Annotated in this window: 103 protein-coding genes, 1 tRNA gene and 3 pseudogenes (2 of these 107 running past the window's edge); 71 read left to right on the top strand and 36 right to left on the bottom strand. The window is 49.8% G+C overall.

What is annotated here, in order from left to right:
- From efeO to JK198_RS02575, 9 genes are all read left to right on the top strand, one after another.
- Positions 1 to 270 carry the 3' end of an iron uptake system protein EfeO gene (gene efeO, locus JK198_RS02615; protein WP_212709166.1) on the top strand. Its footprint begins 852 nt before the window's first position, so the window shows 270 of its 1122 coding nt (coding positions 853–1122); its start codon lies off the left edge, out of view; it ends in the stop codon at positions 268 to 270.
- A 2-nt stretch (positions 271 to 272) separates the two neighbouring features.
- Positions 273 to 1550 carry an iron uptake transporter deferrochelatase/peroxidase subunit gene (efeB, locus tag JK198_RS02610; protein ID WP_212710243.1) on the top strand — a complete coding sequence of 426 codons (1278 nt, stop codon included), beginning with the start codon at positions 273 to 275 and terminating at the stop codon, positions 1548 to 1550.
- Positions 1551 to 2083: 533 nt separating this feature from the next.
- The gene (phoH, locus tag JK198_RS02605) at positions 2084 to 2872 is read left to right on the top strand and encodes a phosphate starvation-inducible protein PhoH (RefSeq protein ID WP_212709164.1); all 789 of its coding nucleotides are present in this window, start codon (positions 2084 to 2086) and stop codon (positions 2870 to 2872) included.
- 476 nt (positions 2873 to 3348) lie between these two features.
- Positions 3349 to 3972 (top strand): glycoside hydrolase family 19 protein, encoded by a 624-nt coding sequence (locus JK198_RS02600; RefSeq protein WP_212710258.1) that lies wholly within the window; start codon positions 3349 to 3351, stop codon positions 3970 to 3972.
- A complete protein-coding gene (locus JK198_RS02595) occupies positions 3969 to 4511 on the top strand; it encodes a hypothetical protein (protein ID WP_212710242.1) in 543 nt (180 codons plus the stop codon). The genes JK198_RS02600 and JK198_RS02595 overlap by 4 nt, the downstream gene beginning before the upstream one ends.
- 399 nt (positions 4512 to 4910) lie before the next feature.
- Positions 4911 to 5825 carry an alpha/beta hydrolase gene (locus JK198_RS02590; RefSeq protein WP_212710241.1) on the top strand — a complete coding sequence of 305 codons (915 nt, stop codon included), beginning with the start codon at positions 4911 to 4913 and terminating at the stop codon, positions 5823 to 5825.
- Positions 5826 to 6214: 389 nt separating this feature from the next.
- Positions 6215 to 7012 carry a (S)-acetoin forming diacetyl reductase gene (locus JK198_RS02585; protein ID WP_212709161.1) on the top strand — a complete coding sequence of 266 codons (798 nt, stop codon included), beginning with the start codon at positions 6215 to 6217 and terminating at the stop codon, positions 7010 to 7012.
- A 224-nt stretch (positions 7013 to 7236) separates the two neighbouring features.
- Entirely contained in the window at positions 7237 to 7635 is a 399-nt protein-coding gene (locus tag JK198_RS02580) for a cupin domain-containing protein (protein ID WP_212709188.1), read from the top strand.
- A 302-nt stretch (positions 7636 to 7937) separates the two neighbouring features.
- Positions 7938 to 8843, top strand: a complete 906-nt coding sequence (locus JK198_RS02575; protein WP_212710240.1) for an Rpn family recombination-promoting nuclease/putative transposase — start codon at positions 7938 to 7940, stop codon at positions 8841 to 8843.
- Between the two features lie 147 nt (positions 8844 to 8990).
- Here the strand turns inward: JK198_RS02575 and JK198_RS02570 are convergent.
- Positions 8991 to 9078 (bottom strand) — tRNA-Ser (locus JK198_RS02570).
- A 170-nt stretch (positions 9079 to 9248) separates the two neighbouring features.
- On the bottom strand, positions 9249 to 9782 hold the full coding sequence (gene msrA, locus JK198_RS02565; protein ID WP_212709224.1) for a peptide-methionine (S)-S-oxide reductase MsrA: 534 nt from the start codon (positions 9780 to 9782) through the stop codon (positions 9249 to 9251).
- 1147 nt (positions 9783 to 10929) lie between these two features.
- Between msrA and flhD the strand changes: the two genes are divergently transcribed.
- The 14 genes and pseudogenes from flhD (at position 10930) to JK198_RS02495 (ending at position 25036) form a co-directional block, all read left to right on the top strand.
- Complete coding sequence (gene flhD / locus JK198_RS02560; protein WP_212710239.1) at positions 10930 to 11247, top strand: flagellar transcriptional regulator FlhD; 318 nt, start codon at positions 10930 to 10932, stop codon at positions 11245 to 11247.
- A gap of 31 nt (positions 11248 to 11278) precedes the next feature.
- A complete protein-coding gene (gene flhC, locus JK198_RS02555) occupies positions 11279 to 11851 on the top strand; it encodes a flagellar transcriptional regulator FlhC (protein ID WP_212709226.1) in 573 nt (190 codons plus the stop codon).
- A gap of 114 nt (positions 11852 to 11965) precedes the next feature.
- Positions 11966 to 12853, top strand: coding sequence for a flagellar motor stator protein MotA (motA, locus tag JK198_RS02550; protein WP_212709227.1), 888 nt, complete (start codon positions 11966 to 11968; stop codon positions 12851 to 12853).
- Complete coding sequence (motB, locus tag JK198_RS02545; protein ID WP_212710238.1) at positions 12850 to 13878, top strand: flagellar motor protein MotB; 1029 nt, start codon at positions 12850 to 12852, stop codon at positions 13876 to 13878. The genes motA and motB overlap by 4 nt, the downstream gene beginning before the upstream one ends.
- Before the next feature lie 17 nt (positions 13879 to 13895).
- Positions 13896 to 15884, top strand: coding sequence for a chemotaxis protein CheA (gene cheA, locus JK198_RS02540; protein WP_212709256.1), 1989 nt, complete (start codon positions 13896 to 13898; stop codon positions 15882 to 15884).
- Entirely contained in the window at positions 15885 to 16373 is a 489-nt protein-coding gene (cheW, locus tag JK198_RS02535) for a chemotaxis protein CheW (protein WP_212709257.1), read from the top strand. It begins immediately after the preceding gene.
- 134 nt (positions 16374 to 16507) lie between these two features.
- A pseudogene (locus tag JK198_RS02530) lies at positions 16508 to 18174 on the top strand (methyl-accepting chemotaxis protein).
- Between the two features lie 125 nt (positions 18175 to 18299).
- Positions 18300 to 19172, top strand: coding sequence for a protein-glutamate O-methyltransferase CheR (cheR, locus tag JK198_RS02525; protein ID WP_212709230.1), 873 nt, complete (start codon positions 18300 to 18302; stop codon positions 19170 to 19172).
- Positions 19169 to 20208, top strand: a pseudogene (locus tag JK198_RS02520) (chemotaxis response regulator protein-glutamate methylesterase). The gene cheR and the pseudogene JK198_RS02520 overlap by 4 nt, the downstream one beginning before the upstream one ends.
- Positions 20209 to 20240: 32 nt before the next feature.
- A complete protein-coding gene (cheY, locus tag JK198_RS02515) occupies positions 20241 to 20630 on the top strand; it encodes a chemotaxis response regulator CheY (protein ID WP_212709232.1) in 390 nt (129 codons plus the stop codon).
- 9 nt (positions 20631 to 20639) lie between these two features.
- Positions 20640 to 21281, top strand: coding sequence for a protein phosphatase CheZ (cheZ, locus tag JK198_RS02510; RefSeq protein ID WP_212710237.1), 642 nt, complete (start codon positions 20640 to 20642; stop codon positions 21279 to 21281).
- Between the two features lie 103 nt (positions 21282 to 21384).
- Positions 21385 to 22533: a flagellar biosynthesis protein FlhB gene (flhB, locus tag JK198_RS02505; RefSeq protein WP_212710236.1), complete on the top strand. Its 1149-nt coding sequence runs from the start codon at positions 21385 to 21387 to the stop codon at positions 22531 to 22533.
- Complete coding sequence (gene flhA / locus JK198_RS02500; protein ID WP_212709235.1) at positions 22526 to 24607, top strand: flagellar biosynthesis protein FlhA; 2082 nt, start codon at positions 22526 to 22528, stop codon at positions 24605 to 24607. The genes flhB and flhA overlap by 8 nt, the downstream gene beginning before the upstream one ends.
- A 3-nt stretch (positions 24608 to 24610) precedes the next feature.
- Positions 24611 to 25036 carry a flagellar protein FlhE gene (locus JK198_RS02495; RefSeq protein ID WP_212709236.1) on the top strand — a complete coding sequence of 142 codons (426 nt, stop codon included), beginning with the start codon at positions 24611 to 24613 and terminating at the stop codon, positions 25034 to 25036.
- A gap of 119 nt (positions 25037 to 25155) precedes the next feature.
- Here JK198_RS02495 and argS read toward each other — a convergent pair whose 3' ends face one another.
- Positions 25156 to 26886 (bottom strand): arginine--tRNA ligase, encoded by a 1731-nt coding sequence (argS, locus tag JK198_RS02490; RefSeq protein ID WP_212709237.1) that lies wholly within the window; start codon positions 26884 to 26886, stop codon positions 25156 to 25158.
- Positions 26887 to 27129: 243 nt separating this feature from the next.
- Here argS and JK198_RS02485 point away from each other — a divergent pair, with 243 nt between their 5' ends.
- Positions 27130 to 27693 (top strand): VOC family protein, encoded by a 564-nt coding sequence (locus tag JK198_RS02485; RefSeq protein ID WP_212709238.1) that lies wholly within the window; start codon positions 27130 to 27132, stop codon positions 27691 to 27693.
- A 256-nt stretch (positions 27694 to 27949) separates the two neighbouring features.
- Positions 27950 to 28681, top strand: a complete 732-nt coding sequence (cutC, locus tag JK198_RS02480; RefSeq protein ID WP_212709239.1) for a copper homeostasis protein CutC — start codon at positions 27950 to 27952, stop codon at positions 28679 to 28681.
- A 39-nt stretch (positions 28682 to 28720) separates the two neighbouring features.
- On the opposite strand, the gene cmoB is transcribed toward cutC, so the two are convergent.
- From cmoB to JK198_RS02465, 3 genes are all read right to left on the bottom strand, one after another.
- Complete coding sequence (gene cmoB / locus JK198_RS02475) at positions 28721 to 29689, bottom strand: tRNA 5-methoxyuridine(34)/uridine 5-oxyacetic acid(34) synthase CmoB (RefSeq protein WP_212710235.1); 969 nt, start codon at positions 29687 to 29689, stop codon at positions 28721 to 28723.
- Positions 29686 to 30414 (bottom strand): carboxy-S-adenosyl-L-methionine synthase CmoA, encoded by a 729-nt coding sequence (gene cmoA, locus JK198_RS02470; RefSeq protein WP_212709241.1) that lies wholly within the window; start codon positions 30412 to 30414, stop codon positions 29686 to 29688. The genes cmoB and cmoA overlap by 4 nt, the downstream gene beginning before the upstream one ends.
- Positions 30415 to 30564: 150 nt before the next feature.
- Positions 30565 to 31386, bottom strand: a complete 822-nt coding sequence (locus tag JK198_RS02465; protein ID WP_212709242.1) for a DUF72 domain-containing protein — start codon at positions 31384 to 31386, stop codon at positions 30565 to 30567.
- 238 nt (positions 31387 to 31624) lie between these two features.
- Here JK198_RS02465 and aspS point away from each other — a divergent pair, with 238 nt between their 5' ends.
- The 6 genes from aspS to ruvB all read left to right on the top strand — a co-directional run bounded on the left by aspS (position 31625) and on the right by ruvB (position 36977).
- Complete coding sequence (gene aspS, locus JK198_RS02460) at positions 31625 to 33409, top strand: aspartate--tRNA ligase (protein ID WP_212709243.1); 1785 nt, start codon at positions 31625 to 31627, stop codon at positions 33407 to 33409.
- On the top strand, positions 33409 to 33846 hold the full coding sequence (gene nudB, locus JK198_RS02455) for a dihydroneopterin triphosphate diphosphatase (protein ID WP_212709244.1): 438 nt from the start codon (positions 33409 to 33411) through the stop codon (positions 33844 to 33846). Before aspS ends, nudB begins: the two co-directional genes overlap by 1 nt.
- Before the next feature lie 92 nt (positions 33847 to 33938).
- Entirely contained in the window at positions 33939 to 34682 is a 744-nt protein-coding gene (locus tag JK198_RS02450) for a YebC/PmpR family DNA-binding transcriptional regulator (protein ID WP_212709245.1), read from the top strand.
- Between the two features lie 36 nt (positions 34683 to 34718).
- Complete coding sequence (ruvC, locus tag JK198_RS02445; RefSeq protein ID WP_212709246.1) at positions 34719 to 35240, top strand: crossover junction endodeoxyribonuclease RuvC; 522 nt, start codon at positions 34719 to 34721, stop codon at positions 35238 to 35240.
- Positions 35241 to 35343: 103 nt separating this feature from the next.
- Positions 35344 to 35961: a Holliday junction branch migration protein RuvA gene (gene ruvA, locus JK198_RS02440; protein ID WP_212709247.1), complete on the top strand. Its 618-nt coding sequence runs from the start codon at positions 35344 to 35346 to the stop codon at positions 35959 to 35961.
- Between the two features lie 8 nt (positions 35962 to 35969).
- Positions 35970 to 36977: a Holliday junction branch migration DNA helicase RuvB gene (ruvB, locus tag JK198_RS02435; protein WP_212709248.1), complete on the top strand. Its 1008-nt coding sequence runs from the start codon at positions 35970 to 35972 to the stop codon at positions 36975 to 36977.
- Positions 36978 to 37041: 64 nt separating this feature from the next.
- Here ruvB and znuB read toward each other — a convergent pair whose 3' ends face one another.
- Together znuB and znuC are read right to left on the bottom strand one after the other, a co-directional pair.
- Positions 37042 to 37827, bottom strand: a complete 786-nt coding sequence (znuB, locus tag JK198_RS02430) for a zinc ABC transporter permease subunit ZnuB (protein WP_212709249.1) — start codon at positions 37825 to 37827, stop codon at positions 37042 to 37044.
- On the bottom strand, positions 37827 to 38579 hold the full coding sequence (gene znuC, locus JK198_RS02425) for a zinc ABC transporter ATP-binding protein ZnuC (RefSeq protein WP_212710234.1): 753 nt from the start codon (positions 38577 to 38579) through the stop codon (positions 37827 to 37829). Before znuC ends, znuB begins: the two co-directional genes overlap by 1 nt.
- A 77-nt stretch (positions 38580 to 38656) precedes the next feature.
- On the opposite strand from znuC, the gene znuA reads away from it, so the two are divergent.
- The 3 genes from znuA (at position 38657) to lpxM (ending at position 42055) form a co-directional block, all read left to right on the top strand.
- A complete protein-coding gene (gene znuA, locus JK198_RS02420; RefSeq protein WP_212710233.1) occupies positions 38657 to 39625 on the top strand; it encodes a zinc ABC transporter substrate-binding protein ZnuA in 969 nt (322 codons plus the stop codon).
- Between the two features lie 14 nt (positions 39626 to 39639).
- Positions 39640 to 40965, top strand: a complete 1326-nt coding sequence (mepM, locus tag JK198_RS02415) for a murein DD-endopeptidase MepM (protein WP_212709252.1) — start codon at positions 39640 to 39642, stop codon at positions 40963 to 40965.
- A gap of 127 nt (positions 40966 to 41092) precedes the next feature.
- Entirely contained in the window at positions 41093 to 42055 is a 963-nt protein-coding gene (gene lpxM / locus JK198_RS02410) for a lauroyl-Kdo(2)-lipid IV(A) myristoyltransferase (RefSeq protein WP_212709253.1), read from the top strand.
- 64 nt (positions 42056 to 42119) lie between these two features.
- On the opposite strand, the gene pyk is transcribed toward lpxM, so the two are convergent.
- Positions 42120 to 43562, bottom strand: coding sequence for a pyruvate kinase (pyk, locus tag JK198_RS02405; protein WP_212710232.1), 1443 nt, complete (start codon positions 43560 to 43562; stop codon positions 42120 to 42122).
- 560 nt (positions 43563 to 44122) lie between these two features.
- Between pyk and zwf the strand changes: the two genes are divergently transcribed.
- Positions 44123 to 45598 (top strand): glucose-6-phosphate dehydrogenase, encoded by a 1476-nt coding sequence (gene zwf, locus JK198_RS02400; protein WP_212708242.1) that lies wholly within the window; start codon positions 44123 to 44125, stop codon positions 45596 to 45598.
- A gap of 269 nt (positions 45599 to 45867) precedes the next feature.
- Complete coding sequence (locus JK198_RS02395) at positions 45868 to 48162, top strand: catecholate siderophore receptor Fiu (RefSeq protein WP_212708243.1); 2295 nt, start codon at positions 45868 to 45870, stop codon at positions 48160 to 48162.
- Positions 48163 to 48381: 219 nt separating this feature from the next.
- Here JK198_RS02395 and purT read toward each other — a convergent pair whose 3' ends face one another.
- The gene (gene purT / locus JK198_RS02390; protein WP_212708299.1) at positions 48382 to 49560 is read right to left on the bottom strand and encodes a formate-dependent phosphoribosylglycinamide formyltransferase; all 1179 of its coding nucleotides are present in this window, start codon (positions 49558 to 49560) and stop codon (positions 48382 to 48384) included.
- 204 nt (positions 49561 to 49764) lie between these two features.
- On the opposite strand from purT, the gene JK198_RS02385 reads away from it, so the two are divergent.
- Positions 49765 to 51837 carry a prolyl oligopeptidase family serine peptidase gene (locus JK198_RS02385; protein ID WP_212710231.1) on the top strand — a complete coding sequence of 691 codons (2073 nt, stop codon included), beginning with the start codon at positions 49765 to 49767 and terminating at the stop codon, positions 51835 to 51837.
- Here the strand turns inward: JK198_RS02385 and exoX are convergent.
- Positions 51828 to 52502 carry an exodeoxyribonuclease X gene (gene exoX / locus JK198_RS02380; RefSeq protein ID WP_212708245.1) on the bottom strand — a complete coding sequence of 225 codons (675 nt, stop codon included), beginning with the start codon at positions 52500 to 52502 and terminating at the stop codon, positions 51828 to 51830. The genes JK198_RS02385 and exoX overlap by 10 nt on opposite strands.
- A complete protein-coding gene (locus tag JK198_RS02375) occupies positions 52502 to 52735 on the bottom strand; it encodes a DNA polymerase III subunit theta (RefSeq protein WP_212710230.1) in 234 nt (77 codons plus the stop codon). The genes exoX and JK198_RS02375 overlap by 1 nt, the downstream gene beginning before the upstream one ends.
- A gap of 234 nt (positions 52736 to 52969) precedes the next feature.
- Between JK198_RS02375 and copD the strand changes: the two genes are divergently transcribed.
- Positions 52970 to 53845 carry a copper homeostasis membrane protein CopD gene (gene copD / locus JK198_RS02370; RefSeq protein WP_212708247.1) on the top strand — a complete coding sequence of 292 codons (876 nt, stop codon included), beginning with the start codon at positions 52970 to 52972 and terminating at the stop codon, positions 53843 to 53845.
- 45 nt (positions 53846 to 53890) lie between these two features.
- Positions 53891 to 54232: a DUF2511 domain-containing protein gene (locus JK198_RS02365; protein ID WP_212708248.1), complete on the top strand. Its 342-nt coding sequence runs from the start codon at positions 53891 to 53893 to the stop codon at positions 54230 to 54232.
- 162 nt (positions 54233 to 54394) lie between these two features.
- Here the strand turns inward: JK198_RS02365 and rsmF are convergent, their stop codons facing one another.
- The 3 genes from rsmF to yebS form a co-directional block, all read right to left on the bottom strand.
- Complete coding sequence (gene rsmF, locus JK198_RS02360) at positions 54395 to 55822, bottom strand: 16S rRNA (cytosine(1407)-C(5))-methyltransferase RsmF (RefSeq protein WP_212708249.1); 1428 nt, start codon at positions 55820 to 55822, stop codon at positions 54395 to 54397.
- Between the two features lie 80 nt (positions 55823 to 55902).
- Complete coding sequence (locus JK198_RS02355) at positions 55903 to 58530, bottom strand: MlaD family protein (protein WP_212708250.1); 2628 nt, start codon at positions 58528 to 58530, stop codon at positions 55903 to 55905.
- The gene (gene yebS, locus JK198_RS02350; RefSeq protein ID WP_212708251.1) at positions 58499 to 59743 is read right to left on the bottom strand and encodes a paraquat-inducible protein A; all 1245 of its coding nucleotides are present in this window, start codon (positions 59741 to 59743) and stop codon (positions 58499 to 58501) included. Before yebS ends, JK198_RS02355 begins: the two co-directional genes overlap by 32 nt.
- A gap of 220 nt (positions 59744 to 59963) precedes the next feature.
- Between yebS and JK198_RS02345 the strand changes: the two genes are divergently transcribed.
- From JK198_RS02345 to htpX, 4 genes are all read left to right on the top strand, one after another.
- The gene (locus JK198_RS02345) at positions 59964 to 60464 is read left to right on the top strand and encodes a GAF domain-containing protein (RefSeq protein ID WP_212708252.1); all 501 of its coding nucleotides are present in this window, start codon (positions 59964 to 59966) and stop codon (positions 60462 to 60464) included.
- A gap of 95 nt (positions 60465 to 60559) precedes the next feature.
- The gene (gene proQ, locus JK198_RS02340) at positions 60560 to 61240 is read left to right on the top strand and encodes an RNA chaperone ProQ (protein WP_212708253.1); all 681 of its coding nucleotides are present in this window, start codon (positions 60560 to 60562) and stop codon (positions 61238 to 61240) included.
- 19 nt (positions 61241 to 61259) lie between these two features.
- Positions 61260 to 63293, top strand: a complete 2034-nt coding sequence (prc, locus tag JK198_RS02335) for a carboxy terminal-processing peptidase (protein WP_212708254.1) — start codon at positions 61260 to 61262, stop codon at positions 63291 to 63293.
- Between the two features lie 238 nt (positions 63294 to 63531).
- The gene (gene htpX / locus JK198_RS02330; RefSeq protein ID WP_212708255.1) at positions 63532 to 64413 is read left to right on the top strand and encodes a protease HtpX; all 882 of its coding nucleotides are present in this window, start codon (positions 63532 to 63534) and stop codon (positions 64411 to 64413) included.
- A gap of 31 nt (positions 64414 to 64444) precedes the next feature.
- Here the strand turns inward: htpX and JK198_RS02325 are convergent, their stop codons facing one another.
- A complete protein-coding gene (locus JK198_RS02325) occupies positions 64445 to 64699 on the bottom strand; it encodes a YobH family protein (RefSeq protein WP_212708256.1) in 255 nt (84 codons plus the stop codon).
- Between the two features lie 206 nt (positions 64700 to 64905).
- Between JK198_RS02325 and JK198_RS02320 the strand changes: the two genes are divergently transcribed.
- The 5 genes from JK198_RS02320 to JK198_RS02300 all read left to right on the top strand — a co-directional run bounded on the left by JK198_RS02320 (position 64906) and on the right by JK198_RS02300 (position 68947).
- Entirely contained in the window at positions 64906 to 65202 is a 297-nt protein-coding gene (locus JK198_RS02320) for a YebO family protein (protein WP_212710229.1), read from the top strand.
- Between the two features lie 585 nt (positions 65203 to 65787).
- Positions 65788 to 65901 carry a DUF2627 domain-containing protein gene (locus JK198_RS16750; RefSeq protein WP_343876709.1) on the top strand — a complete coding sequence of 38 codons (114 nt, stop codon included), beginning with the start codon at positions 65788 to 65790 and terminating at the stop codon, positions 65899 to 65901.
- Positions 65902 to 65943: 42 nt separating this feature from the next.
- Entirely contained in the window at positions 65944 to 66153 is a 210-nt protein-coding gene (gene cspE / locus JK198_RS02310; RefSeq protein WP_001062678.1) for a transcription antiterminator/RNA stability regulator CspE, read from the top strand.
- Positions 66154 to 66291: 138 nt separating this feature from the next.
- Positions 66292 to 67110, top strand: a complete 819-nt coding sequence (gene rlmA / locus JK198_RS02305) for a 23S rRNA (guanine(745)-N(1))-methyltransferase (protein ID WP_212708258.1) — start codon at positions 66292 to 66294, stop codon at positions 67108 to 67110.
- Between the two features lie 274 nt (positions 67111 to 67384).
- Positions 67385 to 68947 carry a TerC family protein gene (locus JK198_RS02300; RefSeq protein ID WP_212708259.1) on the top strand — a complete coding sequence of 521 codons (1563 nt, stop codon included), beginning with the start codon at positions 67385 to 67387 and terminating at the stop codon, positions 68945 to 68947.
- Positions 68948 to 68993: 46 nt separating this feature from the next.
- Here the strand turns inward: JK198_RS02300 and JK198_RS02295 are convergent, their stop codons facing one another.
- The 3 genes from JK198_RS02295 to pabB form a co-directional block, all read right to left on the bottom strand.
- A complete protein-coding gene (locus tag JK198_RS02295) occupies positions 68994 to 70358 on the bottom strand; it encodes an L-serine ammonia-lyase (protein ID WP_212708260.1) in 1365 nt (454 codons plus the stop codon).
- 136 nt (positions 70359 to 70494) lie between these two features.
- Positions 70495 to 71058: a CoA pyrophosphatase gene (locus JK198_RS02290; RefSeq protein WP_212710228.1), complete on the bottom strand. Its 564-nt coding sequence runs from the start codon at positions 71056 to 71058 to the stop codon at positions 70495 to 70497.
- The gene (pabB, locus tag JK198_RS02285; protein WP_212710257.1) at positions 71048 to 72427 is read right to left on the bottom strand and encodes an aminodeoxychorismate synthase component 1; all 1380 of its coding nucleotides are present in this window, start codon (positions 72425 to 72427) and stop codon (positions 71048 to 71050) included. The genes JK198_RS02290 and pabB overlap by 11 nt, the downstream gene beginning before the upstream one ends.
- A gap of 112 nt (positions 72428 to 72539) precedes the next feature.
- Here pabB and JK198_RS02280 point away from each other — a divergent pair, with 112 nt between their 5' ends.
- Positions 72540 to 72731 (top strand): YoaH family protein, encoded by a 192-nt coding sequence (locus JK198_RS02280; protein WP_212710256.1) that lies wholly within the window; start codon positions 72540 to 72542, stop codon positions 72729 to 72731.
- 11 nt (positions 72732 to 72742) lie between these two features.
- Here JK198_RS02280 and JK198_RS02275 read toward each other — a convergent pair whose 3' ends face one another.
- Entirely contained in the window at positions 72743 to 73087 is a 345-nt protein-coding gene (locus JK198_RS02275; protein WP_212708263.1) for a RidA family protein, read from the bottom strand.
- A 122-nt stretch (positions 73088 to 73209) separates the two neighbouring features.
- On the opposite strand from JK198_RS02275, the gene JK198_RS02270 reads away from it, so the two are divergent.
- The 5 genes from JK198_RS02270 (at position 73210) to rnd (ending at position 79687) form a co-directional block, all read left to right on the top strand.
- On the top strand, positions 73210 to 75126 hold the full coding sequence (locus JK198_RS02270) for an ATP-dependent DNA helicase (protein ID WP_212708264.1): 1917 nt from the start codon (positions 73210 to 73212) through the stop codon (positions 75124 to 75126).
- 144 nt (positions 75127 to 75270) lie between these two features.
- Positions 75271 to 75981, top strand: a complete 711-nt coding sequence (gene tsaB, locus JK198_RS02265; protein ID WP_212708265.1) for a tRNA (adenosine(37)-N6)-threonylcarbamoyltransferase complex dimerization subunit type 1 TsaB — start codon at positions 75271 to 75273, stop codon at positions 75979 to 75981.
- Positions 75982 to 76042: 61 nt separating this feature from the next.
- Positions 76043 to 76642 carry a Slp family lipoprotein gene (locus tag JK198_RS02260; RefSeq protein ID WP_212710227.1) on the top strand — a complete coding sequence of 200 codons (600 nt, stop codon included), beginning with the start codon at positions 76043 to 76045 and terminating at the stop codon, positions 76640 to 76642.
- A gap of 129 nt (positions 76643 to 76771) precedes the next feature.
- Positions 76772 to 78466, top strand: a complete 1695-nt coding sequence (locus JK198_RS02255) for an AMP-binding protein (protein WP_212710255.1) — start codon at positions 76772 to 76774, stop codon at positions 78464 to 78466.
- Between the two features lie 99 nt (positions 78467 to 78565).
- The gene (gene rnd, locus JK198_RS02250) at positions 78566 to 79687 is read left to right on the top strand and encodes a ribonuclease D (protein ID WP_212708267.1); all 1122 of its coding nucleotides are present in this window, start codon (positions 78566 to 78568) and stop codon (positions 79685 to 79687) included.
- Positions 79688 to 79739: 52 nt separating this feature from the next.
- On the opposite strand, the gene minE is transcribed toward rnd, so the two are convergent.
- The 3 genes from minE to minC are packed head-to-tail and all read right to left on the bottom strand — an operon-like array spanning position 79740 to position 81572.
- Positions 79740 to 80009 carry a cell division topological specificity factor MinE gene (gene minE, locus JK198_RS02245; RefSeq protein WP_212708268.1) on the bottom strand — a complete coding sequence of 90 codons (270 nt, stop codon included), beginning with the start codon at positions 80007 to 80009 and terminating at the stop codon, positions 79740 to 79742.
- A 3-nt stretch (positions 80010 to 80012) separates the two neighbouring features.
- Positions 80013 to 80825, bottom strand: coding sequence for a septum site-determining protein MinD (minD, locus tag JK198_RS02240; protein ID WP_212708269.1), 813 nt, complete (start codon positions 80823 to 80825; stop codon positions 80013 to 80015).
- Positions 80826 to 80858: 33 nt separating this feature from the next.
- The gene (gene minC, locus JK198_RS02235) at positions 80859 to 81572 is read right to left on the bottom strand and encodes a septum site-determining protein MinC (protein WP_212708270.1); all 714 of its coding nucleotides are present in this window, start codon (positions 81570 to 81572) and stop codon (positions 80859 to 80861) included.
- 159 nt (positions 81573 to 81731) lie between these two features.
- Between minC and JK198_RS02230 the strand changes: the two genes are divergently transcribed.
- From JK198_RS02230 to JK198_RS02220, 3 genes are all read left to right on the top strand, one after another.
- The gene (locus JK198_RS02230; RefSeq protein WP_212708271.1) at positions 81732 to 82004 is read left to right on the top strand and encodes a YcgL domain-containing protein; all 273 of its coding nucleotides are present in this window, start codon (positions 81732 to 81734) and stop codon (positions 82002 to 82004) included.
- Between the two features lie 240 nt (positions 82005 to 82244).
- The gene (locus JK198_RS02225; RefSeq protein ID WP_212708272.1) at positions 82245 to 82904 is read left to right on the top strand and encodes a fumarylacetoacetate hydrolase family protein; all 660 of its coding nucleotides are present in this window, start codon (positions 82245 to 82247) and stop codon (positions 82902 to 82904) included.
- A gap of 67 nt (positions 82905 to 82971) precedes the next feature.
- Positions 82972 to 83421, top strand: a complete 450-nt coding sequence (locus JK198_RS02220; protein ID WP_212708302.1) for a YcgN family cysteine cluster protein — start codon at positions 82972 to 82974, stop codon at positions 83419 to 83421.
- Positions 83422 to 83448: 27 nt separating this feature from the next.
- Here JK198_RS02220 and dsbB read toward each other — a convergent pair whose 3' ends face one another.
- Entirely contained in the window at positions 83449 to 83967 is a 519-nt protein-coding gene (gene dsbB, locus JK198_RS02215) for a disulfide bond formation protein DsbB (RefSeq protein WP_212708273.1), read from the bottom strand.
- 258 nt (positions 83968 to 84225) lie between these two features.
- Here dsbB and fadR point away from each other — a divergent pair, with 258 nt between their 5' ends.
- Positions 84226 to 84939, top strand: a complete 714-nt coding sequence (gene fadR / locus JK198_RS02210) for a fatty acid metabolism transcriptional regulator FadR (RefSeq protein ID WP_212708303.1) — start codon at positions 84226 to 84228, stop codon at positions 84937 to 84939.
- Here fadR and JK198_RS02205 read toward each other — a convergent pair.
- A complete protein-coding gene (locus JK198_RS02205) occupies positions 84936 to 86468 on the bottom strand; it encodes a SpoVR family protein (protein WP_212708274.1) in 1533 nt (510 codons plus the stop codon). The two genes, fadR and JK198_RS02205, sit on opposite strands and share 4 nt — an antisense overlap.
- Before the next feature lie 457 nt (positions 86469 to 86925).
- On the opposite strand from JK198_RS02205, the gene JK198_RS02200 reads away from it, so the two are divergent.
- Both JK198_RS02200 and dadX read left to right on the top strand, forming a co-directional pair.
- Positions 86926 to 88224: a D-amino acid dehydrogenase gene (locus tag JK198_RS02200; RefSeq protein ID WP_212708275.1), complete on the top strand. Its 1299-nt coding sequence runs from the start codon at positions 86926 to 86928 to the stop codon at positions 88222 to 88224.
- A gap of 18 nt (positions 88225 to 88242) precedes the next feature.
- Positions 88243 to 89319 (top strand): catabolic alanine racemase DadX, encoded by a 1077-nt coding sequence (gene dadX / locus JK198_RS02195; RefSeq protein ID WP_212710226.1) that lies wholly within the window; start codon positions 88243 to 88245, stop codon positions 89317 to 89319.
- A gap of 41 nt (positions 89320 to 89360) precedes the next feature.
- On the opposite strand, the gene JK198_RS02190 is transcribed toward dadX, so the two are convergent.
- The 5 genes from JK198_RS02190 to JK198_RS02170 all read right to left on the bottom strand — a co-directional run bounded on the left by JK198_RS02190 (position 89361) and on the right by JK198_RS02170 (position 96191).
- A complete protein-coding gene (locus JK198_RS02190; protein ID WP_212710225.1) occupies positions 89361 to 90551 on the bottom strand; it encodes a multidrug effflux MFS transporter in 1191 nt (396 codons plus the stop codon).
- Between the two features lie 126 nt (positions 90552 to 90677).
- Complete coding sequence (locus tag JK198_RS02185; protein WP_212708278.1) at positions 90678 to 92405, bottom strand: potassium/proton antiporter; 1728 nt, start codon at positions 92403 to 92405, stop codon at positions 90678 to 90680.
- A gap of 192 nt (positions 92406 to 92597) precedes the next feature.
- The gene (locus tag JK198_RS02180) at positions 92598 to 92696 is read right to left on the bottom strand and encodes a YoaK family small membrane protein (RefSeq protein ID WP_212708279.1); all 99 of its coding nucleotides are present in this window, start codon (positions 92694 to 92696) and stop codon (positions 92598 to 92600) included.
- Positions 92697 to 92893: 197 nt separating this feature from the next.
- The gene (locus JK198_RS02175) at positions 92894 to 94168 is read right to left on the bottom strand and encodes a YeaH/YhbH family protein (RefSeq protein WP_212708280.1); all 1275 of its coding nucleotides are present in this window, start codon (positions 94166 to 94168) and stop codon (positions 92894 to 92896) included.
- Positions 94169 to 94256: 88 nt separating this feature from the next.
- On the bottom strand, positions 94257 to 96191 hold the full coding sequence (locus JK198_RS02170; RefSeq protein ID WP_212708281.1) for a PrkA family serine protein kinase: 1935 nt from the start codon (positions 96189 to 96191) through the stop codon (positions 94257 to 94259).
- 400 nt (positions 96192 to 96591) lie between these two features.
- Between JK198_RS02170 and JK198_RS02165 the strand changes: the two genes are divergently transcribed.
- The gene (locus JK198_RS02165; RefSeq protein ID WP_249213229.1) at positions 96592 to 97341 is read left to right on the top strand and encodes a MipA/OmpV family protein; all 750 of its coding nucleotides are present in this window, start codon (positions 96592 to 96594) and stop codon (positions 97339 to 97341) included.
- Between the two features lie 62 nt (positions 97342 to 97403).
- Here the strand turns inward: JK198_RS02165 and JK198_RS02160 are convergent, their stop codons facing one another.
- Both JK198_RS02160 and gapA read right to left on the bottom strand, forming a co-directional pair.
- Positions 97404 to 98273, bottom strand: a complete 870-nt coding sequence (locus JK198_RS02160; RefSeq protein ID WP_212710224.1) for a D-hexose-6-phosphate mutarotase — start codon at positions 98271 to 98273, stop codon at positions 97404 to 97406.
- A gap of 88 nt (positions 98274 to 98361) precedes the next feature.
- Positions 98362 to 99360 (bottom strand): glyceraldehyde-3-phosphate dehydrogenase, encoded by a 999-nt coding sequence (gapA, locus tag JK198_RS02155; RefSeq protein WP_212708283.1) that lies wholly within the window; start codon positions 99358 to 99360, stop codon positions 98362 to 98364.
- A 320-nt stretch (positions 99361 to 99680) separates the two neighbouring features.
- On the opposite strand from gapA, the gene msrB reads away from it, so the two are divergent.
- Both msrB and JK198_RS02145 read left to right on the top strand, forming a co-directional pair.
- Positions 99681 to 100091, top strand: a complete 411-nt coding sequence (msrB, locus tag JK198_RS02150; protein WP_212710223.1) for a peptide-methionine (R)-S-oxide reductase MsrB — start codon at positions 99681 to 99683, stop codon at positions 100089 to 100091.
- A gap of 3 nt (positions 100092 to 100094) precedes the next feature.
- On the top strand, positions 100095 to 100376 hold the full coding sequence (locus tag JK198_RS02145; protein ID WP_212708285.1) for a DUF1315 family protein: 282 nt from the start codon (positions 100095 to 100097) through the stop codon (positions 100374 to 100376).
- 39 nt (positions 100377 to 100415) lie between these two features.
- Here the strand turns inward: JK198_RS02145 and ansA are convergent, their stop codons facing one another.
- Positions 100416 to 101429 carry an asparaginase gene (ansA, locus tag JK198_RS02140; RefSeq protein WP_212708286.1) on the bottom strand — a complete coding sequence of 338 codons (1014 nt, stop codon included), beginning with the start codon at positions 101427 to 101429 and terminating at the stop codon, positions 100416 to 100418.
- 103 nt (positions 101430 to 101532) lie between these two features.
- Complete coding sequence (gene sppA / locus JK198_RS02135; RefSeq protein ID WP_212708287.1) at positions 101533 to 103398, bottom strand: signal peptide peptidase SppA; 1866 nt, start codon at positions 103396 to 103398, stop codon at positions 101533 to 101535.
- 172 nt (positions 103399 to 103570) lie between these two features.
- Here sppA and JK198_RS02130 point away from each other — a divergent pair, with 172 nt between their 5' ends.
- From JK198_RS02130 to JK198_RS02100, 7 genes and pseudogenes are all read left to right on the top strand, one after another.
- Positions 103571 to 104119, top strand: coding sequence for an NAD(P)H nitroreductase (locus JK198_RS02130; RefSeq protein ID WP_212710222.1), 549 nt, complete (start codon positions 103571 to 103573; stop codon positions 104117 to 104119).
- 181 nt (positions 104120 to 104300) lie between these two features.
- Positions 104301 to 104618, top strand: a pseudogene (locus JK198_RS02125) (toprim domain-containing protein); the annotation flags it as partial.
- An 82-nt stretch (positions 104619 to 104700) separates the two neighbouring features.
- A complete protein-coding gene (locus tag JK198_RS02120) occupies positions 104701 to 106032 on the top strand; it encodes a site-specific integrase (protein ID WP_212708289.1) in 1332 nt (443 codons plus the stop codon).
- Positions 106033 to 106034: 2 nt separating this feature from the next.
- Positions 106035 to 107819 (top strand): hypothetical protein, encoded by a 1785-nt coding sequence (locus JK198_RS02115; RefSeq protein WP_212708290.1) that lies wholly within the window; start codon positions 106035 to 106037, stop codon positions 107817 to 107819.
- Positions 107819 to 109696: a site-specific integrase gene (locus tag JK198_RS02110; RefSeq protein WP_212708291.1), complete on the top strand. Its 1878-nt coding sequence runs from the start codon at positions 107819 to 107821 to the stop codon at positions 109694 to 109696. Before JK198_RS02115 ends, JK198_RS02110 begins: the two co-directional genes overlap by 1 nt.
- Positions 109689 to 110165, top strand: a complete 477-nt coding sequence (locus tag JK198_RS02105) for a hypothetical protein (RefSeq protein ID WP_212708292.1) — start codon at positions 109689 to 109691, stop codon at positions 110163 to 110165. The genes JK198_RS02110 and JK198_RS02105 overlap by 8 nt, the downstream gene beginning before the upstream one ends.
- A complete protein-coding gene (locus JK198_RS02100) occupies positions 110162 to 112078 on the top strand; it encodes a DNA topoisomerase III (RefSeq protein WP_212708293.1) in 1917 nt (638 codons plus the stop codon). The genes JK198_RS02105 and JK198_RS02100 overlap by 4 nt, the downstream gene beginning before the upstream one ends.
- Before the next feature lie 82 nt (positions 112079 to 112160).
- On the opposite strand, the gene JK198_RS02095 is transcribed toward JK198_RS02100, so the two are convergent.
- On the bottom strand, positions 112161 to 112634 hold the full coding sequence (locus JK198_RS02095) for a hypothetical protein (RefSeq protein ID WP_212708294.1): 474 nt from the start codon (positions 112632 to 112634) through the stop codon (positions 112161 to 112163).
- A 104-nt stretch (positions 112635 to 112738) separates the two neighbouring features.
- Between JK198_RS02095 and JK198_RS02090 the strand changes: the two genes are divergently transcribed.
- Positions 112739 to 113044 carry a helix-turn-helix transcriptional regulator gene (locus JK198_RS02090; RefSeq protein ID WP_249213228.1) on the top strand — a complete coding sequence of 102 codons (306 nt, stop codon included), beginning with the start codon at positions 112739 to 112741 and terminating at the stop codon, positions 113042 to 113044.
- A 231-nt stretch (positions 113045 to 113275) separates the two neighbouring features.
- Here the strand turns inward: JK198_RS02090 and JK198_RS02085 are convergent, their stop codons facing one another.
- Positions 113276 to 115343, bottom strand: partial view of a Tn3 family transposase gene (locus JK198_RS02085; RefSeq protein WP_021242989.1) — the 3' portion only. 917 nt of this gene lie beyond the right edge of the window; 2068 of the gene's 2985 nt are visible here — the last part of the coding sequence; its start codon lies off the right edge, out of view — the gene reads right to left on this strand; its stop codon occupies positions 113276 to 113278.

Raw genomic sequence — 115343 nt, 5'->3', positions numbered from 1 at the left:
GATCTTTCAGATTTCCGTGCTAATCTTGACGGTGCACAAAAAATCGTTTCCCTGTTGCACCCCTTGCTTGAAAAACAGAACCCTGCATTACTGGCTAAGATCACCGCGAACTTTACTAAAGTTGATTCTATTCTCGACAAATATACCGAGGGTGACGGTTACCAGTCTTATGACAAGCTGACTATAGCAGACCGTAATGCGCTGAAAGGGCCGGTCACTACACTGGCTGAAGACTTATCACAACTGCGCGGCACGCTGGGCCTCGATTAAACATGACCTGTAAACCTCAGACCACCGAACCATCGCGGCGGCGGTGGTTAAAAAAACTGGGCCTGCTTGGCGGTGCTGCCGCAGTCAGCGGGGGCTGTCCGTTTCAGTCGCAGGCCAGTACCGCGGAACAAGATCCTTGTGTTCCACAGGATCAACGTTACGGGCTTGAGCCGTTCTACGGGCCACATCAGGCCGGTATTATCACGCCACAACAGGCGTCGATGATGTTACTGGCATTTGATGTGCTGGCAGAGAATACCGCAGATTTACAACGGATGTTCAGATTGCTCACTGAGCGTATCGCATTTCTGACCACTGGCGGACCGGATCCGGCACAAGAAAATCCGTTATTGCCACCAATGGACTCAGGGATCCTTGGGGCGGATATCCTGCCGGATAACCTCACTATTACTGTCTCGGTGGGAGCATCATTATTTGACAGTCGTTATGGGTTACAGGCCCGTAAACCACGTAAACTGCAAATCATGACCCGTTTTCCGAATGATTCGCTGGATGCTGCCTATTGTCACGGTGATTTACTGTTGCAGATCTGTGCTAATGGCCGGGATACGGTGATCCATGCGGCCCGTGACATCATCAAATATATGCCGGATTTACTGGCCGTTCGCTGGAGGTATGAAGGTTTTATTTCTGCCCATGCTGCCGCCAGTCGTGGTAAAGAAACGCCGGTAAACTTGCTGGGTTTTAAAGATGGCACAGCCAATCCACAGACTTCAGACCCTGAACTGATTGAACGGGTGTTGTGGGTTGCTCCCGCTTCGGGAGAACCTGAGTGGGCAACCGGCGGCAGTTATCAGGCCGTCAGGCTGATTCGTTTCCATGTTGAAATGTGGGATCGGACACCGTTGCATGAGCAGGAAACGATTTTCGGGCGTAATAAAACCAATGGTGCACCGCTGGGTATGCAGCATGAACATGATGTACCCGACTACAGTCAGGATCCACAAGGGCAGATTATCCCATTGGATGCACATATGCGGCTGGCGAATCCACGTGATGCCGGCAGTGAGCAACGGTTGCTATTACGCCGTGGTTATAGTTATTCCGGCGAAGTACTGGCATCGGGACAACTGGATATGGGGCTGCTGTTTGTCTGTTATCAACGGGATTTGGAAAAATCTTTTATCAGTGTACAGCAACGGCTGAATGGTGAACCTCTTGAAGAATATATCCGGCCATTTGGCGGCGGATATTTTTTTGCCTTACCCGGCGTTGCCGATAATCAGCATTATCTGGCCCAGTCACTGCTCGAAAATTAACCTTTTTTATGACGGTAATATAAATCAGTTGCTGGCCTCAGGACTGATTTATATATCATATCACCGGCGTCAGGGGACTATTCTGATCATTATTCCCGCCGGAAAGAAATAAAATAACACTTTGTTTTTTATTTGTTATTTTATTAATTTACTCGGATTTCTGATTATTTTTTATCGAATTAGTAAAAATAGTGTTGCATTTCACTGCCTGTCAGGTACAAATTATTCCCTGTAAGTGATGGTGTCGATAGTTTCTCCGGAGAGTATGGATGAATTGTGACTGCTGGTATGACTTCAGAAACATTTCACTTGTGTCGCCCGGCACAGGTACTGGCTGTAATCAACACTTATTAGCAGCTTCTCCCTTATTCTCATTACTGCATGTCTCTTTTACTGGTGCACGTTCATTCGAGCGATGCGCTGATTTCTATGGCCGTTTATGGCTTAAAAGGAAGCCTGTTAACCTCTAAAGCGTTCACGTATACGCGTCTGTTTTCAGACACGGAAAATGAAACCAACTGTAAGGTGCCAACATGGGAAGACAGAAAGCAGTGATTAAAGCGCGTCGTGAAGCGCGCCGGGTGATCCGTAATGACTCACGTAGCCACCGGCAGCGCGAGGAAGAATCGGTGACTTCGCTGGTACAAATGGGGGGTATGGACTCTATTGGTATGGCGCGTGACTCCCGCGATCGCTCAGTCATCGCAGCCCGTAATGATGCGCAGGCGCGCTATCTGGCTGCCATCGAAAATAAACAACTTATTTTTGCCACCGGCGAAGCCGGTTGTGGTAAAACCTGGATCAGCGCTGCAAAAGCTGCGGAAGCATTATCCGGTAAAGATGTTGAACGTATTATCGTGACCCGCCCGGTATTGCAGGCTGATGAAGATCTTGGTTTTCTGCCCGGCGATATTGCTGAGAAGTTTGCGCCTTATTTTCGTCCGGTATATGACGTGCTGGTAAAACGTCTCGGTGCCTCATTTATGCAATACTGCCTGCGCCCCGAAATTGGGAAAGTCGAAATAGCCCCCTTTGCTTATATGCGCGGGCGGACCTTCGAAAATGCATTTGTCATTCTTGATGAAGCACAAAACGTTACTGCCGCGCAGATGAAAATGTTCCTTACGCGATTAGGCGAAAATGTGACTGTGATTGTTAACGGGGATATTACCCAGTGTGATTTGCCGTCGGGGGTGACTTCCGGGCTGGCAGATGCCTTACAGCGTTTTACGGATGACCAGCTGGTCGGTCTGGTACATTTTGATAAACAGGATTGTGTCCGTTCAGAACTGTGCCAGCGTACTTTGCAGGCCTATGACTGAGTGATAAACCGGCCCTGATACACCTTTCCTTCAGCCTTTTAACGGTTATTTACCTGAGGCCACAGCCTGACAGCTGTGGCCTGTTCTTTTTACAGGTCGTTTAACGTGAATAAGAGCGGGGGGCAGGCTGCTTACCTGTGACTGATAGCGGATCGTTCGGCCTGTATCAATAATTTTCCTGTTTGCGGGCAGGGCAGATATTTCTTCTGTCCGGCTGGCAGTATCCGGAAATTTATCCGTCCCCGGGCAATTTGATTTTCTGAAGTAATAACGGTGTCTCCGGAGCGGCTATATCCCTGAAAACACCTGTCGCAGGGTACCCGCGTATAATAATCGGTGCTGCTGCTGAGTTTTTGCTGGCTGGCTATTGGCACAACCGGCGTTGCTGGTCGCTGACCGGGTAAATACCTAGGCTGATGATCCACATTAACTGCCCGCAATGGCGGGTTTCTGAAATTCAGGGATCATCATCTATGATGCAACAGCAACAACTTATGCAAGCCGCAGGGATCAGTGAAACACTGGCCATGGTCTGGCTGGGCCCGCTGACCAGAGCGATGTCAGAGTTTTCGATTGAACAGCCGGAAGATCAGGCAATGTTTATTGCTCAGACCGGCCACGAATCTGCCGGTTTTAGCGTACTCACCGAAAATTTTAACTATACCTGCCATGCCTTAGCCGAATTATTTCCACAATACATCACCGGTCAGCAGGCGGTATTACTGGGACGCAGTGCTGAACAGCCAGCCCAACAGCAACAGATTGCGGAATTAATCTACGGTAACAGGCTGGGTAACCAGTCGGCAACCGAAGGCTGGGTTTATCGCGGACGAGGACTGATCCAGATCACTGGCCGCGGTAACTATAGTGATTGTGCCGGCGGCCTGAACCTGCCGTTGCTGAGTTATCCTGAAATGCTGGTGCAACCGGAACCGGCCGCCCGTTCAGCGGCCTGGTTCTACAAAACCCATGGTTGCCTGGCATATCCGGGGAATATCCGCAAAGTAACGCAGATCATTAATGGTGGCAGTACCGGGCTTGCTGATCGTCAGGCCAGATTCACAATGGCATTACAGGTATTTAGCGGGAGTCACGGATGAACATAAAATCCCTGCTTATTACTCTCGCTATGCTGATTTGGCTGAGCAGCCTGATCCTGACCGGGGTTGTCAGCTGGCGCTACAAAACTGCGCTGGTGGCACAGCAGCAGGCGGAACAACAGCAACAACAGCAGGCTGCGATCATTACTCACCAGCAGCAACAATGGCTACAGACCAACAGACTCTCGCAACAGGTACTGGCGGCAAATACCCGCAGCAGGGAACAGACAGAGGAAAAACTTAATGAATATCGGAAAATTCTGCGTAACCGGCAAAGTTGTAACCAGCCTGTGCCTGATGATATTGCTCAGCGGTTGTACCGTTACGCACAAAGCTTACGAACCCGCGCAATGTACACTGCTGCCGGCAGCACTGCTACAGCCGGTAGTCGCGCCATTACCCCCGGACAGTTAACTTACTGTCAGGCGGTGTTATGGATAGATCCGTTACTCCATGCTCTGGAAACAGCCAATAATCAGTTAATTGCCATCTCGGGTATTGAACAATCACGGGCAGGTAAAACGGGCCGGAGTCAATGATGATATTTGCCGGTGGATAACTATCATAAACCCCGGCCCGTGGTGCCCGGCAGCAAGCCGGGCCCGCGGGAGAAGTTACCCTGCCGCTCAGGGATGTTTTTCTCTGTCGAAAACGCTGTGTTCCTGGCTCTTTCAGATAACAGAAAAATGACATTCCGGCGATAACTCCTGAACCGATCGCAATAACAAACAGCAGGCCGTTCGCCCTGTTTCAGGTCATGTTTTGCTGTCTCCGGGATCACCGGGCGATACAGCGGAACCGGTGCCTGCATCTGTTCCGGATCTGTCTGTTATGCTGTCCGAATAACCATCATGCTGAAATATCTGCGGATACTTTATTCACATTTCCTGCGCATTGTTATGCTGTGATAACCGCAGCGTTGATCAAACGGAGTGGTTATGGACCGTCGTCGTTTTTTGGAATGTGTGGCAGGCGGACTACTGCTCAGCCGGGCCCGCGGTAGTTTGTCGGCCGGGAATCGCCCTGCACAGATTATTCCATTGTGGCCGGGAACACCACCGGGAGGCGGGGGCCCTGACGGGGGACTCCGGGTATCGCGCAGTGGTGCACAAAGCAATATCGTCCGCCCCTTGCTGACTGTTTATACACCGCCACGGACTGAGGGTTATGGGGTATTGGTTGCCGCCGGTGGCGGATATAAACGAATTGAAACAGCAAAGGAAGCGTTACCCGCGGCCCGGTGGCTAAATCAACGGGGATTTACGGCTTACATATTGAGCTATCGTCTGCCGGCTGAAGGCTGGAATGATGGTAACCTGGTGGCATTACAGGATGCACAGCGTGCCTTAAGGATAATCAGGGCACGGGAGGAACATGTCAGTGTACTGGGTTTCTCGGCCGGAGGCCATCTGATGGGAATGGCTGCAACACGCAGTCATTTTGACGGCTATCCGCCACAAGACAGTATTGACAGCCTGCCAGCAAGGGCTGACCGGGCCGCATTGATTTACCCGGTGATCACCTTGCAGTCACCTTACAATCATACATCAACCTATAACGTGCTGGCCGGTCGCGAGGCAACACCCCGCCAGCAAGCGCAATTATCAGTGCCGACTTTTGTCACCCCGCAATCACCGCCTTTTTTGCTGGTTCAGGCCTCGGATGATCCTGTCTCCGACCCGCAAAATACCTTAATTATGCAGGCTGCCTGTCAGCGTAATCACGTCCCTGTTGAACTGTTCCGTTATTCCCGCGGCGGCCATGGTTTTGCAATGGGCAGGCCAGGTACACCCACTGTCCGCTGGCCGCTGCATTATCAACACTGGTTACAGGCGTGGCGAAACAAACAGTAAAACACCCTCTTTTGTTTAATATTTATTATTAATAATCCCGGGTGTTTTGCCCGGTACTATTAGGGCTGATGGAATACCGCAAGAGGTAACTCTACAGGGGGGAGGTTTGCCGGCGGACACTGGCAATAATGATACAGAGAAAGACATTATCAGCCAGGTGGCAGGAGCTGGATAACTCTTTGTAGTAACAGATTTTTGTAAGGCGGGTAATTAAGTAATTAATGCTATTAATCATTAACCAGCCTGACAAATAATTTAAAAGTTTGATCTGGATCACTCTAATCTGCTCTCAGGGGGGTACCTTAGGATTATCACAACAAGTTCATACGCCGGTAATTATCACCGTTTATACAACAGATAAATTTATGTGATTTCAAAAGGAAATAACCATGAGTGCAGAAAAAAAAGTTGCAGTGGTCACAGGTGCAGGTCAGGGTATTGGCAGGGCGGTGGCACTGCGACTGGCCAGAGATGGTTTCAGTATCGGCAGTCTGGACTTTAACGGAGAATCTGCCCGTGAAACTGTTGATCTGATTACCCGTGCAGGCGGAGAAGCACTTGCTGTGGTAGTGGATGTAGCTAATCGCGAACAGGTTTTTGCTGCGGTTGATAAGGTCGCTGAGAAATTCGGCCGTCTTGATGTGATCGTAAATAATGCCGGACTGGGTCCGACCACACCGATTGAAGACATCACACCTGAAATATATCATAAAGTCTTTGACGTGAATGTCGGTGGTGTCTACTGGGGTACCCAGGCAGCGCTGAAACATTTCAGGAAAAGAACGCCCGCAAAAACCGGGGATGTGATTGGTAAAATCATTAATGCATCTTCACAGGCGGGTCAGGTCGGTAATCCTGATCTTGCTGTGTATGGTGCTACTAAGTTCGCGGTGCGCGGTATCACCCAGACGGCGGCAAAAGATTTGGCTAAATTTGGTGTAACAGTAAATGCTTATTGCCCCGGTATTGTTCGTACGCCGATGATGGAAGGTATCGCCAAAAAAGTGGCTGAAGAGAATGGTCAGTCACTGGAATGGGGGCTGGAACAGTGGGCGAAAAATGTTACTTTGGGCCGTATTTCTGAACCAGAAGATGTTGCAGCTTGTGTGTCCTATCTTGCCGGCTCTGACTCGGACTATATGACCGGGCAGGCATTAATTATCGATGGTGGTATGACATTTAACTGATTTCCCTGCTAATTAATAGTTATTTCCCCGACAGGTTATTAACCTGGCGGGGTGATGGTATTTGTTCCGGTTAACCTTCCTTCAGTCAGCCACCGTTCAGTTGCGGGTAAACTGCCTATTATTGAATTCTGCTCACATGCCTATTCTGAATTGACTCTCTTATCAGTATTCCGCCGGAGCGATAGACTGGTCTACGCAGACTTTCTGATCAGGAGAATATTATGATTACCGTATTACAAAGCGGCGATAAGCCGTCAGCGAAAGGCCCTGATGAATATTTTACCGGAACCGTTCGTATTGATGCCCCATTCTGTGGCTCCGGGCCAGCGACGGTGAGCGGAGCGACTGTTACCTTTGAACCGTCAGCCCGTACTGCATGGCATACTCATCCTTTGGGACAGACACTGATTATCACTGCTGGTACTGGTTTTGTCTGTGAGTGGGAGCGGCCGCTGCAAAAACTCCGTCCCGGAGATATTGTATGGATTCCGGCGGGTGTTAAACACTGGCATGGGGCCAGCCCGCAAAACAGTATGACGCATATTGCGATTGCCGAGGCTGAAAACGGTAGCGTTGTTGAATGGATGGAGAAAGTCACTGATGAGCAGTACGCTATAGCGTGATAAAACCGAGGACGGCAGAGCTGCTCTTATCCTGTTGTCCTTTCCGTAAATGTCTTATCGAATTTTACGGATGATACCTTTAATTTACGCAGAAAAATCAACCAGAAGAAAGCCCGGATCCAATCGCTGATGGAAAAGCTAAAATACTTTATTTATCGCTGTCTCGCCATTCTTCAATAACTCACTGATTTTATTAAGGTAATACGCACCATGGTGTAAATAATCGTCATCCCTCCGGCTGCTAATATCTGCGTTTTCACCACTGTGATAGCATGTACAGGTCATTTTTCAGAGCAAGTGCCATGATAAAGAAGGCTCATACCCCGACACCTCACGATGCGACATTCCGTCAGTTTATGACACAGCCTGATATTGCCCGCGATTTTATAGAACTCCACCTGCCGGCTGATTTGCTTGCTCTCTGCGATCTTCGTACACTGAAACTGGAGTCCGGTTCTTTTATTGAAGATGACTTGCGACAATATTTCAGCGATGTGCTCTATAGCCTGAAAACGTCTTCCTCTGACGGATACATTTATATACTGGTCGAACATCAGTCAGCTCCTGATAAACATATGGCATTTCGTCTGCTCCGCTATGGGGTTGCTGCCATGCAGCGCCATCTGGACGCTGGTTATAAGAAATTACCGCTAGTGATACCGGTACTGTTCTATACAGGTAATCGCAGTCCATATCCATATTCTACCCACTGGTTTGATGAGTTTGACGATCCTGAACTGGCTGGCAAAATTTATAATCGTGCTTTTCCGCTGGTCGATGTCAGTATTATCCCCGATGAGGAAATCGCGGGGCACCGCAGTCTGGCTGCTCTGACTCTGTTGCAAAAACATATTCAGCAGCGCGATCTGGCTGAACTGGTAGACCGGCTGGCCCCCATCTTACTGGCCGGAGACCTGTCTTCATCACGGGTGATATGGCTGATACACTATATTTTACAGGCAGGTGAAACATCAGATGCCGAAGTCTTAGTACGTGAACTGGCACAACGGGTGCCTCAATACGGAGATCCACTGATGACTATCGCACAACAGCTTGAACAGAAAGGTATTGAGAAAGGTATTGAGAAAGGTGAACGCGAAGCGACCCTGAAAATTGCCCGTAATATGCTGCGTAATGGTGTTACCCGAGACATTATCATTACCACAACCGGCCTGAGTGAAGCCGAGCTGGTCCGGCTTTGCTTTTGAACCTGATCCTTCTACTGCCAGCATGCCCTGCGGCCATACAACAGGCTGTGTTGTCGAACCCTGCGAGGGCTCTCACCCTCCCGGGCCGGTGCTCGCTGAAAGCGATAAAAAAGCCTGAACTTTCGTTCAGGCTCTCTTAATAAATAATGGCGGTGAGGGAGGGATTCGAACCCTCGATACGTTGCCGTATACACACTTTCCAGGCGTGCTCCTTCAGCCACTCGGACACCTCACCACATTTTTTCTGTCGACCGCTGTAGCGGCTAACGGGGCGGTACTATAGGGAGTCGGCCGCAAACGGTCAAGATTTTTTTTATTCTTTTGTTTTATTCGCTTAACTACTGAGCTTGTTGATGCAATTGACCGCAAGATGATGGTATTTTATTCAGCGGACGGTCAGTAACCTCAGTCTTTAACCTGCTCAGCAAAGCGTTTACGTAATTTCTGTAACTTTGGCGGGATTACCGCCAGACAAAAACCGTTGCGCTGGCCGGCACCATCCCAGTAATTCTGATGGTAGTCTTCGGCAGGATACCATGTCCGGAGCGGTTCGATGGTGGTGACCACCGGTGCAGAGTGTTCTGCTGCGGCACGCTGAATGGCTTCTCTGGCTGCGGCTTCCTGCTGCGGGTTGTCAGGAAAAATAGCTGATCGGTACTGTGTCCCGATGTCATTTCCCTGACGATTTAACTGAGTAGGGTCGTGGGTAGCAAAACTGATATCCAGTAAATCTCCGTAACTGACGACCGCAGGATCAAAACCAATCCGGATAGCTTCTGCATGTCCGGTAGTACCTTCACATACCTGCTGATAGACTGGGTTTTCCGTGATCCCCCCCGTATAGCCGCTTTCGACGGATTCAACCCCGTTAATGCTTTTGAATACCGCTTCAGTACACCAAAAACAGCCACCGGCAATTACTGCATACTCTATTGTCATCGTACATTCCTCTGTTTACTGCCGAATAATGATTGTCACTATATCAGATATGTGCAGTATGCTGTTTTTCAAGTCTCATTATCTCCTGTTGCAGACGACAGTCTTCCGGAAAACAGGATAATGACAGAATCCGGCTATTACTGGCCGTTATATCGGTGAACCAGAAAGTCAGTATCACTGCAGATAAAGCATTAACCATCCTCTGTAATGAATCATCTGCAGAGGACAATCAGAAAATTACAGCGCAGTATTTTGATAACCCCCCTCGAAAGATTGCATTATTTATAACCAGAATCGGGCAATGTAAATTAACTGGCTGTATCTCTTTACAGGATAAACTCATAGCTCATCACCGCACTGAATAGTGATGTAAAAATCTTATATGCTGTCCTGCCGGTAGTAACTGCCACAAACAGTACCTGTACGCAAGGTAATGCCATTATTTTTTATATCAATGCCGGTTGATGCTGGCAGGTTAAAATAATTAATTTCAGAATTGATCGATTTTGTTTAATAAAGGCATTGATTTTAGCAGGTGAATAATCGTCGTACTTTCTCTATTGAAATAGTCATGCAACGGAAGGCGTTATTTTAAGAATAATGTTTTATCTTTAGCGCCGGGTGGTATAACCTTCTGCTTGCTAACACAAATTGTCGTTTGAATATTTATTCATGTAAAAGAATAAGTATCTCTTGCTTTCGTAAGAAGTGAATGAGAAATTTAATTTAACATTACACACCCCATTGCCGCGGCAGTGGATTTGTTATTAATTGTTTCAACAGGCTGATCGCAGTTTTTGATAAAAAAAATAAATGGGTTTCATTACTCTCAAAAGAGAGTGCTGTAAATTTCGAAATGATCTGGGTCAATTATTAAGATGAAACAACCGTGAAAGTTATTGTGCGCGTTACTGACAGAGGTTAAATTCTAATAAGATAAATCCCATAAAAAAGGAAAAAATAACTTCGTATTCTCTCACTAAACTCAGAAGTTGCGGTTTATTATACTGTTTCCGAAAGCTTTTTAATTATTTAATCTTGTAATTAAGTTCATGAAAGATAAGTTTCACGGATGAATATACCCCGGAAAACCAGTGCACGGCTTGCCGGGCCTTTAGGTTCACAATTTATACAGCAGGAAAGAAAAATGAATACAACTAACCTGGTGAAACATATTTATGATGTTAACCTTTCATATTTACTTCTGGCCCAGCAATTAATTAGTCAGGATAAATCCTCAGCTATGTTCCGTTTAGGGGTTGATGAGTCAATGGCGAATAAACTGGCTGAACTTACTTTACCCGAACTGGTTAAGCTGGCTGAGACAAATCAGTTGATATGTAAGTTACGGTTTATAGATTATACGATTATTCAGCAGCTGACGCGTGAATCCCGGGTGGATGATATGCAGCAAATCCATACCGGAATTATGCTGGCCAGTAAACTTTTACAATCCGTTTCTTAGAGATTATTCGGGCCAGATTCAGGAGGTAAATATGAAAGTACATAGCGTTATACGTGAAGGTCATGATATCCAGCTGGCGATTGACCTGATCCGCCTGGGAGCACGGTTGCAATTGCTTGAAAGTGAGACCGTACTCAGCCGCGGACGTCTTATCCGGTTATATAAGGAAATCAAGGGTTGCCCGCCGCCGAAGGGGATGCTGCCGTTTTCCACCGACTGGTTTATGACATGGGAACATAATATTCATGCGACCGTATTCTTTCACGCATGGTTATTTATGCAGAAAACACATCTGCTTAATGGTGTCGATGGGTTGATTGCTGCCTATCGTCTGTACCTGGAACAATGTCCTCCCGCAGATACAGGACCACTGCTGGCACTGACCCGCGCATGGACATTGATCCGTTTTGTGGATAGCGGAATGCTTGAACTGGCAGCCTGCCGCTGTTGCCACGGACAGTTTATTAATCATGCTCATCAGCCTAAGGGGAGCTTTATTTGCAGTTTATGCCAGCCCCCTTCCAGGGCGGTGAAAAAACGTAAACTTCCGCAGACACCTGCCGATAACATCGTATATATGCGGGGTGAAGAAATAAAAATATGATCATTATCTGATCTGTTTATTCTCCGTAATGTGATAACTATATTTTTTATTAGTTTTTAATAATATCAATATAATCAAAATCCGCAAAATATACCGATGACGTAAGGGGTCTCCGTGTTAATTATTCTGGGATATATAGTGGTTATCGCCTCAGTGCTGGGAGGCTATGTTCTGGTTGGCGGGGAACTGGGGGTATTATATCAGCCTTCTGAGCTATTAATTATTGGCGGGGCAGGGGCAGGTGCTTTTCTGGTTGGGAATAATGGTAAGTCAGTATTAAAAACACTCAGAGCTCTGCCATTATTACTGCGAGGCTCGAAATATACGAAAACGCATTACCTGGATTTAATGACGTTGTTATTTATTCTGTTATCTAAGGCCCGTCAGCAGGGAGTGCTTGCTCTGGAGAAGGATATCGAAAATCCGGCGGAGAGTGAGATATTTACTCAGTACCCACGTTTGCTGAATGATCAAATGGTGACTGACTTTATGACCGATTATTTGCGCTTGATTATCAGCGGTAATATGAGCGCATTTGAGATTGAATCTCTGATGGATGAAGAAATAGAAACCTATGAACATGAAAGTGATGCACCGGCACAAAGTATAGCGATGGCAGGTGACGGTCTGCCTGCATTTGGTATTGTGGCGGCTGTAATGGGGGTGATTCATGCCCTGGCGTCAGCAGATCGCCCGGCAGCCGAGCTGGGCGCGTTAATTGCTCATGCCATGGTCGGGACATTTCTTGGTATTCTGCTTTCCTACGGATTTATTACCCCGCTGGCCGCGGTGCTGCGGCAGAAATATGCCGAAAATATAAAAATGATGCAGTGTATTAAAATCACGCTGCTATCCAATATGCATGGTTATCCGCCACAGATTGCCGTCGAGTTCGGCAGAAAAGTGCTGTATTCAACGGAACGACCATCCTTTACTGAACTTGAAGATCATGTACGTGAAAACAAATCTGTAAATAAAACATCAGCGGAAGCAGATGTATGAAACCTGACGAACGCCAGATAGTGGTGGTGAAAAAAAGAAAGTCGTCGGGCCACCATGAAAGTCATGGCTCCTGGAAAATTGCTTATGCCGATTTTATGACGGCAATGATGGCCTTCTTTATGGTGATGTGGCTGATTGCTGTATCCACCCCGAAGGAGCTGCAACAGATTGCTGAATATTTCAAAATGCCACTGCGGGTGGCATTATCCGGCGGACAACGCAGCAGTGACAGTGTCAGTCCGGTACCTGGCGGAGGCAATGATATTACGCAAAAACAGGGTGAAACCTTAAAGACGCCTCGTAAAACAGACAGTAAACATCAGCGTGATGTACAGCAGCTCAAAAAACTGAAAAAAGAGCTGGAAAGTTTGTTACTCAATGATCCGCGTCTGAAAGCACTACGGCCCCATTTATTGATTACTGTCGTCAGTGGCGGGTTACGTATTCAGATTATCGATAGTAAACAACGGCCAATGTTTTTGCTGGGCAGCGCTGAGGTTGAACCCTATATGCGCACTCTGCTGCAGGCTATTGCACCTGTGCTGAACGATGTGCCCAACAAAATAAGTATTGCAGGACATACAGATGATTTTCCTTATCAGGACGGAGAAAAAGGTTTCAGTAACTGGGAATTGTCGGCAAACCGTGCCAACGCTTCGCGCCGTGAACTGGTGCGTGGCGGCCTTAATCAGGGAAAAGTACTCCGGGTAGTTGGTATGGCTGACACTATGAAGCTGAAAGATCTTCAGGGTGATGATGCAGAAAACCGTCGTATCAGTTTGCTGGTACTGAATCAGGATGCGGAAGAAGCTATCGAGAAAGAAAACCGGGAAGAGCAGGCAATTACTATTTCAGACCCGTCTGAGCTGAGTCAGCATACCAGTGCCGTAGTTCCGGTACCTGCACCTGACACAGTGCCTGCCATCGCCAGGAAAGGGACAAACAGTTTCCGGATTCAGCAACCGGCGGGTGTTTCTGGCCGTAGCAGCACAGTATCGTCAGCGATTATACCTTCGGATAAATAAAGGCAGCTTACGTGACAATGGATATCAGTGATTTTTATCAGACCTTTTTCGATGAAGCCGATGAATTACTGGCGGATATGGAACAGCATCTGCTGGCACTTGACCCGGCGACTCCGGAAGCCGAGCAACTGAATGCTATTTTCAGAGCGGCCCATTCGATCAAAGGCGGAGCAGCCACTTTCGGTTTCACTGTGCTACAGGAGACGACCCATATTCTGGAAAATATCCTCGACAGTGCCCGCCGTGGTGAACTGGCGCTGAATAGCAGTATTATCAATACGTTTCTGGAAACCAAAGACATTATGCAAGAACAGCTGAATGCCTATAAAACTGCGCAGCAACCCGATGAAGAAAGCTTTAGCTATATTTGCCAAATGCTGCGGCAGATAGCCCTGGGTGTTACCGGCGATCCCCCTCCGATAACGGACCAGGTCTGCGGGCAAACAGTAGCCGCAGAGACCCATACTGAACCTGCGACAGGGACAACATCGGGCAGCGAGCCCCTGCCGCTACGTATCCGGCTGGAGTCTTTGAAAACCAATGAAGCTGAGACCCTGTTAAACGAAATACGACATCTGGGAAATGTGTCGGATGTGGTACAGCAACCCGGCAGTATTGAAGCGACAGTGCAGGGAGTCAGTGCCGATGATTTACTGGCGGTGCTCTGTTTTGTGGTTGATGAGCAGCAAATACATTTTGTTTCGCCCGGCGAATCCCATCCGCCGGTCAAAGAGAGCAGAGAGAATACGGATGATGTTGTGCCTGCGAAAGCCGCACGCCATCAGGCACCGGTCGTAAAAGCCAGCGAGTCTACCAGTATCCGGGTGGCTGTTGAGAAAGTTGACCAGCTGATTAATCTGGTAGGAGAACTGGTGATTACCCAGTCGATGCTGCAGCAGCATGCCAATACGCTTGAGCCGGGCGTACACGGAGACCTGCTGAACAGTATGAGCCAGCTGGAACGTAACGCCCGGGATTTACAGGAGTCGGTAATGTCTATCCGGATGATGCCCATGGAGTATGTATTCAGCCGTTTTCCGCGGCTGGTGCGTGATCTGGCCGCGAAACTGGATAAGAAAATTGAGCTGACATTACAAGGCAGTTCAACGGAACTCGATAAAAGTCTGATAGAGCGAATCATCGATCCACTGACACATCTGGTGCGTAATAGTCTGGATCATGGTATTGAATCTCCTCAGCAGCGGCTGCAACAGGGTAAAACCGAAACCGGTAACCTGATCCTGTCTGCGGAACACCGCGGTGGTAATATCTGTATTGAGGTTACGGATGACGGCGCGGGCCTGAACCATGAAAAGATACTCGCCAAAGCCAGGCAGTCAGGCATTCCTGTTCATGACAATATCAGCGACGATGAGATCGGACTGTTAATTTTTGCGCCCGGATTTTCGACGGCAGAACAGGTGACTGATGTCTCCGGACGGGGAGTCGGGATGGACGTGGTAAAACGGAATATCCAGCAGATGGGCGGACATGTCGAAATAACGTCTATACCCGGTGCCGGTACCACCATCCGTATCCTGCTGCCCCTGACCCTGGCAATCCTCGACGGTATGTCGGTGCGGGTGGGAAATGAAGTCTTTATCCTGCCCCTTAATGCGGTGATGGAATCACTGCAGCCTGACAGTAAAGGGCTGAAAGCGTTAGCCGGAGGGGAGCGGGTACTCGAAGTCCGTGGCGAGTATTTACCGCTGGTGGTGTTATCATCCGTATTTGATGTGGATAATGCCCATACGGATCCGACCCGGGGTATCGCGATTATTTTACAAACTGCCGGTAAACGTTATGCCTTACTGGTTGATCAGCTTATTGGCCAGCATCAGGTCGTGGTAAAAAATCTTGAAAGTAATTACCGCAAAGTTGAAGGCATCTCTGCAGCAACCATTATGGGAGACGGCAGTGTCGCGTTTATCGTTGATATTGCGGTATTGCAGTCATTTCATCGGGATAAATGTTTATCCGCGAAATCGGGTAAGCTCGTCGAATAGATTTGCGGGGTTAATGTGGAACAAATAACAGAGGAAATCGTTTCCCAGGAATTTCTGGTATTTACGCTGGGTGATGAAGAATACGGTATTGATATTCTTAAGGTACAGGAAATTCGCGGGTACGATCACGTCACACGGATTGCCAATACCCCGCCATTTATTAAAGGCGTCACTAACCTGCGCGGAGTGATTGTGCCGATTCTGGATATGCGCATTAAATTTTTGCAGGATAATATTTCCTATAATGAAAATACGGTAGTGATAGTGCTTAATCTTAAACACAGGGTGGTGGGGATTGTGGTGGACGGGGTATCTGACGTCCTCGCTCTGAGTAAAGATGATATTCGTGCTGCGCCGGAATTCACTGTCACTCTGTCAACCGAATATCTGACAGGGCTGGGTGCCAGAGGTGATCGTATGTTAATTCTGGTGGATATCGAAAAATTACTAAACAGTGAAGAAATGGCACTGGTCGATACCCTCGGCTAACCAGCTGTGTAAAAAATAAAAACTTTCTGGCGGCATTTAGTCGCCTTTATTTTGACTGCTGATAGTAAGCAGATAATAAAGATTAATCATGCCGGGCCGATATAAGCAGAGTCATGCTTATTACAGAGGTCATTATGTTCAGTCGGATGAAAATTGTAACCAGTCTATTATGTGTGCTTTGCCTGATGGCAGTATTACAGATTGCCAGTGGCGGGCTTTTTTTTCAGATGCTTAAAACCGGCAAGGATAATTTTTATTTCAGCCAGGTGCTACGCGATCAACAACAATATATTACCGGGGTTAGCAGTGCCCTGCTGGAGGCGAGAAATAATATCAGTATGGCGGCAATCAGTGCACAGCAAAATATTAACGCATTGCAGAGTAATAAACAGGTTCAGGTGCTGCTTAAAAATGCGGCGGACCAGATTAAGCTGGCTGATGAAGAATATCAGAACTATACCAGTGCACTGACCGACAGTGGTCTTAAAGATCCTCGCCAGCAGGATTTACAAAAAAGTTATAAAAAATATCGTGCCGGATTAGACGAATTACTGATGCTGGTCAGTGAGGGTAAGATTGCCGAATTTATCGATATGCCGGTGCTGGAACAACAAAAAAGGTTTGAGGATAATTATAACGGCTGGCTGAAGCGTAATGATGAGCTGACCGATCAGGGAATTACTCAGAGTGCGGTGGATTTTCTGCATGCTGAATGGATGATTATCGGAGTACTGATCGTCACTTTGCTGGTGGTAGGGCTGGTCTGGCTGGGGATGCACCGGATCCTGCTGAGGCCATTACGTCAGGGGATTGAACATATTCGCCAGGTTGCTAATGGCGATCTGACCCATGCTATTGACGTAACCACCAGTAATGAGATGGGGGAACTACTCAGTACTGTCCGTTATATGCAGCAGGAGCTGAGAAATACGGTCGGACTGGTACGCGATAGCTCCGAATCTATTTATACCGGGCCAGCGAAATAGCGAATGGCAGTACCGATTTGTCTGCCCGTACCGAACAACAGGCCGCATCACTGGAAGAAACCGCATCCAGTATGGAACAACTGACCGCAACGGTGAAACAGAATGCCGAAAATGCGCGTCAGGCGTCACAACTGGCGTTAAATGCATCAGATACGGCGCGGCACGGTGGATCTGTGGTCGATAATGTTGTCACCACCATGAAAGATATTGCCGGCAGTTCACAGAAAATTGCCGATATTACCAGTGTGATTGATGGTATTGCCTTCCAGACTAATATTCTGGCCCTGAATGCGGCGGTCGAAGCGGCCCGTGCCGGAGAGCAGGGGCGGGGGTTCGCAGTGGTTGCCGGAGAGGTACGCAACCTCGCACAGCGCAGTGCCCAGGCGGCCAAAGAAATTAAAATCCTGATTGAAGACTCGGTCAGCCGCATCGATTCCGGTTCACAACTGGTGGAAAATGCCGGTGTCACTATGGGAGAAATTGTCAATGCGGTTACCCGGGTGACCGACATTATGGGCGAGATTGCCTCGGCATCGGAAGAGCAAAGTCGTGGTATTGACCTGGTCAGTACCGCAGTGACAGAGATGGATCAGGTGACTCAGCAAAATGCCACTCTGGTCGAAGAGTCGGCAACTTCTGCAGCGACACTGGAAGAACAGGCAGGTTTACTGAAACAGGCAGTCGCTGTGTTCCGTATCGGGCCTGTCACTCATGAAAATGACGTAAAATTGCTGACCGGTGCGGCCAGTGCCAAAGTCGCTCGCGGTCACAGTCAGTCTGCGGATAACTCGCCTGATAACTGGGAAACATTTTGAGCCCTGTACAGTTACCGGCCGGAATAATGCACCGGGAAACACTGGCGGGGAATTCCCCCTGCCGGTCCCGGCAGAGATTTCCCGGAGACGCCCTGTCAGCTGATGTAAAGGATTACGGTTAATCTATGGATAAACTACCCAATACGGCGGCGCGGCAAAAGCTACCTGCGGCCAGCCAGCCACATAAGTTGTTATTGTCAGAGGCTAATTTCCAGCGATTGTGTCAGCTTATCTATCAGCGGGCCGGTATTGTGCTGGCCGCACATAAACGGGAAATGGTCTACAACCGTCTGATGCGCCGGTTACGGTTATTACAGATGAACGATTTTGGTCAATATCTGGCGATGCTGGAAAGTCAGCCCGCCAGCAGTGAATGGCAGGAGTTTATTAATGCGCTGACCACTAATCTGACTTCGTTTTTTCGTGAAGCACACCATTTTCCGCTACTGGCTGAGCACGCTCGCAGCCGGCATGGCAGTTACAGTGTCTGGAGCTGTGCGGCCTCTACCGGTGAAGAACCTTATTCTATTGCTATGACTCTGGCCGATACTTTAGGGATGGCGCCCGGCAAATTTCAGGTATTTGCCAGTGATATTGATACCGGAGTGCTGGAAAAAGCCAGGCAGGGGATCTATCGGCGTGAGTCACTGGATATGCTGACGGCAGAGCAGTTACAGCGTTATTTTCTGAAAGGAAAAGGGGCACAACAGGGGCTGGTTCGTGTGCGGCCCGAGCTGAGCCATTATGTACAGTTCTCACAGCTCAATTTACTGAGCCCTGACTGGAAACTCCCGGAAAAATGCGATGCTATATTTTGTCGTAACATCATGATTTATTTTGATAAATCTACGCAAGAGGCCATTCTGCGGCAGATGGTCCGGTATCTGAAACCCGGCGGGCTCTTGTTTGCGGGGCATTCTGAAAATTTCAGTCAGATAAGTCAGGATTTTTGGCTACGGGGCAAGACGGTTTACAGTCTGGCTAAGGAAAGGCAATGAGTAAAATTACTGTGCTGAGTGTTGATGATTCAGCTCTGATGCGCCAGCTAATGACGGAAATTGTAAACAGCCAGCAGGATATGGAAATGGTCGCGACGGCACCGGATCCGCTGGTGGCACGGGAGCTGATTAAACAGTTTAACCCGACAGTGCTGACACTGGATGTGGAAATGCCCCGTATGGACGGGCTGGAGTTCCTGGAAAAGCTGATGCGTTTACGGCCAATGCCGGTAATTATGGTGTCATCACTGACGGGTAAAGGTTCGGAGGTTACTCTCAGGGCGCTTGAACTGGGGGCTGTAGACTTTGTGACTAAACCGCAACTGGGTTTGCGCGAGGGTATGCTGGCCTATTGTCAGGTGATTGCCGAGAAGATTCGTATTGCTGCCCGTGCCCGGCTCTACCGGCCATCAGCGTCAGGCGCTCCGGGCATTCTCAATGCGCCGCCGATCCTCAGCAGTGAAAAACTGATTGCGATTGGGGCATCGACAGGGGGGACTGAAGCCCTGCGCCGGGTACTGGAACCTTTACCTGCCGCCTCACCGGCGGTACTTATTACCCAGCATATGCCGCCGGGATTCACCCATTCTTTTGCTGAACGCCTGAACCGGCTTTGTCAAATCACCGTGAAAGAAGCGGAAGAGGGGGAGCGGGTTCTGCCTACATTGCCCCCGGTTCTATGCATATGGAACTGGGACGCAGCGGGGCAAATTATCAGATTAAATTGCATAACAGTGAACCGGTAAATCGCCACCGGCCATCGGTAGATGTTCTGTTTAATTCGGTGGCCAGATTTGCCGGACGTAACGCAGTCGGGGTGATCCTCACCGGGATGGGAAATGACGGTGCCAGCGGATTACTGAAAATGCGTAACGCCAAAGCCTGGACCATTGCGCAAAGTGAAGCAACCTGTGTGGTCTTTGGCATGCCGCGCGAAGCAATTCTGCTGGAAGCGGCCTGTGAAGTGGTCGACCTGGAGAATATCAGTCAGCAGATGCTGGCGCATATCAGCCGCGGACAATCGCTCCGTATTTAATCTAAGCAGTAGCGAACACAAAGGAAAGTGCAATGGCGGACAGTAACTTACATTTTTTAGTTGTTGATGATTTTAATACCATGCGGCGTATTGTCCGTAATTTATTAAAAGAGCTGGGGTTTACCAATGTAGAAGAAGCCGAAGACGGGGTGGATGCCCTGAATAAATTACAAGCCGGAAATTTCGGGTTTGTGATCACTGACTGGAATATGCCCAATATGGACGGGCTTGAGCTGTTACACAGTATTCGCGCGGACGGTAAATTATCGGCGATGCCGGTACTGATGGTCACCGCGGAAGCCAAAAAAGAAAATATTATTGCCGCCGCACAGGCCGGGGCCAGCGGTTATGTGGTTAAGCCGTTTACCGCCGCTATTCTGGAAGAAAAACTGAATAAAATTTTTGAAAAACTCGGTATTTAGGGGACACAGATGAACCAGATTCCGCTACCTGATAACGACAAAACTGTACGTGACATTGTCACAAAAGTCGGGTCTCTGGCCCGGATGTTACGGGATAATTTACGGGCGATGGGGCTTGAACAGGCAATAGCCGATGCTGCAGAAGCCATCCCCGATGCCCGTGACCGGCTGGATTATGTGGTACAGATGACTGCTCAGGCTGCAGACCGGGCGTTAAGTTGTGTCGAAGCGGCACAGCCACATCAGGACCAGCTGCAACAGCAGTCTGTGGCACTGGCCGGACGCTGGGATCTGTGGTTCGCCGATCCGATAGAACTTAATGATGCACGGCAACTGGTAACAGATACCCGGCAGTTTCTGGCTGAAGTGCCTGAACATACGGGTTTCACTAACCAGCAGTTGCTTGCCATTATGATGGCTCAGGATTTTCAGGATCTTACCGGTCAGGTGATTAAGCGGATGATGGAAGTTATTCAGGAAATTGAGCGGCAATTACTGATGGTATTGCTGGAAAATATACCTGAGGCGGCACTGCCCGCGAAAACAGAGCAAGACAGTCTGTTAAACGGACCACAGATCGATAGCAGTGCCAGCGGTGTTATTGCTAACCAGGACCAGGTGGATGACTTACTGGACAGTCTCGGATTCTGAGCCCCGATCCCGGAATAACCGGGTGTTTCCTCCGGATATCTGAACGATAGATCCGACAGGCCTCTGTTATGCTTGATTTTTCAGCAATCAGCAGAGCAGTGTTGTGGCCGATCAGGATCAGGAAGATAAAACCGAAGCCCCCAGCAGCCGGCGGATAGAAAAGGCCCGTGAAGAAGGCGATATTCCCCGTTCACGGGAGCTGACCTCATTATTAATGTTATTTGCCGGACTACTGTTATTACGCCTCAGCGCGGTATCGATGGCGGAAGCGTTAACCCGCATGATGCGCAGTGGTTTTGTCTTCGACCAGCGCATTACCCGGGATCAGACGCCGTTACTCCACAGCAGCAGCTTACTCTGGCAGTGTGTTCTTGCTCTGGCACCGCTGATGGCCGGGATCATGCTGGTGGCGGCATGTTCACCTTTACTGATAGGCGGTATGTCCCTGAGCGGTAAATCCCTGAAATTTTCCCCCGGCCGGATGAATCCGCTCAGCGGCGTTAAACGCCTGTTTAGCGGCCAGATGGTGGCAGAACTGACCAAAGCGCTGCTGAAAGTGGTGATCACCGGCACTCTTGGCGGTAGTTATCTGTACCGGCACTGGGACGAGTTTCTGGTATTGATCACTTTACCTGCTGGTGTGGCCATCTCCCGCGGTTTGTCACTGATTGTGGTCTGCGGACTGTGGGTAGTGCTGGGCATGCTGCCAATGGCCGGGCTGGATGTTTTCTGGCAGTTGTACAGCTACCAGAAAAAACTGCGGATGTCGCGTCAGGATTTGCGGGATGAATACAAACAGCAGGAAGGTGATCCGCATCTTAAAAGCCGGATACGCCAGCAGATGCGCGCCGCAGCCCGGCAAAGGATGATGTCGGCAGTGGCGGAAGCGGATGTTGTTGTGACTAACCCGACACATTTTGCAGTGGCCTTACAGTATCAGGAAGGCAAAATGCAGGCCCCTAAAGTCGTGGCCAAAGGCAGTGACAAGCTGGCAGAAAGGATACGCGCGATTGCGCAGCAACGCCGGATACCCACTCTGGAAGCACCACCGCTGGCACGAGCCCTGTATCGCCATACGGAGCCCGGTGAATATATCCCCGGCGCGTTATACGGGGCAGTCGCAGAAGTGCTGGCCTGGGTGTGGCAACTGAGACGCTGGAAAACGACCGGCGGCAGTCAACCGCTGACACCGAAAAATCTCGAGGTGCCGCAGCAAATGGATATAACAGGAGACATTTCCCCCCATGGATAATCTGGCAAAGAAACTGCGTCTTCCTGCACGCTGGAGTGATGTGGAGTGGCAGATCCTGGCAGGGCCGGTACTGATTCTGGTTATCCTGGCGATGATGGTACTGCCGCTGCCCCCGTTCCTGCTCGATATGCTGTTTACTTTTAATATTGCCTTGTCGGTTATGGTGTTGCTGGTGGCTATGTTCACCCGTAAAACCCTCGAATTTGCCGCATTTCCGACCGTATTATTGTTCGCGACCCTGTTACGTCTGGCCCTGAATATCGCGTCGACACGGATCATTTTATTACAGGGGCATACGGGGGCAGGGGCTGCGGGGAAAGTGGTCGAGGCTTTTGGTCATTTTCTGGTTGGCGGAAATTTTGCGATTGGGATTGTGGTGTTCGTGATCCTGGTGGTGATTAACTTTATGGTGATCACTAAAGGTGCCGGACGTATTGCCGAAGTCGGTGCGCGTTTTGTGCTTGACGGTATGCCAGGCAAACAGATGGCAATAGATGCGGATCTGAATGCCGGCCTGATTGGCGAGGATGAAGCAAAAACCAGGCGCAGTGATGTTTCCCAGGAAGCTGATTTTTACGGTTCAATGGATGGCGCCAGTAAATTTGTCCGCGGTGATGCCATTGCCGGGATCCTGATCATGGTGATTAATATTATCGGTGGATTACTGGTCGGGGTTGTACAGCACGGGCTGGATTTAGGTCAGGCGGCGGCCAGTTATACCCTGCTGACCATTGGCGACGGACTGGTGGCTCAGATTCCGGCGCTGGTCATTTCGACGGCTGCCGGGGTGATTGTGACCCGGGTCAGTACCGATAATAATGTGGGTGAGCAGATGGTTTCCCAGCTGTTCAGTCAGCCGCGGGTGATGTTGTTAAGTGCCGCGGTGCTCGGATTACTGGGGATTGTGCCCGGCATGCCGAATCTGGTGTTTTTACTGTTTACTGCGGCGTTGCTGCTGCTGGCCTGGTGGCTGAAAGGACGCGAACAGCAGCTGGCCGGAGCTGCACAGCAGTTACAGTCTCAGGCACCGGCAATACCGGCGGCTGAGGTCAGCTGGGATGATGTGACCCTTGAAGATCCGCTGGCAATGGAAGTCGGGTACCGGCTGATTCCGCTGGTTGATGAAGCCCGTCAGGGCGATTTGCCCGGCCGTATCCGCGGGATCCGCAAAAAATTTGCCCGGACGATGGGATTTCTGCCGCCACCGGTACATATCAGCGATAACCTCAGTCTGGCGGCATCCTGCTACCGGATTCTGATGAAAGGTGTCGAGATTGGTCGGGGGGATGTCTGGCCCGGGCGCTGGCTTGCTATTAATCCGGGGGGAGCGACCGGAGAACTGCCGGGTGATATCACCCGTGACCCTGCGTTTGGGTTACAGGCCGTATGGATCGACGGCGCACTGCGTGAACAGGCCAGAACGCAGGGGTACACTGTGGTCGAGGCCAGTACAGTGGTGGCTACGCACCTCAATCACCTGCTGAGTCAGTCTGCCAGTGAACTGTTCGGACGTCAGGAAGCCCGGCAATTGCTGGAACGTCTCAGTCGTGAAATGCCAAAGCTGACTGAAGGACTGATTCCTGAACTGATCAGCCTGACGACCCTGCACAAGGTGTTACAGAATTTACTCGGTGAACAGGTTCCGGTGCGCGATATGTGCACCATTATAGAAACCCTGGCGGAGCATAGCCCGATAACAGCCGACAGCCAGCAACTGACCAGTGCAGTGCGGATCGCGCTAGGCAGGGCCATCACTCAGCAGTGTTTTCCCGGAGATGATGAGATACAGGTGATTGGACTGCAACCGGCCACAGAAAATCTGTTATTACAGGTGGCGCAAACCGGTGGTGCCCTTGAGCCCGGGCTGGCAGAACACCTGACAGCACAAGCCGCAGAAGCGATACAGACCCAGGAAGGGCTGGGGGTGACACCGGTGCTGGTGGTCCGGGCCGGGCTCCGGGAGCTGCTCTCCCGCTACTTACGTCGCAGCTTTCCGCAACTGGTCGTTATGTCGTCTGCTGAGGTAAAAACTCACCGGCCAATTCGTCAGACCGCCAGCCTGGGCAGCCAGTAACCGGTGGCGTATTTCTCACGCTGTTCTCTGTTGCTGCTGCTGGTCGTGGCCGTAAGGCTGCCAGCGGCTGATATCACGCTCAGTGGCAGCCTGCCGGGCCCGGCAATGACCCGCCGCGGCCACTGGGTGACGACACGCCCGCTAAATATTGTTGTGCCATCCGCCGGCAATATTCTTCGCACTGGCTGGTATTACCAGCTAACCGACCCGGCCCCGGCCGGATTCCAGGCTCAGTTATGCCGGGGGAGTGATTGTTTTACGCTGGACGGGGGCAAGGGCGCAGGAGACTGGTTCAACTCAGATCGCGGAACAGGGCCGTTTTATCTGCGTTTCCGGATACAAAGCAGTGCGGTTATCCCCGCAGGTTTTCGTGTGGTTAGCACTGAGGTTCGTGTCACTTACCGGCAGCGACAGAATACTGTGCGTTAGTCTGTTAAGGGCTATGTTGTTGCGCAACGTCTGGCAGAACAGAAACAGGAAAGCGTAGTATAGCCCGCATTGTCCTGCGACTGTTCCGCCATACCGGAGGAGGGCTCCGGTCAGGAAAATCACATACGTTCGACGGTGTTAATTCCGAGGGTGTCCAGACCACATTTCAGGGTTCTGGCTGTCAGGCTGGCCAGTTTCAGACGGCTATGGCGGGTGGCGTCATCCTCAGCGGCCAGAATCGGGCAGTGCTCATAGAAACCGGAGAACAATACGGCCAGCTCATATAAGTAAGCACACATTACGTGAGGCGTACCTTCGCGGGCGACCTGCAGGATGGTTTCTTCAAACTGCAATAAGCGAGTTGCCAGTGCTGCTTCACGTGGCTGGCTGAGGATGATACTGCCTTCTGTTGTCTGTTCGCTGATTCCGGCTTTACGGAAAACGGATAATACGCGGGTGTAAGCGTACAGTAGATAAGGTGCCGTATTACCTTCGAAAGCCAGCATATTGTCCCAGTCGAAAATATAATCCGTGGTACGGCTTTTGGACAGGTCAGCATATTTTACTGCACCAATACCGATAACCTCGGCCAGCTGCTGCAGCTCCTGTGCAGACATCTCCGGATTTTTATCACTGACCAGTTTCAGCGCACGTTCGTGGGCTTCATCCAGCAGATCGGCCAGTTTAATGGTGCCACCGGCACGGGTTTTAAACGGACGCCCGTCTTTACCCAGCATCATACCAAACATATGGTGTTCCAGCGGGACGCTGTCCGGGACATAGCCGGCTTTACGGACGATAGTCCACGCCTGCATCAGGTGCTGGTGCTGACGTGAATCAATGTAATACAGCACACGATCGGCTTTCAGGGTTTCATAACGGTATTTTGCACAGGCAATATCGGTGGTGGTGTACAGGTAGCCGCCATCCTTTTTACGGATGATCACCCCCATAGGTTCACCTTCTTTATTCCTGTACTCATCCAGGTAAACGACAACGGCACCTTCGCTTTCTACCGCGAGGCCTTTTTGTTCCAGATCAGCAACAATGCCCGGTAACATAGAGTTATACAGGCTTTCACCCATCACATCGTCACGTGTCAGGCTGACATTCAGACGGTCATAGTTGTACTGGTTCTGCGCCATGGTGATATCCACCAGTTTCTTCCACATCTGCGCACAGTACTGGTCACCGCTCTGTAATTTCACCACATAGCTGCGGGCCCGCGCAGCGAATGCCTCATCCTGGTCATAAAGCTGTTTTGCTTCACGGTAAAAGGCTTCCAGGTCAGACAGGGCGATCTCAGTCTGTTGTTCCTGTTGTTTTTTCTCCAGGAAGGCAATTAACATGCCGAACTGGGTACCCCAGTCGCCGATATGGTTAGCACGGATAACCTTGTGTCCGAGAAACTCCAGGGTGCGAACCGAAGCATCGCCGATAATCGTGGAACGCAAGTGACCCACATGCATCTCTTTTGCCACATTCGGTGCCGAATAGTCGACCACGATAGTCTGTGGTGCTACCGGCGAGATATTCAGACTGTCTGACGCCAGTGCCTGTTCGGCCCGGGCAGCCAGCCACTGCGGGTCGAGGAAAATATTAATAAAGCCGGGACCGGCAATTTCGGTTTTGCTGGCAATTCCTTTCAGATCAAGGCGGTTAAGCACCTGCTCGGCCAGTTGTCGCGGTGCCTGACCCATTTTTTTAGCAACAGCCATAATGCCGTTGGCCTGATAGTCGCCAAACTGTGCTTTGGCAGACTGACGTACCTGCGCTTCGCAGTCGGCCGGAGCGCCAGCTGAGATCATTGCCTGACTGATTTTTTCTGAAAGAATAGCCTGAATATTCACCGAATTACCTTTATAAGCTGTTAACACCCCCGTGCACGGCCAACCACTGGTTGCCGGTTTTCAATACGTAAGGGGCAGTAATCGAAATTGAGTCGGGCAGTATACGTGAAAGGCTGCCGAACGTCAGCAGTCGGATAGCTCCCTGTTCGCGGAAGCCGGCGGAGAATATTTTTCCCTGCGGGCTTTACATGGTGCGGGGGAGTCGCAAAAATAGCGGCGCAGATTTTTTACCGATGGAACACTATGACTGATATTGCCACTTTTTCCCGGTTATTGCCGGATCTTGCCGATGACCTGCAACGCTTTGCCGGTGATCTCAGTAACCTTGCTCACCGGCTGGGATTGTCGCTGGCAGAATTACAGCCTGACCATATTTCACTGCGCTGCCATCAGAATGCCACCGCAGAGCGCTGGGCTGCCGGTTTAAGCGAACTGGGAGAGATGTTTTCCCGTGCCGATATCAATCAGCGGCCGGTCTGCCTGTTCAGATTACATCAGCCACTGCGGCTGCTGAACTGGCAGATCCCGGTGGTGGAACTGCCGTGGCCGGGCAGCAAACATTACCCTCATGAAGGCTGGGAACATATTGAAGTGGTTCTGCCGGGTGATCCGCACACCCTGGGGCAACGTGCGATGGCGCTGATTGCCGATCACGGGCTGACTCAGCCGGGTATGTCGTTTAAAACCAGTGCCCCGTCAGCAGAACATGACAGCCTGCCTAACCCGACTCTGGCGGTAACTGACGGCAAAACGACGATAAAATTCCACCCGTATACACTTGAAGCGGTTGTCGCCAGCGAAAAATAGTCACTGCCCGGCAGTCGGAGAACGCTGGCTGCCTGTGGTTATGATGGTTACGCCGGTTATCTGTGCGTTGTCCGTTGCGGTACAACTGCTATTTTTGTTTGAATTTATATCCCCTTAACTTCGCCGGTGTGATTCCGGTCGCCCCTTTAGTGCTGATTAACTGCCATTATTGGCGCTCGCGTAAACCGGACAACTAACAGAGTTTTTATCCGTATTTTTACGATTACCAACACAGACTGTTTGATAAGGGGAGCCCATGGCGATACTGGAAATCTGCTGCTACGGTGCGGATTGTGCGTTACAGGCCGCTGAAGCCGGTGCGGATCGTATCGAGCTTTGCGCCGGACCACGTGAAGGCGGGCTGACACCCTCTGCCGGGGTGTTACAGCAAGTGATTAACGGGGTTACGGTACCGGTTCATCCGATTGTCCGCCCGAGGGGCGGAGACTTTTGCTACAGCGACAGGGAATTTGCTGCGATGACATCAGATATTGCCCTGATTAAGCAGCTGGGTTTTGCCGGGGTGGTGGTGGGGATTCTCGACAGGCATGCGCATATTGATATAGCGCGGATGCGGGAAATAATGCAGTTATGTAGCGGTATGGCGGTCACTTTTCACCGTGCGTTTGATTTATGCCACAATCCTTACCGGGCGCTGGATGAACTGACTGAACTGGGAGTGGCGAGGATCCTGACATCCGGCCAGCAGGAGCACGCAGAAAACGGATTATCCCTGCTCAGCGAACTGAATGTCCGCAGTCGCGGACCCGTGATTATGGCCGGGTCCGGTGTCCGGCTGAGTAACCTGCACCGGTTTACCGGCGCAGGGATACGTGAAATACACAGTTCGGCCAGTAAAGCGGTGAGTTCACCGATGCACTACCGTAAAGCAGGGGTCAGTATGAGTTCCCACTCTGCAGATGATGAATTTACCCGTTACATCGTGGACGGCGAAATGGTCTCGGCAATGAAAAGTATGATGCAATAGTCCTGCATCCAGCCGGCAGATTATCGCCGGCTGTGATGGTCAGGGTTTACGGGCAATCAGTACCGCCCGTAGCGGCGCCGGGTAACCTTCCACCGTCAGGCGATTATCCTGAGGGTCAAGAAATTCAGCCAGGGATTCGCTGGTCATCCAGTCAGTCCGGCGTTGTTCTTCGGTTGAAGTGACCGCATGGTCGACAATACGCACCTCGGTAAAACCGCATTTTTGCAGCCAGTGTTTCAGTGCAGCAGCCGATGGCAGAAAATAGACATTACGCATTTGTGCATAACGTTCACCGGGGACCAGTACGGTATTTTCATCACCTTCCACCACCAGGGTTTCCAGCACCAGCTCCCCTCCGCTGACCAGCTGATTTTTTAATTGCATCAGGTGGTCAAGGGGAGAGCGGCGGTGATAAAGCACGCCCATAGAAAATACGGTGTCAAAAGCATTCAGCTCCGGAAGCTGTTCAATACCTACCGGCAGCAGGTGTGCACGGCGATCATCGCCCAGCAGTTTACGTACCGCTTCGAACTGGCAGAGAAACAGTTGCATCGGGTCAATACCCACCACCAGTTCAGCGCCTTCACCGAGCATCCGCCACATATGGTAGCCACTGCCGCAACCGACATCCAGAACGGTACGGCCCGCCAGTGGCGAGATATGAGGTAATACCCGCTGCCATTTCCAGTCGGAACGCCATTCCGTATTAATCCGGGTGCCATACAGTGCAAAGGGACCTTTACGCCACGGCATTAATTGACGGAGCAGTGTTTCGATGCCCTGGCGCTGACGCGGGGTCAGATTATCACTATCGGCACTGACGCCATTCAGCAGGTCACATTGCCCCGGAGTCAGGGCTGGCAGGTGATCAATGGCTTTTTTCCACAAACGGAAATGGCCATGTAAATTTTCGCGTTGCCACTGGCTTAACTGTGCAGGCAGAACTTCCAGCCACGGGGCCAGAGGGCCGGTAGCGATTTGCTGATAAAAACGTCCGAAATCAATCATTTTATTGCCACAAGTGAACCAAAATTAAAACACTGAAACCATTGTTCGGCGTGCCGGAATCCGGCGCTATTAAGCCGTGCTTTATGCGTGTTAACACTGTCTGTCAGCATTACGTTTTCCAGCATGCTGCGCTTCTGGCTGATTTCCAGCTCGCTGTATCCATTCGCCCGTTTAAAGTCGTGGTGCATATTAAACAGTAACTCATCCATCTGCTGATCTTCGAAACTGAACTTTTCTGACAATACCAGTGCACCGCCCGGCTTAAGACCCTGATAAATGTTGTTCAGCAACTGCTGGCGTTCGGCAGGGGCCAGAAACTGCAGGGTGAAATTCAGTACCACCAGCGAGGCATTGGTAATCTCAACCGTGCGGATATCGTCTTCGATGACCTGAACCGGTGTCTGTGCACGGAAAGCATCAATATGCCGGCGGCAGCGTTCGACCATGGCCGGTGAGTTATCGACAGCAATAATTTCGCATCCGGGGTGCCGGATATTACGGCGCACCGACAGGGTAGCAGCGCCCAGAGAACAGCCAAGGTCATAAACACGGGTATCGGGCTGGACAAAACGTTCGGCCAGCATGCCGATCATTGAAATAATGTTGGAATATCCCGGCACTGAGCGTTGGATCATATCAGGGAAGACTTCAGCAACCCGTTCATCGAAAGTCCAGTCACCTAATTTTTCGATCGGTGCTGAAAAAAGCATATCACGGTCAGACATCACAGTATCCGCAGGACCTCAAAAGCGGCTATTGTCGCAGAAACTGGCGCAGGCTGCACCCGTCAGCGATATTTTTAGTGCTCAGTGTACAGAAAACCCCCCGCTGTGCTGGCAGTAAGGGCTGGCTGCGGCAGGTTCATCCGCTGCGTTTCAGAACAGTGACTGCTGATCAGGCCATGACGGCAGTGCCGGTAGTCCGGCGGTCAGTGGCTGTAATTCAGGCCATAGCCGGTGCAGTAAAGGAAACACCTCGCCCATCTCCGGGGTATGGATAAACAATAACGGAGACCGCGCCGACTGCCATTCCTGCAGACGGGCAGACCAGCGGGCAAACAGCTCTGCGGAATGGGCCACGTCGTCGCTGCCGATAAAACGGATCATCGGCTGTTCTGCTGTGCACACCGCATGGACAGGAACTTTGGGTTTCTTTGCCTTAGCATCCAGCGCGGCGGCACTGACCGAAGCCGAAGAGTGTACTGCCCGGCTATCAAGGATGACGCGGTTAACCCCGCGGTCGGCCAGCCCGCGGTTCAGGGCCCGGCCTGCTTCCGGCTGACTGAAAAAGGCGTTATGCCGGACCTCTACGCCATAGGTAAATGCTGAAGGAAGTTGTTGCAGAAAAGCCCATAACTCCGGCAATTGCCGCGGGGAGAAGCGGGCCGGCAACTGCAACCAGTACTGTGCTATCCGCTCTGACAGCGGATCCATCCGGCGGAAAAAGTCATTCAGTAAATCGCCCGTATCACGTAATGCGGCATCGTGACTGATGGTGGCCGGAAATTTAAAACAAAAGCGGAAATTATCGCCGGTCATCCCCCGCCAGCGCAGTACGGTATCGTTATCCGGCAGGGCATACAGGGTGGTATTACCCTCGACACAATCAAAATGCTGCGCATAGTCTTCCAGGGTATGAAGCCCGGCACGTTTCCAGCCGGGATGTTGCCACTGGGGTAAGCCGATTCGTAAGGTCACTGGGTATCCTTCAGGCAGAGTGTTATACAGAGACTGGCGGCTAAGGGTAGCCTGAAATTGTACCAATAACGAAAAACTTCTGATCTGACTGCTGAGTAATCAACCGCTTTCGCACTGCTGTACTTATCCTGTGCCCGTTTTTCCAGTATAATACGTCCCATTTTGCAGCCGGTGATTTTCGGTAAAGATTCCGGACAAAGGTCAGACCGCTGCGGCAAGGCCAAAAAAGGATAGCGTTATGCGTACAGAATATTGCGGAAAACTCAATATGTCCCACGTCGGGCAGCAGGTAACCCTCAGCGGGTGGGTTAATCGTCGCCGTGATCTCGGCAGCCTGGTGTTTATTGATATGCGTGACCGTGAAGGTATTGTGCAGGTGTTTTTTGACCCTGACTACCAGCAGGCTTTCGCGCTGGCGTCTGAGTTGCGGAATGAGTTTTGTATCACCATTGAAGGTACTGTGCGGGCCCGTGACGATCGCAATAAAAACCCGGAGATGGCGACTGGTGACGTTGAGGTGCTGGCGACCGGCCTGACAATCATTAACCGTTCTGAGCCGTTACCCCTGGATTCAAACCATATCAACAGCGAAGAAGCACGGCTGAAATACCGCTATCTGGACCTGCGTCGTCCGGAGATGGCGCAGCGCTTTAAAACCCGCGCCCGCATCAGCAGTTTTGTGCGCCGGTTTATGGATGCCAATGAGTTCCTGGATATCGAAACACCGATGCTGACTAAAGCGACGCCGGAAGGTGCCCGCGACTATCTGGTGCCGAGCCGTGTGCACAAAGGTGAGTTCTATGCATTACCTCAGTCACCTCAGTTGTTTAAACAGTTACTGATGATCTCCGGTTTTGACCGTTATTATCAGATTGTAAAATGCTTCCGTGACGAGGACTTACGTGCCGATCGTCAGCCTGAATTTACTCAGATCGATGTTGAAACATCCTTTATGACGGCGCCGCAAGTGCGCGAGATCATGGAACGGATGATCCGCGAACTGTGGCAGGAAATCCGCCAGGTCGATTTGGGAGATTTCCCGCAGATGACGTTTGCCGAAGCGATGCGCCGTTTCGGATCGGATAAACCGGATTTACGTAACCCGATGGAACTGGTCGATGTTGCGGACTTACTGAAAGAGGTTGAGTTCCAGGTATTCTCTGGCCCGGCCAATAACCCGACAGGCCGTGTTGCGGCACTGCGTGTACCTGGCGGTGCTCAGCTGACCCGTAAACAAATTGACGAATACACGAAATTTGTCGGTAATTACGGTGCCAAAGGCCTGGCATGGATGAAGGTCAACCAGCGCGATGCACTGCCGGAAGGCATTCAGAGCCCGGTGGCTAAGTTCCTGAGCGCCGAAATTATTGAAGAAATACTTAAACGTACTGCGGCAACCGATGGTGACCTGATCTTCTTCGGCGCGGACAAAGCCAGTGTGGTTGCTGATGCTATCGGCGCACTGCGTCTTAAAGTTGGCCGCGACCTGTCTTTGACCAATGAAAACAGCTGGGCACCTCTGTGGGTGGTTGACTTCCCTATGTTTGAAGATGACGGTGAAGGGCATCTGGCGGCGATGCACCATCCGTTCACTGCACCGCGTGATCTGTCGCCTCAGCAACTGGCCGCTTCCCCGGCAGAGGCGATAGCCAACGCTTACGATATGGTGATTAACGGTTATGAAGTCGGTGGTGGGTCGGTGCGTATCCATGACGGTAAGATGCAACAGGCTGTATTCAGCTTGTTGGGTATTGATGAGCAGCAGCAGCAGGAGAAATTTGGCTTCCTGTTAGATGCTCTGAAATATGGTGCGCCGCCTCATGCAGGGCTGGCATTCGGTCTGGATCGCTTAGCGATGCTGCTCACCGGTACCGATAACATCCGTGATGTTATTGCGTTTCCGAAAACGACCGCTGCCGCCTGTCTGCTGACCGATGCACCGGGGCCGGCAAATCCGGACGCTCTGGAAGAACTGGCGTTGAAAGTGGTAAAGAAAGAAAAAGTCTCACCTGAGAACAAGTAATGAACTATAAACACCCTGTTTCGGTGCTGGTGGTGATATACGCACAGAGCACCGGCAGAGTGCTGATGCTGCAGCGCCGTGATGATGCCGGATTCTGGCAGTCGGTGACCGGCAGCCTGGAGCCGGGGGAAACCCCCGGTCAGGCGGCGGCCCGTGAAGTGCAGGAAGAGCTGGCTATTAATGTTGCAGCACAAGGGTTGATGCTGGAAGATTGTCATCAGCAGATTGAATTCGAAATCTTTCCGCATTACCGGCACCGTTATGCCCCGGGGGTCACCCATAACCGCGAGCACTGGTTTTTACTGGCGTTGCCGGAAGAACTCCCGGTCGTCCTGAGCGAGCATCTGGCCAGCCAGTGGCTGCCTGCGGCACAGGCGGCGGCACTGACCAGATCCTGGAGTAACCGCGACGCAATTGAAAAATTTATCGCCTGCTAATGCGTCAGGGCGATGTCATTGGATGATAAGCAGACTCTGTACAGAGCGCTTTTTACCCGATTACCTAATAACGAGATAGTGAGAAACTGATTATGGCCGGACACAGTAAATGGGCTAACACCAAACACCGTAAAGCGGCACAGGATGCCAAACGCGGGAAAATTTTCACCAAAATTATCCGTGAACTGGTAACCGCAGCCAAGCTTGGCGGGGCGGATGCAAGTTCTAACCCGCGTCTGCGCGCGGCAATGGATAAAGCATTATCCAATAACATGACCCGTGACACTATGGATCGTGCGATTGCCCGTGGTGCCGGTGGCGAAGACAATGCCAATATGGAAACCATTATCTATGAAGGTTATGGTCCGGGCGGCAGTGCGATTATGGTTGAATGTCTGAGTGACAACCGTAACCGTACCGTGTCTGAGGTTCGTCATGCGTTCACTAAAACCGGCGGTAACCTGGGCACTGATGGTTCAGTTGCCTATCTGTTCAGCCGTAAAGGTGTGATCAGTTATGCGCCGGGTCAGGACGAAGACACTATTATGGAAGCAGCACTGGAAGCCGGTGCTGAAGATGTGATGAGTTATGATGATGGTGCGATTGACGTATTTACAGCCTGGGAAGCGCTGGGCAATGTCCGTGATGCGCTGGAAGCCGCAGGCCTGAAAGCGGACACAGCTGAAGTGACAATGATCCCGTCAACCAAAGCCGAAATGGATGCGGAGACTGCGCCAAAACTGTTACGGCTGATCGATATGCTGGAAGACTGTGATGATGTGCAGGAAGTTTACCATAACGGTGAAATTTCTGATGAGATTGCAGAAACCCTGTAATCTGCGGTTTCCGCTACCTGACACAGGCCGGATATTATGGCGATAATTCTGGGGATTGACCCGGGGTCAAGGATCACCGGTTATGGCGTTATCCGTCAGACGGGCAGGCAGTTAACTTATCTGGGCAGTGGCTGTATCCGGACCAATACGCCGGCATTACCTGAACGTTTACGCCTGATTTATGCCGGCGTCAGTGAAATTATCACCCAGTTTGCTCCGGATTATTTCGCCATTGAACAGGTATTTATGGCTAAAAATGCCGATTCGGCGCTGAAGCTTGGCCAGGCACGCGGGGCGGCAATTGTCGCTGCGGTGAATCAGGGCGTGCCGGTATTTGAATATGCGGCACGTCAGGTCAAACAAACGGTGACCGGTACCGGTGCGGCAGAGAAGTCACAGGTACAGCATATGGTCCGTAATCTGCTGAAATTACCGGCTAATCCGCAGGCAGATGCGGCGGATGCCCTGGCGATAGCGATTACCCATTGTCATATCAGCCAGAATACGCTGCGCGTCAGTGATAATGCCTTATTACTGGCCCGTGGCCGGCTGCGCTGAAGTCCGGGCCGTACCCCGTCACTCTGTTATCAGGGCTGGATATTCATCCAGCCTTTTTTGTGTTATAAATCGGTGCAATTCATAAAATAAAAGGATACGTACAGTGATTGGTCGTCTTCGGGGTCTTATACTGGAAAAGCAGCCGCCGCTGGTGTTAATTGAAGCCAGCGGAGTCGGTTATGAAGTGCATATGCCGATGACCTGTTTTTACGAACTACCGGAACTGCATCAGGAAGCCGCTATCTTTACGCATTTCGTGGTCCGTGAAGACGCACAGCTGTTGTTCGGTTTTAACAACAAACAGGAAAGAACCCTGTTTCGCGAACTGATCAAAGTTAATGGTGTGGGACCGAAACTGGCACTGGCCATTTTATCCGGCATGTCTGCACAACAATTTGTGCAGGCCGTGGAGCAGCAGGAAATTGTCGCACTGGTCAAATTACCGGGCGTCGGTAAAAAAACTGCCGAACGCTTAGTCGTCGAAATGAAAGACCGGTTTAAAGGGATGCACGGCGACCTGTTCTCCGGAGAGACACCTTTTGAACTGTCGGCACCGTCATCTGCGCCGGCAGATAATAATGATGCGGAAGCGGAGGCTGTCTCGGCACTGGTGGCGCTGGGTTATAAGCCTCAGGAAGCAAGCCGTATGATCAGTAAAGTCGGCAAGCCGGCCGCTGACTGTGAAACGTTAATCCGTGAAGCATTGCGTGCAGCAATATAAGGATCCTTATGATTGAAGCTGACCGTCTGATCTCTGCGGCGCCCCGGACAGAAGAAGAGACACTGGACCGTGCTATCCGGCCAAAATTACTCGATGAATATGTCGGGCAACCGCAGGTCCGCGAGCAGATGGAAATCTTTATTAAAGCCGCCAAAATGCGTAATGATGCCCTCGACCATTTACTGATTTTTGGTCCGCCGGGGCTGGGTAAAACTACGCTGGCGAATATTGTGGCTAACGAAATGGGCGTTAATTTACGCACAACTTCCGGCCCGGTATTAGAAAAGGCAGGGGATCTGGCCGCAATGCTGACCAATCTCGAAGCCCATGATGTGTTATTTATCGATGAAATCCATCGCCTGTCACCGGTGGTGGAGGAAGTTTTATATCCGGCAATGGAAGATTACCAGCTGGATATTATGATTGGCGAAGGACCGGCGGCCCGTTCGATTAAGATTGATTTACCGCCTTTTACCCTGATAGGCGCAACCACCCGCGCCGGGTCACTGACATCCCCGTTGCGTGACCGTTTTGGTATTGTGCAACGGCTGGAGTTCTATCAGGTCGCTGATCTGCAGCATATTGTTGCACGCAGCGCCGCCTGCCTGGGGCTGGAGCTTTCTGCAGAAGGTGCGCTGGAAATTGCCCGCCGCGCGCGCGGGACACCGCGTATTGCTAACCGGTTGTTACGCCGGGCGCGGGATTATGCAGAAGTCTGCGCCGATGGCAATATGAATGGTGAGGTGACCGCCAGTGCACTGGATATGCTGAACGTTGACAGTGAAGGTTTTGATTATATGGACCGTAAACTGTTACTGGCTATCATCGATAAATTTACCGGCGGGCCTGTCGGACTGGATAACCTGGCCGCAGCGATTGGCGAAGAGCGTGAAACCATAGAAGATGTGATCGAGCCTTATCTTATCCAGCAGGGGTTTATTCAGCGAACTCCCCGTGGCCGTATGGCAACCACGCATGCCTACCAGCATTTTGCTATAGCCCGCGACAGGGACTGATTATACCGGGATACCAAGGTCACAGGCACTGGCCTTTGTCTCCCGGTCTGCGTATCGGCCGGGGTTATGCTGCGTTCTTTTTCAGCAGGCTGAGTATAAACAACACTGCCGCCGCGAGCACTACCGACGGACCGGCAGGAGTGTCGTAAACGGCTGAAAATGCCATGCCGCCGGTCACAGCGAGCATACCGCAGAGCACTGCCAGCCCCGCCATTTGTTCCGGTGAACTGGCAAAACGCCGTGCGGTGGCGGCCGGAATGATCAACAGAGAAGTAATGATCAGCGCCCCGACAAATTTCATTGCCACACCAATTGTCAGTGCGGTGATTAGCATCAGCAGTACCCGGCAACGGCCAATATTGACACCTTCAACCTGTGCCAATTCCGGACTGATAGTCATGGACAACAGCGGACGCCATTGCCAGAGCAGGGTTGCCACCACGATCAGCACACCTCCGCCAATTACCCACAGGTCATCAGGCGTGACCGACAGTAAATCGCCGAACAGGTATGCCATCAAATCGACACGGACATTCGACATCAGGCTGACAACCACCAGGCCCAGAGACAGGGAACTGTGAGCCATAATGCCCAGTAAGGTATCAATGGCCAGTTGCTGACGGTGCTCCAGCAGCACCAGCAGCAGTGCCAGCAGCAGGGTAATGGCAATCACTGCATAATAGGGGTTGATATTCAGCAGTAAGCCAAAAGCCACGCCCAGCAATGACGCATGGGCGAGGGTATCACCGAAATAAGACATCCTGCGCCAGACAACAAACGATCCCAGCGGGCCGGCTGCCAGCGTCAGTAACATTCCGCCCAGCCAGCCAGGTAAAAGTAATTCAAGCATCAGTCAGTATTTCCTTTACGTAACACAATCCGGCCCTGTAAATCATGACGATGATTATGATGGTGGCGATAAATAGCCAGTTCTTCTGCACCCCGCTGGCCGAACATCGCAATAAATTCCGGATGACGTGAAACAACTTCCGGTGTTCCTGAGCAGCAGATATGGTGGTTAAGGCAAAGCACATCATCCGTTTTCGCCATCACCAGGTGCAGGTCATGGGACACCATCAGTACTCCGCAATTCATTTCATGACGTAATTGATTGATCAGGTCATAGAGTGCCACCTGGCCATTCACATCGACGCCCTGGGTCGGTTCGTCCAGTACCAGCAACTGCGGACTGCCAAGCAGCGCACGGGCCAGTAAGACCCGCTGCATTTCTCCCCCGGACAGTTTCTGCAGAGAGTAGTGCTGCAGGTGACCAGCCTGTACCCGTTCAAGGGCCGGTAAAACATCACCGGCGTTTACCTGTGGTGATAACCGCATAAAGCGTCCGACAGTCAGTGGCAGGGCAGGGTCAATATGCAGTTTTTGCGGAACGTAACCAATCCGCAGGTTCGGCGAGCGCCGGACTTGTCCCTTCCCGGGCGTCAGCAGACCCAGCACCAGGCGTACCAGGGTTGATTTACCGGCACCGTTAGGCCCCATCAGCGTCAGGATGCGCCCCGGTTGCAAGGAGAAGGAGATATTGCTTAATACGTCGCGGTGGCCGAAAGCGACCGAGACTTTATCTAACTCGACTAATGCAGTCATGGAATTTACAGTTTGCAACAAAAGTATTATGTTATAATATCACAATTTCTTACGGTATTACGAAGGATTGAATTAAAATGTTACATTTTAAATTCCGCCGGCTTCCGGCGTTGCTGGCGCTAACCTGCGCCGGAATGTTGCCAGTGGCTGCGCAGAGTGCCGTGGTTACCTCGATAAAGCCACTGGGTTTTATTGCAGCAGCAATTGCAGACGGAGTAACGCCGGTGGAAGTTGTGCTGCCGGACGGTGCATCTGAGCATGAATATTCACTGCGGCCGTCAGACGTAAAACGTATTAAAAACGCGGACTTAGTGGTATGGGTTGGGCCGGAGATGGAGGCATTTATGACCCGCCAGCTGGCTGCATTGCCGGCAGATAAAAGCCTGCAACTGGCTGCCCTGCCAGCGGTTCACTCACAACTGATGAAAGGTGATGAGGATGACCACGATCACCATGAGCATCAGCAACATGACCATCCGGAAGGGGCCTCAGCTGCGGAGAACTCTGATAGCCATCACTCTCATGGTGAATATAATATGCATATCTGGTTGTCACCGCAGATAGCCGAGGCTTCTGCGATTGCAATTCATGATAAATTATTGGAACTTATGCCAAACCGCAGAGACAAACTGGATGCGAACCTGGAATCATTTAAAGCCGGGCTGGTTCAGACCGATAAGAAAATACGTGCCCAACTGACCCCGGTAAGCCATGAAGGATACTTTGTCTTCCATGATGCTTACGGTTATTTTGAGTCATATTTTGGTCTGTCACCGCTGGGTCACTTTACTGTGAATCCGGAAATCCAGCCAGGTGCTCAGCGATTACACCAAATCAGAACACAGTTGGTTGAGCAAAAAGCAGTCTGCGTTTTTGCTGAGCCACAATTCAGGCCAGCCGTTATCGATGCTGTTGCCAGGGGGACGTCAGTGCGTAAAGGTACTCTTGATCCGTTGGGAATGAATATCAGTATCAGCCGTGATAGCTATGTGACGTTTCTTTCACAGTTATCCGGCCAGTATGCGAGCTGTCTGAAAGGAGCATAAAAAGGAAAAATTAAGTGCAACAGATTGCCCGCTCTGTCGCCCTGGCATTTAACAACCTGCCGCGCCCCCACCGCATTTTTCTGGGGTCGCTGACGGTTATTACGCTGGCTGCCGCTGTCTGGCGGCCACCGTTTTACCATCATGGTGATGCTTCAGAATCGATAGTCAGAAATATAGAAACCGACACTGCACAACTGCGGAATATGTTGCCTGCGGCCAGTGAACCTATAGATCAGAGTACTTCAGCCCCGGATGAAGAAGATATTCCGTCAGATGACGCTGCCGATAATGATACTCCGGTTGGCCGGGAATATACCGTATCCTCAGGGGACACTTTCAGCAGTATCCTTAACCAGTACGGTATCGATCTCTCCGATATCAATGGGCTGGTAGACAGTGATAAAGCTCTGCGCGGGCTGAATATTGGCCAGACGCTGAGCTGGACACTGAACGGGGACGGTGAGTTGCAATCCCTGAGCTGGGAAATTTCACGCCGTGAGACCCGTAATTATCAACGCACGGCACAGGGCGGCTTTACCATGACCCCGACTGTCCAGCAGGGGGAATGGAAAGATACGGTTCTCCGCGGATCAGTGCAGGGCAGTTTCTCAGCCAGTGCACAGAAAGCGGGCCTGACCGGGTCCGAGGCCAGTGCGGTGATTAAAGCACTGCAATGGCAGATGGATTTTCGCAAACTGCGTGCCGGAGATAAATTCAGTGTACTGATGTCCCGTGAAAATCTGGACGGTAAGTCAATGCAAAGCCAGTTACTGGCGGTACGCCTGCGTTCGGCAGGTAAAGACTATTATGCTTTCCGCGCCGATGACGGTAAGTTTTATGACCGAAGTGGTTCCGGGTTGTCACGTGGTTTCCTGCGTTTCCCGACGGTGAAACAGTTCCGGGTTTCTTCTAACTTTAACCCGCGGCGCTTAAATCCGGTGACCGGACGTATTGCCCCACACCGCGGTGTCGATTTCGCCTTACCGATAGGTACCCCGGTACTGGCTGTCGGTGACGGTGAAGTGGTGGTATCGAAAAATGGCGGGGCAGCCGGGAATTACGTGGCTTTGCGTCATGGCCGCCAGTATATGACCCGTTATATGCACCTGAGCCGTTTGCTGGTGAAACCAGGTCAGAAAGTGAAACGCGGTGACCGTATTGCCCTGTCCGGGAACACAGGACGTTCAACCGGACCGCATTTGCATTTTGAAATCTGGATAAACAACCAGGCCGTCAACCCGCTGACGGCACAAATGCCGAGGATGGAAGGACTGAACGGCCAAGCCCGTAAGGAGTATCTGGCCAGTGTCAAAGGCTGGGTACCTCAGCTGACTTTTTAGCCAGCACTCCTTCTTTCTTTATAAAAAGCCGGGCAGTTTTTGCCCGGCTTTTTGCATTTATGCAGATGAAGATTGCAAATTGTCACTTCAGCACTATCATGATCGCGCGACTTACAGAGGCCAGTGCATGAAGAGTGAAAGAAAGAACAATATTGAGTTTATTCCGCAGTTTAAGATGTCATTCCTGAAACCAAAATACTGGGGTGACTGGATTGCTATCGGCGCGATGGCCGTGATGGCACTGCTACCGGTATCTGTCCGTGATCCGTTACTGGGGGCGCTCGGTACCCGGGTCGGGCGGCTGGCAAAAAGTGCCCGTCGCCGTGCGCGGATAAATTTATATTACTGTCTGCCTGAGTTATCGGAGCAGGCGCGGGAACAAATTATCGATAATATGTTTGCCACGGCACCCCGGGCAATGGTGATGATGGCGGAGCTGGCGATCAGAAAACCACAGGCGGTCAGTCAGCGGGTGGTATGGCACGGGCGTGAGATTATCCGGCAACTTCAGGATCAGCAACAGAATGTGATTTTTCTGGTTCCTCATGGCTGGGGAGTTGATATCCCGGCGATGTTGCTGGCTTCAGAAGGGCAGAAAATGGCGGCAATGTTCCATAACCAGAAGAACCCGCTGATGGATTATCTCTGGAACCGTCTGCGGCGTGTGTACGGCGGGCGGATGCATGCCCGCAATGACGGAATCAAACCGTTTATCAGTTCGGTTCGTCAGGGCTACTGGGGATATTATTTACCCGACCAGGATCATGGTGCGGAACACAGTGAGTTCGTGGACTTTTTCGCTACCTATAAAGCGACATTACCGGCGATTGGCCGTCTGATGAAAGTCTGTCGCGCGAAGGTGGTTCCCCTGTTTCCGGTGTATAATGGTAAAACACATCAGCTGGATATTTATGTGCGTCCGCCGATGGCAGATTTGGAACAGGCCGATGATAAAACGCTGGCCAGACGAATGAATGAAGAAGTGGAAGTTTTTGTCCGGCCTCACCCCGAGCAGTACACCTGGATACTGAAATTATTAAAAACCCGCCGTGAAGGAGATACGGAGCCATATGCACGTAAAGATCTCTGAGCTGCCAGTACAATAACGATGGGCGGGTTCCACGGGCGGTGATCTGCCGTGGAACCTCCGTTATCTATTCCACCCGCAATACACGGCTGGTATTCGTTGTTCCGCTGGCCCCCATAACATCGCCCTGAGTCACCACTACCAGGTCTCCGGACATCAGGTACCCCTGGTCACGCAACAGGGCGACGGCATCATGAGCTGCAGCCACACCGTCCGTGTAACTCTTAAACGCCACCGGCGTCACGCCGCGGTACAGGGCCGTTAGGCTGAGTGTTTTAGGATGGCGGGACATGGCGAAAATCGGCAATCCGGATGTGATCCTTGATGTCATTAATGCTGTCCGGCCAGACTCAGTCATGGCGATTATGGCAGTGACACCCTGCAACCGGTTCGCTGCATACATTGCCGACATAGCGATCGCTTCTTCGATATTATCAAACTGCATATCAGGGCGCGGTTCCGAAGCCTCAGCCCCCGAAATTTTCTCAGCTCCAAGGCACACTCTGGCCATCGCGCTGACGGTTTCAGCAGGATATTGTCCGGCGGCGGTTTCCGCAGACAGCATGACCGCATCGGTCCCATCCAGCACCGCGTTAGCAACGTCCATAACTTCTGCGCGGGTCGGCATCGGGTTAGTAATCATTGATTCCATCATCTGGGTTGCAGTGATCACCGTACGATTAAGGCGACGTGCCCTGCGGATCAGCGTTTTCTGGATACCGACCAGTTCAGGGTCACCAATTTCAACCCCTAAATCGCCCCGTGCGACCATCACCGCATCACAGGCAAGGATAATGTCGTCCATTGCTGCTTCGGAAGCGACAGCTTCGGCACGTTCCACCTTGGCGACTATCTGTGCATTACAGCCAGCGTCCTGCGCCAGTTTACGGGCGTAATGCAGATCAGCACCGACACGGGGAAAAGAGACTGCCAGATAGTCGACACCGATACTGGCTGCCGTGCGGATATCTGCTTTATCTTTTTCTGTTAAGGCCGCCGCCGATAAACCACCGCCCAGTTTGTTAATGCCTTTGTTATTCGACAGGGGGCCACCGACAGTGACTTCGGTAAATACCTGATATTCGTTAATCCGCAGCACTTTTAATTGTACCCGCCCGTCATCCAGTAACAGGATGTCACCGGGAACAACATCACGGGGCAATCCTTTGTAATCGATACCGACTTTATCCTTATCGCCTTCACCTTTTTCCAGGCTGGCATCCAGCAGGAAAGCATCGCCTGTATTCAGAAAGACCTTTCCTTCTTTGAAGGTCGACACCCTGATTTTCGGGCCTTGTAAATCGCCAAGGATGGCTACATGACGCCCCAGCTTTTGCGCAATCTCCCTGACTTTCACCGCCCTGGCCTGATGGTCTTCTGCGCTGCCGTGGGAGAAATTAAGGCGAACCACATTGGCGCCGGCAGCAATAATTTTTTCGAGATTATTATCGCGATCGGTCGCCGGGCCCAGGGTGGTAACAATTTTGGTTCTTCTGAGACGTCTTGACATGAAGGACTCCGTTAACAAAAAAGCTGCGGAGTGATGTTCCGCAGCAGGATATTCGCCGGTATTCTAGCTGATTCGGGTTATTCGTTTCGAGCTAAACTGTTGTCATTTTGTTAAAGCAAGCGGTGTGTGAGCTGTTATTATCTCAACGCTATTTGATTAGCCGGTCTTTGATACGGTACAACTTATAGTGAATTAATTTTTTCTGTCATGCAGCCCCGCATACTGCCGGCGGACGGGCTAACCGGTCTGCGGACGAAAGCCAGCGGCTATTATTTCCAGAGGTGATAACCCGCGTTGCGGGACAGTAAAAACCGTCTGATAATGTTACTATCAGGCTTACGGATTAGCAGTGCTGGTGGTTGTACTATAAATAATATGACTGACATCCGGCCAGCCCGGGCCATTTAACGGCCTTAATCACAGAACACATTGAAACATCAGGGATTAAGCGCGTATTTACCTGGTGATATGAAAGAAGTACAGTGTAACGTAATTGAATAATGAAAGAGTCCGACAATGTCAGCAGACAGTGGCGGTAATTCTGCAACGAGGAGAATAAAATGTCGGTAACCCATCAGGCCCAGGCATGTGATCTGGTCATTTTCGGTGCCAAAGGCGATCTCGCCCGCCGCAAATTGTTGCCTTCCCTGTATCAACTGGAAAAGGCCGGACAGATCCATGAAGAGTCCCGCATTATTGGTGTCGGACGGGCGGAATGGGATAAAGCAGCCTATACCAAGGTTGTTCGTGAAGCCCTCGAAACCTTTATGAAAGAGAAAATCGATGAAGCGCTGTGGGAAAAACTCAGCAGCCGCCTCGATTTTTGTAATCTGGATGTAAACGACAGCGGCAGCTTCAGCCGTCTGGGCAAAATGCTCGACCAGAAAAAGCGGACCACCATTAACTATTTCGCCATGCCCCCGAATACATTCGGTGCTATCTGTAAAGGGCTGGGGCAGGCCAGGCTGAACGCTAAACCTGCGCGGGTGGTTATGGAGAAACCGTTAGGTACTTCTCTGGAAACATCCCGTGAGATTAATGACAGTGTCGGTGAGTACTTTGACGAAAGCCAGGTATTCCGTATTGACCATTATCTGGGGAAAGAAACGGTCCTTAATCTGCTGGCATTGCGCTTTGCTAACTCCATTTTCGTGAATAACTGGGATAACCGTACCATCGACCACGTGCAGATTACCGTGGCTGAAGAAGTCGGTATTGAAGGGCGCTGGGGCTATTTTGATAAAGCCGGTCAGATGCGCGATATGATCCAGAACCACCTGCTGCAGATCCTGACGATGATTGCGATGTCCCCGCCGTCAGATTTAAGCGCCGACAGTATTCGTGACGAGAAAGTCAAAGTTCTGCGTTCATTACGCCGTATTGACCAGACCAATGTCCGTGACAAAACGGTCCGCGGGCAGTATACCGCCGGCTTTGTTCAGGGCAAAAAAGTACCGGGTTATCTGGAAGAGGAAGGGGCGAATAAAACCAGCACTACCGAAACTTTTGTCTCTATCCGTGTGGATATCGATAACTGGCGCTGGGCTGGCGTACCTTTCTATCTGAGAACCGGTAAACGCTTACCGTCGAAATGTTCAGAAGTTGTGGTTTACTTTAAGAACCCTGAGCTAAACCTGTTTAAAGATTCCTACTCTGAGTTACCACAGAATAAGCTGACTATTCGTCTGCAACCGGATGAAGGGGTGGCAATTGAAATTCTGAACAAAGTGCCGGGCCTGGATCATAAACATAAACTGCAGACTACTGAACTGGACCTCAGTTTCTCTGAAACGTTTAATGAGTCTCATCTGGCGGATGCCTACGAACGACTGCTGCTGGAAACGATGCGCGGTATTCAGGCACTGTTTGTCCGCCGGGATGAAGTTGAGGCGGCCTGGACATGGGTTGACTCGATCATTAACGCCTGGGCAGCCGATGGCGATGGGGCTAAGCCATACCAGGCCGGTACATGGGGGCCTGTGGCTTCGGTTGCCATGATCACCCGCGATGGTCGTTCATGGAATGAATTTGAATAATATTTCCTGATTGTCGGAATCTGAACTGAAACGGCCTGCTTTGCAGGCCGTTTTTGATCGAACCACGGATTTACAGGGCTAACCGGCAACCGGTGATTTATCCGGGGGCAGGGCGAGTGCTTTCAGGCAATCAGTGTCCTGATTTTTATCTATAAATTTCAGCCTGTCGTGAAAAGTTCCGTGTTGCGGCGATTTTATTTATGTCTTTAGTTAAGGAAATGAAAGTAAATGTAAATCAGGCCTTACATATTAATGTAATATTAATGAAAATGATTATCACAATCATTTCATGTAATTGCGGATCATCAGTGAACAGTAAAAAAAATATTTCACCTGCTTTTAAAACCCTCGGTACATTAAGTGTATTTGCCGGTCTTTGCGCGGCTTCTGGTGTTGCGCAGGCACAGGTTACCCCGGCAGCGACAGATTCCGCTGCGGCAGCGAAAACAGCGCCTGCAGCCGGCAGTAAAAAAGCGGCCGGTGACAATACTCTGGTCGTGACAGGCAGCAGCTTACCGTCACTCTACCTGCCATCCGGTCTTTCCGATCCTAAATTTACGGCACCGCTGGCTGATACCACCCGCACCGTGACCATTATTCCGGAAAAAGTATTGCAGGAACAGCAGGCGACCACACTGACAGAGGCCCTGAAAAATTCCCCTGGAGTCGGTGCATTCTTCTCTGGTGAGAATGGCAGCACCAATATGGGGGATGCCATTATGATGCGTGGTATTGATACTTCCGGCAGTATTTATAGCGATGGTATCCGTGATATCGGAAGTATCACCCGTGATACCTTTAATACCCAGAGTATTGAAGTGATTAAAGGGCCATCGGGCTCAGATTACGGACGTACTGCACCTTCCGGCTCGATTAATATGGTCAGTAAACAACCGGAGCTTTATACCGGGGTGGATGGATCTCTCGGCTATGGCAGTGCCTCTGAACGGCGGGCTACCCTGGATTATAACCAGATGCTGAGCGATACCGCGGCTTTCCGTGTTAATGTGATGGGTGATAAAGGCAATACAAAAGATCGCGACCATATTAACCACCAGAAATTCGGTATCGCGCCTTCACTGGCCTTCGGTTTAGGTACCAAAACCCGCTGGTATCTTGATTACTTCCATGAACAGCAAGACAACACTCCGGATGGCGGGGTGTATACGGTCGGCTTACCGGGCTACAGCAGTACCAACAGCATACTGAACAATTCCGGACCAGTATCACGCAGTACATTTTACGGTACCGATTCAGATTATGAACACGATATGATCGATACTTTCACCTCCCGGCTGGAGCACGACTTTAACGACCGCACAACGTTGCGAAATACCACCCGCTGGTCTGAAATTCGTCAGCGTTATCTGCTTTCTGCGGTGCTGGGCCGGACTATCACCGAAACTGACGGTAATGTTTATGGTTCACGCCTGATGAACTCAAGCAATACGGTCAATAAAATTCTGACTAACCAGACTAACCTGACGACAAAATTCGATACCTTCGGGATGCAACATAATATCAGCACCGGGCTGGAACTGACCCGGGAAGATTATGTTTCCTACCCTTACGCCTTTGCGGCGAACAGCGTTAACCTGCTGAATCCTGATGCGGATACGGCAGTCAGTTCTGCCACCGGTTATGGTTCAAAAGCCCGCACCAATACCCTCGGTGTTTATGCGTTTGACACTCTTAAGCTGACGCAGCGTATTGAGTTTAATGGCGGCTTGCGCCTCGACAGCTACAAAACACATTATACCGGGGACAGTGCCACCGGCCATACGGATCTCAGCCACTCAGGTAACCTGGTCAACTGGAAAGCCGGAGCTCTGTATCATCTGACCAAAGAAGGTAACCTGTACGTTAACTACGGTGTATCTCAGCAGCCTCCGGGCGGCACTGATTTCAAACTGACCAGCGACAGTACCGACAGGACGTCACGCAGCGGTGAAAACATTAACTTCAAACCAGAGCGTGCAGAAACATCAGAACTGGGCACCAAATGGTCGTTACTGAATAAAAAACTGTTACTCAGTGCTGCACTATTCAGAACCACGATTAAAAATGACGCGGAGCTGGATACAACTACTAATCAGTACCAGCAGATTGGTTCCAAACGGGTTCAGGGTTATGAACTGACTGCCGCAGGGGATATTACGGACAATATTCATCTGATGGCCGGTTATACATTGCAGAACACCCGTACCGACAAAACCTCGGCAACCAATGACGGCTCCAGCTATATTCCGTTCACCCCGCGTCATGCCTTTACCTCCTGGGCGACCTGGGATGTGACCGATGACGTGACAGTTGGTTTAGGTGCACGTTACACGGGCAGTATGCATAAAATTAAAGACGGTGCGTCAGGCACACCTTCATCGGTTGATCATTACTGGGTTGCCGACTCTATGGCGACGTGGCGGGTGAATCCGACCCTCGATTTACAGCTGAATGTCTACAATATGTTTAATAAAAAATATATTGCTGCACTTAACCGCAGTGGCTATCGCTATACGCCGGGCACACCACGTACCTGGATGCTGACCGCCAATGTGCATTTCTGACAACAGGTCTGAACACTGACCGTCGTTATTGAACGAAGAGACTGATCAACGCTGCCTGAGGGCAGCGTTTTTGATCCGTAACCTTCCGGATGTCCCGCTAACAGCAGTACTCAGCAAACATTTTCAGGCTAAAAGGAGAGACGACGGCAGTCGGGGGAGGTAAAGATGCTGACAATGATAAGTCCCCCGGGCTGCGGGGGACAGGCGGCAGTCGGTTAATTAACCACTGACTGATACTTTTTCTGCGGCTGCGATAGCGCGGGCAACCGCTTGTTCGGTGGTATCTCCGGTAGCTAAAGCCACACCCAGCCGGCGGCGGCCTTCAATGGCGGGTTTGCCAAATAAACGCAGCTGCAGACCGGCACCCAGTGCCTGGTCCGCATTCACAAAACGGATATCCCGGCTGTCCAGTTCCGGCAGGATAACCGCAGAAGCTGACGGGCCATACTGACGGATCCCGCCGATTGGTAAACCGAGGAAGGCACGGACATGCAGAGCAAATTCCGACAGGTCCTGTGAAATCAGGGTGACCATACCCGTATCATGGGGGCGTGGTGAGACTTCGCTGAAAATGATGTCATCGCCGCAGACAAACAGCTCGACGCCAAACAGCCCGAATCCTCCGAGGGCCCTGACAACTGACGCTGAGATTTGCTGAGCACGTTCCAGGGCCAGCGGGCTCATGGCCCGTGGCTGCCAGGATTCACGGTAATCACCGTCTTGCTGGCGATGGCCGATCGGCGCACAAAAATGAATACCATCCGCGGCATGGACCGTCAGCAGAGTGATCTCAAAATCGAAGTTAACCACGGCTTCAACAATCACCTTTCCGGCCCCTGCACGGCCACCTTGCTGGGCGTATTGCCAGGCTTGTTCCAGTTGGTCCGGGGTACGGATAAAGCTCTGACCTTTACCTGAAGAGCTCATCACCGGTTTAACGATACAGGGGAATCCGATGTCATGGGCGGCAGCAAAAAACGTCTCTTTACTGTCAGCGAAACGATAAGCTGAGGTTGGCAGTGCCAGTTCTTCTGCAGCCAGCCGGCGAATGCCCTCACGGTTCATGGTCAGTTTTGCTGCACGTGCAGTCGGCACCACATGCACACCTTGTTGTTCAAGCTCGAGTAATTTATCTGTAGCAATCGCTTCGATTTCCGGCACCACAAAATCAGGTTTTTCCCTGGCGATAACTTCTGCCAGCGCATCACCATCCAGCATATTGATCACATAGCTGCGGTGGGCCACATGCATCGCCGGAGCATCGGCGTAGCGGTCTACGGCGATCACTTCCACACCCAGCCGCTGACATTCCACAGCAACTTCTTTCCCCAGTTCACCTGAGCCTAATAACATGACACGTGTTGCTGACGGACGCAGTGCTGTTCCGAGAGTTACCATTCTTTTCACCCGTTGATTCCTGAACAAAAACTGCCGCACAGTATAAAGGAAAACGATTGCGCAGGCATTAGCAGGCGATTTCTTTTTTATAATGGTAAAGTCTGCTTCACAGACGGCAGGGCAGACGATGACAGGGTCAGATTCTTCCTTGCGGTGAACGTATTCCTCCGGCTGGCAGGTCTTAATTTTTTCAGGACAGAGACAATGACAATCCCAAAAGCAGCAAAACATCCCCATACAATGACACTGCATGGTGAAACCAGAACAGATAATTACTACTGGCTGAGGGATGATGAGCGTTCCCGTCCGGAAGTCCTTGACTATCTGCGTCAGGAAAATGATTACTGCCAGCAACAATTATCCGCGGTGAAAGACCTGGAAAAAAGGTTATACCAGGAAATGGTGGCCCGTATCCCGCCGAAAGATCATTCGGTCCCTTATCTGAAAAACGGTTTTCTCTATCAGCAGCGTTTTGCTGCCGGAGGAGAGTACCCGGCATGGTTCCGCGCCCGGCAAAACGGATCCGCAGATCCACAGTGGGAATGCCTGATTGACTGTAACAAAAGAGCAGAGCAGCATCCGTACTATAGTCTCGGAGCCCTGGATATCACCACGGATAATCGTCTGATGGCGGTCGCGGAAGATTTTTTATCACGGCGACAATATGAGATACGTCTGTACTCATTAGCGGATAACCACTGGTTTCCGGAAGTCCTGACCGGCGTTTCTCCTTCGCTGGTATGGGCGAATGATGGCAGAACTCTGTTCTATGTCCGTCAGGATCCGGATACTCTGTTGCCCTGGCAGGTCTGGCGACATATTGCGGGAACAGCGGTCGACCAGGACCAGCTGGTGTATCAGGAAAATGATGACAGCTTCTATGTCAGTCTGGGGAAAACCACCTCGGAAGACTTTATCGAAATTATTATCGACAGTACCACCAGCACCGAGGTCTGGCTGGTGAATGCCAGTGAGCCTCAGTCCGCGCCCGAATGTTTTTTGCCGCGGCGGGAAGATCATGAATATGATCTGGACCACTATCAGCAGCAGTTTTATATCCGATCCAACGCCGAAGGGATTAATTTCGGCCTGTACCGCACCGCAGAATCCCTGCCGGAAGAAAGGCACTGGCAGACGGTCATCCCCGTCAGAGAGCAGCGGGTACTGGAGGACTTTCAGGTATTCCGGGACTGGCTGGTGACGGAAGAGCGGGAAAACGGCCTGAGCTGTTTGTCTCAGTATCATCGTTTCCGTGATGAACAACGGCTGATCCGCTTTGATGATCCGACGTACGTGACCTGGCTGGGCTATAACCCGTCGCCGGACACTTCAGAATTACGTTACGGTTATTCATCCATGACCACCCCGGCAACCACCTTCCAGCTTGATCTGGACAGCGGTGAACGTCAGATTCTGAAGCAAAGCACGGTAAAAGGTTTCAGTGCCGGGAAATACCATAGTGAGTATTTATGGCTGACAATGGATGATGGCTGTGAGGTACCCGTATCCCTGGTCTACCGAAAAGACCTGTTCCGTCCGGCGGAAAATCCTTTACTGGTCTACGGTTACGGTGCGTATGGCAGCAGTATGGATGCAGACTTTAGCAGCAGTCGTCTCAGTCTGCTGGACAGAGGATTTGTCTATGCACTGGTGCATATTCGTGGTGGTGGCGAGCTGGGGCAGGCGTGGTACGACGGCGGACGGCTGGCAAATAAACAGCACAGCTTCAGTGACTTTATCCAGTCAACCCGCCAGTTACTGGCGCGGGGTTATGGTAACCCGCAACAATGCTATGCCATGGGCGGCAGTGCCGGTGGCTTACTGATGGGAGCGATAGTTAATCAGGCTGCCGGACTGTATCACGGAATTGTGGCACAGGTACCTTTTGTTGATGTGCTGACGACCATGCTGGATGAAAGTATTCCGTTAACCACCGGCGAATATGATGAGTGGGGTAATCCGCAGCAGGCCGAAAGCTATGCCGTTATCCGCAGTTATAGCCCTTATGATAATGTCCGCCCTGCGGCTTATCCGCATATGCTGGTAACTACTGGCTTACATGATTCGCAGGTACAGTACTGGGAACCGGCCAAGTGGGTCGCGAAGCTGCGGGAACTGAAAACCGATAATCACTTGCTGCTGTTATGGACCGATATGGATGCCGGGCACGGGGGGAAATCGGGACGGTTTAAAGCCTATCATGATATCGCGATGGAGAGTGCCTTCCTTATCGGGCTGGCGGAAGGGCTGCTTCCGCCAGCTCAGATTCAGGGCTGACCCTTCAGATAATGCCGGAGTGCCTGGCGTAATGCCGGGCGTAAGTCCGTAAGATTATCCAGCATCCAGCGCAGATAACCCGGGTCCTTCCGCGCCACTGAAGCAATAGGTTGTCCGCGGTATTTTCCGAAAGGGAAAATATCATCGGCCTGAGCGCTGGCTGCCGGCTGGCAGACTGCCAGCATCTGCGGGCGATCCCAGCCCGATTGTTCCATAATCCGGATTAACAGTGCGGCGGTCACATAGCAGTCATACAATGCCCGGTGAGCATGCAGGTGCTGTGGCGGTTCAATGTCCAGCTTAAGGCTATGGCGCAGCGCCTGGTTACTGTATTTACGCCCCGGCCATAACTGGCGTGCCATCTTCAGGGTGCACAGCCATTCGCCGCCCATTTCAGGAAGTACCCTGCGGTCAAAACTGGCATTATGTGCCACATAGCAGTCGCTGCCCTGGTAACGGGAGATGACCTGCTCAATCGGCGGCTGATCAGCAACCATCTGCGGGGTGATCCGATGAATTGCCATTGCCTGATGGCTGATAGGCCGGTCGGGACAGACCAAATCACTCATCGGATTGACTATCCTGCCATCAGTCACATCCACCGAGGCGATTTCGACAATGCCGCCCTGCAGGCCACAGGTTTCTGTATCAATAACCCGTAACATCAGTTTTTCTGTTTAGGTTCATAAGGTAAACGTGACAGGGTCAGGGAGATCTGGCGAAAAGTCCCCAGTCGCTGGCGGAACCAGTCGCGTAATGCTTCAGGTTGTTCTCTTTCAACAATCTCAGCGACTACCGGCATATTATAACGTTCTTTAAAGGCGACGCCGGAGGCAGCCAGATCCGTATTAATCTTATCTTTTTCTTCTGCAGACAGCAGGGCTAAGTTAAAGCTCATCGGGTGCTCCTGAATATTTAGCGTCAAAATAATGCTTTCTCTTCTGCGGATCAACCCCCGGGCTAAGCTGGCGTAAACTCGACACCGGTTAACTAGCGGCGTATTCTTAATGTAATCAGGCAGTTCTTATTATCAGTGTCAGGAGAGCAGAGTGTTGCGGAACAGGAGATGCGGCAGACAGACAATAGTCGCCGCGATGTCAGATACGGTTATTTTCCCGCGGCGAGGTAACAGGTGATTGTTACCGGCTACATACTTCTGCGTTTTTTCCATTTCAGTAGTCTGTTATTTTTTTCCGGCACACTCGGCTATATGGTGCTGCTGACCCGTGGTAAATTCGCCGGACAGTTAGGGGCATTGCTGAAAACCCCCTTGTGGTGGAGTGCAGCCATTGCGTTAGTCAGTGCGCTGGGAATATTTGCTGCCCAGACAGTATTGATGAGCGGGCAGCAAAACGGGTTTACGCAGCCGGACATCTGGCGTGCTGTGGCCGCTACCCATTTTGGCCGGGCCTGGGGGGCGGAAATGTTGCTTCCGGCACTGACTCTGCTGCTGATCAGGTTCTCAGGGCCCCGCATCCGGAAATTATTATTGCTGAGCAGTATGATTCAACTACTGTGCCTGGCGGGGACCGGACATGCCGCGATGCACGACGGGATAGCCGGTATCGCAGGGCAGCTGAGCCAGACTGTCCATCTGCTGGGAGCTGCTTTCTGGTGCGGAGGTTTGTATCCGCTGCTGCGACTGATGCAACAGGCAGGACGGGAATACGGTGAGCGGGAGGCCCTGCTGTCCATGATGCGTTTTTCCCGTTATGGTCACTGGGCGGTGGCGGTTACGTTATTCAGCGGTGTTATTAATACGTTATCGATTGCCGGCTTTTCGCTGCAGCCCACATTATGGCTGAGCCTGCTGATGTTGAAAGTGCTGTTTGTCATGCTGATGGTGACGATTGCGCTGTATAACCGCTACACGCTGGTACCACAGTTTAAACAGGCGGCGAACGACGACAGTCGGCAGTTATTTATTCGCCTGACCAGACTGGAGCTGATTACCTCTCTGGTCGTCATCGGACTGGTCAGCCTGCTGGCAACCTTATCGCCGGGCTGAATTTTTCCCGTTATTCAATGATTGTGTAAACAAGGTTTATATTGCATGAAAAAAATATTTCCTTCCCTGTTACTGCTGTTGCTCAGTGGTCAGGCTATGGCAACTCAGGTGATCACCGTCAGTCGTTTCGAAACCGGCAAAGATCACTGGCCCCTGAACCGTGAAGAAATTATGCTGACCTGTGAAAAGGACGGCGCATTATTTGCCATTAATCCGTCGACCTTAATGAATTACCCGTTGAATAAAACAGCACAGCAAAAAGTGAATGCCGGGCTGGCTCAGGGCAGCTCAATTGCTCCGCTGGTGGCGGATGATAAAAATCATCCCGGTCAGAAAATGAGCCTGCAACCATTGATCAGCAAAGCGCAGTCTTTGTGCGGAAAATAGCGGTGACAGCATCAGCCAATGGCACTGGAAACCGGGGGAAAGCAGACTATGCTTATTAACAGAGCAACGTTATTGCATAACCACAGTTTTTAGCGCACGGCTCTCTGAGCCATTTCCCCCGACCGGCCACAGGAGTTGTGTCCGGTCTTTTTTTTAGTCGTGTCAGCGGAACAAACGGCCTTCTTTTACCAGTTCACGGGGGTAGCTGTTTTTTATCCGGTTACTGACCTTTTTCGCCAGTCCCAGTGGCTGACCACGATGGAATACCAGCATGTCACTGGCAGGTAACGGCTGACAAGGGTAGATATCACGGCCACGGTACCACTCTTCTGCCTGCGCATCACTCAGGTGAACAACCGTGTCGTGCCCGGGATCTGCCAGTGCAATAACGGCCTCATGCTGCCAGCGATAACCCCTGGCAAAGGTTTCAGCCAGCTTCAGGCCGATGCGTGAAAAGCGTACCCGGCCAAATAATGACTCAGCTTCTTCAGGGAATAACCAGATTTCTTTATCCCGCTGCCAGAGTTTCAAATTTTCCGGCCAGTCCAGACCGGCGTCGTTTGCCCGCTGGCGTACTTCCTGAACCTGTTTCCGGGGTAACGGACTGAAAGGGAATTTGCCGACTTTATAGGTCGGGGCCGGAAGCGGGGGAATACTGTCTGTTTTACGTAAACAGGCGACAAAAAATCCTTCACTATCGAAATATTGCGGGAAAACATGCAGGTAACCTTCGCGGGTTGCCGCCTGTGACGCGCCCTCAAACAGCGTATTCAGAGCAATCACTTCCACTGCCTGCGGGTAGCTGGCCAGTAACTGATTAACCACCTGCTGGTTTTCCAGCCGGTTAAGGGTACAGGTCGAATATACCAGTGTGCCGCCGGGTTTCAGCGCATGGAAAGCACTTTCCAGCAATTGCTGCTGAGTAGCGGCAATCTGCCGGCAACTCGACAGGCTCCAGTTTTTCAGTGCCCGGGGATCTTTGCGGATAACGCCTTCGCCGGAGCAGGGGGCATCCAGCAGGATTGCATCAAATTGCTCCGGTAATGCCGGGCCAAATACAGCAGCGTCAAAATGGGTAATGGCTGCACGGCTGACGCCGCAACGACTGATATTGGCATGCAGTACTTTTACCCTGCTGGCTGAGTATTCGTTTGCCAGTATCATGCCCTGGTCCTGCATTCTGGCAGCAATCTGGGTTGTTTTAGAGCCGGGAGCAGCAGCCATATCCATTACATAGCGGGGATCAATGCTGTGGGCAAAAAGTGCTGACACCGGCAGCATTGAGCTGGCTTCCTGAATATAAAACAGTCCGTTCAAATGCTCTGCAACGCTGCCGAGAGGCAGTGATTCATCGGTACGGCTTATCCAGAAACCTTCTTCACACCAGGGCACCGGGCTCAGTTGCCAGTCATAGTCAGCAACCAGCGCCAGAAAGTCCGCCACCGAAATTTTAAGAGTATTAACCCGGATACTCCGGCGCAGTGGCTGGTGGCACAGTGCTTTAAACGCGGAAAACTGCTGCCCGTCAGGGAGTAATTGTTGCATTTGTGACAGAAAGTCTTCAGGGAAAAACAGAGATGAATCGGACACAGGGGGGTACCGTTAGAAAATAGTCAGTTATTGTAACATGATAACGGGCAGCGATGCTGCCCGTTATCTGTGGTGCGGGTTTAGCGGGAGATCGCGGTGCCCCATGACTGCCAGTCTTTTGGCGCTTCATTAAGTAACAGGAAATGCTTACCGGCACCCGCTTCAGGAGCCAGAGGCACTGTCGGCGGTGTGGCAAACTGTATTCCGCCACGGATAAATTGCTGGAAGGTACCGGTTTTGACTACACCGCCGATCAAGCCAAAGTTCAGTGAATACCCTGAAGCCAGCCAGAATACCGAGTTGTTCCTGACCAGATACTGGTAACGCTGACTGATGCGCAGGGCGATTTGTACCCGGTCAGCCAGAGCCCCCAGAGAAGTTCCGGTGACGGTACCGACTTCAACACCACGGAACAGAACCGGAGTACCTATGGTCAGTGAACCGGCTTCCGGAGCATCGACATACAGGGTCCTGCCATTCAGATAACGCGAATCGGTGATTGTTGCCTGCTGAAGTTCAAAACTGCGGCTGGCGGTGCCTTTCCCTGGATCAACGTTAACGTATGGCTGTAAGATAGACTCAAGGTGATTCACCCCGGCAGGTGAAATCTCCGGTGAAATAATGGAAAAACGGCTGCCGGTACGGGCAAAATCGTTGACGTATTCCGGGTAGAGCACCGCTTTGGCAAGGACCTGATTATTAGCGGCATTGAGTGACAGGGACTCTATCTGCCCCACAGTAATCCCGAGATAGCGGATAGGCATACCGGCAGACAGTTTACTGGCATCATAGGTCTGCAGGGTGATCTGGCTACCGATAGCTTTGGCTGCGGTCTCGGTCGGATAGAGAACCCGGTTCTGACCCGGCGAGTGTTCAACTCCCTGTACATTATCGAAACTTATCGCACCTTTCAGTGCGCGGTTAAGCGGGGTTGCCTGCACCGTGATACCACTGGCATTAAGCTGTACTTTAGCCCCGCCTTCTGCCCAGAACACGCTATCTTTGGTGACCAGCTGACGGTAAGCAGGGTTGATATGGACCGCTACCGTGAAATTGTTTGCATGAGGAGTGACAGCGACAATTTCCCCGACCTGAAAACGGCGGTACAGTACAACCGATCCGGTCTGAATATCCGGCAGGGTTTGTGCAGTCAGGTTCAGGGTCGCAACAGGGGTATCCCCGGTAATGCCTTGTGCTGCTTTTTCTGCATCGGCGTATAACGGATAACGGGGCGCAGGATCACCTTTATCTCCCGCAATTAAGCGGATCCCGCCCTGTAACCACTCTCCGGGGCTGGCTCCGACCATCTGCACACCGTCCGGGCTGACATTGACCCGAATCTGACTGTCTGCCACAAACTTACTGTTGGCATGGACGAACTGACGATAATTCGCGGCAATCGAAATAACAAAGCGCACGCCATTAGTGGTCAGCTCCCGTTCAGAGACGGTACCGATGGTAACACCATTCAGGATCACCGGCTGGCCCGCAGCAATACCGTAACTGTCATCGGCAGTTAACTGCAGATTCAGGCTGCCCGGGGTATACATCAGTGTTCGGGTCGCCGGATAAACCGTGAAGCGGTTGCGGGGTTCACCTGCGCCGGGGATCAGTTGCAGCGTATTTCCGGTTAACAGGCTGCTCAGAGACGCGTCAGCGGAAGTGATTTTCGGACGGTGTAATTCGATACGTGTCTGCGTGCGCATCAGTTCGGTTACTGAAGGGTCAATGGTTAATTCACCGCTGACATGTTGCGGGTCAGTCAGGTTTAACCGGGTCAGGGTACCGACCTGTAGTCCCTGATACAGCAGTGGAGTGGATCCGGCGCTCAGGTTATTACCGTCAGGCAGGTCAAGGGCAATACTTACCCCGCGGTGACTTTCTGCCAGAGTCGGGTACAGGGTATAATTTTCATCAGACACCGCCGCCTGACTGGCTGACGGAGAATCAAAGGCAATAGCACCGTTAATGATTGCAGGCAGGCTGTCCATCCGGATATTCACCCCGCCGGCGCCGAAACGGGCATCAATTCCAGACACATTCCAGAAACGACTGTCTTTTTTGACCAGATAACTGTAGCGGCGCTCGATTAAAACATCGATAACCACACCACGGTTATCACTATTCACACTGTAGTTATACACTTTACCGACCGGAACCTTGCGGTAATAGACCAGAGAGCCCGTCGAAAGCGAGCCGAGATCCGGTGCATTCAGGTGCAACATTAACCCGGACGTGTTGGTGTTATATTTTGGCTGAGAGTCCAGAGCTGTGAAGCTGTCCTGCGGGTTGCCGTTGCCCGGCATCATGGAGATATAGTTACCGCCAACCAGGGCATCAAGACCTGAAACACCGGCCAGAGAGGCCTGAGGTGTCACCAGCCAGAACTGGGTGTTTTCACGCAGTGCCGGCTTCATCTCATTTTTGATACTGGCTTTAATACGGATGGTCCGGTAATCATCACTCAGCACAATGCCTTCAACAGTACCGATTTGTACCCCCTGATAACGGATAGGGGTCCGCCCGGGGACGATGCCGTCGGCGGTCTGAAAGTTAATGGTAATGGTGGTTCCCCGTTGCTGGTAATTTTGCCACAGTAACCCGCCGGTGATCAGTAACGCGACCAGTGGCAGCAGCCAGAAAGGGGAAATCTTGCGCTTTTTTGTCAGCGCCGGTCTAATCGGCATATTCGGTGTTTCCTGTTGCATATGCATCCCAGAGTAAACGACTGTCCAGCCATTCGGCAGCGAGTATCGTCAGGATTACGGCGGAACCGAAATAGAATGCAGCCGGTCCCATGGTGAAAGCTAATAACTGGTCACGGTTAACCAGTGACATCGTCAGCGAAATAACAAATAAATCCAGCATCGACCAGCGGCCGATCCACTTTATTGCACGCAGCAAGCGGATTCTGGTCTTCAGCCCCTGAACACAGCGGAAATGAATACTTAGCAGCAGGGACAGCATAATCAGTACTTTGCTGAACGGTACCAGAATACTGGCAATAAATACCACTATCGCCACCGGAATGTTGCCTGAACCAAGGGACAGAATACCGGAGAAAATAGTGTCCTGCTGGCGGGCACCGTTCAGGTAAATAACGGATATCGGTAATAGGTTGGCCGGGATAAGTAACATCACTGATGCTATCAGTGCGGCCCATGTTTTTTGCAGGCTGGCGGGTATCCGCCGGGACAAGGGCACATGACAACGCCGGCAGCGGCCCCTGCTGTCAGGCAGACCGCTGAAGTGACAGTGCAGACAGATCATTATCTTATCTGCGGCGATCCCGGTGACGGGCTGCGGATAAAAGGCCTGCCATAATTTGCCGACATTCAGGTTAATCAGTACCAGCAGGCTGAGCACTGTCAGGGTAATAAATGCCAGCAGACCATTTCCGGCATCCAGTGACGCGTAATCCTGTACTTTGATTGCCGCGACCGCAATGCCGACCAGGTAGATATCCAGCATTACCCATTCTTTTAGCTTATCCAGCATCAGCAGTACCGGCCGCAGGTTCATTCCCAGCCAGTGGCCGATAACCAGATAAAGTATCGCCAGAACCAGTGTCAGAGGCGCACCTGCCGCGCCGAAGGTCACCATCGCGGCGGTCAGTACATCACCCTGAGCAACTATCTGAAAGATACCTTCGAACAGGCTGGCGTTAATCTCCATCCCTAATAAGTGAATACGGATTAATGGCAGACCGAAGGCTAATGGCATCAGGATAAGCATCAGCAGTGCAATCACTGCCAGCTGCAGTAATGACCATTCCCTGCCACTTTCTATCTTTGCCATGCAGCGCGGACAATACGCTGTTTCGTGCGATTTGAGTGGCGGCAGAGAAAAAACCGCATCACACTGCGGGCATCTGTGGGTGCCCTTATGTAATAATAGCGGGTGAATTTTGTTAATTATCATAAAAGAAATTAATGGTTAGTCGGTCTGGCAGCATAAAATCCTGAATGTTCTCAGCGCATGTCTGCTATATTTCTGCTGACGATAATGAAGAGATGTCCCGGACAACGAGTCACTAAGAGTATAGTAACTCTGCGGTTGATTCATTATGTCTGTGTATGTTTTCGTGCTATGCAGACTGCATGGAAGACGATAATATTTTGTTAATGTATATGGTTGGTGTATGAGCAAACAAGCATTTTATGATGAGCTTAACCGTGATTTCGCGGCATTAATTGCTGCTGAAAGCTCATTTCTGGCAGTGATGGGTAATTGCAGTGCGTTATTATTTGAGCGGTTATCTGAAGTTAACTGGGCCGGTTTTTATTTACTGACCGAACCGGATACACTGGTCCTCGGGCCGTTTCAGGGCAAAATAGCCTGTGTGCGAATTCCTGTTGGTCGTGGTGTTTGCGGTACAGCTGTTGCAGAAAATACCGTGCAACGGGTTGCAGATGTTCATGCCTTTGCCGGACATATTGCCTGTGATGCAGCCAGTAATTCAGAAATCGTATTACCTGTAGCTGTTAACGGAAAGGTTATTGGTGTGCTGGATATTGACAGTATCGCCTATGATCGTTTTGATGCTGAAGACGAAAAAGGTTTGCGCATTTTGACCGAAACCCTGTCTGCCGCCTTGTCTGAGACAAAAATTGAAAGATTTTTGCAACATAACGGCAGCTAATTGACAGGATGCATAGCATTTAGCAACGTTGTCATTATAATGGCGCCTGTTCATGCCTTCTTTGGTCGGCAAAACCGTTGTAATCAGGAAATTTCATGGAAAATCAACCTAAGTTGAATAGCAGTAAAGAAGTTATCGCCTTCCTGGCAGAGCAATTCCCTCAGTGTTTTTGCACTGAAGGTGAAGCAAAGCCCCTGAAAATTGGTATTTTTCAGGATATCGTTGAACGTGTACCTGGCGATTCAAATATCAGTAAAACCCGGTTACGTTCAGCGTTGCGTTTGTATACCTCCAGCTGGCGTTACCTGCATGGCATTAAGGCCGGCGCAACCCGTGTAGACCTCGATGGTAATGCGTGTGGTGTACTGGATGAGCAGCACGTTGAACATGCCCGTAAGCAGTTGGAAGAGGCGAAAGCCAGAGTACAGGCTCACCGTGCTCAGCAGCGTGCGCGTAAAGCGGAAGCCGGAGAAGAGGCGACCGAACAACGTAAACCGCGTAAAGCTGCCCCGCGTAAACCCGCGTCTGACGATACCCCGCGTAAACCTCGCAACAATGCCAGCAAATCTGCCAGCAAGCGCAGCCCGCAGACAGATTCTGCGCCTCGCCAGCCGGTGACAGATACGTCTTTATTGCAGACAGGTCAGGCGATTAAAGTTAAAGCCGGACAAAATGCAATGGATGCAACGGTGCTTGAAGTATCTAAAGAGGGTGTTCGGGTTCAGCTTTCATCCGGCATGGCAATGATAGTACGCGCAGAACACTTGCAGTTCTGAAACGGAGAGTGACCAGGGCATGAACACCTTTTTTAAGCTGAATATCATTGCCGGCCTGCTGTTTGCAGGCCAGGCATTTGCGGCAGATACTATTACCCGCGAAGATCAAATTCCGGTTCTGCATGAAGAACCGCAGCAGGTCACTGTCAGTGAACGGGTAACCACCCGCTTCACTCAGTCCCATTACCGGCAGATTGATCTGAACAGTGATTTTTCGAAGAAAATCTTCGACCGTTATCTGAATATGCTCGATTACAACCATAATGTATTGCTGGCCTCTGATATTGCGAAGTATTCAGATCAGGCGGCAACGGTGGGTGATGAGCTGAAAAGCGGTAAACTGGATGTTTTTTATGACCTGTTCAATCTCTCTCAGAAACGTCGTTTTGAACGCTATCAGTATGCGCTGGACGTTCTGAAACGCCCGATGGATTTCACGACAAACGAAACCATCAATCTTGACCGCAGTAAAGCTCCCTGGCCAACATCAACCGCGGAGCTGGACAAACTGTGGGATGCTAAAGTCAGATTTGATGAGCTGAACCTGAAACTGACGGGAAAAACCGAGGCAGAAATCAGGGACATCCTGACCAAACGCTATAATTTCGCTATCCGGCGTCTGGCGCAGACCAATAGCGAAGATGTTTTCCAGCTGGCGATGAACGCCTTTGCACATCAGATTGATCCGCATACCAACTATTTATCACCACGTAATACCGAGCAGTTTAATACGGAGATGAGTCTGTCTCTGGAAGGCATTGGTGCGGTGTTACAGTCCGATGATGACTATGTAGTGATTAACTCTATGGTTGCCGGTGGCCCTGCGGCGCGCAGTAAATTGCTGTCAGTCGGTGACAGAATTGTCGGGGTCGGGCAGCCAGGTAAACCGATTGAAGACATTATCGGCTGGCGTCTTGATGATGTGGTCGAAAAAATTAAAGGCCCGAAAGGCAGCCGTGTCCGTCTGGAAATTCTGCCGGCCGGTAAGGGCAGTAAGACACGCATTATTACTCTGACGCGAGAAAAGATCCGCCTCGAAGATCGTGCCGTACAGATGTCGGTACATCAGGTCGGCACCCATAAAGTCGGTGTGCTGGATATTCCCGGCTTCTATGTCGGCCTGACGGATGATGTTAAAGTACAGCTACAAAAGCTGGAAAAACAGCATGTTGACAGTATTGTTATTGATTTGAGAACCAACGGTGGCGGAGCTCTGACTGAGGCTGTGTCTCTTTCCGGACTATTTATTCCTTCCGGGCCGGTGGTGCAGGTCCGCGATAATACCGGTAAAATTCGTCAGGACAGTGATACAGACGGAATTGTTTACTATAAAGGTCCGCTGGTGGTATTGGTGGATCGCTTTAGTGCTTCGGCGTCAGAAATTTTCGCGGCCGCGATGCAGGATTATGGCAGGGCATTAATTGTCGGTGAACCAACCTTTGGTAAAGGGACGGTTCAGCAATACCGTTCTCTGAACCGTATTTATGACCAGATGCTGCGTCCTGACTGGCCGCCACTGGGGTCGGTGCAATACACTATTCAGAAATTCTACCGCATAAACGGCGGCAGTACTCAGCTGAAAGGGGTAACCCCTGATCTGCTGATGCCTACCGGGGTTGAAGCAGTGAAAACCGGTGAGAAGTTTGAAGATAATGCGTTGCCATGGGACAGTATACCGGCCGCGTCTTACCATAAAACCGGGGATATCAAAGAGTATCTGCCGAAATTACTGGCTGAACATGACGCCAGAATCGCCAAAGATCGTGAGTTCCAGTATATCCTTCAGGATATGAAACGTTTCGATGCGATGAAAGATAAAATTGATATCGTTTCCCTGAACTACGCTGAGCGCGAGAAAGAAAATAAACAGGATGACAGCCTGCGTCTGGACAGAATTAATGCACGCCTGCAGGCTGAAGGTAAAAAGACCTTAACCAGCCTCGATCAGCTGCCTAAAGACTATAAAGCGCCAGATCCGTATCTGGATGAGGCGGTTGATATAGCCAATGATCTTGCTCAGCTGGAAGCAACGCAGCCAGCCCCTGCAAAATAAGGCAGTGTCTTTATAAAAAGCACCGGTTATCCGGTGTTTTTTTTTGCCGGTAATTCTGCTGCTGAAAATAACAGCGTTATTATGTCAGGAATTGCCGGAGGAGTGCTGCGATATGTCGTTATCAGTGTAAAGTTATGTCTTTTCAAGGGTTCCGTGCGGTTGCACTCTTGAAAACCGGTGTAATGGACATAGGATATGTGGCAGAAACCTGCGTTAAAAATGAGGATAATAAACGTCTATGATGCGTATAGCTCTTTTCTTACTGACTAACCTTGCAGTAATGCTGGTGTTTGGTCTGATTCTTAGCCTGACCGGCATTCGTTCCAGCAGTGTCCAGGGGCTGATGATCATGGCGGGTCTGTTTGGCTTTGGCGGTGCATTTGTCTCGCTGCTGATGTCCAAATGGATGGCATTACGTTCGGTGGGGGGAGAGGTTATTCAACAGCCGCGCAACGAAACCGAAAACTGGCTGATGTCGACGGTGGCACAACAAGCCCGCCAGGCTGGTATTGCGATGCCCCAGGTGGCTATCTACCATGCACCTGACATCAATGCTTTTGCCACCGGTGCAAGGCGTAATGCATCGCTGGTCGCGGTATCAACCGGACTGTTACAGAATATGAACCGTGATGAAGCCGAGGCGGTACTGGCCCACGAAATAAGCCACGTGGCTAACGGTGACATGGTGACCATGACGCTGATCCAGGGAATTGTTAACACCTTTGTTATTTTTATTTCGCGGATCATTGCGCAGCTCGCAGCAGGCTTCCTGTCATCTGATCGCGACAGCGAGGAAAACAGTAATGGTAATCCTTTAGTCTATTTTGCTGTTGCTACAGTGCTGGAACTGGTGTTTGGTATTCTGGCGAGCATTATTACTATGTGGTTTTCGCGCCATCGTGAATTCCATGCTGATGCCGGTTCAGCGAAGCTGGTAGGCCGTGAGAAAATGATTGCGGCATTACAGCGGCTGAAGACCAGCTATGAGCCTCAGGAACCTGGCAATATGATGGCCTTTTGCATTAACGGAAAAGGTAAATCTCTGAGTGAGTTATTTATGTCTCATCCGCCGCTGGATAAGCGTATAGAGGCTTTACGCCGCGGTGATTACCTGAAGTAATCCTGAGCTGTCCGCCGGACTTACCGGCGGACTAGTCCCTTGCCAGTGGATTGCTCTGATAGTCAGCCGGAGTCTCTCCCGGCTCTATCCACGGACAACTGGATTTACCGATGACACCGCTGTCTGACTGAAGGTAATGAGAGACGGTAAGCCCTTTTGCCGTCAGATACTGGCAACGTAATCCTAATCCTGCCGCAATTTTTTGACTGCCTGTCAGTACCCCGTAGCCACTGAGCAGCATCCCCAGCCAGATAATAGTCAACACTAAGACACTGCGTACTATCATATGTTTTCACCTCTGTGTTTAAGGTAATCGTTGTGCTACTGCGTCAGCATGCGGTAACTGTTTGCAGAAAGGGATCAGAGATAACTGAAATATTTCTGTGGCAAACCGCGCGCAGGCACCTGACAACGGATGATCATTTCTGTTTCCCGGAGTAGAATCAGCGTTTATATTTTTAGTCAGTAATTCGGGTGTATTGAGGCATAGGTATGAACGATTTTTCATTGGGGGAAGGGCCATTTCTGTTACCGGTGCTGATTGCCGCAGCAGTTATTTTTGCCCTCATTATCTGGTTTTTTGTTAACCGTGCCAGTGTCCGGGCTAATGAACAGGTACATCTCCTTGAAGCTCTTTTGCGTGAACAAAAAAAGCAGAATGCGTTACTTAAACAGTTAGTCACACTGCATACTCCGCCGGAGGCCGAAATTACCGGGTCCCCGACAGAAGAATCCCTTTTCCGGGAAACGGAAGAAAATGGCTATATGAAGTTTGTCCCTGAACGCTGACTCGCCGGGGATGCTCATTATCCGCGTGATCCCGGTAAAGTACGATGTTGTAGCCGTCACCGCACACGGTCAGCCGGCCGGTAAATTATCCGGCCTCAATTCTGCGCGCCGGTATTACACAGAGAATAACGGCAAGCTGTTTTGAGAGACTGACAGTATCTGGTTAGTTATTTTTGTTCTGACATCATAATAAAAAAATATAACCGTGGCTGACAGTTTTATCGCGGTATTATTTCTGTCATGTACTGTTATTATAATTATACAGTCACTGAATTGGATATGGCGATTAACGTGGTTTTATTTTTATCTGTGAAGGGTCCGTTAGCCGGTAAATATATTTATAAAATTGAACATTCACTGATGACAGTTAGCACTTTTTGCCCATTAAAGGTTGCTGAGAGTTATTAAGGGTTTATGGCTGTTTTTTTGTACGCCTCCTGTGGCGGCGGGGCGTTCACGGTGATTAAAGCGTGTTTTACATCAATAATTATGCGTTCTGTATCACTAAGGTATTAAAAATGGCTTGCCATTAATTATGGGATATGTAATAACAATTCATAGATTAATCGAGGTACGATTCTGTTTATGTATGGCATTTTCAGTAGAGAAGAGATGAGTAAAGACGTTATCGTTAGAACTGCTTCCTTTGCCGAACCTGATATTAGTGCCTCATTCAGTAAGTCCCGCGTTTTTCTGTAACACAGCCTTCGGGCAAAATAAACATTTAAAGGAATTTGCAAAATGGCAAAGATTAAAGGTCAGGTTAAGTGGTTCAACGAGTCTAAAGGTTTTGGTTTCATTACTCCTGCTGACGGCAGCAAAGATGTGTTCGTACACTTCTCTGCAATCCAGGGTAATGGTTTCAAAACTCTGGCTGAAGGCCAGAACGTAGAATTCGAAATTCAGGACGGTCAGAAAGGTCCTGCAGCAGTTAACGTTACTGCTATCTGATAAGCGAATATCTTTTTCAGGACAGACTCCTGAAATAAAGAATTTCGAAACCCCGCTCTCTGAGCGGGGTTTTTTACTTTAGACTCCGCCAGTGAACAGGTACACTGCCCGCTGTTTTTTTTAACGGGGTAATCTCAGGTGTATATTTGTCCTTTATGTCATCAGCTGCTGCAACAGCAGAACGGTGGCTGGCATTGTGCCAGTAATCATCATTTTGACCAGGCTAAAGAAGGGTACGTTAATCTTTTGCCGGTGCAGCATAAAGGCTCGAAGACGCCGGGAGACAGCCCGGAAATGATGCAGGCCAGGCGCTGCTTTCTGGAGCAAGGGCATTACCAGCCAATGCAGCAGGCAGTCACAAAGATGCTGGCAGAACATCTGCCACAACCGGATGTACAGATCCTCGATATTGGTTGCGGAGAAGGGTATTACACGGCCGATATCGCCCGGCATTTCGGAACACGCCCTGATGCGGCTGTGTTCGGGCTGGATGTGGCCAGAGTGGCAATCAAATCTGCGGCTAAGCGCTATAAAAATATCCGGTTTTGCGTGGCATCCAGTTACCGGCTGCCTTTTGCCGACCACAGTCTGTCTGCCGTATTACGCATTTATGCCCCGTGTAAAGATGAAGAGCTGGCAAGGACGATTATGCCAGGAGGGTATTTACTCACAGTGACTCCCGGGCCACGGCATCTGCAGCAATTGAAAGCACTTATTTATTCCGAAGTACAGTTACATGAAGATCGTGAACATCCGCTGGCAGAGTTTGTGGCCGTGAAAGAACAACGTCTGAATTACCCGATGACACTCGATGCTGATGCAGCAACAGCACTATTGCAGATGACGCCTTTTGCGTGGCGTGCTTCTCCTGAGGTCTGGCAGACTCTGGCAGACAGCGATAATTTCCACTGTGCTGCTGACTTCTGTCTGCGGTTATGGCAGCGTAAGCCACTCTGAACGTATAGTAATGTTATTCAGTTTGTAAATGTAAAAATTCTTTTTGACGGCGTGGCTGTAACTGATAAAGTAAACTTCTGTATTAATTTTAAGGAGTAATGGGCTTAGCCCGGTTTATGGATCGTCACCGACGCCGTTCAGTCTTTCCTGAGTTGCTGTGCAACCCCGGCAGATCATTTATCATCCCCTGTAGTTTCACCGCTTTTTCAGCCACACCGGCGTTAATCCGCTGGCAAGGTGTTGTTCCGGTATTTTTTCCAGCGGAGAGCCATTAATGGAAATATTTATGGACCCTTCTGTCTGGGCTGGGTTACTGACACTGATTGTTCTTGAAATTGTACTGGGCATCGACAACCTGGTCTTTATTGCCATTCTGGCCGATAAATTGCCACCACGGCAACGTGATAAGGCGAGGGTGATTGGCCTGAGCATGGCCCTGGTATTACGCCTTGGTTTGCTGTCATTAATTTCATGGATGGTCACGCTGACCCGGCCTCTGTTTTATCTCGGGGATTTTGGTTTCTCCGGCAGAGACTTAATTATGCTGGCAGGGGGAATCTTTCTGTTATTTAAGGCCACGACGGAACTGCACGAACGGCTGGAAAATATGCCGGAATCAGAAGAAGGCAATAAAAGTTATGCCAGCTTCTGGGCCGTGGTAGCCCAGATAGTGGTGCTGGATGCGGTCTTCTCTCTGGATGCGGTGGTGACAGCGGTGGGAATGGTCAGCCACCTGTGGATTATGATGACCGCCGTTGTGATAGCCATGGGGCTGATGTTACTGGCCTCAAAGCCGCTGACAAAGTTTGTCAATGCACATCCGACAGTCGTCGTTCTGTGCCTCAGTTTCCTGCTGATGATTGGTCTGAGCCTGGTGGCTGAAGGATTTGGTTTCCATATTCCGAAGGGATATCTGTACGCAGCTATTGGTTTCTCGATAGTGATTGAAATGTTTAACCAGATAGCCCGTCGTAATTTTATACGTCATCAGGCACGCCGGCCAATGCGCGAACGGACTGCGGAAGTTATCCTGCGGCTGATGGGCGGGCGGCAAACCCACGCTCAGCCAGTGACCAGTACTCCGGCTGAAATAAGTCTGCCTGTTACCGAATCGTTTAAAGATGAAGAACGCTATATGATTAACGGGGTTCTTACCCTGGCATCGCGTTCTATCCGCAGTCTGATGACTCCCCGTGGTGAAATTTCCTGGGTTAATGCCGAAAGTCCGATTGACGATATTCGTCAGCAATTACTGGATACTCCCCACAGCCTGTTCCCGGTCAGCCGTGGTGAACTGGATGAAATTATCGGGGTAGTTCGCGCGAAAGAATTGCTGGTCGCCCTCGATCACGGGGTTGATATCGGGCAGTTTGCGGCAGCGACGCCGGCAATTATTGTACCGGAAACCCTTGATCCTATTAATCTGCTGGGTGTTTTGCGGCGAGCGAAAGGGAGCTGTGTTATCGTCAGTAATGAGTTTGGCGTCGTGCAGGGGTTAGTGACCCCGCTGGATGTACTGGAGGCGATCGCCGGTGAGTTCCCGGACGAAGATGAAACCCCGGATATTATCCCGGACGGTGATGGCTGGCTGGTAAAAGGGGGAACCGATCTGCACTCGCTTGAACAGTTGTTTGATGTGCATTATCTGGTTGAATCCGGAGAAGATCATGCGTCACTGGCGGGGCGGTTAATCAGCCAGAAAGGCCAGATCCCGCAGACCGGAGAAGTGATAGACATTAACGACCTGCACTTTACCATCGTCCGGGCCACGGATTACCGTATTGATCTGGTCCGGATTACCCGTGACCCGCAGAACCACGATCAGGACGCCGGATAATCTGTCCTCCCCGCGGCGTTACCGTGGGGGAGGATATTACTGCTGGTCAGTCACACTGTACTTTTATTGCCAGTCCGCCACGTGATGTTTCGCGATATTTGGCGTTCATATCTTTCCCTGTTTCATACATTGTCTCAATAACCTTATCCAGGGATACTCTTGGCTCACTGGTCCTCCGTAAAGCCATACGTGCGGCATTAATCGCTTTCACCGAGGCGATAGCATTACGTTCGATACAGGGGACCTGGACCTGACCAGCGACCGGGTCGCAGGTCAGTCCCAGATTATGCTCCATACCGATTTCTGCGGCGACGCAGACTTGTTCAGGACTGGCCCCCGAAAGTTCAGCCAGACCGGCGGCGGCCATTGAACAGGCGACCCCGACTTCACCCTGGCAGCCAACCTCTGCCCCGGAAATTGAGGCATTCATTTTATACAGAATACCAATAGCCCCGGAGGCCAGAAAGTAACGCAATGCCACTTCGTTATTGACCGGTGAGATAAACTGATCATAGTAGGAAAGTACCGCCGGGATAATGCCGCAGGCGCCGTTGGTCGGTGCCGTAACGACGCGACCTCCGGCGGCGTTTTCTTCGTTAACCGCCAGGGCGAACATATTCACCCAGTCAATAACGTTCATCGGGTCGGTTGAGTTTTTGCTGCCCGAGATGAGTAACCGGCGCAAGGCTGCGGCACGTCGTGGTACCCGCAACGGTCCCGGCAGTACGCCTTCGGTATTTAATCCCCGGTCAATACAGGCCTGCATTGTCTGCCAGACGCTGGCAAAGTAATGACTGATATCGTCACGGCTATGTACTGCCAGCTCATTCTTCATCACCAGCCCTGACACGGAAAGCCCGGTAGTATGGCAACCGGACAACAGTTCTTTGGCTGAATTAAAAGCATAGGGCACCTGTACATTCTCTAACGTCGACTGGCCAAATTGCTGTTCATCGACAATAAAACCGCCACCGACCGAATAATAGGTTTTTTTCAGCAGACAGTAGTCTTCGTTCCAGGCGGTCAGGGTCAGGCCATTTTCATGTAATGGCAAATTATCGCTGCGGAAGACCATGCCTCCTTCACGGGGGAAATCCACTTCGTGCAGCCCGCCGGCGATCAGCAAACGCTGACGCTGATTAACATCGGCGACAAAAGCCGGGATAGCATCAATATCTACCGTATCCGGGGCCGCCCCGGAGAGGCCCATAATAATAGCGATATCCGTATGGTGACCATGACCGGTCAGGGACAGGGAGCCATAAACATCCACTGCGATACGGGTGGTCTGATATAATTTTTCTTCGGCTATCAGTGTATCGACGAACTGTTTGCCAGCTTTCATCGGCCCTACCGTATGAGAACTTGAAGGGCCAATACCTATTTTGAACATGTCGAAGACACTTATCACAACCAAAACTCCCGTACTAACCATCTGCAGCGCAATAAAAAAACGGTATGCTTACTGAAGCACCGGCCTGATCGCCGTCACCGTTGTAAATATCTGTATTAATATATATTACCACTTGCTCCGCAGAACGAGGGGACTATTTACCGAGTATTTGCCGGCCAAAATCGCGGAGTATACCCGCGGTCATTCCCCAGATAACATGCGGCTGATAACCGGAGAACCAGATTTCTGCGGGCTGGCCACGGCGGATGACATTCAGAGAAGAAAAATGGCGGCTGTGCAACCAGGGCAGTAACGGGATTTCGAACACCCCGGCAACTTCACCGGCGTCAAGTGTTATCGGCAGGTCTGCGGGCAGGATAGCAACAAATGGGGTCACTCTGAATCCTGTCTGGCTGCTGACTGCGGGTAACTGACCGATTATCTCTATATTTTCTCTGCTCAGTCCCAGCTCTTCGGAGGTTTCACGTAATACGGTGTCGTATAAATGACGGTCACCAGGGTCGCGTTTACCTCCCGGAAAGGCAACCTGGCCCGGGTGATGACGCAGGTGATCGGCGCGGCGGGTCAGCAGTAAAGCCGGTACTTGCCTGGCAATGACCGGTAACAGCACCGCGGCCTCGCGGCCCCCGGCGCTGTCCGACTGACTTCGCGGGGGAAGCTGTAACAGGAAACGCTGACGAAACTGTTCAATATTCATCAGTGCTGATGGCCGATAATGTCTTCAGTGCCGGCAGGATCCGTTGCAGCTTATGCAGTGTTTCCTGGTATTCGTCCTGCATAACACTGTCGGCAACAATGCCGCCACCTGCGGTACAATACAGTTGTTGTTGTTCGGCGATCAGGGTACGGATGGTGATATTGGTGTCCATTCTCCCGCAGCGGCTCAGATAACCAATACTGCCACACCAGGCATTACGCCGGTGAGGTTCCAGTTCATCAATGATTTCCATGGCACGGATTTTCGGGGCTCCGGTAATCGAGCCACCGGGGAAACAGGCCCGTAACAGGTCGGTGTTGCTGGTGGTGGCGGGTAATGTGCCGCGGATGGTGCTGACCAGATGGTGAACCGCAGGAAAAGGTTCAACCACAAAAAGTTCCGGTACACTGACACTGCCCGGTTCGGCCACCCGGCCAATATCATTACGTAGCAGGTCAACGATCATCAGATTCTCGGCGCGATCTTTTTCCGCGGTTGCCAGTTGCTGTGCCTGCTGTTGATCTGCCTGCGGGTCGTCCATCCGCGGACGGGTTCCTTTAATCGGACGGGTTTCTACGCGACGGTCGCTGACCTGCAGAAAACGCTCCGGGGACAGGCTCAGCAGGCAACTGTCCTCTAACCGCAGAAATGCACTGAAGGGCGCACGGTTTTGCTGGCTTAAGTATTCAAAGGCCTGCCACTCACAGCCCTGGTATGCGGCCTGAAAACGTTGTGCCAGGTTGATCTGGTAACAGTCTCCGGCACGGATATAGTCATGTACCCTGGCGAAGCACTGCTGATACTGAAGATATGACAGATTACTTTTCCAGTCAGATAACAGTCTGAACGGTGCCCGCGGCGCGGCCTGCTGTTGCTGAAGCCAGTGCAGGCGTTGCCGGACATCCCCGAGGCTGACCAGAGTAAGGCGTTGTTGTTGATGATCTGCTATCATGGCCCAGTCATAGATACCGACGGCCATATCGGCGGTAGACAAATCACGGGTTGCCTGCTGCGGAAGGCGTTCAAAACGCCGGCCTAAATCATAACCGAACAGACCGAGCGCTCCGCCGCAGAAAGGCAGCCCGGCGTCCGGGGTCGTTACTGCAGGCAGTTGTTTCAGCGCCTGTTGCACCAGTGTCAGCGGGTCATCCCCTGATACCCGGCAATGGCCCTGCTCGGTAATTTTTGTCTCCGGACCATGGGTGGTCAGAGTGGTCAGCGGAGCAGCACTCAATATATCAAAGCGATTATCGCGATGCTCGGCGGCTGCAGAACTCAGTAACATCGCCCAGGGCTGATCCGCAATCGGCGAGAACCAGTGATTGATGGCAGTGGGTGAATATTCCAGAGAAAGTGTTTTCAGAGTCATAAACGTCAGGCAATAGCGGGAATTTGGCGCTAAGCCTGACATATTTTTTTATTACTGACACCAGTTATCTTCTTTGCAACAGAAGGTCGCTGGCTGGCTGACAGAGGTTGATATGTTTAATGGATTACCGGCACTTTCCCGCGAGCAGCAGCAACAGGCGGTAGAGCGTATCCATCAGCTGATTGCTGAAGGTATGTCGAGCGGTGAAGCTATCGGCGTAGTTGCGGCCGAAATTCGTGAAACGCACCAGGGCGGACAGAGCCTGGCACGTTTTGAAGATGACGAAGATGAAGACGAAGAGTAATCGCCCGGCGATTACAGTGCGGCGATAATTTTAATTTCCACTTTATATTTCGGATGCATCAGTCCTGCCAGTACCGTGCAGCGCACCGGTGCATTATCCGGTGATACCCACGCATCCCATGCCTGATTCATTGCCTCAAAATCGGCTTTATCGGTCAGAAAAATGGTGGCATCAAGAATTTTACTTTTGTCTGAGCCGACGCGGGCCAGTAATTTGTCAATCACTGCCAGTGCATCGGCGGTCTGAGCAAGGGCATCGCCGTCGAGGTTTTCAGGGACGCTGGTATAGTAGACCGTTTGTTGGTAAACCACAGCTTCTGACATGCGGTGCTCAGGATCGATTCGGGTGATAGTCATGACTTGCTCCTTTAATTTTTCGGCCCTCAGCCTGCCATATCAGGGGGAATATGTCATCCCCGGTAGTCCCTGTGGCAGATTACTGACATAATCAGCCCGTTTAATGTAATTCCGGAGGCGATGTGAGTGATGATTTTTCCCCCGGCGGGGTACTGACCCATGCTATCCGTGGCTTCCGGCCACGTGAAGCACAGCGGCAGATGGCCCTGGCGGTGGAACAGGCAATAGAAGACGGCAGTGAGCTGGTGGTGGAAGCGGGCACCGGCACCGGAAAAACCTATGCCTATCTGGTCCCGGCATTACGTTCGGGCAAAAAAGTCATTGTCTCCACGGGCTCCAGAGCGCTGCAGGATCAGCTCTATAGTCGTGATTTACCCGCTATTGTTAAGGCACTGGCATTTACCGGTAAAACGGCAATCCTCAAAGGCCGTGCCAATTACCTGTGTCTGGAACGTATGGATCAGCAGAACCTGTCCGGCGGTGATTTACCGGTTCAGTCGCTGACTGACCTGGTCAGTGTCCGTGGCTGGTCATCCGCGACCGTGGACGGGGATATCAGTCATTGCGGCACTGTTGCTGAGGACAGCCCGTTGTGGCCGCTGGTGACCAGTACCAACGATAACTGTCTGGGCAGCGATTGTCCGCGTTATAACGACTGTTTTGTGGTTAAAGCCCGTAAGCGGGCTATGGATTCAGACATTGTGGTGGTTAACCATCACCTGTTTCTGGCGGATCTGGTGGTGAAGGAAAGTGGTTTTGCTGAGCTGATTCCGGATGCAGACGTCATGATTTTTGATGAAGCCCATCAGTTACCGGATATTGCCAGCCAGTATTTCGGGCAGCAGATTTCCGGCCGGCAACTGCAGGACCTGGCAAAAGATATCATCATTGCCTACCGTACTGAGGTCCGCGATATGCAACAGTTGCAAAAGGCGGCCGACCGGTTGTCTCAGGCCAGCCAGGACTTCCGGATGATCCTTGGCGACCCGGGGTTTCGCGGTAATTTACGGGAATTATTACAGCAGCAAAATGTGGCGCGGATGCTGGTGCTGCTGGATGATGCCCTGGAGCTGTGTTACGACGTGATAAAGCTGTCCCTGGGGCGTTCTGCGCTGCTGGATGCGGCTTTTGAAAGGGCGGCTCAATACCGGACACGCCTGAAACGTATCAGTAATACGGATCAGCCTGGTTTCAGCTACTGGTATGAATGTTCATCCCGTCATTTCACCCTGGCCCTGACGCCCTTATCGGTGGCTGAAAGGTTCCGTGAAGTCGTCGATGCGAGAAAAGCCTCGTGGATCTTTACCTCTGCGACTTTAGCGGTAAATGGCAAAATGGACCATTTCGCCGGGCGGCTCGGGGTTAACGGTGCCAGGCAGATGATCCTCAACAGCCCGTTCGATTATGCCCGCCAGGCCTTATTGTGCGTGCCACGTAACCTGCCGGAGACCCGGCGGCCGGGGGTAGCGAAGCAACTGGTGAAAATGCTGGCCCCCTTAATTGAAGCTAATCAGGGACGTTGTTTCTTTCTTTGCACCTCGTATCAGATGATGCGCGAACTGGCCGCGGAGTTCCGCCAGGTGCTGACATTACCGGTATTATTGCAGGGTGAAACCAGCAAAGGACAAATTTTACAGCAGTTTATTGAGGCCGGTAATGCCTTACTGGTGGCAACCAGCAGTTTCTGGGAAGGGGTGGATGTCCGGGGGGATGCGTTATCGCTGGTGATTATCGATAAACTGCCTTTTACGTCACCGGAAGACCCGCTGCTGAAAGCCCGTATGGAAGACGCCCGGCACCGGGGTGCCGATCCTTTTGATGAAGTGCAGCTGCCTGATGCGGTGATCGCTCTGAAACAGGGGGCAGGCCGGTTAATTCGTGATGAAACTGATCGTGGTGTGTTGGTAATCTGTGATATGCGTTTGGTTTCACGGCCTTACGGGGCATTGTTTATCAATAGCCTGCCGGATTGCCCGCGTACCCGCGATTTAGGGGCGGCTGAGCAGTTTATCAGGGCCGGGCGGACGCTGTCCCGCTAGCATTTTATTGCGAATAACGTTCATTTGTCAGCGCAATGACAATTATACTGTCTGTTGCGGACAGGCAACAGACAATGAAAACGGACTGCTGGCGCGTGACTGTGCGGCAGGTTAAGACTTCACTTTTATTAATTACAAAAAATTATGCAAGATATCTCAAAACTTAAGTTACTCGCCCTGGACACGGCTACAGAAGCCTGTTCGGCGGCTATTTTTAATCAGCAACAGCAGGATGCCCGTTTTGAGATCGCTCCGCGTGACCATACACGCAGAATTTTGCCGCTGGTCTCTGAGTTACTGGAAGGTCAGCAACTGACACTGACCGATCTGGATGCGCTGGTTTTTTGCCGTGGTCCGGGCAGTTTTACCGGGGTACGTATCGGTATCGGCATTGCACAGGGACTGGCTCTGGGGGCCGATTTACCGATGATTGGGGTATCGACCCTTGCTACCCTCGCCGAAGGCGCCTGGCGTGGCCAGCAGGCAAGCCGGGTGCTGACGGCGATTGATGCACGGATGGGTGAAGTTTACTGGGCCGAGTATCAGCGTGATGCTCAGGGAGAATGGCAGGGCAGTGAAACTGAGCAGGTGCTCAGTCCGCAGCAAGCGCAACAGCGTATGCAACAGTTATCGGGGGCATGGGTGACTGCCGGGACAGGCTGGCAGACTTACCCGCAACTGCAACAGGAGCATTGCCTGCAACTGACGGCCAGCGACGCAGAACTGCCGTGCGCAGCAGACATGCTGCCGCTGGCGATTAATCAGTGGCGTAAAGGCGCATTATCTGATGTCGCCGCGATTGAACCTGTCTATTTACGTAATGAAGTGACATGGAAAAAATTACCGGGCAGATAAGGTTTGGCTGCAACCGGTGATAATTTGTGCTGTCTGACCCTGTAATATTCAGGAGATTACTATGTTTAGTTTGAGTAAGGGATGTCCGGCACTTATGCTGATGTCCGTGTTATTGCTGGCCGGATGCGTCACCGTGCCTCAGAGTATTCGTGGTATTTCACCTCAGCCACAGCAGAACCTGTCACAGGTTATGAATGCCCCGCAGTTATACACCGGCCAGGAATCACGGTTTGGCGGCAAAGTGGTTCAGGTGATCAACCGAAACGGTCTGACCCGTATCGAGCTGGCAGTACAGCCTCTGGATGACAGCGCCCGGCCAGTACTGGGATCAGCCGCTGTTGGCCGAATTTATGCCGATATTAACAGCTTTGTTGACCCGGTTGATTTCAATAACCAGTATCTGACGGTACTGGGGAATATCCGCGGTACGGAGAAAGGAAAAATAGGCCAGGCCAGTTATGATTTTCTGGTCATTAATGTCACCGGCTATCAGCGCTGGCGACTGGCCAGTCAGATAATGACCCCGCCGATGCCAATAGCCCCCTGGATAGGGTATGGCCCGGGGCCGGGGCATTACCGGCATGGGTACCCGGGCGGAAACCCCTGGTGGGGGTTTTATAACCCGGGTCCTGCACCGGTACAGACTTATCTGACCGAATAGCAGAAAGCTGACCGGAAAGCCCGCAGTCCGGATTACTGCGGATTTTCCGGATCATACAGAGGGTGGCGGATATCCCGTACAGTGACTATCGGGCACGTCAGTCTCATTGAACAATGGCGAGGGATTACCATGGCCTTACAGGCGGATACACGGAAGAAACCCTGGTTAGCACATTACCCTGATAATGTGTTACCGGAGATTAATGCTGATCATTGTCAGTCATTACTTGATGTTTTTGAACAGTCAGTCCAGCGCTACAACCATAAACCTGCCTATATCAGTATGGGACAGACCCTGACGTTCCGGCAGCTGGAACAGCAAAGCCGTGCTTTCGCCGCTTATCTGCAACAGGCACTGAAACTGGCGAAAGGGACCCGGCTGGCGCTGATGTTACCGAATACCTTACAGTTTCCGGTGGCGCTATTCGGGGCGCTGCGGGCCGGGATGATCGTGGTCAACGTTAATCCGCGCTATAAGCCTGCAGAATTGCGCCATCAGCTGGCCGACAGCGGTGCTGAAGTTATTGTTATTATCAGCAGCTTTGTTGCCACCTTACAGCAGGTGATGGCGGATACGCGGCTCAGACATATCATAGTGACATCGCCGGGTGACGGGCTCCGCTGGCCAAAGCGCAGCCTGGTGAATCTGGCGGTCAGGTTTATCAAAGGGTACCGGCCGGGCGGATTTTTGCCGGATGCCCGCAGCTACCGGCACTGCCTTCAGCGTGGTCAGTCGCTGACTTATCATCGCCCTGAGCTACATCCCCATGATGTTGCTTTATTGCAGTATACCGGCGGTACCACCGGACGGGCAAAAGGCGCAATGCTGACACACCGTAACCTGCAGGCGAATCTGGAACAGATAAAAGCCATGTATGGCGGGGTACTGGTATCCGGTGAAGAGATGATTGTTACTGCATTACCGCTGTACCATATTTTTGCGTTGACTGTGAATTGCCTGTTATTCCTTGAAAAAGGGGGCTGTAATCTGTTAGTTACCAATCCGCTTGATACCCGAAGAATGATTAAAACCCTCAGTCGTTACCGTTTTACGGCAATTTCCGGAGTAAACACCTTATTTGATACTTTGCTGGCCAGTACGGATTTCAGAAAGCTGAATTTTTCTTCCCTGAAACTCACGGTCGGGGGAGGAATGTCCGTGACCCGCAGTGTGGCAGAACAATGGCATGCGCTGACCGGTAATTACCTGCTGGAAGGTTATGGACTGACAGAATGCTCCCCGCTGGTGGCAGTCAACCCCTGTAACAGCAGGGAACATACCGGTAGTGTGGGCATTCCTGTGCCTTCAACAGAGATTAAAATTGTTGATGAACAGGGTAATGAACGGGGGCAGGGCGAACGCGGAGAGCTGCTAATTAAAGGACCGCAGGTAATGGCAGGCTACTGGAACCAGCCGGCAGAAACGGCGGCAGTATTCAGCGATGGCTGGCTGCGTAGCGGCGATATTGTGACTGCTGACCAGCAGGGCTTTATCCGGGTCGTTGACCGAAAAAAAGATATGATTCTGGTCTCCGGGTTTAACGTTTACCCCTGTGAGGTTGAAGCGGTGATGCTGTCTCTGGATAAAGTCGCCGAGGCGGCGGTGATCAGCGTACCCAGTGACAAGACCGGTGAAGCAGTCAAAGCGTTTGTGGTCGCCAGAGATAAATCCCTCACCCGTGAAGAGTTACTTGACCATTGTCGTAAAAATCTGACAGGCTATAAAATTCCGCGGCAGATCGAGTTTTGTGATGCGCTGCCGAAAAGTAATATCGGGAAAATTTTACGTCGTGAACTTCGTAGTGGTGTCATTGCTGATCCCTGAGGATTATGCTGGCATCTTTATATGTAAACGCCGGGCTGACCGGCGTTTTTGTTTTTGTCATCGCTGTGAAGAATTTCCACAGTAAGAGAGAATGCTGTTTTGAATTATCAACTTATCGACACCGACCAACAACTGGCGGTGGTCTGCCAGGCCGCCCTTGAACATGATGCTGTTGCACTGGATACGGAGTTTGTCCGTACCCGTACTTACTACCCGCAATTAGGCCTGATTCAGTTATTTGATGGTCAGACACTGACATTGATTGACCCGCTGCATATTACCGACTGGCAACCTTTTATTACATTGTTAACCGATAGCGGAGTGATTAAATATCTGCATGCGGGCGGTGAAGATTTAGAGGTATTCCTGAACCGTTTTTCCGTATTACCGTCACCGATGGTTGATACTCAGATTCTGGCAGCGTTTCTTGGTTACCCTATGTCACTGGGCTTTGCGGCGATGGTTGCACAGTTTACCGGGGTTGAGCTGGATAAAAGTGAATCGCGAACCGACTGGCTTGCCCGGCCGCTCACCGAACGTCAGTGTGAGTATGCGGCGGCAGATGTTGGCTATTTGCTGCCGATTGCCGGTCAGTTACATCAGCAGGCCAGAGATCAGCAGGTGCTGGATAAAGCGTTAAGTGAATGTGCAATGCTGTGCGAACGGCGTAAGGATATTCAACCTGCCGCACAGGCCTGGTGTGAAATCAGTCAGGCATGGCAATTACGCCCGCGTCAGCTGGCAGCTCTGCAGAAACTGGCCGAATGGCGTCTGGATTATGCGCGTCGCAAAGATATGGCAGTTAACTTTGTAGTAAAAGAAGAAAACCTGTGGAAGGTGGCGCGCTACTTACCGGGCTCCCTCGGTGAACTTCAGCAGCTGGGACTGGCCGGGCCGGAAATTCGTTTTCATGGCCAGACACTGCTCCGGCTGGTAGCAGAGGCTCAGGATATCGCAGAAGATCAGCTGCCTGCGCCAATAAAAAACCTGATTGACTGCCCGGGATATAAAACGCTGTTTAAGGAGCTGAAAAGCTGCATTAAAACCATCAGCGAACGCAGTGGTTTCAGCCAGGAATTGCTGGCTTCACGCCGGCAAATTAACCAGGTACTTAGTGAACACTGGCATATAAAGCCCCGTAGCAAAACGCCTGAGTTACTTAAAGGCTGGCGGGGAGAACTGATGGGGCAGGAAATTACCGCCATTATTGACGGTAAATAATCCGCAGACGAATGCCGCTTTATCAGGCGGCATTACTGTCGGCGGTGCAGGATCATTTCGCTGCTTCTTCAGCTTCCGGTAAGGTAACGTTCAGCTCAAGAATGGAAATGTCCTCTCCTTTTTGATCCAGTTGTACGGTAACCATATCCGGATCAATTTTTACATATTTGCAAATCACTTCCAGAATATCGCGCTTCAGTTGTGGCAGGTAGTGGGGTTCACTATCACCACGACGACGTTCAGCAACAATAATTTGTAATCTTTCTTTGGCGATATTTGCAGTATTTTTCTTACGGGATAAAAAGAAATCAAGTAATGCCATGGCTTATCCCCCGAACAGGCGTTTTAGGAAACCCTTCTTCTCTTCTTCAATAAAGCGGAAGGGACGTTCTTCGCCGAGTAAGCGATCGACGGTGTCAGCGTAGGCTTTGCCCGCATCTGAAACGGTGTCCAGAATAACAGGCTCACCCTGGTTGGACGCACGTAATACCGACTGGTCTTCCGGGATAACTCCCACCAGTGGAATGCGCAGTATTTCCAGTACATCTTCCATGCTTAACATATCTCCGCGGCTGACACGTCCGGGGTTATAGCGGGTAAGCAGTAAATGTTCTTTTACCGGATCCTGACCTTTTTCGGCACGGCGTGATTTCGAGGCGATAATACCCAGAATCCGGTCGGAGTCACGTACAGAAGAAACTTCAGGGTTGGTCGTAATCACCGCTTCGTCGGCAAAATAGAGGGCCATTAAGGCTCCGGCCTCGATGCCTGCCGGTGAATCACAGACCACAAAGTCGAACGCCATCGTCGACAGTTCATCCAGTACTTTTTCAACCCCCTCATAGGTAAGGGCATCTTTATCACGGGTTTGTGATGCGGGAAGAATAAACAGATTTTCCGTCCGTTTATCTTTGATTAACGCCTGGTTGAGGGTGGCATCTCCCTGAATAACGTTAACAAAGTCATAGACTACGCGGCGTTCACAGCCCATGATTAAATCGAGGTTACGCAAACCGATATCGAAATCGATAACCACGGTTTTCTTACCTTTTTGCGCTAAACCCGTTGCGATGGCCGCGCTTGACGTGGTCTTGCCAACGCCCCCTTTACCAGATGTAACTACAATAATGCGTGCCATATATAATGATTTCCTTAACAATAGAAAAGGGGTCTAATTAAGAGTCTTTATCGACAATACACCGTCGGTTAATGACAAACGGGCTGCCTGGCCAAAAAATTCGGCGGGAATTTGATCCATAATCCAGTATTCCCCGGCAATAGAAACCAGTTCAGCCGCTAAATGTGTACAGAAGATACCTGCGTTTTGATCACCGCTGGCGCCTGCCAAGGCGCGGCCACGCATTGTTCCGTAAATATGAATATTACCATCAGCGACAAGTTCTGCACCTGCGCTGACGCTGCTGGTCACGATTAAGTCAGCATTTTTAGCATATATTTGCTGCCCTGAACGTACCGGGGTATGGATTATGCGAGTTTTAGCGAATTTTTCACTGTCAGCGACCGGTGCGGCTATGACCGGCTCCGGTTGCGGTTCACTTTCGCGGGGGTTGCGTGCTTCTTTACCTTCCGTAAGTACCGGTAAACCAGCCGCCTGAATCAGTAATTTCAGCTGCTCGTCTTTGCAGCCACTGATTCCGACAATCCGTAAGCCGGTTTCCACGATGGCTTGTTGCATCTTCGGCCAGTTAACCCCGGCGGATAACGATGAAATATTCAGTACCACCGGGGCATTTTTAAGAAATGCCGGCGCCTGAGCAATTTTTTCCTGAAGCGCCTGACGAATCACCCCGGGTTGTGAATGGTGAAGATGGACAACAGATAAAGTAAAACTGCTGCCTTTAAGTTCGATTGGCGTTTGCGACATCTGTCCCGACTCAGTCCTGTAATGGCAGTTTTATTTCTGAACAAGCGATTAAATAATCCGCCCCTGGCCCAGAAGGTTCAATATTCGAATGACTCCTGTCATGTTATAGTTACACTATTATTCAGGCAAGTCACCACAGAGATTAATTCGGAGAAAAATATGTTTTGTGCCATTTACAGAAGTGCCCTTCGGGATCAGACTTATCTGTATATCGAGAAAAAAGATGATTTTTCCCGCGTCCCGCAAGAGTTACTTAAAGGTTTTGGTAAACCGGTGCTGGCGATGGTGATATCCCTTGCCAGCCGTGAGAAACTGGGCAGTGCCGATATCAATAAAGTTAAGCAGGAATTACAGGATAAAGGTTATTATTTACAGGTCCCGCCACCGCCAGAAGACTTACTTAAAATGCATCTGGAAAACAAAGAAAAATAATTATTCAGATTCCTCTGTAATTATAACCAGTATTCTGCGCGGCGTTATTACCATCCCCGGTATGATTCATTGTGCGCATAATTAATACAATAGCTGGCAGCAGGTTAATTTCACTCGGTGGTGAGGCTTGCTGAGAAGAAGGGGCGGGGAAAACGTCATCCTGCGGGCTATTTTCTTTTACTGGTTTTCTTGCTAAGTATAACAGGGTTGATCACTTTCTTATGCTAACGAGGACATAACATGTACCAGCATCGTAACTGGCAGGGTGAATTACTGAATCTGCCTGCCGGAAAAGTGGTGTGTGTTGGCAGTAACTACGCCAGACATATCAGTGAAATGGGCAGTATTACGCCGGAAGAGCCGGTGCTATTCATCAAACCGGAAACTGCACTTTGTGATTTACGCCAGCCGCTGAAGTTATTATCAGAACTGGGTGAAATTCATCATGAAGTGGAACTGGCCGTGTTGATCGGCAGCACGCTGCAAAACGCCCGCGAAGATCAGGTCTTACCGGCGATTGCCGGTTACGGGGTTGCACTCGATTTAACGCTACGCACCATTCAGGCAGGGCTGAAAAAGAAAGGGCAGCCGTGGGAAAAATCTAAAGGATTTGATAACTCCTGCCCGGTCTCCGGATTTGTTCCGGCAGTGGAGTTCAGCGGTGATGCGCAGAGTACCCCACTGGCCCTGGAGATTAATGGCGATATTCGACAGTCGGGAAATACCCGCGATATGATGTATAAAATTGTGCCATTAATCGCTTATATGTCGCGATTTTTCACCTTACGTCCCGGTGATATTATCTTAACCGGGACCCCGGAAGGGGTGGGTCCGCTGCTATCGGGGGATTCGCTCAGCGTCTCTTTTGCTGACTGCGCCGTGACTACCAGGGTGCTGTAGTACTTGCATATCGGGCGATGACTCTTTATAACGGGCGGCCGATTTGTATAAAGAGACTTAACTTATGATGACAAACCCTCCTTTCTGGCAAACCAAAAGCCTCGATCAGATGACTGATGAAGAGTGGGAATCTGTTTGTGATGGTTGCGGACAGTGTTGTCTGAATAAATTACAGGACGCAGATACGGATGAAATCTATTTTACTAATGTGGCCTGTAATTTATTAAACATAAAAAGCTGCCGTTGTAAGCACTACGCTACCCGCTTCGAGTATGAGCCGGATTGCATTAAACTGACCCGTGAAAATCTGCCGACCTTCTCATGGCTTCCCCGGACCTGTGGCTATCGTTTACTCGCGGAAGGTAAATCATTACCGGACTGGCACCCGTTGCTGACCGGTTCTGCCAGAGAGATGCATGCTAAACGGATTTCTGTGCGTTATATCGCGGTGCGGGAAAGTGAAGTGCGTAACTGGGAAGATCATATTATTGATCGTCCGGATAAAAATGGCTGCTGAAACGCAGCCATTGCCGGCTACGGGAAACTATCTCTGACGACTGAAGTTTTTCAGCTGGGCGATGAATACCAGAACACCGATCAACAGATATACGGCAAAAACAACCACCAGCCACTGGGGCATACTAAGGCTGAACAGGGTCCAGCTGCGATCCAGGCAATCGCCGCTGGCAACAAACATACCGGGTACCCATTTATCCAGACGTAGCCAGGAAGGGAAGCGGGCCATAAAATCGCAAGTGGCGAACAGCGGCGGATGAAGCTGTAACATGGTATGTTCCCAGGACAGGCGCAGACCTTCCCCCGCAGCAATCAGCCATCCAATGATACCGACAAAACGCAACGGCGTTGCCGGTGCAATTGCGCCGACAATGCCTGCCAGCAGAACCCCCAGTAAGGCACAGCGCTCATAAATACACATTACGCAAGGCTTCAGCCCCATAACATGCTGAAACCACAGTGCCGTGAGTTCTAAAGCCAGAGCGGTCAGGGCCAGAAGTGCCCAGGCGGAACGGCCCTTAGAACAACGGTTTAACAATCGCAACATACTGTTTTCCTTGTTCAATTCATATACTCGGCAGTGTAAACCAAAATGACAAATAATCCACCACTATCACAGTTACAGGGCGGGGTAAATGTCAGCCACTCTTATGCCGGGGGATTAAGAATTGTACGGCAAAACGGCCCCGCAGTGTTGGTTTTATTGACAGTGATCGCCTTTTGTTGCCCCGGTGATGCTATATGACAAATAACGCTTTTGTTATGATGCAATGATAACACCATGGCTGGTAAGAGAGCACAGATGATGCTGATAAACGCACAAAGTCCGGCAGGGATTGCCGAAGAATATATTATCGAGAGTATCTGGAATCGCCGTTTCCCGCCCGGCTCTGTGCTTCCTGCCGAACGCGAGCTGGCCGATCTGATTGGGGTGACCCGCACGACATTGCGTGAAGTCCTGCAGCGCCTTGCCCGTGATGGCTGGCTGACCATCCGGCACGGGAAACCAACCCGGGTCAATAATGTACTGGATACTTCAGGCCTGAATATTCTCAATACCCTGAGCAGGCTTGATCCTGAAAGTACTCCGCAATTAATCGATAATCTGTTATCGGTGCGAACCAGTATTGCGGCTGTCTTTATCAGCCATGCTGTGGGGCATAACCCTGAGCAGTCCCGGCAGATCCTGAGTGGAGCGTTGCAAGCCTGGAGGCAGGGGAAACGTTACAGCGATATTGACTGTCAGGTATTCCGCGGGCTGGCCTTTGCCTCAGGTAATCTGGTCTACGGGCTGATAATTAACGGGCTGAGTGGTTTATATAGCCGTGCTGCAACCCTGTGTTTTTCACATCCGGAAGCCCGCGATCTGGCCTGTGAGTTTTATCATGCATTACATGAGCTCTGCCTGCCGGAAGTGAACAGGCAACAGGTAGTACAGCTGGTTTGTCAGTATGGTGATACCAGCCGTCAGCTCTGGCGCAGGATACAGAATATCCCTGCCGGCAACGGTGCGGCTTAACCAGTCTGACGGGACGGGCAGCGAGCCAGTAGCTCAACGCTGCCGTCATCATTTTGCTGTTCCAGCCGGACATCAAACCCCCACAGGCGGTGGATATGTTTCATCACTTCATCCGTGTTGCTGCCCAGCGGGGCCCGGTTTTGGGGGATATAATGTAATGTCAGTGAGCGGTCTCCTCGCAGGTCTGCGTCCAGCACCTGAATGTTTGGTTCGCGATGACTCAGATTATACTGGGCTGACAGCTGCTGGCGGATAGTCCGGTATCCTTGCTCATCGTGTATCGCAGAAATTTCCAGATAATTTTTCTGATCGTCATCAGCCACCGAAAACAGACGCAGATCGCGTATTACCTGCGGCGAAAGAAACTGACTGATAAAACTTTCATCTTTGAATTCACGCATGGCGAAATGCAGCGTATCCAGCCAGTCGCTGCCGGCGATATCCGGGAACCAGGCGTAATCTTCGGCGGTCGGTTGCTGACAGATACGTTTAATATCACGGAACATCGCAAACCCCAGCGCATAGGGATTAATCCCGTTATACCACTGGCTGTTGTAGGCCGGCTGAGCCACAACATTGGTATGACTGTGTAAAAATTCCAGCATAAAACGTTCACTGACTTTTCCTTCGTCATACAGATGATTCAGCAGGGTGTAGTGCCAGAACGTGGCCCAGCCCTCATTCATCACCTGAGTTTGTTTTTGCGGATAAAAATACTGGCTTATTTTACGAACAATCCGCAGGATCTCCCGCTGCCAGGGCGCCAGCAGTGGCGCATTTTTTTCCATAAAATACAGCAGGTTTTCCTGGGGCTCCGCCGGATAGCGTTGCCGCTGTGCGGTAAGCGCCGGTTTTTCCGTGCGGGGTAAAGTACGCCACAGGTTATTCACCTGCTGTTGCAAATAATCTTCGCGGCTTTGCTGGCGGGCTTGCTCTTCCTGTAGTGAAATCTTCTGCGGGCGTTTATAACGGTCCACACCATAGTTCATTAATGCATGGCAGGAGTCCAGCAGTTGTTCCACCGCTTCGATACCGTATTTTTCTTCGCATTCGGCAATATAGTTACGGGCGAATAACAGATAATCGACAATTGAACCGGCATCGGTCCAGCTGCGGAATAAATAGTTATTTTTGAAAAAGGAATTGTGTCCATAACAGGCATGTGCCATCACCAGCGCCTGCATGGTAAGGGTATTTTCTTCCATCAGATAAGTGATGCAGGGATCTGAGTTGATGACAATTTCATAAGCCAGTCCCTGCTGACCTTGTTTATAGCGCTGCTCTGTTTCAATAAACGTTTTACCAAATGACCAGTGGCTATAATTAATCGGCATACCAATACTGGAGCAGGCATCCATCATTTGTTCGGCGGTAATAACCTCTATCTGATGGGGGTAAGTTTCCAGCCGGTAGTAGCCGGCAACACGGTCAATTTCCGACAGGTAAGTCTCAAGCAGCTCAAAGGTCCAGTCCGGGCCGTCACTCAGTCTGGCCGGGCGGAAGGAAGGGGCATCAAAAAGGGTTGTCATAGCGCACCTCGTTTATCGGCAGTGAGTGATCGCCTGTCATCATCCTGATATGTTTCCACGTTTCAGGGATAATTAAGGATAGCTGATACTTTGCAGGTTCAGGTCAGGGCAGGGTAAAAACTGGCACAAAAACGGGTGCAGACTTCCCGCGGGCTATTTTTTCTGCCAAAAGTTAAATTCCGTACAGCTATACAGAATAATATCCCGTATATAAGGATAATATATGGCAGCATATTAAAATTCTGACATCGTTTCTGAAAACTCATTCCCGCATAATTAACTACTAATTTTTAATATAAAACCACCTTAACTGCTGAATATGCAAAAAACTGCGAATTTTTGTTACCAGAAAGATAAAAACAAGGTGAAATAGACTTAATTTAATAGCCATTGATCTATCAGTGTATATCGCTACCTGATAACCAATGACCTGGTATTTTATGCTGCGGGGGTTGTAATGAAAGTGCTTATTCTCGGAAGTGGGGTGGTCGGGGTGACCAGCGCCTGGTATCTGGCTCAGGCGGGCCATGAAGTCACAGTGATCGATCGCAGCAGCGGGCCGGCTGAAGAAACCAGTGCCGGAAATGCCGGACAAATTTCGCCCGGGTATGCCTCTCCGTGGGCAGCGCCCGGTATTCCATTAAAAGCGCTGAAATGGATGTTCCAGCGTCATTCTCCGTTGTCTGTTCGCCCGGATGGTTCGTCATTTCAGTTGCAGTGGATGTGGCAAATGCTGAAGAATTGTACGCTGCCGCATTACCAGCAAAATAAAAGTCGCATGGTCAGGATTGCCGAATACAGCCGTGATTGTATTAAAGAACTGCGCGCCACTACCGGGATTCATTATGAAGGGCGCCAGGGCGGCACATTACAATTATTCCGGACTGAACAACAACTTGCTAATGCCGTAAAAGATATTGAAGTGCTTAAACAGGCCGGGGTGCCTTATAAATTACTGCAGGCCGCCGAATTAGCTTCCATTGAACCGGCCCTGGCGGCAACACAGCATAAACTGACTGGCGGATTACAATTGCCGAACGATGAAACCGGTGACTGTAAACTCTTTACTCAGCGACTGGCGGCGATGGCGCAACAGGCCGGGGTGGTATTTCGTTATAATATGACGGTTGACCGGTTATTACGCGAAGGAAACAGCATCAGCGGTGTTCAGTGTGGCGACGAAACGCTGACTGCCGACCGTTATATTGTCGCTTGCGGTTCTTATTCAACGGCATTACTGAAAGATATTGTCGCCATTCCTGTTTATCCTCTGAAAGGATATTCCCTGACGATTCCGGTGAAAAATTACCACGCCGCTCCGCTGTCTACGGTACTCGACGAAACCTACAAAATAGCTGTTACCCGGTTTGATGACCGGATCCGGGTGGGCGGAATGGCTGAAATTGTCGGATTTAACACCAAACTGTTACCTGCCCGCAGAGAAACGCTGGAGATGGTGGTCAGTGATCTTTATCCTGAAGGTGGCAAGATTGAACAGGCGACTTTCTGGACCGGGCTGCGGCCGATGACCCCGGATGGTACCCCGGTTGTCGGACGGACACCATTAGCTAACCTGTTCCTGAATACCGGACATGGCACTCTGGGCTGGACAATGGCCTGTGGCTCAGGGAAATTAATCGCCGATATTATTTCCGGTAAAACACCGGATATTGCCGCTGATGATTTATCCGTGATGCGTTATTTACCTGGTTTTGATAACCCGTCATTACCTAAAAAAACAAGTATTGCCCGTTAAGGTTTTCCGGAGAATTGTATGTCACGACCGATTATCGCAACCGTCAGCCAGCAGGCGCTACAGCATAATTTAGCCATAGTAAAACAGGCTGCACCTGCTGCAAAAGTCTGGTCTGTTGTGAAATCTAATGCCTACGGGCATGGTATTTCCCGTTGCTACACTGCATTGTCAGAGAGTGATGGCTTTGCTCTGCTGAATTATGAAGAAGCTATTCAGTTACGCGAAAGTGGCTGGCAGAAGCCGTTGCTATTACTGGAAGGCTTTTTTAAAGCAGCCGATCTCGCACTGCTGGATGGTTATCGGCTGACCACCAGCGTACACAGTGAATGGCAAATTACCGCACTGGCAAATGCCCGGTTATCTGCCCCCCTTGATATCTATGTCAAAGTGAACAGCGGTATGAACCGTCTCGGTTTTCGTCCGGATGAGGTCCCGGAGGTCTGGAACCGGCTGGCTGCATTAGACAATGTCGGTGAAATGACACTGATGACACATTTTGCGCGGGCGGAGCTTAGCGACGGAGTCGATCAGCCGGTTGCTCTGATGGCGCAGGCTGCTGCCGGTTTAGGGAGCGTCCCCGCGCGTTGTTTTGCTAACTCTGCGGCCACGCTCTGGCACCCCGAAACCCACCATCAGTGGATCAGGCCGGGGATCATTCTGTACGGCGTTTCGCCTTCCGGTAACTGGCAGGATATTGCCGGAACAGGACTGAAGCCGGTGATGGGGCTGCACAGCGAAATTATTGGTATTCAGCAGTTAACCCCGGGAGAAGGGGTGGGTTATGGCTACCGCTATCATGCCGCCTCTGAGCATAAAATAGGGATAGTGGCTTGCGGGTATGCCGATGGCTATCCCCGTCATGCGCCGAGCGGAACACCTGTCGCTGTTGACGGTGTTATGACACGCACCCTGGGAGCGGTGTCGATGGATATGATGATGATAGACCTGGCTCCCTGTCCCGCGGCACATATCGGGTCTGTTGTCGAACTGTGGGGGCAACAGGTACCGGCAGATGATGTGGCGCAGTCATGCGGAACGGTAGGTTATGAACTGTTATGTGCCGTTGCACCACGGGTACCCTTCCGGCTTCTGTAAGCAGTCACTGTCTCAGCCGGAAACCGGCTGAGACAGTGATACTACAGTTCCCGGAGCGTTCCTTTTACCCGGTGACTGCAATACCAGGCAATGATCGCCAGAACTGAGCCCGCCAGCATCATTGCCGTCAGCGCCTGTTGCGGGCTCAGTGGCAAGGCCAGAACCCAGAGGCTGCCGCCGGCACCGCCCGCCATCTGAATAAATCCCTGTAATGCGGAGGCCATACCGGCCTGCTGCTGGTAAGGTTCCAGTGCATAACTGGTAGCCGGGCCGATGATAAGTGCCAGCCCTGCCACTGCTACCGCCACCGGTAACATATAACTCAGCCAGTACTGACGGGCAGCTTCATTGAAAAACAGTATTTCCCCGCTTAACATCCCTGCAGCAAACAGCATGCACAGGCTGCCAAACAGCAGACAGAAAGGCCGGCCGGCTTTGCGGATAACAAAACTGACCACGCTGCTGACCAGCATAATCCACAGGCCGTTAGCGCCAAAGGCTAAGGCGAAGGTAAAAGGGGATAAACCGCCTTTTTCCATCAGCACATCCGGCGCCAGAGAAACATAGGTCAGGACCATGCCCAGAGCCCCGGCATTCGCCAGCGAGAAACAGATAAACCGCGGGTTTGACAGTATGGCGGCATATTGTTTCAGTGGGAAAAAGGGGACTTTCAGAGTATTGTGCGGACGGGTTTCCGGCAAAAACAGGAAGATAATCACGCCAGTCAGCAGGCCATAAAACATCAGAAATCCGAAGGGTGCACGCCACCCCCAGAATTCGGCCAGTGTCCCCCCCAGCAGGGGAGCCAGTGCCGGGACAATATTTAATGCGCCGTTAAGAAAACCGAAGGTTCTGGCTGCTTGATCTCCGCTAAGCCGGTCACGAACGCCGCTGAATGCCACTACGGCAGTACAACAGACAGCACATCCCTGGATAATTCTGGCAGTTAAAAATAACGGCCAGTGGCAAGAAAGGGCCGCCATCAGACTGCCGGCGATATACAGAGTCAGACCGGCTATTGCCACGGGTTTACGGCCAAAATTATCCACCAGCGGACCGGTAACCAGCTGGCCCAGCCCCATCACCAGCAGAAAAAGCGGGATAGTCGATTGTATATTGCTGACCGGGGTATCCAGTCCGGCAGCCACCTGTGGCAGCGTGGGAAGATACAGGTCAATACCCAGCGGGGCCAGTAAAACCAGACTCAGCAGTAACAGCGTATATTTATTCATAAATTATGCAGGTGACCCGAAGAAAAGCGCACAAGACTACCGTTTTTCCACGGTAGCCGGAAGTGCTAAATAAGGTTTTTTAACGGGCAAACGTTTACCCGCTGTATGATTCTGAGCGGTGACCGCTTACGACGGACTTTCCATCATTCTGACACCCACTTTGACAATCCGGTTATCTTCTTTTTCGGCAATTGTCCAAATCACATTAAGCCATTCGAGCTGGTCGCCAACCACCGGGATCCCCCCCAGTTGCTGAGCGATTATTTTTGCCACCGGCTGATGTGGCTGAATATCCTGATCCAGTTCGAGACCGTAAACCTGAGCAATATCGAACAGATCAGTACCGGCATCGAGAATAAAATCACCAAAGAAGCGTTGTTCAAGGGCAACCGGCGGACTCTCACTGAACATTTTGCCCAGTGCCGGTAAGTCTTTTTCACGACCGATGACACACAGAATATCACCCTCTTTCAGACGCGTGGATCCGGAAGGATGCATCAGTAAATTATCGCGAAACAGGGCCGCGATCCGGGTCTCTTCCGGCATGTCAAGCTCCCGCAGGGCGGCACCAATGCACCATTTATCGGCACTGAGCTGGTAAACGAACTCTTCCCACGGGCTGTCGGGGTGAATATCCAGCCCGATACGCTGGATAGGCTCTGCGGCCGGCGGGACCACCACTTTCGCCATCTTTGCGGCCCGGCTGAGTGAGGTTCCCTGTAGCATTAAGGACACCAGCACCACAAAAAAGGCGATATTAAAATAGAGTTTGGCATTATCCAGCCCGGCCATCATCGGAAACACCGCGAGAATAATCGGCACCGCGCCGCGTAATCCGACCCAACTGATAAAAAACCGTTCGCGCAGGGTAAAGTTTTTGAACGGCAGTAAACCGGCAAATACCGACAACGGACGGGCAATAAAAATCAGCCACAATGACAGTAACATTGCCGGAACAGCGATATGCCATAAATCCGTAGGAACCACCAGTAACCCGAGAACGATAAACATGCCGATCTGGCTTAACCAGGCCATACCATCGAAAGTCTGCAGTATGCCGTGGCGGTTACGTACCGGCCGGTTACCCAGCCAGCAGCCACACAGATAAACCGCCAGGATACCGCTGCCTTCCATCAGGGTGGTGAAGGCAAACACCAGAATACCGCCACTGACAGCCAGCAGGGGATATAAACCGGCTGGCAATGAAATCCGGTTAATTAATTGCTGGATAGCAACACCGCCACCAATCCCAAACACAATCCCGAGACCAAACTCCTGCACCAGATGCACCAGGAACATCATATCCAGTCCGCTTTGTCCTTTGTGGATCATTTCTATCAGGGTAATCGTCAGAAATACGGCCATCGGGTCATTGCTGCCGGACTCAATTTCCAGGGTAGAGCTGACCCTTTCATTCAGCCCTTTACCGCCCAGCAGGGAAAACACGGCAGCTGCATCGGTAGAACCGATAATGGCACCAATCAGAAATCCCTGCATCAGGTCGAGATTAAATAACCAGGCTGCCATCAGGCCGGTCAGACCGGCAGTCACTAACACGCCGATGGTCGCCAGCGATAACGACGGCCAGAGGGCAACTTTAAACGCACTGGCTTTAGTACGCATCCCTCCGTCCAGCAGTATCACTGCCAGAGCCAGGTTTGAGATCAGGTAAGCGGCCGGGTAATTATCGAAAGCGATGCCGCCGATACCGTCCTCCCCGGCCAGCATGCCAAGCACCAGGAAGATCACTAAGATAGGGATCCCCAGCCGTGAAGAAAATGCGCTGAGGATAATACTTGACGCTACCAGCACCGAGCCAATAACAAAAAGACTATAAATCATGCTGGTTTCCAAATGACAGCTCCCTGAATATCGATGATTTATGAACAGAACCGGGATACCGGAGGCAGCGTTTGCAGCATAACCGCCAGTTCCATTGTTACCGAAGTTATACAACGGCGATAAAACAACACCATAATGCAGATGGTATAACAGGGGATAACCGGTCCGGGCGCGCGCCCTTCACCCTGGCTGGCCCGGAAGTGTTTACTGGCCTGGCATCCATGCACCACTGGCGATAAACCAAATCAGTAATGCCACACCGGCAACAATAATAGCGATAGGAAACAGGTAACCAGTCTTCATGTTTTACACCTTTACGGATAAAGCGCGGCACTCAGCAGAAAAGGATTAACAGCCTGTAAATACCGGTACCAGGTACAGGATCAGCCGGTGATACTTGCCGGGTGATAAGTATACCGTTTGCCGGCACTGAATTGAATCATTGATTAGCAGGACTGTTATTGCTGTAAAAATACCGGCCACCGTCAGTGGCCATCAGATCAGTTACCGGTTGTCTGGCGGCGGAATAATTCACGAAATACCGGATAGATATCTTCAGGTTCGCGGACCGGCTGGATAGCAATATTATCAAACTGATGCTGTAGCTGTTCATATTCCCGCCACAGAGTCTGATGAGCACGGCGGGTGATTTCTATATAACTGTAATAACGGACTACCGGCAGCAGCTGACTGGCCAGTAGCTGGTAGCACAACGGCGAATCATCGGCCCAGTTATCACCGTCAGAAGCCTGTGCGGCATAAATATTCCATTGTAACGGGTCGTAGCGTTGTTTAATCACCTGGTCCATCAGTTTCAGGGCACTGGAGACAATGGTTCCCCCGGTCTCCTGAGAGTAAAAAAATTCCTGTTCGTCGACTTCTTTAGCCTGCGTATGGTGCCGGATATAGACTACTTCGACATTTTTATAACGGCGGCTAAGAAATAAATACAGCAGAATATAAAACCGTTTTGCCATATCCCTGGTCGGCTGATCCATCGAACCTGAAACATCCATCAGGCAGAACATGACAGCCTGGCTGGAAGGTTCGGGATGTTTTTCAACATTTTTATAGCGCAGGTCGAAAGTATCAATAAAAGGCACTCTGTCTATCGCCGCTTTCAGGCTGGCAATTTCAGCGGATAATCGCTGCTCTTCCATCAGCTGAACCGGGTCCTGATCGCGGATGGCTTGCAGTGACTGTTCCAGCTCCCGGAGCTGACGGCGTTTAGCCGCAGTCATGGCGGTACGGCGGGCGAGTGAATTTTGTAACGAACGAACCACACTGATATTCGAAGCAACGCCGTGAGCAGTATAGCCGGCACGCTGTACTTTGTATTCAGTGAGCCGGTGATGGTCATTTTTCTGTAAATCCGGCAGCTCCAAATCATCAAACAACAGATCCAGATATTCGTCTTTAGACAGGGTAAAGCTGAATGAATCTTCGCCTTCACCTTGCGGGCTGGCATCCCCCTGAGCACTGCCATTTCCCGCACCGCCTGACTGACGTTCGATACGGTCGCGGGTGATAAACTGATCATTTCCGGGATACACCCGCACCCGGTTGCCGCCGGCCCCCTGATGAAATACCGGTTCAAGGATATCAGCGACCGGAATCGACACAGACTCAGCGCTTTCTGTATCAGTGACAGAACGTTTCTTGATGGCTTCTGAAAGCGACTTCTTAATTTGTGATTTATAACGACGTAAAAAGCGCTGCCGGTTGACCGCACTTTTATTTTTGCCGTTGAGTCGCCGATCGATAAAATAGGACATAGCATACCCCCGGGCATATTCTGTGAAACGGGCCAGCTTACGACAGCCCGCTAACGGAAGACCCTCAGATCCTCCGTTAGCTTAGTAGTTAAGAAGATTTTCGTACCCGCAGATACCATTCACACAGCAGACGTACCTGTTTGCGGGTATAACCTTTTTCCATCATCCGGTCGATAAAATCATCATGCTTTTTCTGTTCATCGGTAGAAGTTTTGGTATTAAACGAGATCACCGGTAACAGTTCTTCCGTATTGGAAAACATTTTCTTCTCTATCACCGTCCTGAGCTTTTCATAACTGGTCCAGTTCGGATTACTGCCGCCATTCTGTGCTCTGGCCCGTAAGACGAAGTTAACTATTTCGTTGCGAAAATCCTTAGGATTGCTGATCCCGGCGGGTTTCTCAATTTTTTCCAGTTCAGTATTCAGTGACTCACGGTCGAACAGTTGTCCGGTATCCGGGTCGCGGTACTCCTGATCCTGGATCCAGAAATCAGCATAAGTCACATAGCGGTCAAAAATATTCTGTCCATATTCGGAGTAAGACTCCAGATAGGCTGTTTGTATCTCTTTACCGATAAACTCAGCATATTTCGGGATCAGATAGCCTTTGATACATTCCAGATAGTTTCCGGCTTGTTGCTCAGGGAATTGTTCCCGTTCAATCTGCTGTTCCAGGACATAAAACAGATGAACCGGATTGGCAGCCACTTCCGTATGATCAAAGTTAAAAACCCGTGACAATATTTTAAAAGCAAAACGGGTAGATAAGCCGTTCATACCTTCATCGACACCGGCATAATCGTGATATTCCTGCCAGGATTTTGCTTTCGGGTCTGTATCTTTCAGGGTTTCGCCATCATAGACCCGCATTTTTGAGTAAATACTCGAATTTTCAGGAGACTTCAGCCGCGAAAGGATAATAAAACGCGCCAGGGTTTCCAGGGTGCCGGGTGCACAAGGGGCATTGTCCAGCTCACTGTTACTCAGCAGTTTCTGATAAATCTTGATTTCTTCTGATACCCGCAGGCAGTAAGGAACTTTGACAATATAAACACGGTCAAGGAAGGCTTCGTTGTTTTTGTTATTACGGAACCGGACCCATTCGGATTCATTAGAGTGGGCCAGAATAATACCATTAAACGGCAGGGCAGAGATGCCCTCGGTACCATTATAGTTACCTTCCTGGGTCGCGGTGAGTAACGGATGAAGCACCTTGATTGGCGCTTTAAACATTTCGACAAACTCCATGATCCCCTGGTTAGCACGACACAGGGCTCCGGAATAACTGTAAGCATCCGGGTCATTTTGTGCAAAGTGTTCCAGTTTTCTGATATCGACTTTACCCACCAGTGCCGAAATATCCTGATTATTCTCATCGCCCGGTTCAGTTTTTGCGATAGCCAGCTGATGCAGCACTGACGGCCAGACCTTAACCACCTGGAAACGGGTAATGTCGCCGCCGAATTCATGCAGACGTTTCGCTGCCCAGGGCGACATAATCGTGCCAGTGTAACGCCGCGGGATAGCATATTCTTTCTCCAGCAGTCCGGCATCTTCCTGAGGACTGAACAGACAAAGAGGATGGTCATTGACCGGACTATGCTCCCCGTTGGCACTCAGCACATAGATGGGGACCCGCTGAATAAGGGCTTTCAGCCGTTCAGCCAGCGAGGATTTACCTCCCCCGACCGGCCCCAGCAGATAAAGGATCTGTTTCTTCTCTTCGAGGCCCTGAGCGGCGTGCTTCAGATAAGCAACGATTTGTTCTATCGCGTCTTCCATCCCGTAAAATTCTTCAAAGGCAGGATAGCGTGACACAATCCGGTTAGAGAAAATCCGCGATAACCTCGGATCCTGAGCCGTGTCTACCATCACCGGTTTTCCGATAGCGGTCAGTAACCGTTCGGCGGCATTCGCATAGGCACTGCGGTCCTGTTTACAGAGTGAAAGAAATTCCTGCAATGTGAACGCTTCGTCTTTGGCCGCTTCGTAACGCTGGCGATAATGATCGAATATATTCATAGGGATGCCCGTCCTTTCAGTGTTAGCACAGGTAGAGGAGCGTGTTCCTGCAGGATCTGCCCCCGGAGATACGGCCCGGTGATCAGTCATTTCCCCCTGACAGGGGGCACAAAAATATAAGGGACGGAAAACAGAAAATAGTCACTGTTTACCGGGCCGTATCATTTAACTGTAGTAATTATCTGGCAATTTTCCTCTGTTTATCAGATGCGGCGTAACCCTTATGATTAACGGAGGAGTTATAAGTGCGGGCTTTCCGGCTAAGTTGCGGTTTGCTGCCGCCCGGCGGACAGGGAAATAATGTAAAATAAAATGTGATCAATCTGTGCTCAGGTGATTCTAGTCAGCATCCTGTAAGGATAAACTGCGCCAGTTAATATAATTACAGGACTTTGTTATTTTGAAAAAATCACTTTTTTGCGTAAGTACCCTGATAGGGGCGTGCTTTTCTGGTCAGGTATTGGCGGAAAATACGCCGTTAACCTTAGGCGCGTCGGTACTCTTTATGCAATCGCCATATCACGGCGATAAAAATAAATATTACCCGCTGCCGCTGGTGGATTATCAGGGTGAGCACTTTTTTATTTCCGGCTGGCAGGCGGGTTATAATCTGTGGAAAGATGATCAGGACCAGTTCTCCCTGATTATTACGACCTCCGGGGAAGAGTTCAAACCGGGTAAAAATGACTACAGTGACATGAAGCGGCTGGATAAACGTCATATGACTCTGATGGGCGGTGGGATGTGGCAGCACACTGCCGACTGGGGGGTTCTGAAAACGTCACTGACAGGCGATGTACTCGACGAAAGCAACGGGCTGATCTGGAATACTAACTGGCATTATCCGTTAATGATTGGCGGGTTTTCCGTCAACCCGGGGGCGGGGGTCAGCTGGAATAGTGCTCATCAGACAGATTATTACTACGGCGTTTCTTCTGCTGAATCGGCCAGATCCGGGATCTCGCGCTATCATACGGGGGACAGCTGGAATCCGTATGCCGAAGTCAGCGCTATTTATCCATTAACCGAACGCTGGCAACTGGGATTCGGCGGTCGTTATCAGTGGTTTGATAGCGCCATTAAAGACAGCCCGATGGTGGCAAAATCCGGCCAGTTAATGGTGTGGAGTGGTGTCAGTTACACTTTCTGAGTGATCAGATAAAAACGGGACAATCAACACAGTCCCGTTTTTACTTGCGGTACGTTATAAGGTTATTTATTGACCCGAAAAGTGACGCCTAAACGGGCAGGGGCATCAGCTTTACTGACCATCGGGACCGAAATCCGTGCGGTTTCCACACACACCATGGTTTTATAACCATCATTCGTCATATCATCCATACTGCAGGACAATTCAGGCCCCGGATTCCATGTGACAACGTCACTTTTATTGTGGTGGCAGATGCCCAGCTGACGTTCGCCGCGGCTATCTGTAATGACATTACAGTCATCAGCTGCGGTAAAAATGCGATCGACACGTGCCGGATAAGTTTGCGGTGACGTCAGCTCACCTTGTGTATTGCCGGTCACTTTATCAGTAAATGGCTGTCCCAGACCGCTGACGGATACCCCGCTGATATCAGCGACCTGAAAGTAACTGTGCAGTGCCGCGGTGGACTGATAATCACCGTGAGCTTCCAGTTCAATTTCACACTGCCGGCCGAGCCTGAAACGGGCAATCAGGGTAAACTCATAAGGCCAGAGTTTCAGGGTCTGTGGTGAATGCTTCAGTTCGAAAGTTAACATAACACCCTGGTCATTTTCATCATGGGCCAGTAACGTCCAGGACAGGTTGCGGGCAAAACCATGTGCCGGTGTACCGGCTGGCCCGAACCATGGCCAGCAGACGGGAACCCCGCCGCGCAGAGCTTTTCCTGTCTTAAAGGGCGTCTGACTGCTCAGCCAGATCACCGGTTTTTCACCTGAGGGCTGCCATGAGATCAGCTGGGCACCTTGTAAAGCAACCACTGCATGTACCAGAGGATGATTAACGACAATCAGTGGTAACTGATCTTTCTGACGCTGAGAAATATAAGGGGTTATCTGACGGATTACCGGCAGTTTATATAAAGTGTCCTGCATTTTCTCACCTCAAAAAATGATAGCCCTGATAATAGAAAAAAGGGCGACCGAAGTCGCCCATAGCTGTTTCTGTGTTAGCGGCAGCTGATTATTTAGCAGCAACCAGTGCAATCAGATCCAGTACTTTGTGAGAGTAACCGGTTTCGTTATCGTACCAGGAAACCAGTTTTACAAAGTTATCATTCAGAGCGATACCTGCTTTGGCATCGAATACGGAGGTGCAGACTTCGCCGTTAAAGTCGGTAGAGACTACGTCGTCTTCGGTATAGCCCAGAACACCCTTCATCGGGCCTTCGGAAGCGGCTTTGATAGCTGATTTGATCTGTTCGTAAGTGGCTGGTTTTTCCAGACGTACGGTCAGGTCAACGACAGAAACGTTTGGTGTTGGTACACGGAAAGCCATACCGGTCAGTTTACCGTTCAGTTCAGGCAGCACTTTACCGACAGCTTTAGCTGCACCGGTAGAAGAAGGGATGATGTTCTGAGAAGCACCACGGCCACCACGCCAGTCTTTATGAGACGGGCCATCAACCGTTTTCTGGGTAGCAGTCGTTGCATGAACGGTGGTCATCAGACCTTCGATGATACCAAAGTTATCGTTGATAACTTTTGCCAGAGGAGCCAGGCAGTTGGTAGTACAGGAGGCATTGGAAACGATATCCTGGCCGGCATATTTTTCAAAGTTAGCACCGCGTACAAACATCGGGGTGTTATCTTTAGAAGGGCCAGTCAGCACAACTTTTTTGGCACCCGCAGTAATGTGTTTACGTGCAGTCTCGTCGGTCAGGAAGATACCTGTCGCTTCGGCAACCACGTCAACACCCACTTCATCCCATTTCAGGTTTGCAGGATCTTTTTCGCTGGTTACGCGGATTTTTTTACCATTGACGATTAATGCACCCTCTTTTACTTCAACAGTACCGTCAAACCGGCCATGAGTGGAGTCATACTTCAGCATGTACGCCATGTAATCCGCGTCGAGCAGGTCGTTGATTGCAACGATCTCGATATCTGAACGCTGTTGCGCAGCACGAAAAACAATGCGACCGATACGGCCAAAACCGTTAATACCTACTTTGATAGTCATATATTCCACCAGCTATTGGTTATTGAATAAAAGGTTGGCTGTAAAATTACAAAAACCGCTGCAGGCGTCAAGCTTAATCGTGTCAATTGTTGTGGCAGATCAATCATCGGACGCCCTTTGCACACCGAAAAATGATTAGTTTACCTTATCAGAACGCGCTGCAGAGCCTGTCCGCGGCGGGGCGAAAAAAAAGGTATAGCTCACAGTTTCAGGTGATACTGCCGGGGTTAGCGGCATCAGCACAAATTGCCAGCCCCATTTTGTTACCTGTTTGTTATAGTAGTCGATAGTTGTGTTTGTTTACAGTCAATGGATGTCCAATGTCGTCAGAAAATAAAAACCATGGCTCACAGCCTGCGCTTACCGAAATGCAGCACTATGTTACACAGCAACGCGGTACGGAACCGCCGTTCAGCGGGGCTTTGTTGCATAACAAGCAACAGGGGATTTATCATTGCCTGGTCTGTAATGTGCCGCTTTTTTACTCGGACAGTAAATACGACTCAGGATGCGGCTGGCCAAGCTTTTATCAGCCGGTGAATAATCAGGCCATTCGTTACCTGGAAGATATTTCTCATGGTATGCAGCGCATTGAGATCCGCTGTGCTCACTGTGATGCTCATCTGGGACATGTTTTCCCGGACGGACCGCAGCCAACCGGTGAGCGTTACTGCGTCAATTCGGCGTCACTGAATTTTACTGATCCACAAGGCAAAGTTACTTCGGGATAACTGATGAATAAAACACTTGAAACCTTACTGGCAGGCATGACACCGGACGTTTATCAGCGGCTGGTGACCGCGACTGAAACCGGAAAGTGGCCTGATGGCGTCGCGCTGACACCGCAACAGCGTGAGCACAGTCTGCAGCTGGTTATGTTATGGCAGGCTCAGCACAATGATAATCCGGCACATATGTCGATTGGCAAAGGCGGAGAGATGGTGATCAAAACCAAACAACAGCTCAAACAGGCGTTTGGTATTGACGAGAGCAGGGTCAGACTGACCCTGAACTGAAAATATCACGGATCTGCCGGCAGGCAGATCCGTACTGCCTCAGTCGGGAGTTAATTCGCCCCGCAGATTACACTGCATTAGCTGACGAATCTCTTGCGGCGAATAACCGGCGGAAAGCAGATAATGGAGTTTGGTTAAGGTTGCTTCCACCGTCAGATCAAAACCACTGATAACCCCTGCATTTTCCAGCGCATTACCGGTCGCATAGCCCCCCATATTCACTTTGCCGGAAAGGCATTGTGTCAGATTGACAACCACAATTCCGCGTTGTGAAGCCTGTTGCAGTTCGGCCAGAAACTCCGGGTTCTGTGGTGCGTTGCCGACTCCGTAAGAGCGCAGGATCAGTGCTTTCACCGGCTGACGTAAAAAGTTACGCACGACATCGGCCGAAATGCCGGGATACAGGGTCACGACACCAACCGGCTGAGGTTCGATGGGATGCACCTTCAGAGGCCCGCTGCTGGCCGGTGCCGGGGGAGTGTGTAAACGACGAATATGAATACCGGCTTCCAGCAACGGTGTCAGATTAGGGGAGGCGAAAGCATTAAAGCCATCGGCATGGGCTTTGGTAGTACGGTTACCGCGATAAAGCGTATTATTGAAAAATAACGACACTTCATTAATCGGGTAATTCGCGGCCACAAATAGCGAGTTCAGCAGGTTTTGCTGACCATCTGAACGCAGTTCTGCCAGGGGAATTTGTGATCCGGTGACAATAACCGGCTTGCTGAGGTTTTCCAGCATAAATGACAACGCCGATGCGGTGAATGCCATGGTATCTGTACCATGCAATATCACAAAACCGTCATACAGGTCGTAGTTTTGCTGTATATCATCGGCAATCACCTGCCAGTCACGCGGTGTCATATCCGACGAGTCCATTAATGGCTGATATTCATGAATAGTAAATTCAGGCATTTCAGGACGATGGAACTCAGGCATGGTCAGCAATTGTTGTTGCAGATGACCAGAGACCGGCACATAACCATGAACGGAACGCTGCATACCGATGGTTCCGCCGGTATAGGCGACATAAATATTTTTTCTCTGCATGAAAACTCAGTGTCAGTAGTAATAAAACAGAAGACAGGATGGCGGCAGTATAAAAGTAATTGTCATGAAAAACAGCCTGAACAGGGTTCAGGCTGCATATTTTTTAATTCAATACGCCACAGTTAAGGCAATAAGCATAACGATTCTGCGGATCAACGGTCTGGCCAGTGACTCCCGGTTGCTTACTGATATCGGTCATCACTTCTGCCAGCGGGGCCGGTAACAGGGCACGGACACTGACTGGCAGCGCCGCACTGACAGAAGCACTCATCTGATCCAGCACCTGGTCAAACAATGAAGGCTGTTGCTGATACCAGTCCAGGACCGGGGTTTTGATTTGTGCCAGCTCAGCGGCTTTTTTCACTGCATCATCAAAGTCACCTAACTGGTCCACCAGGCCATTTGCTTTAGCATCACTGCCGGTCCAGACATGGCCCTGGGCTATCTGGTTAACCTGTTCGGTGGTTTTATGCCGCGATGCAGCGACCAGATTCAGGAAGTTGCTGTATCCGTTTTCGATACTGATTTGCATCATCTGCTCAACCTGTTGCGGCAGGGCTTTGGTCATTGAAACATCAGCCAGTGGCGACGTGGCGACGCCATCCGTATGCACGCCAATCGTACTCAGGGTGTTTTCGATGGTATTAATTACCCCGAAAATACCGATAGAGCCGGTAAGGGTGGTCGGGCTGGCAATAATGTAACTGGCGGGCGTTGAAATCCAGTATCCGCCGGAAGCGGCCAGACCGCCCATGGAAACAACGACCGGTTTCCCTGCCTGTTTTGCGGCCATCAGTTCTTCGCGAATAGCCTCAGAAGCAGTGACACTGCCTCCCGGGCTGTTAACCCGCAGGATAATCGCTTTGACTGCTTTATTTAACCGCGCAGCACGGATTTGCGCGACGGTTGTTTCACTGCCGACATTACCGGACGAAGATTCGCCGTCAACAATTGCCCCGTTAGCAACAATGACCGCAATATTTCCTTGCTGGCTGCTGTGGGGATCGTTGACCGGATAATTGTAGATACTGACACTGCGATAGTCATTTTCCTGAGGATCCCAGCCGAACTTTTTGATCAGTTGCTGATCCACCGCGGATCGGGTCTGCAATTCATCCACCAGTTTACTTTTCAGGGCATAGGTGGCGGTATTGCCGCCGTCTGCTTTCAGAGCGGCAATCAGATTATCTGCCCCGGGGAACACCTGCTGAGGTGTCAGTTTCCGGTTAGCAGCCACCGTCGCCAGGTAGCTGTCCCATAACTGGTTTATCCAGCGGCTGTCGGCATCTCTGGCGGCCGGTGACATATTGTCACGCAGGAAGGGTTCGACGGCTGATTTGTAAGTCCCGACACGGAACACATGTGAAGAGACTTTCAGAGTATCCAGCAGGGTTTTGAAATACAGATTGTTGGTCGCCATACCATGAATATCAATCGCACCCTGAGGCGACAGGTAGACAGTACTGGCAAAACTGGCCAGGTAGTATTGCGCCTGACTGTAATTATCGCCATACGCATAAACCGGTTTACCGCTGTCGCGGAATTCCTGTAAAGCTTTACCGATATAACGCAGGGAAGGCTGATCGCCGCCGGCAAAGTTACGCAGGTCCAGTACGATGCCGGTAATTTTATCATCGGTTTTCGCCTGACGGATCGCATCGACAATATCAAACAATGAATTCTGCTGCAGGGTTTCACTGCGGCTACCGATAAGCTCGCGGCCTATTTTACCCAGACGGTTATTGGCCGAAGGCTGATCGACAATAGTTCCGTCGATATCAAGCTTTAATGCACCGCCGGTCAGTGTTTTCGCTGAAGAAGATGAGCCACCGCTGACCTGCATCCAGATGCCGACACCTGCCACAATCAGTACCAGCAGGAACAGGTTAAGAATGAACTCCCTGATAAAATTCAATACCCGCCAGCCGGCCGATAGCAGCCTGACGATGAATCGCCCCAATGTGCGCATAATTTCTCCATTAATAGGTCAGCAGGCAGAAAGCCGGCCTGAGTTTTGATCATTCAGGCATCATCCTAAAGAGCAGCGCCTGAAATGTCAGCAGGAAATCACGACAGACTGTTACAAAAGACGTTGTTATGCCAGACTTAGCCATATCACTGCTTTTTATTACGGGAAATATATGGACGCTCTGGAACTCTTATTACAGCGCCGCTCTGCGGCCAGACTGGCTGAACCAGCACCACAAGGGGAAGCGTTAGACACTATTTTACAGGCAGGCCTACGTGCACCTGATCATGGCGGGCTTAAACCCTGGCGTTTTGTGCTGATAGAGCAGCAGGGACTGGAACGTTTCAGCCAGTTACTTTCTGCGGCCGCAGTACAGGACGGTCTGGATGATAAAGGGCAGGAAAAAGCCCGTAACGCACCTTTCCGTGCGCCGCTGATTATTACCGTTATTGCTCATTGTGAAGAACATCCTAAGGTGCCGCAGTGGGAGCAGGTTGTTTCTGCCGGATGTGCGGTGATGGCGATGCAGATGGCCGCTCAGGCTCAGGGTTTTAACGGCATCTGGCGCAGCGGCGCATGGACCGAACACCAGATCGTCAGGGACGGATTCGGTTGTCGTCCGCAGGATCAGATTGTCGGTTTTCTCTACCTCGGAACACCGCAATTAAAAGCCCCTCCGGTCGCGCCGGAAGATACTGGCGCTTTTGTCAGTTATTTCTGACAGTGTTATCTCCCTGAATCTGGCATTATCCTGATTCAGCCAGTCAGTGGCTGAGTCAGGACGTGATTTTATCACGGAGCATCACTCAGAAGAGTATTCTGCCGGGCGATACCTGCTGCTTCCCCGGTGTGAAAAAAGTAGCTTTACAGATACCCGGATTAACAAAGGAAGATCACGGTTAATGCGTTTGTTTATTGCCGAAAAGCCCAGTCTTGCGCGGGCTATTGCTGATGTTTTACCTAAACCGCACCGTCGTGGTCAAGGGTTTATTGCCTGCGGGAATGATCAGACAGTCACCTGGTGCGTCGGTCATTTGCTGGAACAGGCGCAGCCGGAAAATTATGACCCCCGTTATGCCCGCTGGTCACTGGCTGATCTGCCAATTGTGCCGGACAAATGGCAACTCAGGCCCCGTCCTGAAGTCGCCAGACAACTGAGCGTTATTGAAGAACTGTTGCAGAAAGCCACCCGGGTTGTCCATGCCGGTGACCCGGATCGGGTACTGTTACGATGTTTCCATTGAATTAGATTGTTACGTATATAATCAATGAAATTGTGAAATTTTGACGGTAAACGATTAGATGAGTCTTATTCTTTGGGAAGTGCCAAACTTTGTTGTCGATCAAAAAATTAAAATAGATATTAGTCCTGCCACTGGTGGGTTATCAGTTAATTTTGAAGGTGATGGACTGTGTATAGGTAAATTACCACTTTTATTTACAGAAGAGGGGGATAATATACATGTTGTTAATAATTGGCTTATTCATTTAAAGGTTAACTTAAGGAAAAAAGAGGTCAATACACAGGCTCAGGCATTATTACATTATTTTACTTTTCTCAGTGATATTAATGTCTTATGGGATGATATGCCGGCTCCTTTAAGAAAACGTCCAACTTATATGTTTCGGAGACATCTAAAAAACATATTCGAAAAGGGTGCGTTAGCACGAAGTACAGCTAATAGTTACCTGAGAGTAGTAATTAATTTCTATAAATTTTATTTGTCGAGAAAACATAATTTTCGATATCCTCCCTTCAATTATGAAGTGGTTAGTTTACATAGAGGATCCACACATGAATACATGCGCAGTAAATTTATTTATGTAGATACAACTGATTTAAGGTTAAAGCTACCTAATAATACGAGTCAGTTTGGATTACCTAGAAAGCTTATTCCTCTGAACAGAATAGAGTGGGAGTCAGTAGAGCTAATATGCAATGTTAGTAAAATTGGAGTATCGAAAAGTAAAAATGGAGATAAGTTCGTTGTGTTATCTGAGGAATTTCTTCTGGCTATTAAGCTGAGTAGATATTCTGGATTAAGAAGAAATGAGATTATCACTCTTAGGAATAAAGGGATTTATAAACCAGATCCTGAGCAGAATAAGAGGAAATATCTGATTGGTGCTGAGGGATTATTGCTTGACCCATTATTAGGTATTGAAACGAAAAATGGGACAGTACGTCAAGTAGAGATTCTTTCTACGTTGATGCAAGAACTGTATGATTATATTAATTCATCAAGATATATAGAGCGTAGGAAGAAATTTGAAATTCTTCATCCAGAGCAAAAAGAAAATCCACCCTTATTAATAAATCAAAATGGAGATTACTATGCTTCTAAAACATTGGATGCTCGCTGGGGAGAGGTGAGGAATTTAGTGAAAAACAAATTTCCTAACTTTTCCCATAAGTTTCATAATTTACGATCTACATATGCCGTAGAAAGATTGAACGAATTACTCAATGCAGGGATGAAAGAAGGTAACGTTCTTGATTATCTACAGTCAGTTATGGGACATAAAAATAGAGAAACTCTATTAGGCTACCTCAAGTTTTGTGAACGCGGTATTTTAACTGCAAATGAGATTCATGAATTAGCAATTGACTCTATCCTCAATAATGGAGAATAAATATGGCATTTATAAAAAATAATTCAAGGAAAACAATGATGCCATCGTTCCTCAATGAGGATAATTTAGTTAATATTAATATGCGTGATCACACGATAGTTGATAATGGTAAAATAGCGAATTTTGAGCGGTTACTGTATCGGGGATGTCCAATTTTACCCCTGGATGGATATAGAGTAGCTATACCAATAAATCAACCAGATATTGTTGACGCTAATAGGAGGAGTCTCGTTGTCAGTATATTTAATATATTATGTTACTTAGATGCTACTAATAGAACTAAAATTAATATTTTCAATGAATTAGTTAGATTTATAAGAATGTCTGAGGCTCAGGGTTTTGAAGAGATATTTTGCATTGGTTCTATTTTGTTTTATTCCAAAAGTCTTGTTGATCATTACAATAAAGGGGTTAAAGGTAAAACTCTACTTTCAAGACAGAATTCAATTAAAGTCTTATTAAGACAATTAGATCCAGATCTTTTTAACAAATGCAATGACTACTTTATTAAATTTCCTCATGATACTAAAAGTGCTGAGCCTTATACTGATGATGAAATCAAAGAGTTAATTCCTGCGTTAAGTTTTATTTTCAATGATTATTGCAAACATATTGAGAGTGGAACTATACCAAAAATTTTTCCTCTTTATGATATTGATGATTCTAATGGTGAGCAGAGATATGAGAATGTGAATTTGTCAGAAAGAACGGTTTCATATTATAGCCATGATATGGTATGGGTGAGTGATTTAGTTAGAGTAGCTTATTACCTAACATGCTTTTATACAGGTGCAAATGCAACATCACTCTTGAAAATGAAAAAATCAGATCTAAGTGATGAGTTATTCACTGATATTACAAGGAAGATATATAAGCTCAAAATCAAGAAGGGGCGCCAGAATGGTCGAGTCAATGAAATAAATGTCGGTTTTACTCGCGAGGCAAAGATTTTTTTCGAAAGATGGATTAGAATAATTGATGTCATAGATCCTTATGAGGATGGTTTTTTATTTCCTAACCCATCTGATGGGAAAAAGTCATATATGACAGATTCTAGTGCGAGAATTCTGAGTAATTTATTTACAGATCTTGGATTGCCGATACTAAGTAGCCAGCGCTTTAGAAAAACCAAAGCATCACTTATTATGCGAGCAACAGAAAGTGTTTTTTTTGTTTCACAAGGTTTGAATAACACAGTAGAAACATCAGCAAAATATTATGCTGATGGTAATCCTACCACAGTTGAATTTTCACTGGCGTCTGCACTATATATTAGGGAGCAGTCTGCATTAGGAAAACCATTAGATAAAGTAATTGAGGATAGTAAATTCATTTATAAAGACCCACTTAAAGAGAGTGAGGTGAGCCAAAAATTTAAGAAACTTACTAATGGGTTAAGATGTGGTGGTTCCTTTAAACATAAATCAAAGAATTTAAAAAGTGACTTAATAAAAAATGGATTGGCAAATGATAGTGATATAGTTGCTTGCCATAAGTTTCTTGAATGTTTTGGATGTAAACATCATGCTGTTGTTGCTGAAGTTGATGATGTTTGGTTATTACTTTCCTTCAATGATATCATTTTGGAATCAATAACAAGGCCAGCAATTAATTCTCATCCATCTTACTTATTAAGTAAGGTTAGTAATACAGTACAACTCATTATTGATAGAATGAAAAAAGATCACACAATAATATATAATAAAGCTTATAACAAATATCTGGATAGTGTTCACCCCCTTTGGGATAGTGTTGATGACTTAGAGTTAATGTTGGGAATTTACTAATGAAAAAATTTAAAAAAACAGAACATGACCTCTCTGCTGGTGATATTATTGTTTCAAGGGACTCTGAAGGAAAACCTTACAGCTATTATAATTCAGATGTTTGGAATTTTTGGTCATTGGATTTTGATGTTTCATTTACACGTTTGTCTGGTGAATTCAAACTAACGGTAAAGTCCTTAGTTCATGAAATAATATTGGCTAATAGTCTTAAATCTAAAAAAAGCACCATTTTGAATATTATTTCAGGTGGGGTTATTTTTCAAAAGTGCATCATTGAAAACAATGGTACTTCATACGATGATATTAATGATGATGAAAAATACAGAAATATATTATTTATTGCAAAAAAACAAGGCCTGAAGTTCAAAACGTGGAAAAACTATCTTATTTTTTTGTCTCATTTATATGAGTTTGGATTCACGAAAAGAATAGTTGAAAATTACGAAAGTTTATCCCATTACCTATCGGTAAGTGGAGAGTCTGTATCTCAAGCAGTTTGCATCCCTGAAAAAATCTCTTCAAAATATTATGGCGAAGCTTTAAGAATAGTTGATTTTTATCATCCGCATCGAAAAGTGATATCCACTTTGTATGAGGAGTTTATGTTTTTATATACCAAATGGGAGAAGCATTATTCTTGTACTGCTACGGTTAAAAGACATGCTCTTAAAAGTATGGGCGAAATACCAAATGATCTAAATATAGAATTAGACTACAGTGGATTGTGGTTATCTTGGCTTAGAGGTGCTTGCTATATTGTAATAGCTGCATTTACAGGTTGTAGGGATGGAGAAATAAAGTCTTTTAATATACATTCTTATCAAGAGAAAAAATATGCAGGCATGACCATTCCTATATTACATGGTTTGGATACAAAACCTAATCTAGGTGGAATAGCTCGTTCTACATCATGGGTCACCATACCGAGTGCGAAAAAAGCAATAGAGCTACTTTGGGATGCTTTTGGTTTTGCCCGTGAAAAATGGAAAAAACAAGCAGATTCGATAACGCATATTGATGAAAAGAATAATTTCTTAAAGAAAGTAGACTGCTTATTTATAACTCTTCCCCATATGAGAGGTCATCGACCCAATGCTAGTAGACAATCAATGTCTCATTCTCTTAATAACTTCGTAAAGTTACTTGGTTATCGAGCAACAGAAAATGATGTCCGAGAGTTTGATTTGCTCAATCCCACAAGAAAGGGTGAGCTAAAAGTTGGAGAAACTTTAAAAGTACATCCTCACGCATTTCGTCGGACGTTTGCTGTCTATTTGGTTAGGAATAAATTAGCATCATTACTTGATGTTAAGTATCAGTTTAAACATATGAATATTACTATGACGTCTTGGTATGCAAATCAAGCAAATATTGCGTCGTATGTTGATATGATGATTGATACAGATCTACAAAATGAAATCGCTGGAGAGAATCAAGAGCATATGACAGAGGTCTTCTATCACATATATAATGACGCAGAAATATTGTCTGGTCATGAGGGTAAGAGAATTAAAAGCCTTCGAGAGCAGGGTGATACGCGTTTTTATTTAGATAGAAATGAGATTCGTAAACAATTACAGGATGGTCAACTTTCTATTGTTGAGCACCCCGCAGGGTATTGTACTAATCCAAATTGTGATAGAATTTGTGACATGACTACATGTAAGTACAAAGTTGTGACAACAGATAAAGCAAAATCACTTCTCGATATTAGAGAAAAGTTAATTAAAAAGTTCAGTGATATTGAATCTCTTGGGTTAGACATGCCTAATGTTACATCTAAACTGTTTTATGAAATAAAATCTATTGAGCAAGTTTTATCAGAGCATGATCTTGGATATGTTCCTTTTGATAAAAGGATATTCATTAATGAATAATTATAAAAATATTGATGATAGAGCATTGCTCACACTTGAAAGGCTTGAGCAAGCTTTGAATAGGCTAGTAAATGGAGTTCCTGAGCGTACCCCAAATGATGGGAGATTGAGTCTTAGCCGTATAAACAAAGAGGCTGGGCTTAGTTCTGGTGGTATTTATTATTATAAAGACTTTGTTGTAAAAGCAAAGGATATTATAGATAGACAAAAATTTGAAAGTGCAACAGATCTTGTAGCTTCTGGTAAAGCTTCGGTAGACAAAATACGCGCACAAAGAGATAAGGAACGCGAGTTAAAGGAGCGCTATAAGGTGCAAAGAGACGATATCAAAGCCTTTTGCGATAAGATTATTGCTAAAAATGCCCAGTTAGAATTCTCTTTGTTCGAAGCATTCGATAAGATCAAAGATCTGGAAAGGGAAGTATCAGCACTCAAGATTGTTGATATAAGCAGCAGGAGAAGTCAGTGATTTTGTACATAGCTGAAAAGCCGAGTGTTGGCAGGGCAGTTGCTGATGTTATGCCTAAACCGCATCAAAAGGGTGACGGGTTTATTAAAACCGCCAACGGTGATGTGGTAACTTGGTGTATTGGCCATTTACTCGAACAGGCTGAGCCTGATGCCTATAACCCTGATTTTAAAAAGTGGCGCAGGGAGCACCTACCTATTGTGCCAGTGGAGTGGAAACACTCAGTAAAGCCCGCCACACAAAAGCAATTTAACGTTATAAAAAAACTAATTAACGAAGCTGATGTGCTGGTCAATATGGGCGATCCCGATAGAGTCGGGCAAATTCTGGTTGATGAGATTATCAATTATTGCGGTGTACCAAAAGAGAAGCGTGAAGCAGCCAAGCGCTGTTTGATTAACGATATGAACGCCGATGCTATCCAACGTGCGCTAAATGACCTACGCCGTAATATCGATTTTATCCCTCTGGCTACTTCAGCATTAGCGCGTGCACGAGCTGACTGGCTCTATGGCATCAATATGACTCGTTTATGTACCTTACGGGGGCAGTCATCGGGTTATAACGGTGTGCTGTCTGTAGGGCGAGTACAGACGCCAGTATTAGGTTTGGTCGTTAATCGGGATTTAGAAATCGAGACTTTTGTCTCAAAACCCTTCTATGACGTGTTTATCGATCTTAAAACCGATAAAGACCAAATTTATACGGCAAAATGGAAACCGAGTGCCGCCTGTGAACCGTATATGGATGAAGAGGGGCGATTGGTGTTGAAAAAATTGGCTGAAACCGTATTGAATAAAGTAACAGGCCAGCCAGCAACTGTGGTTGCGGTAACTGAAGAACGGGCGAAACAAGCCCCGCCATTACCCTATAATTTGTCAGCACTGCAAATCGATGCTTCCAGACGTTTTAATCTCAATGCCCAAAAGACGCTCGATGTGTGCCAGCAGCTGTATGAGAAACATAAGCTGATTACCTATCCTCGTTCAGATTGCCGTTATCTGCCCAGCGGACACTTTGGCGATACACATAGAGTCACTCAAGCGATCCCTAAAACTATCCCTGGACTGGCGACAGCTGTTGAAATTGCCGATTTGTCAGTCAAATCTAAGGCGTGGAATGATGATAAAGTGAGTGCGCACCATGCCATTATCCCGACCAGTCGTGGCGTTGATTCGAGCCGTCTGTCGCTTGATGAGCAGAACATCTATGAACTGGTCGCCAGACAGTATTTGATGCAGTTTTATCCACCTTTTCAATATCAGGAAAAGCAGATCGATACAGAAGTGCACGGCGGCTTATTTATCAGCAGGCAAAAAGAAGTTGTGGATAAAGGCTGGAAGGCACTATTACCGGAGCGGAAATCAACATCTGAAGATCCAGAGTTCTCAGCTGTAAGATTGCCAGAGGTCATCAAAGGGGAGGAGGTACTCTGTGTGGATGGCAAGCTGGATGAAAAAAACACCTCACCGCCACGTCACTTTACCGATGCCACTTTGCTATCAGCCATGACGGGCATAGCCAGATACGTCACCGATAGAGCGATTAAAAAGGTGCTCAGAGAGACAGATGGCTTGGGAACAGAAGCGACCCGAGCCGGTATCATTGAATTACTATTTAAGCGTGACTATTTGACCAAAAAAGGCAAAGAAATTCATGCTACTGATATTGGCCGTAGGTTGATACTATCTCTTCCAGAAGCTATGACAAAGCCTGATATGACAGCACATTGGGAATCTCAGCTAGAGGCTATTTCTGAGAAAAAAATCAAGTATAGCCAGTTTATGCAACCGTTGGTTGATGGGCTACATGTATTTATTCATCAGGTAGATAATATCCGTTTTGAAGGGTTGAGAGGTTTAGGAAAGGCTCCCTATAAAAAGCCTTCAGCGAAAAAGTCAGTTAAACGGTAGAGTAAAGACTGATATTAGTAGCGAGGTTGTTACGACTTCATGTAGCAAAGAAGGTTGCCAACTGTTTGGCACCCCTCTTGATCTACAGAGCTAACAGTTGGTTAATTGCTCGTAGCTTGCCATTCAACTGGTTAAACTTTTCTGCGGTCTCTTGTTGTAACCTCATTATTGAAAGCTTCTTATTCGGAATTTTTTCCAAGAATTCTTGATAGGCTTCTTGCTCGTAGTGGATCTGCATGAGTTCTTTTTCTAAACCTTGTTTTTCAGAAGTGAGCAATTGAGCCGCATCATAAGCCACATTAACTGGTAGATGACTCATTACCTCCAATGAAAATTGGTAACTAATGTTTTTAACGTTCCCACTAGCCTGTACAAGATCTTGGTGCTTAAGCTGATAGATACCACGATCAATCAGCCCCACAGCCTGTTTCTTAGAAAGCTGAAATTCAATAATTGCAATATTAATCAAGTCATTACGTAATATTTTATGATTGGTTAGCTGGTTTAAAATGTGAAGAAATTTTTTGCTGCTGCTGAACAAGATCCCTTGGTTCATATAAATCATAACTCATAGGTCTAAAACTTAGGATTGCTAAGTATACAGGAGTGAGAGAAACTTAGACAATCTATACATTCGAGACGCCAGATGATGAAAAAATTTTGCAGAATAATCCCTTCCCCGAACGACTCAAGCAGGCCAGAAAAAAAGCCGGTTTGTCCCAAAAGGATCTGGGGATCAAAGCCGGTATGGATGAGGGCTCGGCAAGCGGACGTATGAATCATTATGAAAAGGGGCGGCATATCCCTGATATGGATATGCTCAAGAAGCTTGCGAGTGAACTTGGCGTCCCGTTGAGTTACTTTTTTTGTGAAGATGAATTGAGTGCAGAACTTGTTTGTCTGTTTAATAATCTAGATGAACAGTCAAAGCTAAATCTGATTAGTAAACTACGTGAAACTATATAATTTCAGGAGAATTAATCAGGAACTACCATTCAGAGAACCACTTCAGAACAGCTAAATCGACTAGAAGTAATTTGGGAAAACTAAGTTTGTAGCATAATTGTGGGGCACAGGAATGTTATTAGAAGAAATAAAAGCTAGGTTGCTATCTGCAAATCGAACGGCGATAGATCTGCTTACTCAAGTTACTGACTTGTATTAGGGGTCCGCTTGGAAAACGGAAATTATCCCACGCTAAGACTGTTTTTTGTACAAAGCGGTATCGACTGTACGTAATGAGCGGTATTTTCCGGATCCCAGCTTAAGATTATTACGCCAGACGTAATCTCCACTCAGATTGATATGTTCCCAGCCCAGGGGAGAAAGATGAGAGACCAGTTGCTCATTTATCGGGATACCCTTTCGTTTTAGTGACTCAATAGCTCTTTCTATATATACCGTGTTCCACAACGTGATCGCTGCTGTCAGTAATGTCAGCCCGCTGGCGCGATAACTCTGATTCTCCAGCCCACGATCCCTTATTTCACCCAGACGGTGCAAAAAGACCGCTCGCGCAAGGGCATTACGGGCCTCACCCTTATTCAGCCCCGCCTGCACGCGTCGGCGCAGACCGGGATCACGGAACCAGTCCAGCATAAATAGTGTCCGTTCGATGCGGCCAATCTCTCTCAGCGCTTTGGCAAGTCCATTCTGTTTTGGGTAACTGGCTAACTTTTTCATCATCAGTGATGCGGTGACTGTCCCCTGCTTAATCGAGGTTGCCAGGCGCAATACCTCATCCCAGTGCGACTCAATGTCTTTGATATTCAGGCAGGTTGTTGATATGACAGACTGAAGCCCCGGATAGCGCTCGGCCTTTCCATGAATAAACAGCCGCTTGTCATGAAGATCACGGATCCTTGGCGCAAAAGCGAATCCCAGCAGGTGCATCAGGGCGAAAACATGTTCAGTGAAGCCTGCGGTATCGGTGTAATGCTCGGTAATTTCCAGATCGCTTTCATGGTACAGCAGGCCATCAAGCACGTGGGTTGAGTCGCGCACCCGGCTGATCACTTTGGCGTAGAACGGGCTGTATTGGTCTGAGATATGCGTATAAATCTGCACGCCCGGCTCCTGACCATATTTAAGATTGACCTGACCGGCATAACGTCCGTGACTGCCTACCCGAAAGTTCTGCCCGTCTGACGACGATGTTGTCCCGTCGCCCCAGAATGCGGCCAGAGGCCGCTCTTTCTGCGCGTTGACCAGCTCGGCCAGTGCCGCTGAATAAGTTTCATCCCTGATGTACCATGCCTGAATACCTTCGAGTGACGATCTTGTGGCCCCAGGGCAGGATTCCGCCATTTTTGTCAGCCCAAGGTTGATGCCGTCAGCCAGAATGGTGGTCAGCAACAGTCTTCCGTCTTTTGGTCTGACGTTATTATTTTTGAGGTGCGCGAAGTGACGCGTAAATCCCGTCCAGCTATCAACTTCTTCCAGTATCTCCGTAATTTTCGGATGGGGAAGCATGCCATAGACCAAATCTGCAAAGGGCGAAACACCTGAAGGAACGCTGTTCTCCAGTGGAGTGATTTTTACGCCTTTATCTGAGATATCTACATCGGGCAAATCACCGGCAAGCGCCATCGCGTTAACTTCTTCCAGCCGAGATGCAAGAAGAGTCATACGGGCCTGAAGGTATGCCTGGCTATCGGTCTGAACGGCCAACTGTAACTGGTCATTATGTCGGGATTTCTCAAACTCAGCAGTTGGGATGAGATAATCATCAAAATTTTTGTAGCGGCGCGATCCTTTTACCCAGATATCACCGGAACGTAATGCACCCTTGAGTTCATTCAGTACGCAAAACTCGTAGTACTTGCGGTCGATGCCTGAAGGCGTGAGCACCAGTTTTCGCCAGCTTTCAGGGATAAACCCTGTTGGCGCTGATGGCGGCACTTTACGAAGTTGTTTACGGTACATTTCCGTTATGGTGTCCAGCGCATCGCTGAGCGCCTGCGCCGCAGGTGTCGCCATGAACTGCAATGCTGACAGCATACGCGGGGCATATTTACGCAACGTACTGTATTTTTCGGTGATCAGATGAAGCGCGTCGAAATTGCCCTTACGGGAAAGAAACCGCGTTTCTTCCACGCTGTTGATGAATTCCTGCCAGGGAAGGACATCTTCTATTGCAGTCCAGGGATCTTCCCCGGATTCTCTGGCGTTAAGTAACGCCTGCCCGACGGTAACGTACTGCTTCAGCTTGCTCTGAATAAGCTTTCCCGTTTGCTGGAGCCGTTCGGCCTGCGTGCGTTTCGCC

The sequence above is a fragment of the Tatumella sp. JGM91 genome, from assembly GCF_018257575.1.
Classification (GTDB): Bacteria; Pseudomonadota; Gammaproteobacteria; order Enterobacterales; family Enterobacteriaceae; genus Tatumella; species Tatumella punctata.
This window is presented reverse-complemented; position numbering and strand designations above follow the sequence as displayed.

What these genes read in the sequence shown, in the direction of transcription:
- cheY (WP_212709232.1), top strand. Translation starts at nt 20,241, where the DNA reads ATGGCGGACAGTAACTTACATTTTTTAGTTGTTGATGATTTTAATACC.
- JK198_RS02260 (WP_212710227.1), top strand. Translation starts at nt 76,043, where the DNA reads ATGTTTAGTTTGAGTAAGGGATGTCCGGCACTTATGCTGATGTCCGTG.
- JK198_RS02145 (WP_212708285.1), top strand. Translation starts at nt 100,095, where the DNA reads ATGAATAAAACACTTGAAACCTTACTGGCAGGCATGACACCGGACGTT.
- JK198_RS02595 (WP_212710242.1), top strand. Translation starts at nt 3,969, where the DNA reads ATGAACATAAAATCCCTGCTTATTACTCTCGCTATGCTGATTTGGCTG.
- JK198_RS02585 (WP_212709161.1), top strand. Translation starts at nt 6,215, where the DNA reads ATGAGTGCAGAAAAAAAAGTTGCAGTGGTCACAGGTGCAGGTCAGGGT.
- JK198_RS02120 (WP_212708289.1), top strand. Translation starts at nt 104,701, where the DNA reads ATGAGTCTTATTCTTTGGGAAGTGCCAAACTTTGTTGTCGATCAAAAA.
- JK198_RS02095 (WP_212708294.1), bottom strand. Translation starts at nt 112,634, where the DNA reads ATGAACCAAGGGATCTTGTTCAGCAGCAGCAAAAAATTTCTTCACATT.
- JK198_RS02180 (WP_212708279.1), bottom strand. Translation starts at nt 92,696, where the DNA reads ATGAAGACTGGTTACCTGTTTCCTATCGCTATTATTGTTGCCGGTGTG.
- motB (WP_212710238.1), top strand. Translation starts at nt 12,850, where the DNA reads ATGAAACCTGACGAACGCCAGATAGTGGTGGTGAAAAAAAGAAAGTCG.
- JK198_RS02590 (WP_212710241.1), top strand. Translation starts at nt 4,911, where the DNA reads ATGGACCGTCGTCGTTTTTTGGAATGTGTGGCAGGCGGACTACTGCTC.
- JK198_RS02280 (WP_212710256.1), top strand. Translation starts at nt 72,540, where the DNA reads ATGTTTAATGGATTACCGGCACTTTCCCGCGAGCAGCAGCAACAGGCG.
- JK198_RS02325 (WP_212708256.1), bottom strand. Translation starts at nt 64,699, where the DNA reads ATGATAGTACGCAGTGTCTTAGTGTTGACTATTATCTGGCTGGGGATG.
- znuB (WP_212709249.1), bottom strand. Translation starts at nt 37,827, where the DNA reads ATGCTTGAATTACTTTTACCTGGCTGGCTGGGCGGAATGTTACTGACG.
- JK198_RS02220 (WP_212708302.1), top strand. Translation starts at nt 82,972, where the DNA reads ATGACAAACCCTCCTTTCTGGCAAACCAAAAGCCTCGATCAGATGACT.
- zwf (WP_212708242.1), top strand. Translation starts at nt 44,123, where the DNA reads ATGTCGGTAACCCATCAGGCCCAGGCATGTGATCTGGTCATTTTCGGT.
- JK198_RS02160 (WP_212710224.1), bottom strand. Translation starts at nt 98,273, where the DNA reads ATGCAGGACACTTTATATAAACTGCCGGTAATCCGTCAGATAACCCCT.
- tsaB (WP_212708265.1), top strand. Translation starts at nt 75,271, where the DNA reads ATGCAAGATATCTCAAAACTTAAGTTACTCGCCCTGGACACGGCTACA.
- phoH (WP_212709164.1), top strand. Translation starts at nt 2,084, where the DNA reads ATGGGAAGACAGAAAGCAGTGATTAAAGCGCGTCGTGAAGCGCGCCGG.
- JK198_RS02485 (WP_212709238.1), top strand. Translation starts at nt 27,130, where the DNA reads ATGACTGATATTGCCACTTTTTCCCGGTTATTGCCGGATCTTGCCGAT.
- JK198_RS02205 (WP_212708274.1), bottom strand. Translation starts at nt 86,468, where the DNA reads ATGACAACCCTTTTTGATGCCCCTTCCTTCCGCCCGGCCAGACTGAGT.
- dadX (WP_212710226.1), top strand. Translation starts at nt 88,243, where the DNA reads ATGTCACGACCGATTATCGCAACCGTCAGCCAGCAGGCGCTACAGCAT.
- minC (WP_212708270.1), bottom strand. Translation starts at nt 81,572, where the DNA reads ATGTCGCAAACGCCAATCGAACTTAAAGGCAGCAGTTTTACTTTATCT.
- minE (WP_212708268.1), bottom strand. Translation starts at nt 80,009, where the DNA reads ATGGCATTACTTGATTTCTTTTTATCCCGTAAGAAAAATACTGCAAAT.
- JK198_RS02130 (WP_212710222.1), top strand. Translation starts at nt 103,571, where the DNA reads ATGGACGCTCTGGAACTCTTATTACAGCGCCGCTCTGCGGCCAGACTG.
- cmoB (WP_212710235.1), bottom strand. Translation starts at nt 29,689, where the DNA reads ATGATTGATTTCGGACGTTTTTATCAGCAAATCGCTACCGGCCCTCTG.
- pyk (WP_212710232.1), bottom strand. Translation starts at nt 43,562, where the DNA reads ATGTCAAGACGTCTCAGAAGAACCAAAATTGTTACCACCCTGGGCCCG.
- JK198_RS02600 (WP_212710258.1), top strand. Translation starts at nt 3,349, where the DNA reads ATGCAACAGCAACAACTTATGCAAGCCGCAGGGATCAGTGAAACACTG.
- msrA (WP_212709224.1), bottom strand. Translation starts at nt 9,782, where the DNA reads ATGACAATAGAGTATGCAGTAATTGCCGGTGGCTGTTTTTGGTGTACT.
- proQ (WP_212708253.1), top strand. Translation starts at nt 60,560, where the DNA reads ATGGAAAATCAACCTAAGTTGAATAGCAGTAAAGAAGTTATCGCCTTC.
- htpX (WP_212708255.1), top strand. Translation starts at nt 63,532, where the DNA reads ATGATGCGTATAGCTCTTTTCTTACTGACTAACCTTGCAGTAATGCTG.
- cheA (WP_212709256.1), top strand. Translation starts at nt 13,896, where the DNA reads ATGGATATCAGTGATTTTTATCAGACCTTTTTCGATGAAGCCGATGAA.
- fadR (WP_212708303.1), top strand. Translation starts at nt 84,226, where the DNA reads ATGCTGATAAACGCACAAAGTCCGGCAGGGATTGCCGAAGAATATATT.
- minD (WP_212708269.1), bottom strand. Translation starts at nt 80,825, where the DNA reads ATGGCACGCATTATTGTAGTTACATCTGGTAAAGGGGGCGTTGGCAAG.
- JK198_RS02355 (WP_212708250.1), bottom strand. Translation starts at nt 58,530, where the DNA reads ATGCAACAGGAAACACCGAATATGCCGATTAGACCGGCGCTGACAAAA.
- cheR (WP_212709230.1), top strand. Translation starts at nt 18,300, where the DNA reads ATGGATAAACTACCCAATACGGCGGCGCGGCAAAAGCTACCTGCGGCC.
- JK198_RS02110 (WP_212708291.1), top strand. Translation starts at nt 107,819, where the DNA reads ATGAAAAAATTTAAAAAAACAGAACATGACCTCTCTGCTGGTGATATT.
- msrB (WP_212710223.1), top strand. Translation starts at nt 99,681, where the DNA reads ATGTCGTCAGAAAATAAAAACCATGGCTCACAGCCTGCGCTTACCGAA.
- JK198_RS02375 (WP_212710230.1), bottom strand. Translation starts at nt 52,735, where the DNA reads ATGAGCTTTAACTTAGCCCTGCTGTCTGCAGAAGAAAAAGATAAGATT.
- JK198_RS02450 (WP_212709245.1), top strand. Translation starts at nt 33,939, where the DNA reads ATGGCCGGACACAGTAAATGGGCTAACACCAAACACCGTAAAGCGGCA.
- flhC (WP_212709226.1), top strand. Translation starts at nt 11,279, where the DNA reads ATGAAAGTACATAGCGTTATACGTGAAGGTCATGATATCCAGCTGGCG.
- exoX (WP_212708245.1), bottom strand. Translation starts at nt 52,502, where the DNA reads ATGTTACGGGTTATTGATACAGAAACCTGTGGCCTGCAGGGCGGCATT.
- ansA (WP_212708286.1), bottom strand. Translation starts at nt 101,429, where the DNA reads ATGCAGAGAAAAAATATTTATGTCGCCTATACCGGCGGAACCATCGGT.
- efeB (WP_212710243.1), top strand. Translation starts at nt 273, where the DNA reads ATGACCTGTAAACCTCAGACCACCGAACCATCGCGGCGGCGGTGGTTA.
- ruvB (WP_212709248.1), top strand. Translation starts at nt 35,970, where the DNA reads ATGATTGAAGCTGACCGTCTGATCTCTGCGGCGCCCCGGACAGAAGAA.
- JK198_RS02105 (WP_212708292.1), top strand. Translation starts at nt 109,689, where the DNA reads ATGAATAATTATAAAAATATTGATGATAGAGCATTGCTCACACTTGAA.
- nudB (WP_212709244.1), top strand. Translation starts at nt 33,409, where the DNA reads ATGAACTATAAACACCCTGTTTCGGTGCTGGTGGTGATATACGCACAG.
- JK198_RS02575 (WP_212710240.1), top strand. Translation starts at nt 7,938, where the DNA reads ATGATAAAGAAGGCTCATACCCCGACACCTCACGATGCGACATTCCGT.
- pabB (WP_212710257.1), bottom strand. Translation starts at nt 72,427, where the DNA reads ATGACTCTGAAAACACTTTCTCTGGAATATTCACCCACTGCCATCAAT.
- JK198_RS02320 (WP_212710229.1), top strand. Translation starts at nt 64,906, where the DNA reads ATGAACGATTTTTCATTGGGGGAAGGGCCATTTCTGTTACCGGTGCTG.
- sppA (WP_212708287.1), bottom strand. Translation starts at nt 103,398, where the DNA reads ATGCGCACATTGGGGCGATTCATCGTCAGGCTGCTATCGGCCGGCTGG.
- JK198_RS02175 (WP_212708280.1), bottom strand. Translation starts at nt 94,168, where the DNA reads ATGTCCTATTTTATCGATCGGCGACTCAACGGCAAAAATAAAAGTGCG.
- lpxM (WP_212709253.1), top strand. Translation starts at nt 41,093, where the DNA reads ATGAAGAGTGAAAGAAAGAACAATATTGAGTTTATTCCGCAGTTTAAG.
- cutC (WP_212709239.1), top strand. Translation starts at nt 27,950, where the DNA reads ATGGCGATACTGGAAATCTGCTGCTACGGTGCGGATTGTGCGTTACAG.
- purT (WP_212708299.1), bottom strand. Translation starts at nt 49,560, where the DNA reads ATGGTAACTCTCGGAACAGCACTGCGTCCGTCAGCAACACGTGTCATG.
- cmoA (WP_212709241.1), bottom strand. Translation starts at nt 30,414, where the DNA reads ATGTCTGACCGTGATATGCTTTTTTCAGCACCGATCGAAAAATTAGGT.
- JK198_RS02230 (WP_212708271.1), top strand. Translation starts at nt 81,732, where the DNA reads ATGTTTTGTGCCATTTACAGAAGTGCCCTTCGGGATCAGACTTATCTG.
- JK198_RS02225 (WP_212708272.1), top strand. Translation starts at nt 82,245, where the DNA reads ATGTACCAGCATCGTAACTGGCAGGGTGAATTACTGAATCTGCCTGCC.
- JK198_RS02275 (WP_212708263.1), bottom strand. Translation starts at nt 73,087, where the DNA reads ATGACTATCACCCGAATCGATCCTGAGCACCGCATGTCAGAAGCTGTG.
- prc (WP_212708254.1), top strand. Translation starts at nt 61,260, where the DNA reads ATGAACACCTTTTTTAAGCTGAATATCATTGCCGGCCTGCTGTTTGCA.
- gapA (WP_212708283.1), bottom strand. Translation starts at nt 99,360, where the DNA reads ATGACTATCAAAGTAGGTATTAACGGTTTTGGCCGTATCGGTCGCATT.
- JK198_RS02385 (WP_212710231.1), top strand. Translation starts at nt 49,765, where the DNA reads ATGACAATCCCAAAAGCAGCAAAACATCCCCATACAATGACACTGCAT.
- JK198_RS02300 (WP_212708259.1), top strand. Translation starts at nt 67,385, where the DNA reads ATGGAAATATTTATGGACCCTTCTGTCTGGGCTGGGTTACTGACACTG.
- dsbB (WP_212708273.1), bottom strand. Translation starts at nt 83,967, where the DNA reads ATGTTGCGATTGTTAAACCGTTGTTCTAAGGGCCGTTCCGCCTGGGCA.
- yebS (WP_212708251.1), bottom strand. Translation starts at nt 59,743, where the DNA reads ATGATAATTAACAAAATTCACCCGCTATTATTACATAAGGGCACCCAC.
- JK198_RS02115 (WP_212708290.1), top strand. Translation starts at nt 106,035, where the DNA reads ATGGCATTTATAAAAAATAATTCAAGGAAAACAATGATGCCATCGTTC.
- ruvC (WP_212709246.1), top strand. Translation starts at nt 34,719, where the DNA reads ATGGCGATAATTCTGGGGATTGACCCGGGGTCAAGGATCACCGGTTAT.
- aspS (WP_212709243.1), top strand. Translation starts at nt 31,625, where the DNA reads ATGCGTACAGAATATTGCGGAAAACTCAATATGTCCCACGTCGGGCAG.
- JK198_RS02190 (WP_212710225.1), bottom strand. Translation starts at nt 90,551, where the DNA reads ATGAATAAATATACGCTGTTACTGCTGAGTCTGGTTTTACTGGCCCCG.
- JK198_RS02200 (WP_212708275.1), top strand. Translation starts at nt 86,926, where the DNA reads ATGAAAGTGCTTATTCTCGGAAGTGGGGTGGTCGGGGTGACCAGCGCC.
- flhD (WP_212710239.1), top strand. Translation starts at nt 10,930, where the DNA reads ATGAATACAACTAACCTGGTGAAACATATTTATGATGTTAACCTTTCA.
- JK198_RS02345 (WP_212708252.1), top strand. Translation starts at nt 59,964, where the DNA reads ATGAGCAAACAAGCATTTTATGATGAGCTTAACCGTGATTTCGCGGCA.
- flhA (WP_212709235.1), top strand. Translation starts at nt 22,526, where the DNA reads ATGGATAATCTGGCAAAGAAACTGCGTCTTCCTGCACGCTGGAGTGAT.
- JK198_RS02290 (WP_212710228.1), bottom strand. Translation starts at nt 71,058, where the DNA reads ATGAATATTGAACAGTTTCGTCAGCGTTTCCTGTTACAGCTTCCCCCG.
- JK198_RS02365 (WP_212708248.1), top strand. Translation starts at nt 53,891, where the DNA reads ATGAAAAAAATATTTCCTTCCCTGTTACTGCTGTTGCTCAGTGGTCAG.
- JK198_RS02395 (WP_212708243.1), top strand. Translation starts at nt 45,868, where the DNA reads ATGATTATCACAATCATTTCATGTAATTGCGGATCATCAGTGAACAGT.
- JK198_RS16750 (WP_343876709.1), top strand. Translation starts at nt 65,788, where the DNA reads ATGTATGGCATTTTCAGTAGAGAAGAGATGAGTAAAGACGTTATCGTT.
- znuC (WP_212710234.1), bottom strand. Translation starts at nt 38,579, where the DNA reads ATGACTGCATTAGTCGAGTTAGATAAAGTCTCGGTCGCTTTCGGCCAC.
- JK198_RS02255 (WP_212710255.1), top strand. Translation starts at nt 76,772, where the DNA reads ATGGCCTTACAGGCGGATACACGGAAGAAACCCTGGTTAGCACATTAC.
- znuA (WP_212710233.1), top strand. Translation starts at nt 38,657, where the DNA reads ATGTTACATTTTAAATTCCGCCGGCTTCCGGCGTTGCTGGCGCTAACC.
- cspE (WP_001062678.1), top strand. Translation starts at nt 65,944, where the DNA reads ATGGCAAAGATTAAAGGTCAGGTTAAGTGGTTCAACGAGTCTAAAGGT.
- cheZ (WP_212710237.1), top strand. Translation starts at nt 20,640, where the DNA reads ATGAACCAGATTCCGCTACCTGATAACGACAAAACTGTACGTGACATT.
- JK198_RS02170 (WP_212708281.1), bottom strand. Translation starts at nt 96,191, where the DNA reads ATGAATATATTCGATCATTATCGCCAGCGTTACGAAGCGGCCAAAGAC.